Annotated in this window: 107 protein-coding genes, 3 tRNA genes and 3 pseudogenes (2 of these 113 cut by a window edge); 40 read left to right on the top strand and 73 right to left on the bottom strand. The window is 62.3% G+C overall.

The window, feature by feature from the left end; translation table 11 throughout:
- Positions 1 to 172, bottom strand: partial view of a RidA family protein gene (locus tag GSQ92_RS19870; RefSeq protein WP_158804579.1) — the 5' portion only. Its footprint begins 296 nt before the window's first position; the window shows 172 of its 468 coding nt (coding positions 1-172); its start codon is at positions 170 to 172; its stop codon lies beyond the left edge, outside the window.
- Positions 173 to 476: 304 nt separating this feature from the next.
- Between GSQ92_RS19870 and GSQ92_RS19865 the strand changes: the two genes are divergently transcribed.
- Together GSQ92_RS19865 and GSQ92_RS19860 are read left to right on the top strand one after the other, a co-directional pair.
- Positions 477 to 695, top strand: coding sequence for a hypothetical protein (locus GSQ92_RS19865; RefSeq protein ID WP_158804580.1), 219 nt, complete (start codon positions 477 to 479; stop codon positions 693 to 695).
- A gap of 131 nt (positions 696 to 826) precedes the next feature.
- Positions 827 to 1,492, top strand: a complete 666-nt coding sequence (locus GSQ92_RS19860; protein ID WP_158804581.1) for an O-methyltransferase — start codon at positions 827 to 829, stop codon at positions 1,490 to 1,492.
- A gap of 57 nt (positions 1,493 to 1,549) precedes the next feature.
- On the opposite strand, the gene GSQ92_RS19855 is transcribed toward GSQ92_RS19860, so the two are convergent.
- Positions 1,550 to 1,819: a hypothetical protein gene (locus GSQ92_RS19855; protein ID WP_158804582.1), complete on the bottom strand. Its 270-nt coding sequence runs from the start codon at positions 1,817 to 1,819 to the stop codon at positions 1,550 to 1,552.
- A 305-nt stretch (positions 1,820 to 2,124) separates the two neighbouring features.
- Between GSQ92_RS19855 and mtnK the strand changes: the two genes are divergently transcribed.
- Positions 2,125 to 3,426, top strand: a complete 1,302-nt coding sequence (gene mtnK / locus GSQ92_RS19850; protein WP_158804583.1) for an S-methyl-5-thioribose kinase — start codon at positions 2,125 to 2,127, stop codon at positions 3,424 to 3,426.
- A gap of 57 nt (positions 3,427 to 3,483) precedes the next feature.
- Here the strand turns inward: mtnK and GSQ92_RS19845 are convergent, their stop codons facing one another.
- Positions 3,484 to 3,951, bottom strand: a complete 468-nt coding sequence (locus GSQ92_RS19845; RefSeq protein ID WP_158804584.1) for a DUF1203 domain-containing protein — start codon at positions 3,949 to 3,951, stop codon at positions 3,484 to 3,486.
- A gap of 254 nt (positions 3,952 to 4,205) precedes the next feature.
- Here GSQ92_RS19845 and GSQ92_RS19840 point away from each other — a divergent pair, with 254 nt between their 5' ends.
- Entirely contained in the window at positions 4,206 to 5,192 is a 987-nt protein-coding gene (locus GSQ92_RS19840) for a lipoprotein signal peptide (protein WP_158804585.1), read from the top strand.
- Between the two features lie 399 nt (positions 5,193 to 5,591).
- Here GSQ92_RS19840 and guaA read toward each other — a convergent pair whose 3' ends face one another.
- The 5 genes from guaA to GSQ92_RS19810 all read right to left on the bottom strand — a co-directional run bounded on the left by guaA (position 5,592) and on the right by GSQ92_RS19810 (position 11,665).
- Positions 5,592 to 7,172, bottom strand: a complete 1,581-nt coding sequence (guaA, locus tag GSQ92_RS19830; RefSeq protein WP_158804586.1) for a glutamine-hydrolyzing GMP synthase — start codon at positions 7,170 to 7,172, stop codon at positions 5,592 to 5,594.
- Between the two features lie 67 nt (positions 7,173 to 7,239).
- The gene (locus tag GSQ92_RS19825; protein ID WP_158804587.1) at positions 7,240 to 7,800 is read right to left on the bottom strand and encodes a GNAT family N-acetyltransferase; all 561 of its coding nucleotides are present in this window, start codon (positions 7,798 to 7,800) and stop codon (positions 7,240 to 7,242) included.
- Positions 7,797 to 9,074: an RsmB/NOP family class I SAM-dependent RNA methyltransferase gene (locus GSQ92_RS19820; RefSeq protein ID WP_158804588.1), complete on the bottom strand. Its 1,278-nt coding sequence runs from the start codon at positions 9,072 to 9,074 to the stop codon at positions 7,797 to 7,799. Before GSQ92_RS19820 ends, GSQ92_RS19825 begins: the two co-directional genes overlap by 4 nt.
- Positions 9,075 to 9,238: 164 nt before the next feature.
- Positions 9,239 to 10,741 carry an IMP dehydrogenase gene (guaB, locus tag GSQ92_RS19815; protein ID WP_158804860.1) on the bottom strand — a complete coding sequence of 501 codons (1,503 nt, stop codon included), beginning with the start codon at positions 10,739 to 10,741 and terminating at the stop codon, positions 9,239 to 9,241.
- Positions 10,742 to 10,834: 93 nt separating this feature from the next.
- Positions 10,835 to 11,665, bottom strand: coding sequence for an energy transducer TonB (locus tag GSQ92_RS19810; RefSeq protein WP_158804589.1), 831 nt, complete (start codon positions 11,663 to 11,665; stop codon positions 10,835 to 10,837).
- A gap of 196 nt (positions 11,666 to 11,861) precedes the next feature.
- On the opposite strand from GSQ92_RS19810, the gene GSQ92_RS19805 reads away from it, so the two are divergent.
- The gene (locus GSQ92_RS19805; RefSeq protein ID WP_158804590.1) at positions 11,862 to 12,725 is read left to right on the top strand and encodes a tetratricopeptide repeat protein; all 864 of its coding nucleotides are present in this window, start codon (positions 11,862 to 11,864) and stop codon (positions 12,723 to 12,725) included.
- Between the two features lie 123 nt (positions 12,726 to 12,848).
- Here GSQ92_RS19805 and GSQ92_RS19800 read toward each other — a convergent pair whose 3' ends face one another.
- Positions 12,849 to 14,408 carry an AAA family ATPase gene (locus tag GSQ92_RS19800; protein WP_158804591.1) on the bottom strand — a complete coding sequence of 520 codons (1,560 nt, stop codon included), beginning with the start codon at positions 14,406 to 14,408 and terminating at the stop codon, positions 12,849 to 12,851.
- A gap of 128 nt (positions 14,409 to 14,536) precedes the next feature.
- Here GSQ92_RS19800 and GSQ92_RS19795 point away from each other — a divergent pair, with 128 nt between their 5' ends.
- Complete coding sequence (locus tag GSQ92_RS19795; RefSeq protein WP_159013867.1) at positions 14,537 to 15,976, top strand: MATE family efflux transporter; 1,440 nt, start codon at positions 14,537 to 14,539, stop codon at positions 15,974 to 15,976.
- Positions 15,977 to 16,014: 38 nt separating this feature from the next.
- On the opposite strand, the gene GSQ92_RS19790 is transcribed toward GSQ92_RS19795, so the two are convergent.
- Both GSQ92_RS19790 and GSQ92_RS19785 read right to left on the bottom strand, forming a co-directional pair.
- On the bottom strand, positions 16,015 to 16,224 hold the full coding sequence (locus GSQ92_RS19790) for a hypothetical protein (RefSeq protein WP_158804593.1): 210 nt from the start codon (positions 16,222 to 16,224) through the stop codon (positions 16,015 to 16,017).
- Between the two features lie 101 nt (positions 16,225 to 16,325).
- Positions 16,326 to 16,949 (bottom strand): LysE family translocator, encoded by a 624-nt coding sequence (locus tag GSQ92_RS19785; protein WP_158804594.1) that lies wholly within the window; start codon positions 16,947 to 16,949, stop codon positions 16,326 to 16,328.
- Between the two features lie 292 nt (positions 16,950 to 17,241).
- On the opposite strand from GSQ92_RS19785, the gene GSQ92_RS19780 reads away from it, so the two are divergent.
- Positions 17,242 to 17,748 (top strand): hypothetical protein, encoded by a 507-nt coding sequence (locus GSQ92_RS19780; protein ID WP_159013866.1) that lies wholly within the window; start codon positions 17,242 to 17,244, stop codon positions 17,746 to 17,748.
- A gap of 111 nt (positions 17,749 to 17,859) precedes the next feature.
- Here the strand turns inward: GSQ92_RS19780 and GSQ92_RS19775 are convergent, their stop codons facing one another.
- Positions 17,860 to 19,362 (bottom strand): NAD(P)/FAD-dependent oxidoreductase, encoded by a 1,503-nt coding sequence (locus GSQ92_RS19775; protein ID WP_159013865.1) that lies wholly within the window; start codon positions 19,360 to 19,362, stop codon positions 17,860 to 17,862.
- A 118-nt stretch (positions 19,363 to 19,480) separates the two neighbouring features.
- Here GSQ92_RS19775 and GSQ92_RS19770 point away from each other — a divergent pair, with 118 nt between their 5' ends.
- Positions 19,481 to 20,959 carry an NCS1 family nucleobase:cation symporter-1 gene (locus GSQ92_RS19770; protein WP_158804597.1) on the top strand — a complete coding sequence of 493 codons (1,479 nt, stop codon included), beginning with the start codon at positions 19,481 to 19,483 and terminating at the stop codon, positions 20,957 to 20,959.
- Positions 20,960 to 21,041: 82 nt separating this feature from the next.
- On the opposite strand, the gene GSQ92_RS19765 is transcribed toward GSQ92_RS19770, so the two are convergent.
- Positions 21,042 to 21,212, bottom strand: coding sequence for a hypothetical protein (locus tag GSQ92_RS19765; protein WP_158804598.1), 171 nt, complete (start codon positions 21,210 to 21,212; stop codon positions 21,042 to 21,044).
- Between the two features lie 313 nt (positions 21,213 to 21,525).
- Here GSQ92_RS19765 and GSQ92_RS19760 point away from each other — a divergent pair, with 313 nt between their 5' ends.
- The 7 genes from GSQ92_RS19760 (at position 21,526) to GSQ92_RS19730 (ending at position 28,743) form a co-directional block, all read left to right on the top strand.
- Positions 21,526 to 21,726 carry a hypothetical protein gene (locus tag GSQ92_RS19760; RefSeq protein WP_159013864.1) on the top strand — a complete coding sequence of 67 codons (201 nt, stop codon included), beginning with the start codon at positions 21,526 to 21,528 and terminating at the stop codon, positions 21,724 to 21,726.
- 309 nt (positions 21,727 to 22,035) lie between these two features.
- Positions 22,036 to 22,950: an AraC family transcriptional regulator gene (locus GSQ92_RS19755; RefSeq protein ID WP_158804600.1), complete on the top strand. Its 915-nt coding sequence runs from the start codon at positions 22,036 to 22,038 to the stop codon at positions 22,948 to 22,950.
- 65 nt (positions 22,951 to 23,015) lie between these two features.
- On the top strand, positions 23,016 to 24,104 hold the full coding sequence (locus GSQ92_RS19750) for a sugar ABC transporter substrate-binding protein (RefSeq protein ID WP_158804601.1): 1,089 nt from the start codon (positions 23,016 to 23,018) through the stop codon (positions 24,102 to 24,104).
- Positions 24,105 to 24,176: 72 nt separating this feature from the next.
- Positions 24,177 to 24,998, top strand: a complete 822-nt coding sequence (locus tag GSQ92_RS19745; RefSeq protein ID WP_159013863.1) for an ATP-binding cassette domain-containing protein — start codon at positions 24,177 to 24,179, stop codon at positions 24,996 to 24,998.
- Entirely contained in the window at positions 24,995 to 26,245 is a 1,251-nt protein-coding gene (locus tag GSQ92_RS19740) for a sugar ABC transporter permease (RefSeq protein ID WP_158804603.1), read from the top strand. Before GSQ92_RS19745 ends, GSQ92_RS19740 begins: the two co-directional genes overlap by 4 nt.
- A gap of 108 nt (positions 26,246 to 26,353) precedes the next feature.
- Entirely contained in the window at positions 26,354 to 27,082 is a 729-nt protein-coding gene (locus GSQ92_RS19735) for an SDR family oxidoreductase (protein ID WP_159013862.1), read from the top strand.
- Positions 27,083 to 27,117: 35 nt separating this feature from the next.
- Positions 27,118 to 28,743, top strand: a complete 1,626-nt coding sequence (locus tag GSQ92_RS19730; RefSeq protein WP_158804605.1) for an FGGY-family carbohydrate kinase — start codon at positions 27,118 to 27,120, stop codon at positions 28,741 to 28,743.
- Positions 28,744 to 28,780: 37 nt separating this feature from the next.
- Here GSQ92_RS19730 and GSQ92_RS19725 read toward each other — a convergent pair.
- The 6 genes and pseudogenes from GSQ92_RS19725 to GSQ92_RS19700 form a co-directional block, all read right to left on the bottom strand.
- Positions 28,781 to 28,870, bottom strand: a tRNA-Ser gene (locus tag GSQ92_RS19725).
- Positions 28,871 to 28,945: 75 nt separating this feature from the next.
- Positions 28,946 to 30,751, bottom strand: coding sequence for a translation elongation factor 4 (lepA, locus tag GSQ92_RS19720; RefSeq protein WP_158804606.1), 1,806 nt, complete (start codon positions 30,749 to 30,751; stop codon positions 28,946 to 28,948).
- Between the two features lie 31 nt (positions 30,752 to 30,782).
- Positions 30,783 to 31,193 (bottom strand): DUF4345 domain-containing protein, encoded by a 411-nt coding sequence (locus GSQ92_RS19715; protein WP_254065796.1) that lies wholly within the window; start codon positions 31,191 to 31,193, stop codon positions 30,783 to 30,785.
- Entirely contained in the window at positions 31,190 to 32,641 is a 1,452-nt protein-coding gene (gene glgA / locus GSQ92_RS19710; RefSeq protein ID WP_158804607.1) for a glycogen synthase GlgA, read from the bottom strand. The genes GSQ92_RS19715 and glgA overlap by 4 nt, the downstream gene beginning before the upstream one ends.
- Entirely contained in the window at positions 32,638 to 33,906 is a 1,269-nt protein-coding gene (glgC, locus tag GSQ92_RS19705) for a glucose-1-phosphate adenylyltransferase (protein ID WP_158804608.1), read from the bottom strand. Before glgC ends, glgA begins: the two co-directional genes overlap by 4 nt.
- Before the next feature lie 156 nt (positions 33,907 to 34,062).
- Positions 34,063 to 34,512 (bottom strand): annotated as a pseudogene (locus GSQ92_RS19700) (DUF6932 family protein).
- A 489-nt stretch (positions 34,513 to 35,001) separates the two neighbouring features.
- Between GSQ92_RS19700 and truB the strand changes: the two are divergent.
- The 3 genes from truB to pnp all read left to right on the top strand — a co-directional run bounded on the left by truB (position 35,002) and on the right by pnp (position 38,714).
- A complete protein-coding gene (truB, locus tag GSQ92_RS19695) occupies positions 35,002 to 35,928 on the top strand; it encodes a tRNA pseudouridine(55) synthase TruB (protein ID WP_159013861.1) in 927 nt (308 codons plus the stop codon).
- A 24-nt stretch (positions 35,929 to 35,952) separates the two neighbouring features.
- Positions 35,953 to 36,222: a 30S ribosomal protein S15 gene (gene rpsO / locus GSQ92_RS19690; RefSeq protein WP_158804610.1), complete on the top strand. Its 270-nt coding sequence runs from the start codon at positions 35,953 to 35,955 to the stop codon at positions 36,220 to 36,222.
- 341 nt (positions 36,223 to 36,563) lie between these two features.
- The gene (gene pnp / locus GSQ92_RS19685; RefSeq protein ID WP_158804611.1) at positions 36,564 to 38,714 is read left to right on the top strand and encodes a polyribonucleotide nucleotidyltransferase; all 2,151 of its coding nucleotides are present in this window, start codon (positions 36,564 to 36,566) and stop codon (positions 38,712 to 38,714) included.
- Positions 38,715 to 38,811: 97 nt separating this feature from the next.
- Here the strand turns inward: pnp and GSQ92_RS19680 are convergent, their stop codons facing one another.
- Positions 38,812 to 39,990, bottom strand: a complete 1,179-nt coding sequence (locus tag GSQ92_RS19680) for a hypothetical protein (RefSeq protein ID WP_159013860.1) — start codon at positions 39,988 to 39,990, stop codon at positions 38,812 to 38,814.
- A 249-nt stretch (positions 39,991 to 40,239) separates the two neighbouring features.
- Here GSQ92_RS19680 and GSQ92_RS19675 point away from each other — a divergent pair, with 249 nt between their 5' ends.
- The 7 genes from GSQ92_RS19675 (at position 40,240) to GSQ92_RS19645 (ending at position 46,819) form a co-directional block, all read left to right on the top strand.
- Positions 40,240 to 41,118: a lysophospholipid acyltransferase family protein gene (locus GSQ92_RS19675; RefSeq protein ID WP_254065797.1), complete on the top strand. Its 879-nt coding sequence runs from the start codon at positions 40,240 to 40,242 to the stop codon at positions 41,116 to 41,118.
- A 272-nt stretch (positions 41,119 to 41,390) separates the two neighbouring features.
- Positions 41,391 to 44,156, top strand: coding sequence for a DNA gyrase subunit A (gyrA, locus tag GSQ92_RS19670; protein WP_174246707.1), 2,766 nt, complete (start codon positions 41,391 to 41,393; stop codon positions 44,154 to 44,156).
- Positions 44,157 to 44,165: 9 nt separating this feature from the next.
- Complete coding sequence (coaD, locus tag GSQ92_RS19665; RefSeq protein ID WP_158804615.1) at positions 44,166 to 44,684, top strand: pantetheine-phosphate adenylyltransferase; 519 nt, start codon at positions 44,166 to 44,168, stop codon at positions 44,682 to 44,684.
- Positions 44,681 to 45,250 (top strand): peptidylprolyl isomerase, encoded by a 570-nt coding sequence (locus GSQ92_RS19660; RefSeq protein ID WP_158804616.1) that lies wholly within the window; start codon positions 44,681 to 44,683, stop codon positions 45,248 to 45,250. The genes coaD and GSQ92_RS19660 overlap by 4 nt, the downstream gene beginning before the upstream one ends.
- Positions 45,251 to 45,363: 113 nt before the next feature.
- Positions 45,364 to 45,864: a peptidylprolyl isomerase gene (locus tag GSQ92_RS19655; RefSeq protein ID WP_158804617.1), complete on the top strand. Its 501-nt coding sequence runs from the start codon at positions 45,364 to 45,366 to the stop codon at positions 45,862 to 45,864.
- Between the two features lie 66 nt (positions 45,865 to 45,930).
- Positions 45,931 to 46,006 (top strand) — tRNA-Lys (locus tag GSQ92_RS19650).
- Positions 46,007 to 46,168: 162 nt separating this feature from the next.
- A complete protein-coding gene (locus GSQ92_RS19645; protein WP_158804618.1) occupies positions 46,169 to 46,819 on the top strand; it encodes a class I SAM-dependent methyltransferase in 651 nt (216 codons plus the stop codon).
- A gap of 13 nt (positions 46,820 to 46,832) precedes the next feature.
- Here the strand turns inward: GSQ92_RS19645 and GSQ92_RS31065 are convergent, their stop codons facing one another.
- From GSQ92_RS31065 to GSQ92_RS19615, 9 genes and pseudogenes are all read right to left on the bottom strand, one after another.
- Positions 46,833 to 47,450 carry a 3'-5' exonuclease gene (locus GSQ92_RS31065; RefSeq protein ID WP_254065798.1) on the bottom strand — a complete coding sequence of 206 codons (618 nt, stop codon included), beginning with the start codon at positions 47,448 to 47,450 and terminating at the stop codon, positions 46,833 to 46,835.
- Positions 47,451 to 47,462: 12 nt separating this feature from the next.
- Positions 47,463 to 47,591, bottom strand: coding sequence for a hypothetical protein (locus GSQ92_RS31060; protein WP_371418566.1), 129 nt, complete (start codon positions 47,589 to 47,591; stop codon positions 47,463 to 47,465).
- Between the two features lie 74 nt (positions 47,592 to 47,665).
- Positions 47,666 to 48,124 (bottom strand): annotated as a pseudogene (locus GSQ92_RS31055) (hypothetical protein); the annotation flags it as partial.
- Complete coding sequence (locus GSQ92_RS31050; RefSeq protein ID WP_254065799.1) at positions 48,073 to 48,906, bottom strand: hypothetical protein; 834 nt, start codon at positions 48,904 to 48,906, stop codon at positions 48,073 to 48,075. The pseudogene GSQ92_RS31055 and the gene GSQ92_RS31050, both read right to left, overlap by 52 nt.
- 126 nt (positions 48,907 to 49,032) lie before the next feature.
- Positions 49,033 to 49,395, bottom strand: a complete 363-nt coding sequence (locus GSQ92_RS19635) for a hypothetical protein (protein WP_254065800.1) — start codon at positions 49,393 to 49,395, stop codon at positions 49,033 to 49,035.
- Between the two features lie 82 nt (positions 49,396 to 49,477).
- A pseudogene (locus GSQ92_RS31780) lies at positions 49,478 to 49,678 on the bottom strand (hypothetical protein); the annotation flags it as partial.
- Positions 49,679 to 49,968: 290 nt separating this feature from the next.
- Entirely contained in the window at positions 49,969 to 50,721 is a 753-nt protein-coding gene (locus GSQ92_RS19625; RefSeq protein ID WP_158804619.1) for a hypothetical protein, read from the bottom strand.
- A gap of 606 nt (positions 50,722 to 51,327) precedes the next feature.
- Positions 51,328 to 51,636, bottom strand: coding sequence for a hypothetical protein (locus tag GSQ92_RS19620; RefSeq protein ID WP_158804620.1), 309 nt, complete (start codon positions 51,634 to 51,636; stop codon positions 51,328 to 51,330).
- Positions 51,637 to 51,678: 42 nt separating this feature from the next.
- Positions 51,679 to 51,752 (bottom strand) — tRNA-Gly (locus GSQ92_RS19615).
- A gap of 227 nt (positions 51,753 to 51,979) precedes the next feature.
- Between GSQ92_RS19615 and GSQ92_RS19610 the strand changes: the two genes are divergently transcribed.
- Complete coding sequence (locus GSQ92_RS19610; RefSeq protein WP_158804621.1) at positions 51,980 to 52,519, top strand: gamma carbonic anhydrase family protein; 540 nt, start codon at positions 51,980 to 51,982, stop codon at positions 52,517 to 52,519.
- Positions 52,520 to 52,548: 29 nt separating this feature from the next.
- Here the strand turns inward: GSQ92_RS19610 and GSQ92_RS19605 are convergent, their stop codons facing one another.
- The 9 genes from GSQ92_RS19605 to GSQ92_RS19565 form a co-directional block, all read right to left on the bottom strand.
- Positions 52,549 to 53,532, bottom strand: coding sequence for an aldo/keto reductase (locus tag GSQ92_RS19605; RefSeq protein WP_158804622.1), 984 nt, complete (start codon positions 53,530 to 53,532; stop codon positions 52,549 to 52,551).
- 103 nt (positions 53,533 to 53,635) lie between these two features.
- Positions 53,636 to 54,721 (bottom strand): N-acetylglucosamine-6-phosphate deacetylase, encoded by a 1,086-nt coding sequence (locus GSQ92_RS19600; RefSeq protein ID WP_216850369.1) that lies wholly within the window; start codon positions 54,719 to 54,721, stop codon positions 53,636 to 53,638.
- 86 nt (positions 54,722 to 54,807) lie between these two features.
- Positions 54,808 to 55,902 carry a Gfo/Idh/MocA family protein gene (locus GSQ92_RS19595; protein WP_159013859.1) on the bottom strand — a complete coding sequence of 365 codons (1,095 nt, stop codon included), beginning with the start codon at positions 55,900 to 55,902 and terminating at the stop codon, positions 54,808 to 54,810.
- Between the two features lie 61 nt (positions 55,903 to 55,963).
- Positions 55,964 to 56,893: an ABC transporter permease gene (locus tag GSQ92_RS19590; RefSeq protein WP_216850371.1), complete on the bottom strand. Its 930-nt coding sequence runs from the start codon at positions 56,891 to 56,893 to the stop codon at positions 55,964 to 55,966.
- A gap of 65 nt (positions 56,894 to 56,958) precedes the next feature.
- Positions 56,959 to 57,981, bottom strand: a complete 1,023-nt coding sequence (locus GSQ92_RS19585; RefSeq protein WP_158804626.1) for an ABC transporter permease — start codon at positions 57,979 to 57,981, stop codon at positions 56,959 to 56,961.
- Positions 57,981 to 59,483, bottom strand: a complete 1,503-nt coding sequence (locus GSQ92_RS19580) for a sugar ABC transporter ATP-binding protein (RefSeq protein WP_158804627.1) — start codon at positions 59,481 to 59,483, stop codon at positions 57,981 to 57,983. Before GSQ92_RS19580 ends, GSQ92_RS19585 begins: the two co-directional genes overlap by 1 nt.
- 27 nt (positions 59,484 to 59,510) lie before the next feature.
- Complete coding sequence (locus GSQ92_RS19575) at positions 59,511 to 60,551, bottom strand: ABC transporter substrate-binding protein (RefSeq protein ID WP_158804628.1); 1,041 nt, start codon at positions 60,549 to 60,551, stop codon at positions 59,511 to 59,513.
- A 51-nt stretch (positions 60,552 to 60,602) separates the two neighbouring features.
- Complete coding sequence (locus GSQ92_RS19570; RefSeq protein ID WP_254066651.1) at positions 60,603 to 61,742, bottom strand: Gfo/Idh/MocA family protein; 1,140 nt, start codon at positions 61,740 to 61,742, stop codon at positions 60,603 to 60,605.
- A gap of 60 nt (positions 61,743 to 61,802) precedes the next feature.
- The gene (locus tag GSQ92_RS19565; RefSeq protein ID WP_158804630.1) at positions 61,803 to 62,861 is read right to left on the bottom strand and encodes a sugar phosphate isomerase/epimerase; all 1,059 of its coding nucleotides are present in this window, start codon (positions 62,859 to 62,861) and stop codon (positions 61,803 to 61,805) included.
- Positions 62,862 to 62,981: 120 nt separating this feature from the next.
- On the opposite strand from GSQ92_RS19565, the gene GSQ92_RS19560 reads away from it, so the two are divergent.
- Positions 62,982 to 63,884: a MurR/RpiR family transcriptional regulator gene (locus tag GSQ92_RS19560; RefSeq protein WP_158804631.1), complete on the top strand. Its 903-nt coding sequence runs from the start codon at positions 62,982 to 62,984 to the stop codon at positions 63,882 to 63,884.
- Between the two features lie 11 nt (positions 63,885 to 63,895).
- On the opposite strand, the gene GSQ92_RS19555 is transcribed toward GSQ92_RS19560, so the two are convergent.
- From GSQ92_RS19555 to GSQ92_RS19545, 3 genes are all read right to left on the bottom strand, one after another.
- Positions 63,896 to 65,146 carry a YbiU family protein gene (locus GSQ92_RS19555; protein WP_158804632.1) on the bottom strand — a complete coding sequence of 417 codons (1,251 nt, stop codon included), beginning with the start codon at positions 65,144 to 65,146 and terminating at the stop codon, positions 63,896 to 63,898.
- A 129-nt stretch (positions 65,147 to 65,275) separates the two neighbouring features.
- Positions 65,276 to 66,205: a prohibitin family protein gene (locus GSQ92_RS19550; protein ID WP_158804633.1), complete on the bottom strand. Its 930-nt coding sequence runs from the start codon at positions 66,203 to 66,205 to the stop codon at positions 65,276 to 65,278.
- Between the two features lie 152 nt (positions 66,206 to 66,357).
- Complete coding sequence (locus GSQ92_RS19545; protein WP_158804634.1) at positions 66,358 to 67,746, bottom strand: DHA2 family efflux MFS transporter permease subunit; 1,389 nt, start codon at positions 67,744 to 67,746, stop codon at positions 66,358 to 66,360.
- Positions 67,747 to 68,070: 324 nt separating this feature from the next.
- Between GSQ92_RS19545 and GSQ92_RS19540 the strand changes: the two genes are divergently transcribed.
- Complete coding sequence (locus tag GSQ92_RS19540; RefSeq protein ID WP_158804635.1) at positions 68,071 to 68,448, top strand: hypothetical protein; 378 nt, start codon at positions 68,071 to 68,073, stop codon at positions 68,446 to 68,448.
- A 23-nt stretch (positions 68,449 to 68,471) separates the two neighbouring features.
- Positions 68,472 to 69,257, top strand: a complete 786-nt coding sequence (locus GSQ92_RS19535) for a DUF4239 domain-containing protein (RefSeq protein WP_158804636.1) — start codon at positions 68,472 to 68,474, stop codon at positions 69,255 to 69,257.
- Here GSQ92_RS19535 and GSQ92_RS19530 read toward each other — a convergent pair.
- Positions 69,187 to 70,527, bottom strand: a complete 1,341-nt coding sequence (locus GSQ92_RS19530) for a DUF763 domain-containing protein (protein WP_158804637.1) — start codon at positions 70,525 to 70,527, stop codon at positions 69,187 to 69,189. The genes GSQ92_RS19535 and GSQ92_RS19530 overlap by 71 nt on opposite strands.
- 207 nt (positions 70,528 to 70,734) lie before the next feature.
- Between GSQ92_RS19530 and GSQ92_RS19525 the strand changes: the two genes are divergently transcribed.
- Together GSQ92_RS19525 and GSQ92_RS19520 are read left to right on the top strand one after the other, a co-directional pair.
- Positions 70,735 to 71,028, top strand: a complete 294-nt coding sequence (locus tag GSQ92_RS19525; RefSeq protein ID WP_158804638.1) for a hypothetical protein — start codon at positions 70,735 to 70,737, stop codon at positions 71,026 to 71,028.
- A gap of 102 nt (positions 71,029 to 71,130) precedes the next feature.
- Positions 71,131 to 71,415 (top strand): hypothetical protein, encoded by a 285-nt coding sequence (locus GSQ92_RS19520; RefSeq protein WP_158804639.1) that lies wholly within the window; start codon positions 71,131 to 71,133, stop codon positions 71,413 to 71,415.
- A 26-nt stretch (positions 71,416 to 71,441) separates the two neighbouring features.
- Here GSQ92_RS19520 and GSQ92_RS19515 read toward each other — a convergent pair whose 3' ends face one another.
- From GSQ92_RS19515 to GSQ92_RS19505, 3 genes are read right to left on the bottom strand one after another with little or no spacing between them, the layout of a single operon-like run.
- The gene (locus GSQ92_RS19515; RefSeq protein ID WP_158804640.1) at positions 71,442 to 73,880 is read right to left on the bottom strand and encodes a two-component system VirA-like sensor kinase; all 2,439 of its coding nucleotides are present in this window, start codon (positions 73,878 to 73,880) and stop codon (positions 71,442 to 71,444) included.
- A complete protein-coding gene (locus tag GSQ92_RS19510) occupies positions 73,877 to 74,890 on the bottom strand; it encodes a cytochrome-c peroxidase (protein ID WP_216856874.1) in 1,014 nt (337 codons plus the stop codon). The genes GSQ92_RS19515 and GSQ92_RS19510 overlap by 4 nt, the downstream gene beginning before the upstream one ends.
- Positions 74,891 to 74,928: 38 nt before the next feature.
- The gene (locus GSQ92_RS19505) at positions 74,929 to 75,681 is read right to left on the bottom strand and encodes a response regulator (protein ID WP_158804641.1); all 753 of its coding nucleotides are present in this window, start codon (positions 75,679 to 75,681) and stop codon (positions 74,929 to 74,931) included.
- Positions 75,682 to 76,285: 604 nt separating this feature from the next.
- Here GSQ92_RS19505 and GSQ92_RS19500 point away from each other — a divergent pair.
- On the top strand, positions 76,286 to 77,677 hold the full coding sequence (locus GSQ92_RS19500; RefSeq protein ID WP_159013858.1) for a glycosyltransferase: 1,392 nt from the start codon (positions 76,286 to 76,288) through the stop codon (positions 77,675 to 77,677).
- A gap of 104 nt (positions 77,678 to 77,781) precedes the next feature.
- Here GSQ92_RS19500 and GSQ92_RS19495 read toward each other — a convergent pair whose 3' ends face one another.
- Together GSQ92_RS19495 and GSQ92_RS19490 are read right to left on the bottom strand one after the other, a co-directional pair.
- Positions 77,782 to 78,078, bottom strand: coding sequence for a chorismate mutase (locus GSQ92_RS19495; protein WP_158804643.1), 297 nt, complete (start codon positions 78,076 to 78,078; stop codon positions 77,782 to 77,784).
- Between the two features lie 133 nt (positions 78,079 to 78,211).
- A complete protein-coding gene (locus GSQ92_RS19490) occupies positions 78,212 to 79,201 on the bottom strand; it encodes a cytochrome-c peroxidase (protein ID WP_216850377.1) in 990 nt (329 codons plus the stop codon).
- A 304-nt stretch (positions 79,202 to 79,505) separates the two neighbouring features.
- Here GSQ92_RS19490 and GSQ92_RS31775 point away from each other — a divergent pair, with 304 nt between their 5' ends.
- Entirely contained in the window at positions 79,506 to 79,799 is a 294-nt protein-coding gene (locus GSQ92_RS31775; protein WP_371418565.1) for a DUF1127 domain-containing protein, read from the top strand.
- 374 nt (positions 79,800 to 80,173) lie between these two features.
- On the opposite strand, the gene GSQ92_RS19480 is transcribed toward GSQ92_RS31775, so the two are convergent.
- Entirely contained in the window at positions 80,174 to 80,386 is a 213-nt protein-coding gene (locus GSQ92_RS19480) for a hypothetical protein (protein ID WP_158804644.1), read from the bottom strand.
- A 162-nt stretch (positions 80,387 to 80,548) separates the two neighbouring features.
- Between GSQ92_RS19480 and GSQ92_RS19475 the strand changes: the two genes are divergently transcribed.
- The 4 genes from GSQ92_RS19475 to GSQ92_RS19460 all read left to right on the top strand — a co-directional run bounded on the left by GSQ92_RS19475 (position 80,549) and on the right by GSQ92_RS19460 (position 84,699).
- Positions 80,549 to 81,034 (top strand): GNAT family N-acetyltransferase, encoded by a 486-nt coding sequence (locus tag GSQ92_RS19475; RefSeq protein ID WP_158804645.1) that lies wholly within the window; start codon positions 80,549 to 80,551, stop codon positions 81,032 to 81,034.
- A 681-nt stretch (positions 81,035 to 81,715) separates the two neighbouring features.
- The gene (locus GSQ92_RS19470) at positions 81,716 to 82,063 is read left to right on the top strand and encodes a hypothetical protein (RefSeq protein ID WP_158804646.1); all 348 of its coding nucleotides are present in this window, start codon (positions 81,716 to 81,718) and stop codon (positions 82,061 to 82,063) included.
- Between the two features lie 161 nt (positions 82,064 to 82,224).
- Positions 82,225 to 83,031 carry a hypothetical protein gene (locus GSQ92_RS19465; RefSeq protein ID WP_158804647.1) on the top strand — a complete coding sequence of 269 codons (807 nt, stop codon included), beginning with the start codon at positions 82,225 to 82,227 and terminating at the stop codon, positions 83,029 to 83,031.
- A gap of 123 nt (positions 83,032 to 83,154) precedes the next feature.
- A complete protein-coding gene (locus tag GSQ92_RS19460; RefSeq protein ID WP_158804648.1) occupies positions 83,155 to 84,699 on the top strand; it encodes an MDR family MFS transporter in 1,545 nt (514 codons plus the stop codon).
- A 5-nt stretch (positions 84,700 to 84,704) separates the two neighbouring features.
- On the opposite strand, the gene GSQ92_RS19455 is transcribed toward GSQ92_RS19460, so the two are convergent.
- Positions 84,705 to 85,073 (bottom strand): VOC family protein, encoded by a 369-nt coding sequence (locus GSQ92_RS19455; protein WP_158804649.1) that lies wholly within the window; start codon positions 85,071 to 85,073, stop codon positions 84,705 to 84,707.
- A gap of 102 nt (positions 85,074 to 85,175) precedes the next feature.
- Here GSQ92_RS19455 and GSQ92_RS19450 point away from each other — a divergent pair, with 102 nt between their 5' ends.
- A complete protein-coding gene (locus tag GSQ92_RS19450) occupies positions 85,176 to 85,922 on the top strand; it encodes a dienelactone hydrolase family protein (protein WP_158804650.1) in 747 nt (248 codons plus the stop codon).
- A gap of 7 nt (positions 85,923 to 85,929) precedes the next feature.
- Here GSQ92_RS19450 and GSQ92_RS19445 read toward each other — a convergent pair whose 3' ends face one another.
- The 4 genes from GSQ92_RS19445 to GSQ92_RS19430 form a co-directional block, all read right to left on the bottom strand.
- Entirely contained in the window at positions 85,930 to 86,772 is an 843-nt protein-coding gene (locus GSQ92_RS19445) for a class I SAM-dependent methyltransferase (RefSeq protein WP_158804651.1), read from the bottom strand.
- Positions 86,769 to 87,491, bottom strand: a complete 723-nt coding sequence (locus GSQ92_RS19440; protein WP_158804652.1) for a methyltransferase domain-containing protein — start codon at positions 87,489 to 87,491, stop codon at positions 86,769 to 86,771. Before GSQ92_RS19440 ends, GSQ92_RS19445 begins: the two co-directional genes overlap by 4 nt.
- Positions 87,492 to 87,577: 86 nt before the next feature.
- On the bottom strand, positions 87,578 to 88,372 hold the full coding sequence (locus tag GSQ92_RS19435; RefSeq protein ID WP_158804653.1) for an ABC transporter permease: 795 nt from the start codon (positions 88,370 to 88,372) through the stop codon (positions 87,578 to 87,580).
- On the bottom strand, positions 88,369 to 88,914 hold the full coding sequence (locus GSQ92_RS19430; protein WP_254065803.1) for an ATP-binding cassette domain-containing protein: 546 nt from the start codon (positions 88,912 to 88,914) through the stop codon (positions 88,369 to 88,371). Before GSQ92_RS19430 ends, GSQ92_RS19435 begins: the two co-directional genes overlap by 4 nt.
- A 533-nt stretch (positions 88,915 to 89,447) precedes the next feature.
- On the opposite strand from GSQ92_RS19430, the gene GSQ92_RS19425 reads away from it, so the two are divergent.
- Positions 89,448 to 90,611, top strand: coding sequence for a hypothetical protein (locus GSQ92_RS19425; protein ID WP_158804655.1), 1,164 nt, complete (start codon positions 89,448 to 89,450; stop codon positions 90,609 to 90,611).
- 44 nt (positions 90,612 to 90,655) lie between these two features.
- Here the strand turns inward: GSQ92_RS19425 and GSQ92_RS19420 are convergent, their stop codons facing one another.
- The 17 genes from GSQ92_RS19420 to GSQ92_RS19340 all read right to left on the bottom strand — a co-directional run bounded on the left by GSQ92_RS19420 (position 90,656) and on the right by GSQ92_RS19340 (position 109,494).
- Positions 90,656 to 91,633 carry an ABC transporter permease gene (locus GSQ92_RS19420; RefSeq protein WP_159013857.1) on the bottom strand — a complete coding sequence of 326 codons (978 nt, stop codon included), beginning with the start codon at positions 91,631 to 91,633 and terminating at the stop codon, positions 90,656 to 90,658.
- Between the two features lie 7 nt (positions 91,634 to 91,640).
- Positions 91,641 to 93,218 carry a sugar ABC transporter ATP-binding protein gene (locus GSQ92_RS19415; RefSeq protein WP_159013856.1) on the bottom strand — a complete coding sequence of 526 codons (1,578 nt, stop codon included), beginning with the start codon at positions 93,216 to 93,218 and terminating at the stop codon, positions 91,641 to 91,643.
- Entirely contained in the window at positions 93,208 to 94,467 is a 1,260-nt protein-coding gene (locus tag GSQ92_RS19410) for a sugar ABC transporter substrate-binding protein (RefSeq protein ID WP_158804657.1), read from the bottom strand. Before GSQ92_RS19410 ends, GSQ92_RS19415 begins: the two co-directional genes overlap by 11 nt.
- A 185-nt stretch (positions 94,468 to 94,652) precedes the next feature.
- A complete protein-coding gene (locus tag GSQ92_RS19405) occupies positions 94,653 to 95,672 on the bottom strand; it encodes an aldo/keto reductase (protein ID WP_158804658.1) in 1,020 nt (339 codons plus the stop codon).
- A 58-nt stretch (positions 95,673 to 95,730) separates the two neighbouring features.
- Entirely contained in the window at positions 95,731 to 96,984 is a 1,254-nt protein-coding gene (locus GSQ92_RS19400) for an acyl-CoA dehydrogenase family protein (protein WP_159013855.1), read from the bottom strand.
- Between the two features lie 24 nt (positions 96,985 to 97,008).
- Positions 97,009 to 98,034, bottom strand: a complete 1,026-nt coding sequence (locus tag GSQ92_RS19395; protein WP_254066646.1) for a phosphotransferase family protein — start codon at positions 98,032 to 98,034, stop codon at positions 97,009 to 97,011.
- On the bottom strand, positions 98,031 to 98,810 hold the full coding sequence (locus GSQ92_RS19390; RefSeq protein ID WP_158804660.1) for an SDR family NAD(P)-dependent oxidoreductase: 780 nt from the start codon (positions 98,808 to 98,810) through the stop codon (positions 98,031 to 98,033). Before GSQ92_RS19390 ends, GSQ92_RS19395 begins: the two co-directional genes overlap by 4 nt.
- Complete coding sequence (locus GSQ92_RS19385) at positions 98,807 to 99,457, bottom strand: 3-oxoacid CoA-transferase subunit B (RefSeq protein ID WP_159013854.1); 651 nt, start codon at positions 99,455 to 99,457, stop codon at positions 98,807 to 98,809. Before GSQ92_RS19385 ends, GSQ92_RS19390 begins: the two co-directional genes overlap by 4 nt.
- The gene (locus tag GSQ92_RS19380; RefSeq protein ID WP_158804661.1) at positions 99,457 to 100,176 is read right to left on the bottom strand and encodes a CoA transferase subunit A; all 720 of its coding nucleotides are present in this window, start codon (positions 100,174 to 100,176) and stop codon (positions 99,457 to 99,459) included. The genes GSQ92_RS19385 and GSQ92_RS19380 overlap by 1 nt, the downstream gene beginning before the upstream one ends.
- A 54-nt stretch (positions 100,177 to 100,230) precedes the next feature.
- On the bottom strand, positions 100,231 to 101,142 hold the full coding sequence (locus GSQ92_RS19375) for an alpha/beta hydrolase (RefSeq protein ID WP_158804662.1): 912 nt from the start codon (positions 101,140 to 101,142) through the stop codon (positions 100,231 to 100,233).
- Positions 101,143 to 101,210: 68 nt separating this feature from the next.
- Positions 101,211 to 103,205: a pyruvate dehydrogenase complex E1 component subunit beta gene (locus tag GSQ92_RS19370; RefSeq protein WP_158804663.1), complete on the bottom strand. Its 1,995-nt coding sequence runs from the start codon at positions 103,203 to 103,205 to the stop codon at positions 101,211 to 101,213.
- Positions 103,206 to 103,236: 31 nt separating this feature from the next.
- On the bottom strand, positions 103,237 to 104,010 hold the full coding sequence (locus GSQ92_RS19365) for an SDR family NAD(P)-dependent oxidoreductase (protein ID WP_158804664.1): 774 nt from the start codon (positions 104,008 to 104,010) through the stop codon (positions 103,237 to 103,239).
- Positions 104,007 to 104,795: a glucose 1-dehydrogenase gene (locus GSQ92_RS19360; protein ID WP_158804665.1), complete on the bottom strand. Its 789-nt coding sequence runs from the start codon at positions 104,793 to 104,795 to the stop codon at positions 104,007 to 104,009. The genes GSQ92_RS19365 and GSQ92_RS19360 overlap by 4 nt, the downstream gene beginning before the upstream one ends.
- Positions 104,796 to 104,817: 22 nt before the next feature.
- Positions 104,818 to 105,807 carry an ABC transporter permease gene (locus tag GSQ92_RS19355; RefSeq protein ID WP_158804666.1) on the bottom strand — a complete coding sequence of 330 codons (990 nt, stop codon included), beginning with the start codon at positions 105,805 to 105,807 and terminating at the stop codon, positions 104,818 to 104,820.
- The gene (locus tag GSQ92_RS19350; protein WP_158804667.1) at positions 105,804 to 106,796 is read right to left on the bottom strand and encodes an ABC transporter permease; all 993 of its coding nucleotides are present in this window, start codon (positions 106,794 to 106,796) and stop codon (positions 105,804 to 105,806) included. Before GSQ92_RS19350 ends, GSQ92_RS19355 begins: the two co-directional genes overlap by 4 nt.
- A complete protein-coding gene (locus GSQ92_RS19345; RefSeq protein ID WP_159013852.1) occupies positions 106,789 to 108,276 on the bottom strand; it encodes a sugar ABC transporter ATP-binding protein in 1,488 nt (495 codons plus the stop codon). The genes GSQ92_RS19350 and GSQ92_RS19345 overlap by 8 nt, the downstream gene beginning before the upstream one ends.
- A 99-nt stretch (positions 108,277 to 108,375) precedes the next feature.
- Entirely contained in the window at positions 108,376 to 109,494 is a 1,119-nt protein-coding gene (locus GSQ92_RS19340) for a sugar ABC transporter substrate-binding protein (protein WP_158804669.1), read from the bottom strand.
- Between the two features lie 233 nt (positions 109,495 to 109,727).
- Between GSQ92_RS19340 and GSQ92_RS19335 the strand changes: the two genes are divergently transcribed.
- Complete coding sequence (locus GSQ92_RS19335) at positions 109,728 to 110,765, top strand: LacI family DNA-binding transcriptional regulator (RefSeq protein WP_158804670.1); 1,038 nt, start codon at positions 109,728 to 109,730, stop codon at positions 110,763 to 110,765.
- Positions 110,766 to 110,771: 6 nt separating this feature from the next.
- Here the strand turns inward: GSQ92_RS19335 and prpB are convergent, their stop codons facing one another.
- The 3 genes in view from prpB to GSQ92_RS19320 are tightly spaced (at most 14 nt apart) and all read right to left on the bottom strand, a layout consistent with a single transcriptional unit that may run on beyond the window.
- A complete protein-coding gene (gene prpB, locus GSQ92_RS19330) occupies positions 110,772 to 111,692 on the bottom strand; it encodes a methylisocitrate lyase (RefSeq protein WP_158804671.1) in 921 nt (306 codons plus the stop codon).
- Positions 111,689 to 112,849 (bottom strand): 2-methylcitrate synthase, encoded by a 1,161-nt coding sequence (prpC, locus tag GSQ92_RS19325; RefSeq protein WP_158804672.1) that lies wholly within the window; start codon positions 112,847 to 112,849, stop codon positions 111,689 to 111,691. Before prpC ends, prpB begins: the two co-directional genes overlap by 4 nt.
- A gap of 14 nt (positions 112,850 to 112,863) precedes the next feature.
- Positions 112,864 to 112,902 carry the final stretch of an MmgE/PrpD family protein gene (locus GSQ92_RS19320; RefSeq protein WP_159013851.1) on the bottom strand. 1,476 nt of this gene lie beyond the right edge of the window, so 39 of the gene's 1,515 nt are visible here — the last part of the coding sequence; its start codon lies beyond the right edge, outside the window — the gene reads right to left on this strand; it ends in the stop codon at positions 112,864 to 112,866.

Here is a 112,902-nt window from a genome sequence, read left to right as displayed (position 1 = left end):
CCCGCCCGATGGTGCCCTTGAACAGCAAGGTTTTGCCATCGCGCCAGGGCAACTGCCCCGACGTGTAGATCATGTTACCAGCGCGAACCCATGGCTCGTATGAGGCAACAGCCGCAGGGGGCGGCGGTAGTTCCAGACCAAGTTCGGCCAGCCTTTGTTCCGCGGTGGACATGTTCGTTCCTCCTTTTTTGCGTTGGCACGCTGCAGCGTGCATCTCCTGCTTCGGACAAGATACTGCTCGGCGTCAAGATCCCCACCACGCGAACCACGCGCTTGGATGGGTGAAGTCAGCACGATTATTGCGGGAAGGGACGTGACGGCCTAAGCTACGCTGGTGGAGTTGCTCGAATGGGTCTCGCCGGTAGCAGTGGGTAAATAGACATGTTCCGCGCCGTATTTTAGGCTGCCTTCGCCGTGGCGACGGCTGCATTCGCACAAGATGCGCCTGTCTTAAAGGAACCTGGGTAGGAAAGCCTATGGCCGTCTTCGTCGGAGCCAATCCCTACAGGGTGCCAGAACATAGCGGCCCCAATTTCCCGTCGAAATCGTTGCAATTCACCTTTGTCTTTGATCATCAGGAAGGAAACCGGTTCAGCGGCCAATCGACAGCCGGAATTTTCAGGGAAACCTTGATCGGCGCGATTGGCCCAGACAATCCGGCTTTTTCCTCGATGATGATGGGGAGTATGCTTTGACCTTGCGCGATGCGAATACGATGGACCTGTGTTACCGGCACTCCAACGAATCGAGCAAAGTCGTGGCATGCTTTACTGCGACGCGGGCGAAGCAGGTAGGGCGTGTCGGCTATCGAGAGCGGGGATAGACAATGAGCCAGAAGCAGTGGAGTCGGGTTGACGACTACATCGTCGACCGCCTCGTGCCCCAGGATCAGGCGCTCGAGGACAGTCTCGCGGCGAACAAGGCCGCTGGCCTGCCCGCCATCGATGTGTCTCCAAACCAAGGAAAGCTGCTGTATCTTTTCGCCCGCATGGCCGGTGCGCGGCGCGTGCTTGAGGTCGGCACTCTCGGTGGGTATTCGACGATATGGCTCGCGCGCGCCGTGCCCTCGGATGGTCGCGTCGTAACCTTAGAGGCCGAGCCCCGGCACGCGGAAGTGGCACGCCGAAATCTCGATCGAGCAGGAGTCGCCGATCGGGTCGACATCCGCGTCGGTCCCGCGCTGGACACTCTTCCGCAGATAGAGGCGGAGGGACTTGCTCCCTTCGACCTCATCTTCATCGATGCCGACAAGCCCAATAACCCTCATTACCTTGCCTGGGCCGTCAGGCTGGCACGGCCGGGCACGGTCATCATCGGCGACAATGTTGTGCGCGACGGTGCCGTGGCCGACGTGACGAGTGCGGATCCTGGAGTCATAGGAACGCGCCAGTTCTTCGACATGATCGCCGCAGAACCTAGGCTTGATGCCACGGCGATCCAGACTGTCGGCAGCAAGGGTTGGGATGGCCTGATGCTGGCGATTGTTCGCTAATCGTCACCAGGCTTACTGTCGTGCCAAACACCCCGTAGCCGCCGTGTACGGATCGCGTCAGCCGGCGGTGGATGTCGTTACCGCCAATTGCCGGCTCTGCCCGCCCGCTTTTATGCCTCCGCTGGAGGCCATGCCGCCGCCCGCAGCCCCATTCGTCGGCGACAGGCTGTAACCCTTGGTTTCTCCAAACGGCTTGTTGCTAACGGGTCCCGCGACCGCCGCGCGTGTTGTGGCAGGCGAAACGTCAGAACCTGACGCCGCAAAGCTGGCGGCCGGAGGCGCCAGTGCAAGAGCCGCCGCGAAGACCAGACTGTGAATTGGACGCATCGAATACTCCCGTCGAATGTGAAGTGGGGTGCAACCCACAACCGCGACGTGGTGAACGGCGGAACGTATCCAATGCCGGTTTCTGTGAAGGTTTAGCGGCGAAACAATGACACTCGAAGCAACTCCACCCCCACCCAAAAGGCGAACGTTCTGAGGATTGGGTTGTTCGGGGTGTCCGCCAGGGGTATCTTGGATGCAACAAGAGGCCGAAGACTGAGGGATGACCGTGGGCAACATCGATCGCCGCCATTGGACCGTTTCGGCCAAACTGGCAAGCTCGTAACGGGAAGGCGGCGTAACTCGCTATGCTAGACGGACCTAGTACCGACTATCACATCCTGACGGCGTCGGACGTCTCGGCCTATCTCGCCAATCACAGCACGCTTGCTGAGCACCTCGGCGGGCTGCCGTCCGAATGGGCATGCCGTGATGTCGCCGACGGCAATCTCAATTCTGTTTTCCTCATCGACGGTCCTGACGGCGGCCTGTGCGTCAAGCAAGCCTTGCCCTACGTCCGCGTGGCCGGAGAAAGCTGGCCGATGGACATAAACCGCGCCTTCTTTGAATATAGCTATACGAGCCGGCTCGAACCATTCGTCGGGACCCTTTTGCCGAAAATCTACCATTTCGATGAAGTTCAATTCATCATCGTCATGGAAAAGCTCGAGCCCCACGTCATTCTGCGCAAGGCGATGATCGAGGGAATTCATCATCCTCGCGTTCCAATCGACGTCGCTGCCTTTGTTGCCGCAGCGTCGTTCTATACCTCGGACCTTGCCGCGCCGTTTGAAGTGAAGTGCGCGGATCAGGCGATCTTCTCACGCAATGTCGCTCTGCAGCGCATTTCGGTCGATCTCGTCTTCATCGATCCTTATACGAGCGCGCTTCGCAACGTGATAAGCGAGCGTCTTGTGCCCTGGGCCGCTGCATTGCGTAACGATGTCGACCTGAAGGGAGCGGTCGCGCGCGCTCGGATTGCCTATCTGACCAAGGCGCAGTCGCTCATACATGGTGATCTGCACACGGGCTCGATCTTGGCAACACAAGACGACACGCGCATCATCGACGGTGAATTCGCATGGATTGGGCCGTCCGGGTTCGATGTCGGCAATTTTATCGCCCACTACATCATGGCTTGGTACGCGGAGCCGTTTCATCCTGCGGCGCCAGAGCCTGACAGGCGCTTCCGCGATTTGGTCGCCGCCGATATCGTGATCTTCTGGCAGCGATTCGAGGCGCAATTCCTAGGACATTGGCGTGCATTCAAAGGCGAGGCGGACGGCTTTCCGGCAAGCCATTTCGGTGATGCTGCCGCATCCTCGAGACTGGAAACCCTGCGCCGGGCCTACGTGGCCGATATCTTCTCGGACGCGCTTGCTTTTCTTGCGTGCAAGATCATCCGACGAATCCTAGGCTTCGCACAGGTCGCCGATTTCCTCAGTATCGATGACCTCGAGGCACGCTCGCATGCACAAGCCGGCGCGCTTGCTTTCGCGCGTTCGCTGCTGCTCTACCCCGAGCGCTATCGCGACATTGCCGCAGTGGTCGCCGCCCTTCCCCGCTTCGAGAATGCCGGCCTCTTCCCGACGGAGACACGCCATCTTTGATGCCGAGCCCCCGTGGCGGATGCAGTGTGTCGCCACGGAGATCACTCGATGGAAAGACTAGGTTCGATCGACCCGGCCAGAGTAGCAGCCCCGCTTGGCGTTGTGGACGTGGATGTATTCCACACTGGAGTTGACAAACATCCGGGCAATGACTGGCTCGATGTTCGCCCCCTCGACAAGATCCGCGTCGAGCATCATGCCCGCGGCATCATAGGCGCGTAGCGAAAGCGCACGTCGGCGCATGACCTCCGGCACTTGATCCATTTGGTTATAAGTCTCGGTTGCACCTTCGCGCACGAAGATGGCATGCGAAGCGCGGTAAGGCGTGTCGGCGGGTTGGCAGGTGTGATTGAGCAGAAGCAACGTTTCACCTAGCTCCGCGTCGCGCATCTCGATTCGGCAAGGGAAGCCTGGAACCTCGTCGGCGACGCAGCGTCTCGCGCCGTGTTTGGCCAATTCGTCGTCAGGCAGTCCGAAGAGGTGTTGGAAAGGCTTCGGCGACAGGCCGGTGATCCGGAAGGCCATGGAAATCTCCTATTCGTGACCGCCCCTTCCTAGGAGGCTGAGCGCGACGGCCACTATCCGCTTCTTGCTGTCCAATTCGGCTGGCAAATCCCTCTCGTGTGCTCTGCCCAACTAGTCTAGTTGTCGAGTTACAAAACGGGGGTCCAAACATGCGACGCCTTTGTCTGCGGCGAAATTGCCCTGCTCGCTTTCTCCTATGCCTCGTCCTTTGTTTGGGCGCCATTTGTTACGGTCTAGTTTGGCCGGCCAGCGCCATGGCCCAAGCCGCGTTGCCGACCGCCCTGTATCCCGTCGGAATGACACAACTGGAATTCGTCGATCCGGCCGAGGGCGGCAGACCTCTAGATCTTATGATGATTTATCCGGCAGCTCCGGCGGTTGGATCTGCTTCATTCAAGGTGTTCCTCGCCACCAACTTGCACCTGCACAAGGATGCCCCGATCGTATCCGATGGCCTCAAGCGTCCGCTCGTCATGTTTTCGCATGGGGCGGGCGGTAACGGCTCAGTCTACGCCTGGTTCGGCGAATATCTTGCATCGCACGGCTATCTCGTTGCGATGGTCTATCACTATCGAGCCAATACATTTGATTCGAGCGCGCTCTATGTGCGCAACAGGATTTGGCAGCGACCGCGCGACATCAGCCTGGACATTTCTTACCTGCTCCAGAACAAGGTCTGGGGTCCGCACATCGACCCGAACCAGATTGGCGTGGCGGGACATTCGCAGGGGGGATTTACCGCACTCTGGATCGGGGGCGCCCAGGTCAATCCGGATCTATTCGTGGCGTATCAGCGCGGATGGAAGAACAACGCGATCGTGCCGGCCTATCTGCGAGACCAGATGAGCCTCGACGCGGGCCCTACCCGAGCGCTGCGCGACGATCGCGTTAAGGCAGCCTTTGCGATGGCTCCTGGCGACATCCAGGGCTTCGGCATGGATGCGGCGGGGCTCGGGCAGATGGCGATCCCGGCCTACCTCATCGTCGGAGCCGGCGACACCACGACGCCACCCGAGGACAACGCGGCCTTTGCGGCAAAGTATATTCCGCAGGCTCAGCTCGACGTGTTGCCCGGCCAGGTCAACCACGAGATTTTCGACAATGAGTGCGACCAGATTGGACGCGACAACTATCCGGAAGCCTGCAACGACGCCCCCGGCGTGGACCGGGCGAAGCTGCACGAATACATCGGCAACGCCGCGTTGAAGTTCTTCGACAGGACCCTCGGGGTGCGGCGATAGGGCGCGGAGTGATGCGTAAGTCCCCGAACCGTGCGCCCGTAGCATGTGCGGCCCACCCCCGGAATCTGTTAACCCTCATGCGCTATATGACCATCTTTATGGTCATGAGTGTGATATGGACGCGATCAGTCTGGCAGACACCATGCACATCTGAGCGAGCTCGTCGATCGGGTCGCGTTTCCGGGCGGCAGCGAAGTTCGTCGATCAACAAGCGCTGAGGATTCGCGCCGCGGATGCCCTGCACCTAGCAACAGCTTCGGAGCATGGCGCCACGGTGCATGCGCTTGATTAGCGGCTCGCAGCGGCCGGCCCAGTGCTTGGCGTGCCGACTCGGCTGCTGGTACAATCAACAGTGAGGTAGTGGCAGGATAGCAGCAAACAACCGCCGCCGATCGCCCCTCATTCCCACTCGATCGTTCCAGGTGGCTTGCTGGTGATGTCGTAGGTGACGCGGTTGATGCCGCGAACCTCGTTGACGATGCGGTTGGCGACGCGGGATAGGAAGGCCATGTCGAAGGGATAGACATCCGCGGTCATGCCATCGGTGCTTGTCACGGCGCGCAGGGCGCAGGCCAGGTCGTAGGTGCGGCCATCGCCCATTACGCCGACACTGCGCACAGGGAGCAGCACGGCGAAGGCCTGCCAGATCGCGTCGTATAGCTTCGCTGTCCGCAGCTCCTCGAGGAAGATCGCATCCGCCCGGCGGAGGAGGTCGAGCTTCTCGGCGGACAGCGCGCCAGGGATGCGGATGGCGAGACCAGGGCCCGGGAATGGGTGGCGGCCGATAAGGGAGGGCGGCAGGCCGAGTTCCAGACCGAGTTTCCGCACCTCATCCTTGAAGAGTTCCCGCAGTGGTTCGACCAGTTTCATCCGCATGCGCGCCGGCAAGCCACCAACATTGTGGTGCGATTTGATGGTGACCGAAGGTCCACCCGTGAAGCTCACGCTCTCAATTACATCCGGGTAGAGCGTGCCTTGTGCGAGGAAGTCGGCGCCACCGAGTTTGACCGCTTCCTCCTCGAAGACATCGATGAAGAGGCCGCCAATGGTCTTGCGCTTAAGCTCCGGATCCGAGACGCCCTCTAGCGCGCTGAGGAACATTTCAGAGGCGTCGCGGTGAACAAGGGTGATGTTGAAGCGGTCACGGAAGACCTGCACCACCTCATCGGCCTCGCCCTGCCGCAACAGGCCGTGGTCGACGAAGATGCAGGTGAGCTGATCACCGATCGCCTCGTGAATGAGCGCCGCCGCGACCGCCGAATCGACGCCGCCGGAGAGGCCACAGATCACCCGCCCCTGCCCCACCTGCGCCCGGATCTTGGCAATCTCGCTCTGGCGAAAACCGGCCATCGTCCAGTCGCCGGCGCAGCCCGCGACGTGGTGCGTGAAGTGGCGAAGGATCGCCGCGCCATGTGGTGTATGCGCGACCTCGACGTGGAACTGTACGCCGTAGAAACGCCGCTCATCATCGGCGATCACCGCGAAGGGCGAGCCCTCGCTGGCCGCCACGGCCCGGAAGCCCGGCGGCAGGGCGGTGACGCGATCGCCATGGCTCATCCAAACCTGTTCGCGCGCGCCCGGCGCCCAGCCATCCGTGATGCCATCGAACAGCGCGCAGGGCTCGGTCACCTCGACAAAGGCGCGGCCGAATTCGCGGTGGTCATGCCCTTCGACCAGGCCGCCGAGCTGCAGGCACATCGCCTGTTGCCCGTAGCAGATACCGAGCACAGGAACGCCGAGGGTAAAGACAACCTCGGGAACGCGCGGGGAGACCTCCTCGGTGACGCTCGCCGGGCCGCCCGACAGGATAATGGCGCGCGGCGCAAATTCGCGGATGCGGGCTTCGCTCGCGCTGAACGGCCAAATCTCGGAATACACGCCGCTTTCGCGTACCCGGCGGGCGATGAGCTGCGTGAATTGGCTCCCGAAGTCCAGGATGAGGACGCGGTCAGCGTGAAGGGCGGCGGTGATCTGCTCCATGGCGCGATATGCCGTGCGGTCGGCCGCCTGACAAGCCGGGCTGCGGAAACGCAGCCGCGCGGAAGGTTTAAGCCTGAGCCTCGGCCAGGATCTCGATAGGGTCCCAGCGATAAGCGGTCTGCGGCTGGGCAACGCCACCCACGCCGACCTGACCCTCCATCATCCGAACCCCGCCGAGGCGCTCGTAGAACCACCGATTCGGGTTTTCGCTTAGTACCCAGACGAAGGCACTGCGGCAGCCGGCCGCTTTCAACGCCGCGCCCGCGCTCTGGATTAGACGGCGGCCGATCCCGCGCTCGCGCCAGTCGTCCAGCACATAGAGCGTCTCGATTTCGCCCTCGGCGGCCACGGCGCGAGAAATGCGCCGAGCCGTGACGAAGCCCACCACTAGGCCAGAGACCGGGGCGCCGCTGCGCGCCTCGGCCACCCGCACGATCTGCCCGTCACCGATGAGGCGGCCGTAATAGCCAGCCTGGCGAGGGATGGAGAGACCGGTCAGCGAGTGATTGGGCAAGATCCCGGCATAGGCGCTGCGCCAGGATGCGACATGAACGCCAGCGATCGCCGTGGCATCAGAAGGAACAGCCGCGCGGATAGCGACGAGGTCGGTTTCCGGCGCGCCGGTCATCGCCGCTCCAAAACGGCGGCGAAGAAGCCATCGGTTCCATCCCGCGCCGGGCTCAGCCGGAGCTGGCCATCCCGCATCCTCACGCCCTCGACCCCCGGATCCAGGGGGGTGAAGTCGGGGTTGGCGGCAAGGAAGGCTTTCACCTGGTCCTCATTCTCCGGCGGCAGCAGCGAGCAAGTAGCGTAGATCAGCCAGCCCCCTTTGCGAACCAGCCGAGACGCATCCTGCAATATGGCGGCCTGCTTCACCACTAATTCCGCGAGATCCCGCTCGGTCAGTCGAAGACGGGCGTCTGGATTGCGGCGCCAGGTGCCGGTGCCGGTGCAGGGTGCGTCCACCAGCACGCGATCCGCGCTTTCCCGCCGCCGCTTGGCCCATTTGTCGCCATCCACCAACTGGTGCTGCTCCACATTGTGGACGCCGGCGCGGCGCAAGCGGCGAACCGCACTGGTCAGACGCGGTGCCGAGGTATCGCAGGCGGTGATCTGGCCGCGATTGTCCATTGTCATGGCGAGCGCGAGCGTTTTGCCGCCAGCACCCGCGCAGTAGTCGATCACCCGCATTCCCGGTTTTGCAGAGGCCAGGAGCGCCACGATCTGGCTGCCCTCATCCTGGATCTCAACCAATCCGGCGCGGAAAGCGTCACCCGTCACGACCGGCTTGCGGCCTTCGATGCGCAAGCCCCAGGGGCTCAGTGGCGTCTCTCTTGCCTCGATACCTTCGGCGGCAAGAGCCACCAGCGCGGCGGCCCGATCGCCCTTGAGCAGGTTAACCCGAAGGTCGAGCGGCGCCGGTGCCAGAAGGCCGCCGACCTCGCGCTCGGTCTCGGCGCCGAAGCGGGCTTTGAAGAGCGGCAGCACCCAGTCGGGTATCTCCAGGCGCACGGCATCCGGCATCGCGGGATGGCCGAGATTATGGCCCTCAAGTCGTCGCAGGATCTCGAATTCCTCGGGCAAAAGCTCCGCGGGGGCATAGCGTCCGCCGGAATAGCGGGCGGCAACCTTGCCTGCCGGATCACCGTTCAGCACCGCCATGGCGCCAATCATCAGGCGAGGAGTCGCCTCGCCTTGGGCGCGTTCGACCCACCAGGCGAGGCGGCGCTGGTGGCGAAGAACGGCCCAGCTTTGCTCAGAAATCGCCTTGCGATCACTGCTGCCAATGAAGCGTCGGGCGCGGAAGAAGTCGTTGGCGACGGCATCAGCTGGCTTGCGCGGCGCCGCCGCGATCGCCTCCAGAAGCTCGATCGCGCCGGCGAGGCGGGCATTGGGGGTCAAAGCAGATTCCTGTCCCCCCTCCCTGGGAGGGAGGGGCCGGGGTTGGGTGGCCGCGTCCATCAGACTAGAGCGGATAGGTCCCTCATGAACCCATCCGGAGTGGGTTACGTCATGAACCCACCCCCGGCCCCTCCCTTTTAGGAAGGGGAGAAGCCAGCCGGCCCTCAGTCCTGGCGATAGTTCGGAGCCTCGCGGGTAATCGCGACGTCGTGCACATGGCTCTCACGCAGGCCGGCGCCGGTGACGCGGCGGAAACGTGCGCTGCGCTGCAATTCGGCGACGTCAGGGCTGCCGGCGTAGCCCATGCCGGCGCGCAAACCGCCGACCAGCTGGTGCACCACGGCCGAAACCGGACCCTTGTAGCCAACGCGGCCTTCGATCCCCTCGGGCACGAGCTTGAGCTGATCCTTGATGTCCTGCTGGAAATAGCGGTCGGCCGAGCCCCGCGCCATGGCGCCGAGGCTGCCCATGCCACGATAGGATTTGTAGCTGCGGCCCTGATACAGGAAGACCTCGCCCGGCGCCTCGTCCGTGCCGGCCAGAAGGCTGCCGACCATGACCGCATTGGCGCCCGCCGCGATGGCCTTCACCAGATCGCCGGAGGTACGGATGCCGCCATCAGCAATGGCGGGCACGCCCATCGCACGGCAGGCGGCGGCGCATTCGAGCACGGCGGAGAATTGCGGCACGCCGACGCCCGCGACCACGCGAGTCGTGCAAATGCTACCGGGCCCGATGCCGATCTTCACCGCATCCGCGCCAGAGTCAATCAGCGCCTCGGCGCCATCCGGCGTCGCGATATTGCCAGCGGCAACCTCGACCGCGTTGGACAGCTGCTTGATGCGCTCGATCGCCCGCATCACGCCCGCCGAATGACCGTGCGCGGTATCGACCACGATGACATCGACCCCGGCGGCGATCAGCGCCGCCGCCCGCTTCTCGCCATCCTCGCCGACGCCGGTGGCGGCCGCGACCCGCAAGCGACCGAGATCATCCTTGTTGGCGAGCGGATAGGCTTCCGCCTTGTCCATATCCTTGACGGTGATCAATCCGACGCAGCGATAGGCGTCATCAACCACCAGCAGTTTCTCGATGCGATGCTTATGCAGCAGGCCACGCGCCTCGTCAGGGTTCACGCCTTCCTGCACTGTCACGAGCCGGTCATGGGTCATGAGGGAGGCGACGAGTTCGCCTGGATCAGTGGCGAAACGCACGTCCCGGTTGGTGAGAATGCCGACCAGCTTGCGGGTGGACCGCTCGACGACGGGGATGCCGCTGATGCGGTGCGCGGCCATCAGCTTGCGGGCATCGGCGAGAGTTTCGTCCGGGTGGATCGTCAGCGGATCGACCACCATGCCGGATTCGAAGCGCTTGACGCGGCGGACCTGCGCCGCCTGCTCCTCGATATTGAGATTCTTGTGGATCACCCCGATGCCGCCAAGCTGGGCCATGGCGATCGCCATGCCGCCCTCCGTCACCGTGTCCATTGCCGCCGCGATAAGCGGGATGTTCAGGCCGATGCCACGGGTAAACCTCGCGCGCGTCGATACGCTGCTCGGCAAAACCTGCGAGTAATTAGGCACCAGCAGCACATCGTCAAAGGCGAGCGCCTCCTCGATCGGAGGCCGCGTGATCACCCCCCGAGGAAGGTCGAGCGCCTTTTCCATCGAATTTTCGGGAGAGAGGTCATCTTCAAGTGCCATGGCGTACACGTCCTGCGGAGCCTTGGCGCCCCCGCTTACGCTCGCGCAGGTTACAGATCAAGGAAGCGAACGCGACCCTGCCGTGCTTACGCCGCCATCCAACGGGCCACTCACAGTACTTCCAGGGTCTCCCCGCGCCAGATCGAAGCGAAGTCGGATCATGCGCGTGCTGGCGATCGGCCGGCCATCGACCTCCGCCGGCCGGAAGCGCCAGCTCCAGGCCCATTGCCGCGCGGCCTCGTCAAGTTCCGTGCTGCCACTGCTTCGAGCCAGCTGGGCCGCAGTCACCTCCCCTTGCGGACCGATCGACAGGGCAAGCGTAACCATGCCCTGGTCGCCACGACGTGCGGCATCCGCGGGGTAATCCTGGACCGCAAGCATCTCGGGCACCGCTGAACGAAAATCGAGCGCTGCTACCAGCCGATGCGGCGGATGCCGGACTGAGGGAAAGGTCGCCCAGACCGCGACGGCCGCCAGCACCATTGTCGCGGCGCCGATCATCACGCCGTAGCCAACCCCGCCGAATACGTCGCGCCGCCGTCGCCGCACGAAGTCCGCCGCATCTTGCAAGCGGAGTTGCTCGGCATAGGCGAGCTGAGAGCGTAGCGCATCGACCTGCGAGGTCAGCCGGCCGACCATCGCCGGCGCCGCCCCCGGGCCACCGAGAGAACTGGCATGATCGAGTTCCTCGGACGAGACCATGCCACTGATATGGACGAGGCGACGGAACGTCTCCTTCAAGCCGCCGCCCGTGACAGCGCTTTCCCTCGCCCGCCGCCGGATGCGGCTGAGGGCGGATAGAGCAACGCCATCCTGCTCATCGATGGTGAGTGCCAGGATGTCGGACATGATTTTGACCGCTCGCGGGTCGATCGTATCAATGTCCATGCGACAACTCCCTTGACGCGCTTTCCACTAGGCTCGTGGCGAATAGTCGTGGATCGCTGCGGCACGGGTCCTCCGGCCGATCATTTGGCTGAACAGTCGGCTCATCGAATCGGCCCCTCGGTGGTGCGTTACACAAGGGCCATTATTTTCAATACGTCTTAACAACAAATTAAGCCCGGCGTCGCATAACGCCGCAATGAAGCCAGCGAAGATCACATCATGGCTGGCGCGGCTGGCGCTGCTCCTCGTTCTCACGACAATCGGGCTTCCGAGCGCCGCACTCGCCAGTTCAGATTCTGCGGGCAAGGCTAAAGTCGCGGCCTGGCAGCACGCCTTCGCCGCCGGGAAAGATGCAGAGGCTGTGAGAGCCTTGACCGGTGCGGCTGGAAGCGGCGACCCCCGCGCCGCACTCGATCTCGGTATCGCCTACGATACTGGGCATGGCGTCGGACAGGATTCCGCTCAGGCGCTGGCCTGGTTCGAGATCGCCGCACAACTGGGCAGTGCAGACGCCAGCTACTGGGTGGGCGCCATGTATGAGATTGGTCGTGGCGTTGCCGCCGACCATTCCGTCGCCGCAGGCTATTACGCGCGCGCTGCCGCATTGGGAAATAAACTGGCTCAGTATCGATTGGGGCTGCTCTACAAAGCCGGAGACGGCGTGCCGCGAGACCAGCGGCTAGCCAGTCTTCTCCTCCGGCAGGCGGCGAACGACGGTGCGGAGCCGGCACGGCTTGATCTGGCGAGCAAAGCGAAACCGGGCGGCGCATCACGTACTGTGAGCCCGGCCGCCTTCGTCCGCGCCCAACGGTCTCTCCTCACCCGCATGCCTGGGGAAGCGGCGCAGGCGGCGGCGGTTTTTCGGCAGGCCGCTCAAGCCGGCGATCCGCTCGCCGCCTACGACCTTGGCTATTGCTACGAGACCGGCATCGGCCTTCCGCCAGATCCTGAGGCTGCGATACGCTGGTATGGCCAGGCGGCCCGGACCACCAAGGACAAGCGACTGCTTGGCTTGGCGGCGATCGCGCTCGCGGCTGTCGCGCGGCGTCTTGGCGGTTAATCCAGCGGTTCGACCAAAGGCGTTCCGCGCGAAATGTACGCCCGCAGAAAGACGAAGAGGCCGTCTCGGCGCGAGCATATGGGCAATTGCCCACGCGCGCCCGCCATTTGCCGCGAGCAAACCCTAACGCCGCCTCCATCCGTGTGGTGGCGCGGGGAAGACGACGAGGTCGCCCGGCTTGATCGTCGCGCCGTTGGCAGCCCGCACCACCGAGAAGGGCGGCGCCGTAAATCCGCGATAGACCCGCGCATAAAGGGATCTCAAGCTATCGCCGGAAGTGGCCGAGAGAACCATCGGTGGGGCGGCAGTAGCTCGCGACATCTTCCTCGCGAAATCCACGCCACGAGAAGTTTTCCCAGGAGCAGGCGCCGCGACCGAAGTCGGAAGAGCCCGCTTGGTCCCCTGGCGGCCCGGCGGCCCGCGTAAGGCCGCTAGAGTGAACGGCTCGCTGATGAGGTCACTTGCGGATTTACGGGAGAAAGCCGCGGGTTCGGTAAGACCCAGCATGGAGCTATCAACTTCATGAGCGCCTTTGTTCTGAGACACGACGCCATCATGGCGCAACCACGGCAAGCCTGGCGGTAGCACGGGGAGATGCGTGGCCCGGTCAGCAGCCGGGCGTTCGAGTTCAGCTCGCTCCGTCCGGAAACGCAGGACTTCCTCTTCTCGCACGAGGACCCCGAACCGCCGCTGGAAAGCGCGCGCCGCCAGGACAAGGCGGCTGAGGTTGCGGATTGCGCGGGTCCGCCGCATCGACCAGGCGCGCATCGCCGGCGCGGGGATGCAAATCGTCGTGAATGCGTCGGACGAAGGAGAGGCGGCAGTCAACACCAGGAGCGCTATCGTCGGTTCCGGCGCCAAGGTGACTTCAAGCAGCGGAGGTGGCCCCCCGGCCGATCGGAGACCATGCCACGCCGCCGCGCCGAGCCCGAGGGCGGCTACGCTAATCGTCAGCGCGACCATCATGAGCAGGAAGGGAGTGAAGCGGCATTCGATTTCACTGGATATCGAGTCGCGAAGCCGCTCCGCCCATCGCCGCGAGCGGAGCAGTGCGACCGCCGCATTGTCGATCGCGCGCGGGTTGCCTTCGGCGAATCTCAAAGCGCGTTGAGCGGCAGCGGCCGGCGGAGGCTCAGCCGAACCGAGATCTCCCCAGATGCGGGCGAAATGTCGCGCCGCTTCGTCAGGCGGAAGTGGCTGGAGGCCAATAATGACGCTGCCTTGCAGGGTTTCGAGCCCCAGAATGCTGATCCAGGTCCAGCACTCCGGCAGTCCGGCGAGAAGAAAGCGCAGGCGGCGGTCGCGCTCGAGCGCGATGGTTACGACCCGTTCCAGAGTCTTCAGGCCGTCGCGTCCGATCGCCTCGAGATGGTCGATCATTACCACCAAGGACGCGGCCGCACCGCAGGCCGATCGCCGTGCCTGAATCTTTGCATCGAGCGGATCGATGGACTCTCGGGCCGCGTCGAGTTGAACGATGGCGAATCCCCGCGCCGTGAGTTCGATGAGTATCGCGCGCATCGCCAGGCTTTTGCCAATGCCAGCCGCGCCGCAGAGCAAGCACACGGCACGTTCGCGAGCTAGCGCCTCGACAGCCGCCTTGCAGGCGCGACGGTGGCTGAAAGCTAAGCGCTCGGGCCAGTCCTGAAACCGGCTGCGCAACCTACGAAGGGTGAGGCTCACGATCCCGCAAGCTTGCACACAAACCCCTGAGGGAAGGCTTAAGCAGTGAACAAGTCTCCTGCGAACTACACCACTAGTTCTTTTGCACTGTTATGACATAAACCCGCACACAAGAACGGCGAGTCCCTATGCCGCGCCCCGTGGCCGCGAAGCCTACTCCGCTCTCCGCCCGCCCGGCGGCCTTCGTTACCGGTTCGATTATGCGGCATGTCGTCGTCATGGCAACGACGGGCGCGGTCGGCCTTGTAGCGGTCTTCGCGGTCGATCTCCTCAACCTCTTCTACCTCTCTCGGCTGGGCACCAAGCCGGTCGCCGCCGCGATCGGATTCGCGGGCACGATCGGCTTCTTCCAGATCTCGACCAGCATCGGCATGACGATCGGCATCGGGGCCGTGGTCTCGGCCGCGATCGGGGCAGGCGACATGGCCCGGGCGCGCCGGATCGCGACCCATAGCCTGATCACCATGGTGGCGGTGGCCTTCGTTCTCGGCATCGCGACGGCGCTGGCGCGCTGGCCGCTATTGCGGCTGCTGCATGCGGAGGGGGAGACCGCCAGGCTCTCGGCGGTCTTTCTTGTCATCACCTCGCCCTCGGCCGCGCTGATCGCGGTCGGCATGGGATCGGCGGCTCTGCTGAGGGCCTCGGGCGCTGCAAGGCGAGCGATGAACGTAACGCTCTATGCCGCCTTCGCGGTCGCGGCACTCGATCCGTTGTTCATTTTCGGCCTTCATCTCGGGCTTGTGGGAGCCTCGATCAGCACTGTGCTTTCGCGCTTCATTCTGGCGGGGCTCGGCCTGCGTTACGTGCTCAAAGGCGATTTGCTGGGGCGTCCGTCGCGCCCCGCCTACCTCAGCGACCTACTGAAGGTCGGCCGCATCGCTGGACCCGCGATCCTCACAAATATCGCAACGCCGGTGAGCGGTGCCTTCGTGACCCATGCCATGGCCCAGTTCGGCAACGCTGCGGTGGCGGGCCAGGCGACGATCGATCGTATCACGCCGGTGGCCTTCGGCGTGATCTACGCGCTGACGGGGGCGGTGGGCGCGATCGTGGCGCAGAACCTCGGGGCCGGGCGGCCGGACCGCGTGCGTGAGACGATCCGGTCGAGCCTGCTGTTCATGGTGCTCGCGGTGCTGATGGCCTGGGCGATTCTGGCGGCCGTGCAGGAGCCGCTTATCCGCGGCTTCTCCGCCACCGGCACGACGGCCATGCTGGTCGCGCTGTTCTGCAGTTGGACAGCTTCCGGCTTTTTGTTTATCGGCGCGCTATTTGTCGCGAATGCGGCGTTCAACAATCTCGGCCGGCCGGCCTTGGCGACGGTCTTTAATTGGGGCCGAGCGACACTCGGCACCATTCCCTTCGTCTGGATCGGCGAGCGTTACGGCCCCGGCGGCGTTTTGGTCGGGCAGGCGGCGGGATCGGTGGTATTCGGGATCGCGGCGGTGGTGACGGCTTTCGCGGTGACGCGCCGCCTGGTCGCCGCGTCACCGCCGCGCGGGCCGCAGATCATCCCAATTGCCACCGCCCGAGGCGCCATGGCGGATTACATCAGCAGTAAGGACGAATAGCCGCGCGCCACGGTGCAATGACTGCACGACGCGTCGATTCACTTGGAAAATTTATTCGGGTTGTAGTGCTTGCCATACATAAGCCGGTGGTGACGCTTGTGCGTTTTGACATAGGGCGTCCCGGAAATAGACGGCTGTCCTGCCGCGTTGACCGGCGTGCCGGTACTCTGGGCGTCGACGGCCGTGATCAGTGCCGGGGACAGGCATAGGCTAGACGCCAGAGCAATAACGATACGGCTGATACGCATGAGTAGAGCTCCTCCCGTGGTTGATGCTTTGAAGCAGTCTACACCCGGCCGAAGCCGGGCCTGCGACCAAAGACAAAACAAACTTCGAAAAGCAGCGCCCGCTACCGCTCTTCCAAGGCGAGACGGACCCCAAGCGCGATATAGATCGTGCCGACAGCGCGTCCCTGCCAGCGGCCAATCCGGCTGTGCCGGCGGAGCCATCGGCTTACCGAACCAGCCGCCAGAGCGATGAGTGAAGTGTAGCCAGCGCTCATGGCAACGAAGATCAGTCCGAGGACGGCGAACTGCGAAACCACGAAGCCATGATCAGGGTGCACAAACTGCGGCAGAAAAGCCAAAAAGAATATCGCGGTCTTCGGGTTGAGAACCTCTGCCAGGATTGCTTGCCTAAAAGCCCGACCCGCGTCGATACGCCGCGTGGGAGCGAGCTGGAGATCATGACCCTTTTCGATGATGGCTCTTATACCGAGAAAGATGAGGTACACGGCGCCGACGTATTTCACGACACTGAACGCGATCGCCGAGGTCATCAGCACGGCTGAGAGACCGAAGGTTGCCATGGTGGCGTGAATAAGATCCCCGAAAGCGATGCCGAACCCCGTTGCCACCCCGACACGACGGCCACCCGTCGTCGCTCGCGCGAGAGTGAGCAGGACGGCCGGACCCGGAATCAGGAATAGACCGAGCACGACGGCTGCGAAGGTCAATAGGGTTTCAACATCCATCAACTCGGTCCTTCCAGAACGTCTGACTACAAAGCGACGCGCCGCCGGGCTAGGTCAAGACATCCACATCCGGCTCGGCGTTCGAACAAGCCCTCAATCCGCGATAGCCTCATCAAGGTGACGATTGTCTTTGGCGGAAACGACTGAGATTGTGCCGCTCGGGCATCGACCTCCTTGCTCGGCGAACTGTGGCCGCCATATCCGTTTTCCAGGTGATCGGTCGCCCGGATGACAGCCTGCGGTAGTGGCGCTACCCTTCCGCAAAACATTGGTGGGGCGGATGCGCTTGTGGTTGGGGGTCGTGCTCGTTTCCGTGCTTGGCGGTCCCGCCTATGCCGATAACGCGAAATGCTGGGGCGACGGAGTAGATGAGCCGGGGCGCCCTGACATCTCCTGCACCGAGCTGACGGAGGGACTGCTGGTCGGCCTGGAGGGAGCAACGAAGGCCGAGGTGCTGCGAGAGATGAACGCGCCGGGAATGCCGGATAACGGTGGAGTCCTTCATTTCGTGAGTAACTATGCCTGGAGGCAGCGTTCGGGCGTTGGTGTTGTTGACTTCCATTTCGGGCCCGATGGAAAGGTCGAGGTTATCAACGCCACCGTGGATGCATCATCCGGCAAGAAGGGTATGAGGTTCGTGTGGAACGCCACCCTCGGAAGCTGTTCCGACTTCTCCGGCAGCATCCAGCGCTGCGACAACCACGAAGGCGCGCCCCGGTCGCTCCAATCTGTAGCCTCCCAGGCACCGATCGGCGGAGGCGCCTGGAGTTGGTTGCCGAGTTGGTTGTTCCCACGCTGAATAGCATTTCATATCCGCCCGAAGCCGCGGGCGCCGCGTTCACGCTGCATCGTGATCCACACCGCATGCGTGCCTGAGGCGGTCGCTGGCGGGGATCGGGTGCTCGCCAAATCACTCGTAAGCGAATACGCCGTCGGTGAGATCGATGGCGGGAAACTGATCCTTCTCCGTCCAATAGTCCTGGGTATGCTGCCACTCAGGCTTATCGCCTCTTTTCGGCAATAGGTGGAGGCCACGGAGTAGATAGCCGGGATTGAAATTCTCCGGGTCGATCCAGGGCAACAAAGGCATGCCCTTGTCCTGCGGCCGAAGGGTCGGCCTCACCTGGGTGGCACCCGTTGCCTTCATGTGGTTGAGCAGACGGCACACGAAATCGGCGACCAAATCCACCCGCAACGTCCATCCGGCCCGGAAATAGCCGAAGACCCAGGCCATGTTCGGCACGCCCGTGAACATCATGCCGCGATAGGTGACGGTGTCGGCGAAGACAAGAGGTTCACCGTCAATGGAAAACTCGATGTCGCCGAGCGCGTTGAGATGGAGGCCTGTCGCGGTGACGATGATATCCGCATCGAGACGCTTGCCGGATTTCAGGAGAATGCCGGAATCGGTAAAGCGCACTATCTCGTCAGTGACAACTGACGCCCTGCCCACTCTGATACACTCCAACAGGTCGCCATCAGGGACAAAGGCGATGCGTTGGCGCCAGGGCCGATAGCTCGGAGTGAAGTGGGTCTCCACGTCGATATCTGGGCCAAGATGGGCACGAACGGCTGACAAAAGCTCCTGCTTCACGACCTCCGGCTCAGAAAATGAACGGCGCGCGAACACGGCTTGGTCGCGCAAGATCCTCTTGCGCACGATCTCGTGGATCCAGGCTTCGTCGATCTGCAATTCGCGCAATTCGTCCGCGATCGGAATCGCGTTGCGGCTCGTTCTAAAATAGGTCGGCGAGCGCTGCAGCATCGTGACGTGGCCGCAATCATCGGCGATCGCCGGGATGAGCGTTGCAGCGGTCGCGCCCGAGCCAATGACGACAACATTCTTGCCCGCATAGTCGAGCTGTTTCGGCCAGGTCTGCGGATGGACGATCTGGCCCTTGAAGCTGTGCATCCCCTCCCACTCGGGCGTGTAGCCCTTGACGTGCCGGTAATAGCCCTGGCACATCCAGAGGAAGTTGGCGGTGAACCGGGCAGTTTCGCCAGTCGCGGTCCGGATCGCCTCGAGTGCCCAGCGTTTCTCATCGCTCGACCAGCGTGCGGAAGTGATCCGGTGCCGATAGCGAATTCGCGGACCAAGCTCGTTGTCGTCGATGACCTCACCCAGGTAGCTCAGGATCTCGGCGGCGGTGGCGATCGGGGCGCTCGTCCAAGGCTTGAACCGGTAGCCGAAGGTATAGAGGTCCGTGTCGGAACGGATGCCGGGATAGTGATGTGTGAGCCAGGTGCCGCCGAAGCTTTCCTGGGTTTCGAGGATGACGAAGGTGGTGCCTGGGCACTGCTTGGTGAGATGATAAGCGCCCCCCAGGCCGGAAATCCCTGCGCCAGCGATCAGCACGTCAAAGTGCTCGGCGCTCTCGTTTGATGTTTCGGTGGAACTTCTCGTTTCGGTCATCGGTTTCGATCCTCTCCGCTCGGGTCCTATTTGCGGCCGGAAGAACAGGCGTTTTGGACCTCTATTGGCATAGTTATTGCAATAACAAAAAATTCATTGCGCCGTAGGAGGGATACCGATGCCACCAGACCATCGCGAGGTACCGACCTTCGTCATTACCGGAGCCCACCCAAAGCTTTATAACCACGATCTAGCTCCGACCAAACCCGAGGAGCGGACCTGGGGCGTCTTCAGCCTTTTTGCGATGTGGATGTCCGATGTCCATTCCGTCGGAGGCTATACCTTCGCGGCGAGCCTGTTTTTTCTGGGCCTGACAGGCTGGCAGGTTCTCATCTCGATGCTCGTCGGCATCATGATCGTCTACTTCCTGATGAATCTGATCGGCCGGCCGTCGCTGCGCTACGGCATTCCCTATCCGGTTGTTGCCCGCATCTCGTTCGGTGTGATGGGTGCCAACCTCGCGGCCGTCGTGCGCGGGATCGTCGGGATAGTTTGGTATGGCGTTCAGACTTACTTCGCGTCCAAGGCGGTGCAGGTTCTGGTAATCACCCTCGCGCCCTCCACCGTGTCGCTCACCCATAACAGTGTCCTGGGCCTCTCGACGCTTGCCTGGGCCAGCTTCATCTTCATGTGGCTTTTCCAGCTCGTCATCTTCCTGAGCGGCATGGAGCGCATCCGCAAATTCATCGATTTCTGCGGCCCGGTTGTCTACGTGGTTATGTTCGCCTTGGCGATCTGGATCCTCTGGCATGCCGGCTTCTCCAGCTTGGCGCTACAGCTCAGCCCTCCGGCGGCATCGACAACGGCGACGATCGGCGTGATGGCGAACGCGGCAATGTTGATCGTGGCTTATTTCGCGGCGCTCTTGTTGAACTTCGGTGACTTCGCCCGATTCGGGAAGAACGAGTCCGCCATGAAAAAGGGCAACTTTCTCGGGCTTCCGGTCAATTTCCTGGTGTTCTCGATCATCACCGTGATCGTTACGGCCGGCACGCTGAAAGTATTTGGGACCGCCATCATGGATCCCGTTCTGATCGTGCAAAAGATCGGCAATCCGATCGTCGTTATTCTCGGTTCCGTGACCTTTATCGTCGCGACGATGGGCATCAATATCGTCGCCAACTTCGTTTCCCCCGCCTACGACATTTCTAATCTATATCCGCAGCGCATCAATTTCCGCCTCGGCGGCCTGATCACCTCGATCCTGTCCGTGCTTGTCTGCCCGTGGTTGTTCGTCGCGAGCCCCCAGGCGATCACGCTGTTCGTCAGCATCTTCGGCGCCGTGCTTGGGCCGATGTTCGGCATTATCGTCTCTGACTACTATCTGGTGAAGCGACAGACCCTCATCGTCGAGGACCTCTATACGATGTCGTCCGGCGGCTCCTTCCACTACGACGGTGGCTGGAACCGCAAGGCGGTCATCGCGCTGGCTCTGGCGGGAGCGCTTTCGATCGGCTTGTCGCTACTCGGCGCTTATAAGGTGATATTCAACGTCGGCGACTGGGGCTGGCTCATAGGAGCCTCCGCTGGGGCACTCATCTATGTCGCGCTCGCCGGCCAACGCAGCGCGATACGCACTGCTCCGGCTGGAGGGTGAACCTTCGATCGCCGCTTGAGGCTCGAAGCCGCCGGTCCACTCCGGCGGCTGGCTCCCGTCTCGCCCCCGGGATTGACCTCGATCAGGAGGGGATAACGCCTCCGCCGGTCTTGTCGACGACACCGGAACCCGACGCGCCGCGCTCGAATTCACGCAGCGCCTCCTCCGTTGTGCGGGTCGCCCAGCGGATGGAAAACAGGCCCGCGACAAAGCCCACCGCGAGCCCGACGAAAAGGGCTAGCGCGACGATCATCCGACACCCCCCAAGTAGCCGGGTCGTGCTATCCCGGCCTCCACGTGCACGCACAGGTTGTTTACACAACCAAGAGGGGATTCTCCACGACTATCTCTCGCGGCCTCGGCTTGTGAGGGAGCGTCGTCGCTCGGCGCCATCGCCCGGCTGTCGCTTAAGGTCGCTGCGCTGCCGGAATTAAGGCCGAGGAGCCTCGCGGGCGCCCTATCCAAAGCTTTCTCGTCAATACAGGTCAGACAAGCTGCGGCTTCTTATGAAGCCGTTGAGCAGCCATATGCAAAGCTGCACAACATCCAGCGCGATCCGATTTCCCATGAGCACTACGACCCAGCCCACCGGGCCAGATATCTGGCGCCTCGTCCATGAGGAGGGCGCCTCGATGAAGAAGGCCGCCTATGTCCTGGGCCTATCGCTCGGCCGCGCCTACGAGCTCCTCGCCGAGGAGTGTTCGCGGCGCGAGACCGCGGCGCATCGTCACGCAGCCAGTTCATCGATCACGCCGCTCAAGAAGTAGCCAGGCTGAGAGTCAAGGCCTGAACCATTGGCTAGCTGTTGAGGCCAGACTCAGCCTCCGGCACGGCACATAGCGCTCAAGATTGGCGCGGGATCGACGGAACGATCAAAAAAGTATTAGTCGAGCGGCTAAACAGAGGAGGTATTCTGCCTCCGATCGCTTTATCGTCCATCTTTAAAGAAAAGAGCGGCCTCGGCGGTCTTTAGGATCGACACGGGCCCGGGGGACGGAAACGATGCAGGACACCCGAGAAGGTGGGCAGGGGGGCTCAGTACGGGCTTCCCAGCCGCAGGTTGGGCTCTAGTCTCCATGCCCGAGCCCGAGCTCGAGATCGTATCGGTCGCCGAAGGCACGCCCTTCAAGATATGGGCCCACGGCTATCCGTTCCGGACGGTCCGCTGGCATTTTCACCCGGAATACGAGATTCACCTCATCACCGCGACGACCGGCCGCGTCTTCGTCGGCGACTACGTTGGCGCCTTCGTGCCCGGCAACCTGGTGATGACCGGGCCCAACCTGCCGCATAATTGGCTGAGCGACGTGGCGGCAGGTGCAACGATCGACGAACGCTGCATCGTGCTTCAATTCACGGATGCTTTCGTGTGCGCCTGCACCCGGGCCTTCCCGGCCTTCGATCTCTCGGTGCTGATCGACGAGGCGCAGCGCGGCCTCGAATTTTCCGCTGCGACCGGCGCGGCCGTCGCCCCATTGATGCGGGCGATGCTTGCAGGTGACGCGCTGTCCCGCCCTGCCCTCTTCTTCCAACTGCTCGAGTTGCTACTGCGGTCGAGGGACCGCCGCATGCTGGCAAGCGTCGGCTATCGTGCCAAGCCGTCTGTCTACATGACCCAGCCGATCAACCATGTACTCGATCATATCGCGCGCAATCTCGGCTGCGCGCTCCGTGAAAGCGAACTCGCCGAACTCAGCGGCTATAGCCCGAGTGCATTCTCGCGTGTCTTTCACCGCCAGACCGGCATGACCTTCACAGCCTATGTCAACGGCATGCGCATCAATCGTGCTTGCCGTCTGCTCACCACGTCGGATCAACCGATCACCGACATCTGCTTCGAGGCCGGCTTCAACAATGTCTCGAATTTCAACCGGCAGTTCCTGAGCCAGACGGCCATGACGCCGCGCGCCTACCGGCAGCATCGCCGCGTGAACGACCGCCAACCGATAGAAGATGCCTTTCTGCCGGAAACCATCGCGAGGAGCGCATGACAATCGGCGCCGCCCGAGCGACTTCAGCCGCGACAACTAAGAAACTTCAGAACGGAGAAGCCCGAATGGCTCGCCTCAATGACGTGATGTGCAAATCGATCGGCGCGCTGGCGCTCGCCCTCATGCCTTTCGCGACACCCGCGAAAGCCGCGACGACCATCTCGAATGTCAAAATCGCCTTCCTCATGCCCGATGAAGGCTCGACCCGTTATGAGGAACACGACCGCCCCGGCTTCGTCGCCGAAGTAAAGAAGCTCTGCCCGACCTGCATCGTGCTGTATCAGAACGCGGATGCCGATGCGTCGCGGCAACAACAGCAGTTCAACTCGGTCATCTCGCAGGGCGCGAAAGCGATCATCATCGACCCTGTGGACTCGACGGCGGCCGCGTCGCTGGTCCACATGGCTCAGGGCCAGGGCATCAAAGTCATCGCCTACGACCGGCCCATTCCCTCCGCCAAGGCCGATTACTATGTCTCTTTCAACAACGAGGAGATCGGCAAAGTCATCGCGCAGTCACTCGTGCAGCACCTCAAGGCGACCAATGTCTCGCCGAGCGGCACCGGACTGCTTGAGGTCAATGGCTCGCCGACCGATGCGGCGGCCGGGCTCATCAAGAAAGGCGTTCACGAAGGTCTTGCTGGCAGCGGCTACGAGACCCTCGCGGAATACGACACGCCGAACTGGGATCCGAGCAAGGCGCAACAATGGGTCGGTGGCCAGGTCTCGCGGTTCGGCAAGAAAATCGTCGGCGTCGTCGCGGCGAATGACGGCACCGGCGGCGCGGCCATCGCGGCCTTCAAGGCGGCCGGCGTCAACCCGGTGCCTCCGGTGACGGGCAATGATGCGACAATCGCCGGGCTGCAGCTCATCATCGCGGGCGACCAATACAACACCATCTCCAAGCCGAGCGAGATCGTCGGCGCGGCGGCGGCGGATGTCGCGGTGCAGCTCCTTTCGGGCCAGGCGCCCAAGGCCGACACGACGCTGTTCGGTACGCCGACACAGCTCTTCACGCCGACACTCGTCACCTCCGGCAACCTGAAAGAGCAGATCGTCGACCGGATGATTAACGGCAAACCCATTGAGCCCGCCTCCGTGCTTTGCACCGGCCGCTATGCGGATGGCTGCAAGACACTGGGCATCGCCCCCTGAGATCAAAGGTCCGGCCGCTCATACGGCCGGACCGATCTCGTCGACCAACGGCAACGCAAGGGCAGGTCGTGCATGATGGACAAGGTTCAGGCACCAGTAGCGGCGGGCGAGCTGGTACTCAGCCTTCGCGGCATCTCCAAGCATTTCGGCGCGGTTTCGGCGCTGACCGAGATCGATCTCGACGTTCATGCGGGTGAGGTCGTGGCCCTCGTCGGCGATAATGGGGCGGGAAAGTCCACGCTCATCAAAATCCTCGCGGGTGTGCATCAGGCCAGCGCCGGCACCATGACGTTTCGCGGCCAAACAGTGACGCTCGCCGATCCCAGCGCGTCACTCGCCCTCGGCATCGCGACGGTCTTCCAGGATCTCGCGCTTTGCGAGAATCTGGATGTCGTCGCCAATATCTTCCTCGGCAAGGAACTGCATCCGCTGCAACTGGATGAGGTCGCGATGGAGATGCGGGCCTGGACCCTCCTCCGCGAACTCTCCGCGCGGATCCCGAGCGTGCGGCAACCGGTGAATGCGCTCTCTGGCGGCCAACGCCAAACCGTGGCGATCGCGCGATCCTTGTTGCTGGAGCCGAAATTGATCCTGCTTGACGAGCCCACAGCGGCACTTGGAGTCGCGCAGACGGCCGAAGTGCTCGATCTGATCGAGCGGGTACGGGATCGCGGGCTCGGTGTGGTCATGATCAGCCATAATATGGAGGATGTGCGCGCCGTCGCGGACCGGATCGTCGTGCTGCGGCTCGGGCGCAATAACGGTGTCTTCTATCCGGACGCCTCGAACCAGGAACTCGTCAGCGCGATTACCGGCGCGTCCGACAATGCCGTGTCCCGCCGGTCGGGACGACGGCGAGCCCAAACCGCTCCTGCGCAGGAAGCTCAGCCGTGAGCGGCGACAAGGAAGGCCCCGCCCCGCTGCTCGATCGCGCGGACGAACGTGTCACGCACGAAACCGGCATCGGCGGCGCGATCCGCGCTTTCTTCGATCGGGTCCGTTCGGGCGAACTCGGAGCCTTGCCGGTCGTTGTCGGGCTGGCGATCATCTGGACGGTTTTCCAAAGCCTCAACTCGGTCTTCCTGTCGAGCAATAATCTCGTCAACCTGCTCTTCGATTCCTCGACCGTGGGCATTATCTCGCTCGGCATCGTCTGCATTCTGATGGTGGGCGAGATCGACCTGTCGGTCGGCTCGGTCAGCGGCTTCGCCTCGGCCGTGGTGGGCGTCTTGTGGGTCAACGAGGGCCTACCGGTCTGGCTCGCGATCATCGCCGCGGTGGCGGCCGGTGGCCTGATCGGCAGCCTCTATGCGCTGCTGTTCAACCGCTTCGGCATGCCGAGCTTCGTCTCGACACTGTCGGGCCTGCTCGCCGTTCTTGGTCTGCAACTCTACATCCTCGGCCAGAGCGGATCGATCAATCTGCCCTATGGCTCGGCGATGGTGAATTTCGGCCAGTCGCTCTTCATGCCGCATGTCGTCGCCTATGCCATCGCCGCGCTCGCCGGAATCCTCGCCTTCGTCACCGGCTACCGCACGGCAACGCGTCGCCAGGCGGCGGGCCTCTCGTCGCAATCGCTCAACAAGCTGCTTTTCCGCGCGATCATTGTCGTGGTCGTGCTTGAAGCACTCGCCATCTACCTCAACCAGGACCGTGGTGTTCCCTGGATGTTTGGCCTCTTTGTCGGCCTGGTCGTCGCGCTGAATTATGCGCTGACGCGGACGACATGGGGGCGCTGGGTCACGGCCGTCGGCGGCAACCGGGAAGCGGCACGCCGCGCCGGTATCAATGTCCGCCTCATCTATTCCAGCGCCTTCATCCTTTGTTCGATGCTGGCGGCACTCGGCGGCGTGCTCGCCTCCGCGCGCCTTGCCTCGGCGAGCCAACAGGCCGGCACGGGAGACGTTAACCTCGATGCCATCGCGGCCGCGGTCATTGGAGGCACCAGTCTGTTTGGTGGCCGGGGCAGCGCCTATTCGGCATTGCTCGGAATCATCGTCATCCAGTCGATCGCGAGCGGATTGACCTTGCTCGATCTATCCTCATCGCTGCGCTACATGATTACCGGAGGCGTTCTCGCGATCGCGGTCATCGTTGATTCACTCGCTCGCCGCTCGCGCGTCTCACACGGCAGAGCGTAAGCCCGCGGATAAACTCGTCAGCACGACACAGGTTGACCACACGGATAGCGCCGGAGCGAGGCGAAGCGCCCGGCTTGCCCAGCATCCAGCTCATCGAGAGGAAGCCACATGGACAACGAACTTTCGGGAAAGGTAGCGGCGGTTACCGGCGCCGCATCGGGCATCGGGCTCGAATGCGCGAGAACCTTCCTGGCGGCCGGGGCACGCGTGGCATTGGTCGATCGGGATGGGGAAAAGCTCCAGGGGCTGTGCCGCGAACTGGGCTCGGGCGCCCTTCCGGTTGTCGTCAACCTTACAGACGCCGCCAGCGTGGAAGGGATGTTGCCACAAATCCTGGAGAAGTTCGGCCAGCTCGACATCTTCCACGCCAACGCGGGATCCTATGTCGGCGGGCATGTTGTGGATGGCGATGCGGATGCCTGGGACCGCATGCTCAACCTCAACATAAACGCCACTTTCCGGTCGATCCGCGCCGTGCTGCCGCATATGGTCGAGCGTAGGACCGGGGATATCATCGTGACGAGTTCAGTCGCCGGTGTCGTTCCCGTCGTCTGGGAGCCAATTTACACCGCCTCCAAACACGCCGTTCAGGCCTTCGTCCACACGGTCCGGCGGCAGGTCTCCAAACACGGTATTCGCGTGGGCGGCGTTTTGCCCGGCCCGGTGGTGACCGCGTTGCTGGACGACTGGCCGAAAGCCAAGCTTGAGGACGCGATCGCGACGGGCAGCGTGATGGAGCCAAAGGAAGTAGCCGCCGCCGTGCTCTTCATGGTGACCAGGCCACGCAACATCGTCATCCGCGATCTGGTCATCCTGCCGCAGAGCCTGGATCTCTGAGGTCACCGACAGCCGGGTGGAGGAGGAGTAGCGCGATGACCGAAGCATTCGTCGGGGTCGATGTCGGCACCGGAAGCGCGCGCGCCGGCGTCTTCACGCGGGGCGGCGAGGCTCTCGGTCAGCATGTCGTTCCCATCAGGATGAACCGGCCGCATCCGAATCACGTCGAGCAGTCGTCCGGCGACATCTGGCGTGCGGTTGTCGAAGCGGTCCGCGCTGCCGTCGCTACCAGCGGCGACGTGACCGTCAAAGGAATTGGCTTCGACGCCACCTGCTCGCTTGTCGTCGTGGACGCGGAAGGCGCGCCGGTCGCCGTGGGCGCGGAGGGGCAAGACGAATGGAACGTCATTGTCTGGATGGATCACCGGGCAGTTGCCGAGGCCGAACGGATCAATGCGGGCGGGCATAATGTCCTCCGCTATGTCGGCGGCCGTGTTTCGCTCGAGATGGAAACGCCGAAACTCGTCTGGCTCAAGACGCATCGGCCGGATTCTTGGCGGCGCGCTCGGCATTTCTTCGACCTCCCCGATTACCTGACGTGGCGCGCCACCGGCTCCGAAAGCCGCTCGCTCTGCTCGCTCGTGTGCAAATGGACCTATCTCGGCCACGAAAACCGTTGGGATGACGGCTATCTGCGAGCCGTCGGTCTCGGCGATCTTGTCGATGAAGGCTTCGCCCGGATCGGCCGCGAAGTGCTTCCCCTCGGAACATCGGTGGGCGCGGGCCTTGATGCGCGCGCGGCCGCCGAGCTGGGCCTGCCATTGGGCACGCCTGTCGGCACCTCCGCGATCGACGCCCATGCCGGCGGCATCGGCACGATCGGCGTGGCGCTCGACGGCGCGGATGGCCCCGATGACGCGACCTTGCGCCGCCGCGTGGCGCTTGTTGGCGGCACCTCGTCCTGCCACATGGCCGTGTCCGTGGATCCGGTGTTCGTGCCGGGCGTCTGGGGGCCGTATTTCGCCGCGATGGTGCCGGGTCTCTGGCTCAACGAGGGCGGCCAATCCGCGACGGGCAGCCTGATCGACCACATCATCCGCACGCACGCCGCCTATGCCGAACTCGCGTCTGCCGAAGGCAGCATCTACGTGATGCTGAACGAGCGTCTCGCGCGGTTGGCCGAAAGCGAAAGCTTTCCGGCCGCGGTGACGCGCGCGCTACATGTCGATCCCGACTTCCTCGGCAACCGCTCACCGCACGCGGACAGCACGCTCCGCGGCACGATCAGCGGTCTCGACCTCGGGGCCGGTCCCGACGATCTCGCGCGTCTGTATCTCGCAACGATCCAGGCTGTCGCTTACGGCACACGGCAAATCATCGAGACGATGAACGCGAGCGGCTACACGATCGACACGATCCTCGCTTCGGGTGGTGGGACGAAGAACCCGATTTTCCTGCGCGAACACGCGGATGCGACGGGTTGCCGGATCGTTTTGGCGCGCGAAGGCGACGCCGTGCTGCTGGGCGCCGCGATCCTCGGCGCGGTGGCGTCGGGCGCTTACGCCAGCGTGCGCGACGGCATGTCGGCGATGACGAAGGCGGGGCGGATTATTGAACCGAACGTCGCCGTGCGCGGCTACCATGACGCGAAGTACCGGGTGTTCCAGCGGCTACACGAGGATCAGGTGGCGTATCGGGAGGCGATGGCGGGGGCGGGTTAGGCGCGCGGCAATCGCGATAGTGGAGACTTGGGCTGCGTGGCGGAGAGAGTGGGATTCGAACCCACGGTACGCTTTCACGCACACACGCTTTCCAAGCGTGCGCCTTAAACCACTCGGCCATCTCTCCAGCGGCGGCGGTATCTAGCTGGAAGCGCGACCCGCAGCAAGCCACCTGCGGGCAAAGGCCCCTGCCCCGGCCCCCTCAGGCGTCGATCTTCAGGGCGGCGAGGAAGGCGCTCTGCGGGATTTCGACCTTGCCGAACTGCCGCATCCGCTTTTTGCCTTCCTTCTGCTTGTCCAGCAGCTTGCGCTTGCGGCTGATGTCGCCGCCGTAGCACTTGGCGGTCACGTCCTTGGACATCGCGCCGATTGTCTCGCGCGCCACGATGCGGCCGCCGATCGCCGCCTGGATGGCGATCTTGAAGAGCTGCTTGGGGATCAGCTCCTTGAGCTTGGCGCAGATCGAGCGGCCCCTCGCCTCAGCCGCCGAGCGATGGGCGACGAAGCTCAGCGCATCCACCGGGTCCTGATTGACCAGGATGGAAATCCGCACCAGGTCGCTCTCGGCGTAACTGTCCATCTGATAGTCGAAGCTCGCATAGCCACGCGTGGTCGATTTCAGCCGGTCGTAGAAATCGAACACAACCTCGTTCAGCGGCAGCTTGTAGACCGCCATCGCGCGATTGCCGACATAGGTGAGGTCAAGCTGCTGGCCCCGCCGCTCGTTGCACAGCGTCAGGACGGAGCCGAGGTGCTCATCCGGCACCATGATGGTCGCCTTGATCCAGGGCTCGTCGATATGGGCGATCTGCATCGGTTCCGGCATATCGGAGGGGTTGTGCAGTTCCTCCACGCTCCCGTCAGTGCGGGTGATGTGGTAGACCACCGAAGGCGCCGTCGCGATCAGGTCGAGGTCGAATTCGCGCGACAGCCGCTCCTGGATGATCTCCAGATGCAGCAATCCAAGAAAACCGCAGCGGAAGCCGAAGCCCAGCGCCGCCGAGCTTTCGGCCTCGTAATGGAAGCTCGCGTCGTTCAGGCGCAGCTTGCCCAGGCTTTCCCGCAGCTTCTCGAAGTCATCGGCATCCACCGGGAACAGCCCGCACCAGACAACGGGGATCGAGGGTTTGAAGCCCGCCAAAGCCTGGCTCGCCGGCCGGCGGTCATCGGTGATGGTATCGCCGACATCGCAATCGGCGACGGTCTTGATGGCGGCGTTGATATAGCCCATCTCGCCCGGCCCAAGCTCGTCCACCGGCTCCATCTTGGGGCGGAAGAAGCCGACCTGATCGACGGTATGGGTCGAGCCCTTCGCCATCATGCGGATCCGCATGCCGCGCTTGAGGCGCCCATCCTTGATCCGCACCAGGATGATGACGCCGAGATAGGCGTCGTACCAGCTGTCCACCAGCAGGGCCTTCAGCGGCGCCTCGGCATCGCCCGTGGGCGGCGGCAGGCGGGTCACCAGCGCCTCCAGCACGCCCTCGATGTTGAGGCCGGTCTTGGCGCTGATCATCACGGCATCCGAGGCGTCGAGGCCGATCACGTCCTCGATCTGCTCCTTCACGCGGTCGGGTTCGGCCGCCGGCAGGTCGATCTTGTTGAGCACCGGCACGATCTCATGCCCGGCATCGATGGCCTGATAGACATTGGCGAGGGTTTGCGCCTCTACCCCCTGGCTCGCGTCAACGATGAGCAGCGAGCCCTCACAGGCCGCGAGCGACCGGCTGACCTCATAGGCGAAGTCGACATGCCCCGGCGTGTCCATGAGGTTGAGGGCATAGGTCTGGCCGTCCTTCGCCGTGTAGGACAGGCGCACGGTCTGCGCCTTGATGGTGATGCCCCGCTCCTTCTCAAGCTCCATGGTATCGAGCACCTGCTCGGTCATTTCGCGGGCGGTGAGCCCCCCAGTCGCCTGGATCAGGCGATCGGCGAGCGTCGACTTCCCGTGGTCGATATGGGCGATGATGGAGAAGTTGCGGATGAGGGCGAGCGGCGTGTCGGTCATGCGCGTCACATAGGCGAAGCGAGCCCCGCTGTCAGCGGGATTGCGCAGCGACCCGGGCCTGCCACAAGCAAAGGGCAGGTGTCACAACCAATTCCATGGCAAGGCCGAAGAGCATTGGAGGCGCCGGCACCTCCGTGGTCAGCAGGGCGTAGAGGCGGCCGAGGCCGCCGATAACGATCAGCAGGGTCAGCAGGCGGAAGCGACCGCCCTGCGACTCGATCCGAGGAATGGTGCTCCAGAAGGCCAGACCGATGCCGAGAAGCAATCCTGAGAGATAGCGGTAGTGGCTGTCGAGCGTGACGAAGGCATGCGGCTCGATCCCCAGCATCCCGAGCCCGGCCAGGACGCCAGCACCACCCGCCACCACCGGCACAACCCCGCCAAGCGCGACCGCGACACGCAGCGCCACGACCTCGCCATGGCCCTGTGGCAAGCCGATCACCCGGTCGCGCCGCTCACCGCTGCCCGGAACAGCGCCGCGTAGCGACCAGCCGAGCGCGACCAGCCCACATCACTCGCCATGGCGTTTCGCTGCAGGCGGCGCCACAGCGCCTGGTCGGCCCAGGTTGTGGCTACGCGACTGACCGCCGCGTCCAGCGAAGCCGCGTCCACATCGGCGAACTGGAAGCCGGTGGCGACGCCGGCGGCCAGCGCCGCCTCATTGCCGTCGATCACAGTGTCAGCCAGTCCGCCGACGCGAGAAACCACCGGCAGGCAGCCATAACGCATGGCGCAGAGCTGGGTGAGGCCGCAAGGCTCGAAACGGGACGGGATAAGCAAAGCGTCGGTGCCCGCGTAGATGAGATGGGCGAGCGTCTCGTCATAGCCGAGCAGCAGGCCCATGCCGAAGCGCTCCGACGTGCCCGCGATGACGGCCTGCAACTCAGCCTGACCCGCGCCGAGAATGGCGATACCAGCGCCCAGCCCAGCGATCGTCTCGATCGCATGCGGCATGAGGTCCATGCCCTTCTGCCAGGTCAAGCGGCTCACGATACCGAAGAGCAGCGCTTTCGGGTCAAGTCCGAAGCGGTCGCAGAGCGCCGCCTTGTTCGCGGCGCGATCCTCCGGCCGGTCGACGGTGAATCGGCGGGCGATGACGCTGTCCGTCGCGGGGTTCCATACATCCGTGTCGATGCCGTTGATGATACCGCTGACATTGGCGCCTCGCGCGCGCAGGACGCCGTCGAGACCCATGCCGCTCTCGGCTGTCCGGATCTCGGCGGCATAGGTGGGCGAGACCGTCGTCACGCGGTCGGCAAGCTGCAACCCCGCCTTCAGGAAGCCGATGCTGTCGTAATATTCGACGCCGCCGGGTGTGTACGCCGCCCAGGGCAACCCAAGCGACGGCAGCAACGCCGACGGAAACTGACCCTGGAAAGCGAGATTGTGGACAGTGAAGACTGAGGGCGGCGGCGCCGTCTCGCCTTCGCCGAAGCGCAGATAGGCCGGCAGCAGCCCGGCCTGCCAGTCATGGGCATGCACGGCGTCCGGCCGGTAGCCCGGCCATCGCCCGCGCGCCACCATGGCGCCGACCATGGCCAGCGCCGCGAAACGCTGGGCATTGTCCGGCCAGTCGGCGCCGGTCGCGGAGGTATAGGGATTGCCGGGCCGGGCATAGAGATGCGGCGCGTCGATCACCAGCAACCGCGCGCGCCCGGAGCGTCCCGCCCGAATTGTCGCCGGCTCGCCGCAAAGGTCCGGCAAGATGAAGGCGGCCTCGGCCGCCTCCAAGCCATCCAGCACCGCCGGGTAGCCGGGCAGCAGCGTCGTAACCTCTACCCCGGCCGGTGCCAGCGCCGCGGGCAACGCGCCCACGACATCAGCGAGGCCGCCAGTCTTGACGAGCGGGAAGAACTCCGAGGCGACCGCCAGAACCCGGAGCACGCTCATTGCGATAGCGCGTCGATCATCGGCTGGGTGATGAGGCAGATGCCGGATTCGGTGCGCCTGAAACGCTTGCCGTCGAGGATGGGATCCTCGCCGACCACGAGGCCGTCCGGAATATGCACCCCCGCATCGACCACGACCTTCGACAGCCGCGCGTTCCGGCCGATATCGACATAGGGCAGAATGACCCCTTCCTCGACGCTGCTATGCGAATGCGCCCTCACACCAGTGAAGAGCAGCGAGCGCCGCACCGACGAGCCCGAGACGATGCAACCGCCGGAGACCAGGGATGTAATCGCCTGGCCCCGCCGGCCATCGATGTCGTGCACGAATTTAGCTGGCGGGCTGAGCTCCGAATTCGACCAGATCGGCCAGTTCGAATCATAAAGGTCGAGCGGCGGAATGACGTCCGTGAGATCGATATTGGCCTGCCAATAGGCCTCGACGGTGCCGACGTCGCGCCAATAGGGCTCCGCCTGCTCACTCGACCGCACGCAGGATTCGGTAAAGCGGTGGGCGAAGGCTCGGCCCTTCTCGACGAGGTGAGGGATGATGTCCTTGCCGAAATCATGGCTGGAATTGCTATCGGCGGCGTCTCGGCGAAGCTGGTCGAACAGGAATTTGGTGCGGAAGACATAGATGCCCATGCTGGCGAAGCTCATGAGCGGGTTATCGGGCATCGGCGGCGGGTTCTTGGGCTTTTCCAGGAAAGAAATGATGCGATCCTGCTCGGCCACCGCGACTACGCCGAAGGCGGTGGCATCCTGCAACGGCACCTCGAGGCAGGCGACGGTGACGTCCGCGTTGTTCTCCTCATGCTGGGTCAGCATGAGCTCATAGTCCATTTTATAGACGTGATCGCCGGCGAGAATGACCAGGTATTCGGGCCCGTAGCTCTCGATGATGTCGATGTTTTGGAACACGGCATCGGCCGTGCCGGCATACCACTGGGTCTCGCTAACCCTCTGGCTGGCGGGCAGAATGTCGAAGCTCTCGTTACGCTCGGGCCGCAGGAAGGTCCAGCCGCGCTGAAGATGGCGGATCAGGCTGTGGGCCTTGTACTGGGTCGCCACCGCCATGCGGCGAATGCCGGAGTTCAGGGCGTTCGACAGGGCGAAATCGATGATCCGGGACTTGCAGCCGAAGTAGACGGCGGGCTTGGCCCGCCGGTCCGTCATCTCCATCAGCCGGCTGCCGCGGCCTCCGGCCAGTACATAAGCCATCGCGGTCCGCGAGAGCGGTGCCAGCGGGCGCTGTTGTGCGTTCATTCTTGGCCCTCCCTTTTCGAGGACCTTACGTATGAACGCCGAGAAAAAGAAGCAGGGTCCATATGTTGCAAAATGCGGTCTCAACCGGCGGCGAGTTCCGTGATCTGTCAGGGTTGGTCGGCGCAGGCGGCCTGGTTAGTTCCGGCCCTGGCGCCTCTAATTACGTCCGTCCAAGGTTTTTAGGTTGACCCGCACAACCCCAGTCGGAATCACCTTGCGGGTGTTGAACTGGAAGTAATCAATCAAACTCGCAACCTCGGGGTTCGAAGAGGGCCACCGCGCGGGGATAAGCTCACCCCCGTATTTGGCCTTCATCCCATCGAACTTGCGGGGATCCCCATTGTTGGGCGGCAACATCACCGGGTCGAGCAAACTGACATCGACGCCCGTCGGATCCCAGCACCCATCGTAATCGTTCGGTAGTCGCTTTCGGGTGACGAAGCTGCCGCCAATGATCACCGAGCCGCAGCCAGCTCACCAGAGTTCGAGCAAGGCCCTGTGCATACCTTGGAGTAAGTTCTGGCGATGCGGGTTGGAACCGTAGCTGGACGCGAAATCTTGCCACGTCGCGTCATGGATTCCGGGCGGCAGAACCCCTGTCCGCATGTCGAGTGGGGGGATCGCCGTTGAGAATCCGACCCTCGGACGCCCGGAGGCGAGTGGCAGCCCGGTTCTTTTGTCATGGTTCGGCTGACGCACGCGGGGCTCCAGCCGCAAGGCTGCGCCATGCTTCGAATCCTTCGGTGGGGATTTAGCAATTATGTCGAGCCAAGCTAGGTCGCGAAGGCCGTCGTGGCCGGGTAATTGCCCCTGGCGCACGGGTTGAAGATGACACTCGCCCTGCCGCAGTCGGCTCGTTGTAGCTCGCAACTCCTGCGGACGTTGGTCCGGTTGACTCCTCGGAGCGTTCATTCGACTAGGTATTAGTTAATCGAAGCTTTTTGGCCCGTCCCTATTTGGGTCCTTCGCTCGCCGCACGCGACATCGCCCAAGGCTTCGAAGGTGGTATGAATCATTCCCGCCTATGGCCCGCTTGCCGCGTCCGCCATCTCCTGCCATAGCCCGCCCCCTCCCCGACCCAGAGATGGAACGATCATGAACCGCCGCCGGCATCGCGGCCGCCCGCTGGATGGGTGGCTCATCCTCGACAAGCCGCAAGGCCCGACCAGCACGGATATGGTCAACAAGGTCAAACGGCTGTTCGACGCCGAGAAGGCGGGCCATGGCGGCACGCTGGACCCCCTCGCCACCGGGCTGCTGCCCATCGCCTTCGGCGCCGCGACCAAAACCGTTCCCTATGTAATGGACGGCACCAAGCGCTACCGCTTCACCCTGCGCTTCGGCGATCTGCGCGATACCGACGACGCGGACGGCCAGACCATCGAAACCACCGACGCCCGGCCCGACGATGACGCTATCCGCGCTGCCCTCCCGGCATTCCGCGGTAGCATCATGCAGGTCCCGCCCATCTTCTCGGCCATCAAGGTCGCCGGCGAGCGCGCCTATGACATGGCGCGCGAGGGCCGCCCCCCGGTGCTGGAGCCTCGCCCCGCCCAGGTCGATCGTTTCGACCTGGTGGAACGCCCGGATGCCGACACCGCCGTCTTCGAGGTGGAATCCGGCAAAGGCGTCTATATGCGCAGCCTGGCGCGCGATCTCGCCCGCGCCTGCGGTTCGCTCGGCCATATCGCGGTCCTGCGCCGGCTGCGGGTCGGCCCCTTTACCGAGGCTATGGCGATTTCCCTGGACAAGCTCGAAACGGCAGAGGATACCGCGCCCATCTCTCCGGCGCTTTTGCTGCCGGTCGCGACCGCGCTGGCCGACATCCCGGCGCTGGCCCTGACCGAGAGCGAAGCCGTCAGCCTCAGCCACGGACAGGCCATAAGCCTGGTCGACCTGATGGGGCGGATACCAGAGGGCGCCAACCCCGCAGGGGGTCTGGCGCGCGCGATGGTGGGGGAGCGCGTGATCGGTTTATGCCGCCTCGACGAAGGCTGGATGAAGCCCGAGCGCCTTTTGTAACCCCGAACGACAGGGATCATCACGATGTCGATCACCGACGAGCGCCGCCTGGCGCTCATCAAGGACTATGCGACGGGCACGGACGATACCGGCAGCCCCGAGGTTCAGGTTGCGATCATTTCCGAGCGCATCGCGAACCTCACCGAGCATCTCAAGACCCACGCCAAGGACTTCCATAGCCGGCGCGGCTTGCTGATGCTGGTCGGCCGCCGCCGCCGCCTGCTGGACTACCTCAAGCGCAAGAGCGTCGAGCGCTACACGACATTGATCGGTCGTCTCGGCCTGCGCCGCTAGAGGCTATTCGACGGGGTCCTCCGCCATGGGGCGGGGGATCAGCCGCATGAGCGGCATACGACCCAAGCCGTGGAAGCGGCGGTCAGAATGAATGCCGGCCCGGCGCTCGAAAGAGCATAGCCGGGGCCAAGCGGCGTTTCCGGCCACATGGCCGGCGGATGCGCTCCCAGCTTTCCGGAAGCCGCATTCGCTCCCCATGCCGCCCGAGACGCCGAAGCCCCGCTAGAGCAGCGCCCGCTGCTCCCTTCGCTTCGCAGGAGAGGTGATCGCGTCGATCCTCCTCTCAGCGTCGGTTCCGTCACCATCGCCGTCGCATTCGCGCAGCCCGCAAGGATGCATTGATGTTCAATTACTTCCGCAAGGAAATCGAATGGGGCGGACGCCCCTTGGTTCTCGAAACCGGCAAGATCGCCCGTCAGGCCGATGGCGCCGTCATGGTGAGCTACGGCGACACGATCGTGCTCTGCACGGCCGTTGGCGCCAAGAGTGCCAAGCCGGGGCAGGACTTCTTCCCGCTGACGGTGAACTACCAGGAAAAGGCTTTCGCGGCCGGTAAAATTCCCGGCGGATTCTTCAAGCGCGAAGGCCGTCCGAACGAGAACGAGACGCTGGTCAGCCGCCTGATCGACCGTCCGATCCGCCCGCTCTTCCCCCAGGGTTTTCGCAACGAAGTCCAGGTCGTCGCGACCGTCCTCAGCCACGATCTCGAGAACGACCCCGATATCGTCGCCATGATCGGCTGTTCCGCCGCTCTCACCCTCTCGGGCATCCCGTTCTTCGGCCCTGTCGCCGCCGCCCGTGTGGCGCGCCTCAATGGTGAGTTCGTCCTTAACCCGACCCTGGCCCAGACCGAGGAGAGCGAACTCGACCTCGTCGTCGCCGGCACCGCCGAGGGCGTGCTGATGGTCGAGTCCGAGGCCCGCGAACTGTCCGAGGAGATCATGCTCGGCGCGGTGACCTTTGGTCACACCGCGTTCCAGGCCGTGATCAACGCCATCATCGAGCTGGCCGAACACGCCGCCAAGGAGCCCTGGGCCCTGCCCGAGACGTCTGAGGCCCAGACCTCCCTCGCCGCCCGCGTCGATGCGCTGGCCCGCGCCGGCATCGCGGAAGCCTATAAGGAGACCCACAAGACCGCCCGCCAGGAGAAGATCGGCGCCGCCAAGAAGGCCGCCGGCGAGTCGCTGACGGCCGAGGGTCTGGACGCCGATAAGGCGAAGGGTCTGTTCAAGGATCTCGAAGCCGACATCGTCCGCAACGCGATCCTTGACACCGGCCTGCGCATCGATGGCCGCGACACAAAGACCGTCCGCCAGATCATTGCCGAAGTCGGCATCCTGCCGCGCGCCCATGGCAGCGCCCTCTTCACCCGCGGCGAGACCCAGGCGCTCTGTGTCGCCACCCTCGGCACCGGCCAGGACGAGCAGATGATCGACGCGCTGGAGGGCGAGTATCGGGAGCACTTCATGCTCCACTACAACTTCCCTCCGTATTCGGTCGGCGAGGCCGGCCGCATGGGTTCGCCAGGCCGCCGCGAAATCGGCCATGGCAAGCTCGCCTGGCGCGCCATCCACCCGTTGCTGCCCGCGAAGGACAAGTTCCCGTACACCCTTCGCGTGGTCAGCGAGATCACCGAGAGCAACGGTTCCTCCTCGATGGCGACCGTTTGCGGCACCTCGCTGGCGCTGATGGATGCGGGCGTTCCGCTGATCCGCCCTGTGGCCGGTATCGCCATGGGCCTGATCAAGGAAGACCGCGCCTTCGCCGTGCTCTCCGACATCCTGGGCGACGAGGATCACCTCGGCGACATGGACTTCAAGGTGGCGGGCACCGAGCAGGGCATCACCAGCCTGCAGATGGACATCAAGATCACCTCGATCACGCCCGAGATCATGAAGATCGCTCTGGATCAGGCGAAGGATGGCCGCTTGCACATCCTGGGCGAGATGGCCAAGGCGCTGACCGAGGGCCGTGGCGGCGTCGCCGCGACCGCGCCGCGCATCACGATCATCAATGTGCCGAAGGACAAGATTCGCGAAGTGATCGGCACCGGCGGCAAGGTGATCCGCGAGATCGTTGAGCTGACAGGCTGCAAGATCGATATCGACGACGACGGCACGATCAAGATCGCCTCGACCAGCGAGGAAAAGACCCAGGCCGCGATCGACCGCATCCAGGGCATCGTCGCGGAGCCTGAGATCGGCCGCATCTACAACGGCAAGGTCGTGAAGACCGCCGACTTCGGCGCCTTCGTGAACTTCCTCGGCGCCAAGGACGGTCTGGTCCATATCAGTGAGCTGGCCTCGACGCGCGTGCAGAAGACCACCGACATCGTGGCTCAAGGTGATGCCGTGAAGGTCAAGGTCATCGGCTTCGATGACCGCGGCAAGGTGAAGCTCTCGATGCGCGTAGTTGATCAGGCAACGGGCGCGGACATTTCCGATCAGGTCGGCGCCAAAGGCGGCCGTCGCGAGGATCGCGCGGCCGAGTAATCCGCGCTCACGCTGCCTCGAATCTTTGGAGAAGCCGGCGGGGAAACCTGCCGGCTTCTCTTTTTCTGAAGCCCTGTTGGTTACTCTCTTGCGAGGTTCAGGTGTTCGACCAGCCGCGACAGTACCACCACTTATTTCCGAACATCCGATCCGCTTCGCTGATGATGTGATTGGTTTGGTTGACGGTCTCTCGATTGGATAGGGCGGACCGCGTCGTGTTGTAGGGGATCCAAGGCCCGGAATCCCCGAGCCGATAGTTATTCTCCCGCAGGAAAAGACGGCTCGAAACGTCATTGCCGTAGTAAATAAAATGGTCCCGCAGGCCGGTTGGCATCCCTGCGGGATTCTGTTGATAATTCATGCTTTCTTTGTATTGCGTCTTCCTCCAGAACTTCCACCCATTGCTGATGGCTTCGGTTCTAAGTGTGCCGGGCAGGCCGTAGGTGAGCGCGTCATTCAGATGGGGCCAGAAGAAGACGCCATCGTTGACGCAGGCATGGGCCGGGTCGTACTCGTGGGTTGCTCCAAGAATGTTGTCGCCGATAGTGTCGGCGCTGTAGAAATTTCTGATTTTCTCCATTCCACCGTAGTCTTGCCAATACCTGGCAAAGTCCTCAGCGGTGAAGCTCGTGAAGTCCACGGGGCGACTGTTCACGATGTCGCTCATCTGCGCGCTGTAAAAGTCGCGCACGACGTTGTTGGGGTGCGAAACGGAAGACCCGGTGACGTTATACGTCTCCGCCGCCGCCCGCAGGTTGTTCCGTATGAAGTTTTGCAGGGTTTCCGCTGCATTGAAGCCTTGCCGAACGTCGCCGTCGAGCGTGGCGAAATGGTCATAGGCACCATGATTCGTCGCCCCCCTGAGAGCGGCTTCATAAGCGCTGTTCACATCCGCGACGTAACCGTCCGTCGGCCATCGTCCCGTCGAGGTGATGTTCGATCGAAGCATTTGATCGAAGTATTCTCGCATGATTTGTGAAACCGGCTGCGCGGTATAGGCCGGAGGCTGCCTGGCGAGATGACTCGGGTCCAACGGCTTTTCGAGCGAGATATCCCGTGCTCCGCGTTGCAAGTCACTCGGCCAACCCTTCGCTGCGACCTGCGCATTTCTGAGATAGGCCTGGATCGCCGGATCGATTCGATCGATCACATACTGTGCCGCGGGCTTGAAAATTGTTCTCGGCGAGCTGACGTAGCCTTCGCTCCCTCCAATAATCCCAGAATACGGATTGTAATTGGTGGAGACGTTATTCGGGCCAGGCACGCCCATTTTCATTCGACCTTCGTTTTCTGATTATTCCGGCTTGTTTCCTTTATTTTCTATAAATAAACATCGTTAGAATCGACCTTATAAGAATACCGTTAAAGAATATGTCACCCCGGGGCCGATCGCTCACACATATACATATGTTTATGCGTGAGCGATGCCCCCCGGTTTCCCTACTACCCTCCTTCCTGCAGGGCTCTGGCCCGGAGCTCACAGGTTCGTGTACTATGCCGTATGGTTAACGATCCATCGGCACGCGTGAGGCGCGCCGACACCGCTCAGCAGGCTTTCACTGCTTTCCTCCTGCGTCGTGGTTTCGGCCTGCTGACGGCGCTCGGGCCGAGGCGCGCCTCCAATCTCGCGGGCGCCCTGAGCCGCGGCATCGGGCAGCGGCTCTCCGTCTCGAAGGTGGCCGACCGAAACCTGCAGCGCGCCATGCCCGAACTGGATACGGCCGCGCGCCGGGTGATCATCGGGAACGTCTGGGAATCGATCGGCCGTACCGTCGGCGAACTGCCGCACACCGCCACCCTGCGCGAGACCGATTCGGGCCCAGGCTGGGAGATGGTCGGCCGCGAGAATCTGCCGGCCGGTCAGGCGATCTTCTTCTCGGCGCATTTCGGCAATTGGGAGATGATCCTCCCCGTCGCCTCGCAAACTGGCCTCGCGGTCTCCGGCTTCTATCGTCCGGCCTCCAACCCAGCGGCCGACCGGGTGATCCAGGAGCTGCGACTCGCCGGGCTTGGGCCGCATGTTCAGATGTTCACCAAGGGCGCGCGCGGCGCGCGTGACGCTTTCGCCCATATCGCGCGCGGCGGCTCCCTTGGTCTGCTGATCGACCAGAAGATGAATGACGGCATCGCCGCGCCGTTCTTCGGCCACCCGGCCATGACCGCCCCCGCCGCCGCCCAGCTTGCCTTGCGCTTCGGCCTGCCACTGGTGCCGATCCGGGTGGAACGGCTGGAGCCGGCGCGTTTCCGCGTCGTCTGCGAACCCGCCCTCGCCGCGCCTCAAACCGGCGACCGCAAGGCCGACATCCTGGCGCTCACCACCGCCATGAACGAGACGGTGGAGCGCTGGGTGCGCGGCGACCCCGGCGCCTGGCTCTGGCTTCACAAGCGCTGGCCTAAGCAATGAGGCGGCTGCGCCCGGACCGCACCCCACCTCGGCCCAAAGGAACGAGGGCAATTCAAATGGGTAGCCCTGGGCTGCGAGGGCCCGTCGCCCCTTGCCTCTCGCCCCCCTTAAGGTCATAGAACAGCGCCTGCAGGCTCCGATTTCGGGGCCCGTTCGGCGCTTCCGGTGGCCGCAGGAAACTCCGCAGCGTCACGCCACCCCTACCTTCCGAGAGACCTTTGAGCGACACGCCCTCCAATCCCCCGCTGCCGCCCTCCGCGACCCTTCCCGTCATGCTGGAAGACGAGATGCGCCGCTCGTATCTCGACTACGCCATGTCGGTCATCGTGGCGCGCGCCCTGCCCGATGCGCGGGACGGCCTCAAGCCCGTCCATCGCCGCATCCTGTTCTCGATGAACGAGTCGGGTTTCACGCCCGACAAGCCCTACCGCAAGTCTGCGCGCATCACCGGTGACGTGATGGGTAAGTATCACCCACATGGCGACTCGGCGATTTACGACGCCCTCGTCCGCATGGCGCAGCCGTTTTCAATGCGCGTCCGCCTGATCGACGGCCAGGGCAACTTCGGCTCGGTCGATGGCGATCCGCCGGCGGCGATGCGCTACACCGAATCCCGCCTCGCCAATGCGAGCATGTTCCTGCTCAACGACATCGACCGCGATACGGTCGATTTCCAATCGAACTACGACGAGAGCGCCGAGGAACCCAAGGTTCTGCCGGCCAGCTTCCCCAATCTGCTCGTCAACGGCGCGCAGGGCATCGCGGTCGGCATGGCGACCAATATCCCGCCGCATAACCCGACCGAGATCATCGACGCGACCCTCGCCATGATCGAGAATCCGGGCATCACGCTTGATGAGCTCATGGCCATCGTGCCGGGTCCCGATTTCCCCACGGCCGCCATCATCCTCGGCCGCTCCGGTATCCGGCAGGCCTTCGAGACCGGACGCGGCAGCGTCATCCTCCGCGCCCGCACGGAGTTCGAGGAGATCCGCAAGGATCGCACCGCGATCATCGTCACCGAGATCCCCTATCAGGTGAACAAATCGACCCTGATGGAGCGGATGGCCGATCTGGTCCGCGCCAAGCAGGTCGAGGGCATTTCCGACTTGCGGGACGAGAGCGACCGCTCCGGCATGCGCATCGTCATCGAACTCAAGCGCGATGCCACGCCCGAGGTGGTGCTCAACCAGCTCTTCCGCTTCACTCAGCTCCAGACGTCTTTCGGCGTGAATATGCTGGCGCTGGATGGTGGCCGCCCGCGCCAGATGGGCATTCGCGAACTGCTGGGCTGCTTCATCACCTTCCGCGAGGATGTCATCCTCCGCCGCGCCCGGCATGATCTGGCGCGGGCGCGGGATCGCGGCCATCTGCTCGTCGGCCTCGCCATCGCGGTCGCCAATATCGATGAGGTCATCCGCCTCATCCGCGCCGCCCCCGACGCCGCCGCCGCCCGCTTCGCCCTTATGGCGCGGGACTGGCCGGCCGAGGACGTGCTGCCGCTCCTCGCCCTGATCGAGGATCGCGGCAATGCGGTCGCCGAGGCCGGCACGGTGAAGCTGACCGAGGCTCAGGCGCGCGGCATTCTCGACCTGAGGCTGCAACGCCTCACCGGGCTTGAGCGCAACAAGATCCAGGCCGAACTCACCGATGTCGCGGAGAAGATTGGCGATTTGCTAGACATCATCGGCTCGCGCCCGCGCCGGCTGGAGGTCATGCGCGACGAGCTTGCCACTGTTCGTCTCGAAATCGGCACGCCCCGCGCGACTGAAATCACTGATGCCGCCGCGGACCAGGACGACGAGAGCCTGATCGAGCCGGGCCAGATGGTCGTCACCATCACCCGCGACAACTTCATCAAGCGCACACCACTGGAGACCTTCCGCCAGCAGAATCGCGGCGGCCGAGGCCGCACGGCGGCGGCGACGCGCGGCGACGACGTGGTGACGCGCAGCTTCAACGCGCATACGCACCAATGGGTGCTGTTCTTCTCCTCGGGCGGCAAAGCCTATCGCGAGAAGGTCTGGCGGCTGCCGGAAGCCGGGCCGCAGGCCAAGGGCCGGGCTCTGATCAACCTGCTGCCCGAGCTTGGCACCGACACCATCACCACTGTGCTGCCGCTGCCGCAGGACGAGAGCCTCTGGGAAAACCTGCATCTCGTCTTCGCCACCGCCGCGGGCAATGTCCGGCGCAACAAGCTCTCCGACTTCCGCAACATGCGTGCCTCCGGCCTCATCGCCATGAAGCTCGATGAGGGCGACCACCTCATCGGCGTCGCCACCTGCCGCGACGGCGACGACATGATGCTGGCAAGCGAGCGCGGCCGCTGCATCCGCTTCCACATCCACGGCGATAACCTGCGCGTCTTCGCCGGCCGTGACTCGGCCGGCGTGCGCGGTATCCGGCTCGCGGCCGGCGACCGGGTCATCGGACTCTCCGTATTGCGCCACCTCGAAGCCAGCCCAGGGCAACGCACGGCCTACCTCAAGCGCAACCGCAGCGGTGACGACGAAGCCGTCGCTGAGGTTGAGGCGGAAGCCGAGGCCGAAGGGAGCCCCGCCGAGGAAGCGCTGAGCGAGGAGAAGTTCCGCGCGATGCAGGAAGCCGAGCAGATGATTCTGACGGTCACCGATGGCGGTTACGGCAAACGTTCCTCCGCCTTCGACTATCGGGTGACCGGCCGCGGTGGCCAGGGCATCACCAACATCACCCTGTCGCGCCGCAACGGCACCACGGTCATCTCGACTTTCCCGGTTCATGCCGGCGATGACCTCATGCTGGTCACCAGTGCCGCCCGCCTCATCCGCGTGCCCGCCGATCAGGTTCGCGTGACCGGCCGACAGGCCCAGGGCGTGACGTTGGTGCGTCTGGGCGAGGGAGAGACGGTCACCAGCGTTTTCCCGGTCATGGAGGGGCCCGTTGACGCGGATACCCCGCTCATCGAAAGCGGCATGGAGCATATCGACCCTGGTCAAATCGATCCCGGGACCGACATCTCCGATGAGCAAGCGCCGGAAGGCGACGATCCCGCCGTCTGAGAGGACTTCATGCCCAGGCCCGAAAAGGTCGGCGTCTATCCCGGGACCTTCGATCCGGTGACGCATGGCCACATGGACATCATCACGCGGGGCGCCAAGCTGGTTGACCGCCTCGTGGTCGGCGTCGCGGTGAGCGGGGGGAAGTCTCCGATGTTCTCGCTGCCTGAACGCGTGGAACTGGCCAAGCTGGCGATCGCCTCAGTGTCCGCCGAGCATGGCGCGGCGATCGAAGTGCGGCCGTTCTCGTCCCTGCTCGTCGATTTCGCGCGAGAGACCGGCGCCGTCATGATCCTGCGTGGTCTGCGGGCGATCTCCGACTTCGATTTCGAGTTCCAGATGGCGGGCATGAACTACCGGCTTGATCCGAAGATCGAGACGGTGTTCCTGATGGCCAGCGAGCGGCATCAATTCATCTCCTCACGCTTCGTGAAGGAGATTGCGCGCCTGGGCGGGGACGTCTCGAGCTTCGTCCCGCCCTCAACCGAGGAACGGCTGGCCGCGCGGATAAGGGAGAAAACGACATCATGATATTCAATCGACGCGGGCTGATTGCCGTCGCGGTAGCGGCGGCTGTCACAACCTCCGGCCTTGCGGGCGCCGTTTCGGCATGTGCCGCCGGTGCGCCTGAATTGGCGATGGATCTCAAGGACGGCCGGGTCATCATCCAGCTCCGCCCTGATCTGGCGCCCAAGGCCGTCGCCCGCCTCATCACGCTGACGCAGCAGGGCTTCTACAACGGCACGCCCTTCCACCGCGTCATTGACGGCTTCATGGCCCAGGGCGGCGACCCGACCGGCACAGGCACCGGCGGCAGCAGCCTGCCCAACCTCCCGGCGGAATTCTCGAATGATGCGAAATTCGTGACCGGGACGATCGGCATGGCGCGCACCAGCGATCCGAACACGGCGAACAGCCAGTTCTTCATCTGCTTCGCGCCGCAGCCTTCGCTCGACGGCCAATACACCATCGTCGGCCAGGTCATCAGCGGCATGCAGTATGTCAACAACATCAAGAAAGGTGACGGCGACAACGGCCAGGTCACCAGCGCGCCTGACCGCATCGTGAAGATGACGGTGATTTCGGCCGGGCAGTAGCCGCGGCTTACCTCTGTCTCGGCACTCCACGCCGTCACACCCCCTCTTTCACACCCCCTCTTTCACACCCCCTCTTTCACACCCCCTCTTTCACACCATCGAATGGACGACGCATGAGCGCATCACAGCCTGACGCCACCGGCAGTGGCCCGACCCTTGAGCTGACGCTGAAAACCGGCAGCGTCATCATCGCGTTGCGGCCCGATATCGCGCCCAAGGCGGCCGAGCGACTGCTGTCCCTGGCAGCGGAGGGTTTTTACGACAACACGCCCTTCCACCGCGTCATTCCGGGCTTCATGGCGCAGGGCGGCGACCCGACCGGCACTGGCACGGGCGGCAGCAAGCTCGCGAACCTACCGGCGGAGTTCTCCAAGGAGGCGAAGTTCGAGCTCGGCACTGTCGGCATGGCGCGCACCGCCGACCCGAATAGCGGCAACAGCCAGTTCTTCATCTGCCTCGCGGCGACTCCCTGGCTTGATGGCCAGTACACCATCGTCGGCCAGGTGGTGAGCGGGATGGAGCATGTCGAGGCGATCAAAAAGGGCGCCGGACAGAGCGGCTCGGTGACGGATCCCGACCGCATCGTGAAGATGACGGCCATAAAAGGCCAGTAACCCTCACCTTACCGCTTGACGCGGCGGGTGCCTTGCCGTGTAAGGCACCCGCCTCTTCGTGCCTTGGAGCCCGTAGCTCAGCTGGTAGAGCACGTGACTTTTAATCATGGGGTCGTGGGTTCGAGTCCCACCGGGCTCACCATGTCCTGCAGTGTCCATTTGGCCACTCGCGCACCAGAGCCTCTTAAGACATAAGTGACCACCTTCGGCCGAAAAGGTGGCCGACGAGTTGAGTCGTGTCGCCGGTCATCGCCATTTCGCAGCGATGAAGGGCTAGCTCCGTCAGAACGAAGGCGGGGGCTTCATGAGCGAGCACTACGGGATCCTCCACAAGTCCCGTCTCGCTGACCGGGAGTTTCGCATCCTCAATGCGAGAAAATGCCTCCAGGCGATCAAGCGGCACGTTCCATTCGACTCCGTTGTGGATTTCGGATGCGGCATCGGCGGCTGGCTACACGCCGCCAAGATGCTCGGAGCGAGCAGGGTTCTGGGGATCGAGGGAGACTGGATCAAGCAGAGCGAAATGCTGATCGAAGAGTCCGAATTGCGGATCGCGGATCTCGGCAACGAACGTTTCGAGTTTTACCGGTCGTTCGATCTCGCGCTCTCGGTCGAGGTAGGGGAGCATCTTCCCGCAACTTCCTCCGACAGCTTGTGCGACAGCATGGTGAATGCGGCCAACGTGTTGGTGTTCTCGGCGGCTATTCCGGGTCAGGGTGGAGTCGATCACGTCAATGAGCAGAAACCGAGGTATTGGGTCGATAAATTCTGGCAGCGAAATTTTGTCCCGCTGGAGATCATTCGGCCAGCCATCGCCAACGAGCCGAAAATGTACCCGTGGCTACAACAGAATCTAATGATGTTTCTGAACTACGACTTGCTTTCGGCGCAACCCCAACTAGCGCGGTTCGCATTGCCACGTCGACACTTCTACGCGAAGTATTGGCCGATGTGACATTGCGGAACCGTCAGTTTGCCGCGAGATCGCCGAAGAATTCAGATACCGGGCCGACGCCACAGGTGAAGAGGCGATCCCGCGCCCACGTGCAGGCAACATAGAACAAATGCCGCTCTGTCTCGTAAACTTCATCCAATTCGACCTCGTCGGTCACCCCCTCCAGACGTGCGCGTAGCCGCAGCACATCATCGTCGCAGGCCATCACCACGACCGCCTTGAACTCCAGCCCTTTGGCGAAATGCATCGTCGCCGCCGTTATGCGCGGTGATGTCGTCTCCTCGAGATCCGCGAGTTCTCCCGGTGTCGCGCCCGCGTTCAGGATCGCGGCTCGCGCGCGGTCCAACTCACCACGGCTGCGGACGAAAACGCCGATTTCGAATGAGGCGATGCCCGATGCCATGGCATCGCGTAACCAAGCACCGACGCCCCCGATCTCCGCCTCGCGCGACAAAAACACGCACACTTCCGGTGCCGGGCCGTCGAAGAGAGACACCGTGCGGTCCCGCTGGTCGATGACGCCGTCAACGTCCTGCACCGTCGAGGGCAATAGCCGATCCGCCATGCGCCGGATCTGGTGCGAGGTGCGGTAATTCACGGTCAGCGTGGAGGAGCGTCCGTGGACATCCACGCCCAGCGCCGATCAGGAGAAGGGCTGCTGGGAGATCCGCTGGCCGCCGTCGCCGGCGAAGAACAGCGCGTCCGGCCCGGTGGGCGCGATGGCCGCCAGCAATCGCAACTCTGGAACACCCAGATCCTGCGCCTCGTCCACCACCACATGATCGAAGGGCTTGTCGGCCCGGGCAGCATAATAGGCGGTCGCCCGGCTGAAGATCTCCGCCCAGGTCAGCAGCCCGCGCTTTGCCAGGGAGGCGCGCGTCGCCGCGAAGACCGGCCACAGCCGCTCTCCCTCTGTCCGGCGCTCATCCGGCTCTTGCGGCCAAGACGGGGCACGGTGGCATAGGCCGTGACATCCTCGATCTGCCAGGCATCCACCACATACCGCCATTCCGAGAGGATGAAGCGCAGCGGATAACCGCTGTCGCCCACGGACGACGCCGCCTTCGTCACCGCATCGCGCATCTGCTCGTCCGATGCGGGAACCGCACGGCGGCCGAAGGCGAGCTGGAACAGCTCATCCGCCACCGCGCGGATCGGCGAGACCGTGATGCGCGCGGCAATGCCGGGCGAGGCCACGGCCAGAGCCGTCAGGCGTCGCTCCAAGGCGGCGGCGAACTGCGCCGAGAAGGTGGTCAGCAGCACGCGACTGCTCGGCGAGGTTCGTGCCAGCCGTGCGGCGCGGTGGAGGGCGACGACCGTCTTCCCCGTGCCCGCGGAGCCAGTGACGCGTGCCGGGCCGTTGAAGCCGCGCTCGTCGACGCCTTGCTAGCTGGGGTGGAGAAAGACGATCCATCGCTCCCAGGGCGCGTCCAGCGCCGCCGCGAGTTCCGCCTCATTGCCGATCGTGCGGAAGCGGCGCTGTGCATCAGGATGAGCGAAGGGATCGGCGGCGACAGCGGTTTCGTGATGGGTCGCTGCCACTGGCCCGACGCGACATATTCCAGCAAGGCCTCGGTCGCCTCGGCAGGGAGATGCTCGGCGAGGGTGAAGAAGCCCTCTTCCGTCGCGGCTTGCACGTCGGCGATCCAGTCTGGCGGCACGCCGATGCCGAGTAGCTGTTCCGCCGAAAGCAGGGCGAATAGAGGTGGCACGGCCGCCGGCGGCGGTACCACCGGCACGGCCGCGAGTTCCTCCACCCTTTCCCGCACCTCGACGATCTGGATGGCGCCGGTGTTGGTATGCGCCTCGATCCGGCGGCGTTCGGCCCAGGCATAGGCGGCGTCGTGGTGATCGACATAAGCGAGCAGGAAGCTCGCCTGTGTCTTGTGGATGATGCTGCGGATATCGGCATTGGCGCGGACCGACCAGAAATCCGGGTCGCGCGAGGCCTCGATCCGGTGGAAGCGCGGCCCCGGAGCGGCGGGATTTACCTGCAGGTCGAAGGCCGTGGTTTTGGCGGCCTTCTGCGCTTGCCCATCCAGCCGCGCGAGCGCGGCAGTGAAGGTCTCGGCGATGCGGAATTCCATGCGCGACTCTGCTTTCAGATTCAACGGTGGGGACTGAATTCATCCGTCATTCGCCGCGAAGGCGGGGGATGACGGTGATGTTGCGTCGCCCTCGCCCACTCGGCGTTGTTCTGTCGGACACGAAATTTACACCGCGAACACCTTCATCACCTCGTCGCCGAAGTGATTGATCACCTTCACCGCGATCCGTCCCGTTTCCGGCCTTGGGAAGGGGCGCGAGGTATCGCGATAGAGCGTGGCCCAGGCTTCCTCGTCGATCTCCGCCCTGAGCGCGGTCTTGAGCGATTTGTAGGGGTCGTTGGCGCCGAGGAAATAGGCGTGGCGGACGCGAAAACTTTCCTCGTCATACAGCGTGTCGATAAACCACGCGGCGATGCTCTCCGTGCCGCCTGACCGGATCTCGCCGGTCCGCCAGCGCGCGAACGCCGCGATCAGCGAATTCGAGGAAATGCTTGAAGTCGCGCACCGCGCGCGACCCGGTGCGGCCAAGATCAATCTGCTCCGGTCGCAACGATGCAAAGACAACTAGCTCCAACCGAGCGCGCGTGATCGCGACGTTGAGACGACGATGTCCACCCTCTTTGTTCAGCGAGGAGACGGTGGTCGAGACGCGCTCCGCGGCATCCGGCCCGACCGCAACCGAGAAAATGATAACATCCCGCTCATCGCCTTGGACATTTTCCAGGTTCTTGACGAAGACGGGTTCGTGCCACCGCTCTTTGTCGAAGAAGGTTTCGAGATCCGGATAGGCGCGCCGCTGTTCCTCGAGCAGGTTTTCGATGAGGCGCTGCTGATCAGCATTGAACGTTATTACGGCGGCCGGCTCGTCACTTTCCCATCGCCGGTCACAACGGATCGGGCGGTTCGTCTCGTTCGGGTTGCTGACGGCCTCTATGAGCGTGGCTCCTCCAACCGCATCAACCGGCCTGAGGCGCGGGTGGTCGTGGCCGAAGTTGTGCGGCGATTGTAATGCGCGTTAGAGAACGCGATGAGGCTCTCGTGACGCGAGCGGTAATGCCAATCGAGCGCGCGGTGCGGGATATTCGCCGCCAAACAGCCCGATTAGTGCGGCAAGGTGCCGCGCCTGCCTCGCCCATTCTGTCGCCGCCAGCAAGCAGGCCACTGCATCATCGGGATCCGTCCGGGGCCTGCCGAAGCGCGCGAGGATCGCATCAGCGGAACAACCCGCGCGGAGGTGCCGACCGACTGAGTGAGGGCCGTCAGATCAGGCCCCAAATATTCGGGAAGCTCACCCTCGGCGTGGAGGCCGAGTTGCAGACGCACACGCCGCGTCTTAGCACCCCGGGTAAGAAAGTTAGCGCTCTGCGCCTCCAACCAACTGGCCAGAACCGCCTGTAGATCAAGGTCGTGGACAGCATGTCGGTAGCGTCCCGTCAGGCCGGCTTCACGACGTTGCTGCTCCTGCCGAAATGCCTCGCGCTCCGCCAATGCGGCTTTCAATGTTTCCGCTTCGGATCCGAGGAGAGGCAGGCCTTGCGCCGCCTCGTCGCGGATCAGATGGCGCCCAAGGGCGAGGAGAGCCTCTGCGCCAGCATAGCCTCCGGCAAGGGCTTCCAAGCCCAGGACAGCGGCAAAGCGCCGGCTCGCTTCCCCCAGAGCTTGCAGCACCGAGATATCGCGATCCAGCACGCCAACCATCTCGGCCTGCCAGCGCGGCGACCATTCGACGGTCTCGATCCCCGCGAGAGGATGCTCAGGGATGTCACCCACGGCTTCGAGCACCGGGCGGAGATCGCGGAACAGACCGCGCAGGCGGGCGAGCGCCTGGGGCGACGCCGCCCTATCGTCTTCCAATCGAGTGCGAAGACGATCCCTGTTGCCTCGCCCGCCACTACCCGCCCGAAGGCTTCATAGGTAGAGAGGCCGTTCGCGCGCGGGCGATGTAGCGCCGCGACTAGGGCGTTCAGCTCGTCCTTGAGCACGCTGAGATCCGATGTCGCCCCCGCCCAGCCGGCGGACGATGCGACTTGCCGTTCGTACCAGGCAGACTTGAGCCGAGCCAGCACATTGGACTTCTGCGCCTTGGTGGAATGGATTTCGAGGCAGTAGCCTCCAAGCCCGATCTCCTCGAGGCGACGTTGCACGACCTCAAGCGCCGCGGTCTTCTGCGAGACGAAGAGGACGCTGCGTCCGATGGCCAGGCATTGGGCGATCATATTGCCGATCGTCTAGCTTAAGCCCCTTCCGATTGAGAAAGCATGTCTTTAATGGGAATGTTTCGGGTACGAAGTTGATGTCGGGGCTATTCACGGCACACCTCGAGCGACATCAGGCATGAGACGCCACACCGCTCTTGGCTCGGGGCGAGGGAACGGCACAGTTCGCGAAGTCGGCGCCCGTTCTTTCCCTTGCGACCGTCCCTGTCCGGTCGTCGATCAGATAATTGGTATTGAGCGGCCACTAAAGGCCCGCGGATCTCGGTAAAAAGCCGGCGTGGGTTCGCGCTTCACCGTGGTCGCTGCGTTTCGGGCTGGATCGCAGGCTTTTCGGCCAACCGACCAAAGCCCGCATACGTTCCCGCCAGAAGCCACCTCGGCCCGCGGCCACAGCGAACCAGCCATCCTGCCACTGCCAATAGGGCTCGCTGTATGCGGGATAGGGATTGCTGTCGATGTGTCGCCCTTCGGTCTTTGCCGCCTCGCCCTCAGCGAAAAACGGATTGTCCGAACGCTTTTGCTCGGGATTGGCAAGCTGAATGACAGGCTTCATGGATTGTCTAGCCACGCTCGCTGCAACTCGTCTTCAAGGTATTGGAGCGGGCCACCGGAATCGAACCGATACCTTTGGCCTGGAAGACCACCGCAATGCCACTTTGCTAAGCCCGCTCAGTGACGGGACATTACCCGATCCGATGGCATCGAAAAGCTGTGCTTCGGGATATTGTCCCTAATGACAGGCCCCCAAGCGAAGTAGCATTCCATCGCGAGCAAGCCGCCGGGCACCGCGCCCCGGGGCCTACGTCTGCATTGACGGGACTCAGTGTCGTTCATACTCTGCCGTCTAGATGCTGTAGCCTTCGCGTCCGGCCGATACGCATATCGATAGGTGGAAAATGCGCTTTTCCTTGGGCGACGCTCGAATCGAAACGGAGAATGCGGATCATTGGATCGCGCCAACCGCCGTCGTGCTCGGACGGGTGCGGTTGCTCGCGGATGCGTCGGTGTGGTGGGGTGCCGTGTTGCGCGGTGATAACGAACTCATCACGGTGGGGCGCGGCAGCAATGTCCAAGATAACGCTGTGCTGCACACGGATATGGGCTTTCCGCTCGAAATTGGCGCGGAGGTGACGATCGGCCACCTCGCCATGCTGCACGGCTGCACGATCGGTGAGGGATCGCTCATTGGCATCGGGGCCGTCATTCTCAACGGAGCGCAGATCGGCCGAAATTGTTTGATCGGGGCCAAGGCTTTTGTCGGGGAAGGCAAGATCATCCCCGACAATTCCATCGTAAAGGGTGTGCCCGGCAAAGTGGTCGGCGAAATCTCCGCCGAGCAATCGGACAAGATAAAGGCCGGCACCGCGAGTTACGTGCGTAACTGGAGGCGTTATCAGCGGGATCTCAGACTGGACGAAGCAAGCGCCGGTCCCTGACGAGCCGCAGGGCCGGACGCTCCGCCGGCTCAGACGAAACCGGCAACAGGATGTGGCACGTAGGGCTCTTCCAACGCGGCGATCTCGTCGGGCGTCAACACGAGGCTGAACGCTGCAATGGCGTCGTCAAGATGATGCGGTTTGGAAGCCCCCACGATCGGCGCTGTCACGCCAGGACGCGATAGCAACCACGCCAGCGCCACCTGTGCCTGCGGGACGCCGCGAGCGGCGGCAAGCTTGGCGACAGCCGCCACCACATTTTTGTCGGAATCGTTGACCGGGTAAAATCGCTTTGTAGCCTGGTCTGTTTCAGCACGCTTCGTGCTCGGCTTGTCTTCCCAGGGCCGGGTCAATTTTCCTCGTGCCAGCGGGCTCCAGGGGATGACGCCGATGCCTTCTTCCAGACAAAGCCCGATCATCTCCCGCTCCTCTTCCCGATAGAGCAGATTGTAGTGGTTCTGCATCGAGACGAAGCGAGACCAGCCGTTCTGATCGGCGAGATAGAGCGCCTTGCAGAATTGCCAGGCATGCATCGATGACGCGCCGATATACAGAGCCTTGCCGGCCTTCACGACATCATGCAGGGCTTCCAGTGTTTCCTCGATCGGCGTGTGATCGTCGAAACGATGTATCTGGTAGAGATCGATGAAGTCGGTCCCGAGGCGTCGCAGGCTGGCGTCGATCTCGGCCATGATCGCCTTGCGCGAGAGGCCGCGCCCGTTGCTGTCCTTGCGCATTGGGCCATGGACTTTCGTCGCCAGCACGACCTCGTTCCGTGGCACATAGTCCAGCAAGGCACGGCCCACAATTTCCTCGCTGGAGCCATCGGAATAGACATTCGCCGTATCGAAGAAATTGATGCCGCCATCAAGCGCGCGCTTGATGAACGGACGGCTCTCGGTTTCGTTCAAAGTCCAGAGATGATTTCCCCGCTCCGGCTCGCCGTAAGTCATGCATCCCAGACAGATGCGAGAAACGCTCAACCCCGTCTTGCCAAGCTTGACGTAATCCATCTTCGGCCACCTTTCCTGTGTCCTACCCCAGCCAGTTTGGACAAGAGAGCCTCAACCGCAACTCTCAGGTGCTCGCGGCGCGCCTATATCAGCTATTGCCGCGCTACCTTGTCACTGATTCATAGCTCGGTAGCCCATCCGACCCAGCAAGAATCGATTTGCCGTCGATCCATGTTTCAATCAGATGAAGATCATCGTCCAACACTACCATGCAGGCGCGCGCCTGGGGCTCGATCGCGCCAAGATCCGTGAGCCCAAGATATTTCGCCGGTCTCGCGGATACCATATCGGAAGCCTGTTCAAGCGTCAGGCCGACCTCGACCAGGTTCCTCAGCGCATCTAGCTGCGTGATCGCGCTGCCGGCAAGGGTTTTCCCGTCCTCCAGCGTCACGCGGATCCCGCTCTTGTCAATCGCGTGTCCTCCCCACTGGTGCCGTCCATCCGCAAGCCCGGCGAGGGTGGAATCCGAGACCGAATAGAGATACGGAATAGCTCGGTAAGCGGCGAGCAACACGGTTCGGTCGACATGCAGCAGGTCGCAAATGATCTCCGCGTACTGGCCATGCGCCAGCGCATAGGCCGCGACGCCGGGGCGGCGATGGTCGACGCCACTCATGGCGTTGAATAAATGGCTGAAACCAGAGCAGCCGGAACGGAAACCTTCTGCAGTCTCCTCCGCCGTTGCAAGGCTATGAGCGATCTGCACACGCACGCCGGAGTCACACAAAATCCGAATGACATCCAAACCTCGTGGAATTTCCGGCGCAACCGTCGCAACCCGAATCGAAAAGCGCTCGGCCCAGTCGCGTGCAAGAAGCGGATCCCCCGGTAGCGTGGCTGCTTCCTGCGCGCCGAGCTTCTTCGGGCTTATAAAAGGTCCTTCGAGATGAGAACCCAACACGATAGCTTCGGTCGGTCTTCGATTTTCCATGACCGCGTCAATCGTGGCCAATGCATCTTCGATAACCGGAATACTTGCGGTCGCGGTCGTCGGAGCCATCGCCACCGTGCCGCGCGAAGCATGAAACCGGGCGAGGCCACGCACAGCGTCTTCACCGCCCCGCCAGTCATAGCCACCGCCGCCATGAACATGAAGATCGATGAAGCCTGGAAGAATGTGCGGTGCTGGCGGCCGCTCCCCCTTCGCAAGTGCACAGCCGACGATATGGAAGATTCGGAGGTCACTCATCTCGACGACACCGGCCACCCAACCGGATGGAGTCAGGATCGATCCACTGAGCCGCGACGACACAATCTGTCTTTCGATCGGTGGCTCTACAACTCCACCACGCGCCGCTCCCGAATGCTCTGATCCGCCGCCAGCACGATCCGCAAGCTTTCGACCGCCGACTGCATATGTTCCGTCAAATCCTCATCATTCCGGATGGCTTGAAGCAGATAGATTTGCTCCCGCTCGCAGATTTCGTCGTGGCTCGGTTCGTCGGTGGTCGAGATTATCTCGTCGCCTTTCGACAGTGACTGGTCCGCGTTAAGCGCGGAGTGATGCCAGCGAATGGCGTTCGTCTTGCCATGGGTATCCATGTCTGAGGACGAGGTCGTCGAGGCGCCGGCGGCTGCCCCGCCCCCATGCTCGGGCATGACGATGGAGACAGCGCCTTTAGGTCCGATAACATCTTTGACGAAAAAGGCTGTTTCGCTGACCATGGGACCCCAGGCCGCTTCGTACCAGCCGATGGAGCCGTCGTCGAAGAAGACCTGCAGCTGACCATAGTTGTACATGTCCTGAGCGATCTCGTTCGACAGACGCGCGCCCATCCCGTGTACGCGGACGGGCTTGGCGCCCGTCATCTGACACATCACGTCGACATAATGGACACCGCAATCCACGATGGGCGAGCAGGATTTGAGGAGGTTCTTGTGCCAAGTCCAAGCGTCGCCAATCGACTGCTGGTTGAGATTCATCCGCATAACGAGTGGTTTCCCTAGACCACGGGCGATTTCAACAAGCCTTATCCAACTCGGATGATGACGCAGCGAATAGCCGATGACGAGCTTGCGGTGCAGGCGCCGGGCCGCATCCACCACCCACCGCGCATCGTCGACCGTTTCCGCGAGAGGCTTTTCGATAAAAACATGCGCGCCGCTTTCAAATGCGCGAACCGCGAAGTCGGCATGGGTATCCGGCCAGGTATTGATTGAGACCACATCGGGCTTGAGGATCGCCAGCGCCTCGCCGTAATCTGAAAAGCGCGGCAATTCCGCCCAACTCTCGGGGAGGTCATGTCGCTTGGCGATGCCGCGAGCGCAGAGCCCCACGATTTGGAAGCCGTCGAGCTTCTCATAGGCTCGACCGTGGCTCATCCCCATATGACCGAGCCCAACGAGAAGAACGCGCAAAACCTGGCTCATAACCCCTCCGAATTCCACTACTCTCGCCGATTTTCGCCGAACGGGTCCGGCTGTCCCTAAATCACCCGGTAAGGCGCGCATAGGCCGCAGCCAAAACAAGAATAATCGCGCCATAGAGAATCTGCTTTATCGGCTCGGGCACGTCCAAGAGCGTGAGGAGGCTCGTGAGCACCGTCAGGATAACAGCACCGACGATACTGCCTCCATAGCCACCACGCCCGCCGAAGATCGACGTTCCACCAATAATTACAGCGGCAACGGACGGCAGGAGATAAACATCCGCGAGCCCAAGGTCGGCCGCGTTCGTGCTGCCCACCAAAACCAAACCGCCCACTGCGGCCACAACGGAGCAGAGAATATAATTGACCAGCAGGATCCGCCACACACGAATGCCGGTCAGATGGCAAGCCAGTCGATTGTCTCCGATCGCGTAAAGCAACCGACCGAAGCCCGTTCGGCTTAGCCCGAAGATCAACAGGGCGGCTAGAGGCACCCAAAGAAATAGGTCGAGCGGCGCCACTCCCCAAAGCTTGCCCGATCCCAATGCCTGGATAAAGCCTGGCACACGCGCTTGGCTCGCCAGCATCTTCTGGCTATAGACGATCATTACTCCGCCAGACATCAAACCGGTGCCAAGCGTCATCACCAAAGGCTGCACCTGCAAAAGTGCTACACCAATTCCGTTCAGCGCCCCGACGATGACGCCGAAAGCCAGCGCGATCAGCACCGCCGCGAACCCGCCCAACGAGACATTCGTGGTAAGCAGGTAAGCCGCGCCGGTAGCGACGCTCGCTACTGAAAGATCAATGCCCCCGGTGAGCATCACCAATGTCTGTCCCGCCGCCAGAATCCCCAGAGGGGCTGCGAATTGCAGCGAGTTGGAAAGCCAGGTCGGTGTGACCGTACCGGGCCGTATAAGCTCGATCCCAAACACGAAGATACAAAGAAGCAACACGAGGGCGACAATGGTATGATCGCGGAGGAAGACCAACAGATCGCGCGATCTTTTTCCGAGTACGGAGGGCGGGCGCCGACCCGTGGAAGGAATCCGCGCGCTCATTTGCGGTTTCGCAGAACGGTGACAAATCCGCCCAGCATGACCACCAAAACAATGAGCGTGCCCTGGATCACCTGCCCGTAATTGGGATCGATGTTCAGGAAGATGAGGTCGGTCGGAATGAGCGTCAAGACAAAAGCGGCCAATACCGGTCCCGAAATTCCACCTCTGCCTCCCGTCAAACTTACCCCGCCGATCACCAGCGCTGCGAGACCGCTGAGCGTGTAATAAACACCTGCAAGTGGAGCACCGATCGCGGTCGTCATTGTCAAAGCAAGGCCACCCATGGCGCTGAAAAGTCCAGAAAGCGTATAGGCCAGGATGCGGGTAGTTTCGACACCGACGCCGCTTCGGAAGGCCGCGACCCTATCGCTGCCGACGGCGTAAACGAGCAGTCCAGCACGGCCGAGCTTCAGCGGGATCCAAACAACCGCGACCGCCGCGATCAGCAGGATCACGGCATTGGGCAGCCACGGCGCGAGCGTCGTTCCAGCGGCGAGATCGAGAAACTGCTGCGGCGCGCCACCGCCGGGTTTCTCCATGATCAGCAAAGCCACACCGCCCCAGATGAATCCGGTCGTCAAGGTGACGACCACATCGGGTATCCGGGACAAAACCACGATCGCGCCATTGATCGCTCCGCTGATCGCTCCTGCGATCAGTATGCCGGCAGCGAGCAGGAGCGCCTGCCGAAAGTCTGCATGTTGCATCGTGCTGGCCGCGAGCACATTGGCGACCGCGATGAGCGAACCCACCGAGAGGTCTATGCCGCCCGATATGACGACACAGGTTTGAGCAGCGGCGGCGAAGGCCAGAGGCAAAGCGCCTAGAGCCAGAGACTGAATGTCGAAGGCGCCGAAACTTGGATGAATCCAGGTCGTAAACAATAAAGCCACAGCAAGCAGAAGCGGCATGCCTATGACGGGCAGATAACGTCCCGCCCAGCGCATCGACGCCACACGCGCGCCGCCGCTCGGCAAGAAACCGGTGGCGCCCTTTTCCGAGGGATCGTTCCGCACCATCACGCTTCGGCCGCGACGCGGGGAACCAACCCATGAGCGGAGAGTAGCAATGTGGCCTCATCCGCTTCCCTGGCTGGCATTTCATTGACGATACGGCCCGCGAACATGACGATCGCCCGGTCGCAAGCCAACCGGATCTCTGGCAATTCGGAAGTAAAGAGCAAAATCGAGGAGCCCGCCGCGGCAAGCTCGCGGATCAAGGAATATATCTGGCGTTTCGTGCCGACATCGATTCCGCGTGTGGGATCAAAGCACAGCAAAGTCTTGAAGCCATGCGAGATCCAGCGTGCCAGCACGACTTTCTGCTGATTGCCGCCGCTCAACCGTCGCAATTCCGCTTCGGCGCGTGTATCGATCTGCAGCCGGGTCACCGCAGACTGCACGCGTTCGCGTTCTCTTGCCATGGAAAGTGGTCCCCAGGACCGCGGGCTGCGGAACATCGGCAACGCGACATTTTCGCGAATGGCTCGCTGCTGCAGCAAGGCCTGAAGCCGATTGGCTGGCACGAAAACCAGCCCAGCCTTAATCGCGTCGCCGGGGTGGCGAAAGTGAACTTCCTTTCCCTCGACCAGGATCGTCCCGCTGTCGAAGCGTCGCACGCCCGCGAGACAATCGAACAATTCGTCCTGACCCTGCCCTTCCAGCGCCGCGACACCCAGCACTTCGCCAGGGCGAAGGCTGAAGGACAGATCATGGAGCAGATTCCGGAGCCCCATGCCACGAACCTCCAACGTCGGCGGCTCGTCTTTCGGAATGCTCTGCCCAACGCCAGGCTGCGCGACGCTTTGCGCAGCTTTCGCGATGTCCGTTCCGAGCATGAGCGAAACGATCTGCTCCTGGCTGCCGCTTGCCGTCTCGGTTACGCCGACCGTCGCACCGTCTCGTAGAACCGTCGTCCGATCACATATTGCCGAAACCTCCGCCATGCGATGCGAGATAAAGATGACGGCGTGGCCTCGCTCTCGCCAACGCCGCATCATCTCGAACACTTTCCCCGCCATATCGGAGGGCAGCGCGGCCGTGATTTCGTCGAGCAGAAGGACCTTCGGCTCTGAGGCAAGGGCTCGCGCAAGATCGATGAGACGTAGGATTGGTTGTGGAAGATCTCGGACATAGGCGCTGAGATCGACTTTCCCGATGCCCATCTCCGCCAGGTAGCCTGTGACGCTTTCGAGCGGGACTCGCGCGAGACGCATATTCTGCGACAACGTCAAATCCGGCACGAGCGCGGGGTCCTGATACACCGACACGATTCCGGCGCGCCGGGCTTCGGCGGGCGAGCGAAAGTTCCTAGCGACGCCGGCGAGAACAATCGAACCCGCATCGCATGGGAAAACCCCGGTTATAATCTTAACCAGGGTACTCTTGCCTGCGCCATTGGCTCCCATCAATGCGTGGATCTCGCCGGCTCGCACCCTCAGCTCGGCCGAGCGAAGCGCTTTGACGGAGCCAAAGCGCTTCGCAACGTTCTTTATTTCGAGGAGAGTGGCAGCCTCAGTCATCCAAGCTCCAGCGTTTGTCTCCGGGACCTATGGACCCTTACAGGCGAGCAACTGATCCTTTGTATAGGTCGTGTAAGGCGCTACCGTGTAGTCCATGCTGTAATACGGATCGAGTTTTGGATCGTAATTGCGCTTGAGGGTAGCGAGCCCGACATCGCTCGTATTGTCCCAAACCTCAGGTGTTATCTTGATGACCTTCGGATGATCGCCCTTCTTCTGTAGAACGTCGAGCGCCACCGCAAGGCCCGCGCCCCCGACGGATGGCGGATTGGTCACTGCGGCGCCGGCAAAGCCTTTGTCCTTGAGAGTTATGAGCTGACCTACGAAACCGTTATTGTCGGCACCGATCACCGGCATCAGGGGCTTGCCGGAAGTCTGAATGGCATCGACCACGACAGCATCGAGGCCGGATGTCCAAATTCCGTCGATCTGTTTGCCTGAGGCCAATAGATCCTTCGCCTGCTGCGCCGATTTGTTCAACGCCCATCCTGTAAAGGGCATAGCCACGACTTTGATGTTCGGGTAATTGGCCAAGGCCTCTGTAAATCCCTTGTGACGATCGGCATCCGCCGGAACGCCGTCTATGCCTCGCATCTCGACCACGTTGCCCTTGCCGTTCAGATGCTTGAACAGCCACTCCGCACCGGCTTTTCCGTAATCCACCTGATCGTTCGACAAGACATAGGCTTCGGGAGCGGATACCGCCTGATCCACCGCGACCACGACTATCCCGCGTGCTGCGGCTTGCTTGATCACCGGATTAAGTGCTTCACGATCGGACGGGTTGAGAACAATCACATTGACGCCGGCGGAGATCAGATTGCGCAGATCCGAGATCTGCTCGGCCGGCCCGGCATTCCGATTTGCCACGATCACCTTTGAAACCACGCCGGAAGCCAAGGCTTGCGCTTTGATCGAACAAATCATCTCCTCGCGCCAGCCATTGCCGATCAGCGTGTTGGACACACCGACCACATACTTGTCCGCCGCCCGCGCCGAGTATGCTCCTGCCACACTAAGCAGGATGGTGAATAGTGACGCATAGAGCAGTTTGCTAGAAGTCCGCAATTTGTCCTCCCCTTGATCGCTTCTACGACTCACCGACGTCTTCGCCTCGGATTATCCCCCACCCGAAGCCACCGTTGCCCAGTTCCCGTTGGCTCGGCTGGATGCAACGGCGGCCTCGATGAAACGGATTCCTCTAGCGCCCTCATGCACAGTCGGAACCGAAGCCAATGCTGAGGGGTCAGGCGGCAATCCCGCGCGGCGTGACCTTATCAACGAAACCGCATCCCGATAGAGATTGGCGAAGCCTTCGATATACCCCTCAGGGTGCCCCGCCGGCATGCGAGTGACACGCATCGCGGCGGAGGTATTTCCCGGACCGCCGCGAACGAGCGTGCGTGACGGCTCACCATATGGCGTGAAGCGCAGCAGTTCGGGAGTTTCGCCAAACCACTCGAGACCGCCCTTTTCCCCATAGATTTTCAGCGACAGCGCATTCGCGTTTCCGGGAGCGACCTGACTCGCCAAAAGCACACCTTTGGCGCCCCCGTGATAGCGAAGCAGAACATGGGCATTGTCGTCCAGTCTGCGGCCGGGCACGAAGGTCGTGAGATCAGCCGCGACTTCCGCGAGATCCAGACTCGTCACGAATCCCGCGAGACTGTGCGCGTGAACCCCGATATCGGCGAGACATGCAGATGACCCGGCACGCGCCGGGTCGGTACGCCATTCGGCTTGCTTCTGCCCGTCCCTTTCGATCGGCAGCGTGAGCCAGTCCTGAATGTAAGTCGCATGCACGACGCGAAGCTTACCGAGTTCGCCGGCGGCAACCATCTCTTTGGCCTGACGCACCATGGCGTAGCCCGTATTGTTGAGCGTCACGGCAAAAACGAGGCCGGTCTTTCGCGTAAGACCGACAAGCTCCTCAGCGTCCGCACCGGTGGCCGACAAGGGCTTGTCGCAGATGATGTCGATGCCGGCCTGCAGGAAAGCTTTGGCGACCGGGGCGTGAAGATGGTTTGGCGTTACGATCACGACAGCCTCGATTCCATCCGGCCTAGCGGCTTCGCGCTTTGCCATCTCCTCGAAACTCGCATAGCTCCGATCGGGTGCAAGCCCCAGCTCGGCACCAGACGCTTGCGCATTCTCCTCGCTCGCCGAAAGTGCGCCAGCCACGAGTTCCATGTGATCATCGAGGCGCGTCGCAAATCGGTGAACAGCCCCGATGAAGGCCCCTCGTCCACCTCCGACCATTCCAAAGCGCAGACGCCGTGGTCGCTCAGCAGCACTGTCTGTCGCGTAGACCATCGGCCGCTACCCTTTTACCCCGAGCAGCGCTCGGTTGCTCGCCGCGTCAGCGTGAGTGGCGGCGAAATCGTCGAAAACGCGATCGGTTACCTCTATGATGTGGTCGGCGATGAATTTCGCGCCGTTTCTGGCCGCGACTTCGGGATGTTCCAGGCAGCATTCCCATTCATAGACCGCCCAGCCCGCGAAATCATATGCCGCGAGCTTGGAGAATACACCGCCGAAATCAACCTGGCCGTGGCCGAGTGAGCGGTCGCGTGCGGCGCGCTCCAGCCAATTCTTGTACCCGCCGAAGACGCCCTGCTTTGCCGTCGGATTGAACTCCGCATCCTTGACATGAAACATCTTGATCCGCTCGTGATAGGCGTCGATGAAACCAAGATAGTCCATGCCCTGCTTGATGTAGTGGCTGGCGTCGTAATTGATGTTGCACCGCGGATGGTTACCCACCGCTTCGAGGAACATCTCGAAAGTATCACCGTCGAACATGTCCTCCGTGGGATGGATTTCGTAGCAGAGATCGACGCCAGCGGAATCGAAAGCGTCAAGGATTGGCCTCCAGCGGCGGCCCTGTTCGGCAAAGCACTCCTCGATCAAGCCAGCGGGACGCTGCGGATAGGGGTAAAAGTAAGGCCAGGCCAGGGAACCACAAAACGTCACGTGTTCCGTCAATCCAAAACGCTGCGACACGATGGCGGCCTTGGTCACCTGATCGGCGGCCCACAACCGACGTTTCTCGGGATTCCCACGCACATGACTGGGAGCCTGGCCATCGAACATCATGTCGTAAGCCGGGTGAACCGACACCATCTGGCCCTGGAAATGCGTAGAGAATTCGGAGATTGTGATGCCGATATCGGCCATCTTTCCCTTGATCTCGTCGCAGTAGGTCTCGCTATCGGCTGCCTTGTCGAGATCGAAAAGTCTTCTGTCCCAGCTTGGGATTTGGATGCTTTTATAGCCATAGCCCTTGGCCCAGCGCGCTATGCTCTCAAGCGAATTGTGAGGCGCCGTGTCTCGCACAAACTGTGCCAGAAAGAGACCCGGCCCTTTGATTGTTCGCATGACCGAATTCCCCGATCGCGCCTTTTGGCTTGATTTTCTGGCGTCTTTGCAAGAAAAACATAGACCCGTTCCAAATGTCAATATTTGAAAAGATTTTTCCATGCGAACGAGTCGGATCAGATGCCAAAGCTAGCTCTGGCCACCTTCACCGATGCGACTATGCCCAACGGGCTTGCCGGCGATGTTGAGGGCACGCTCGGCTACAGCCGGCCGCGGACCTATGAAGAGTTGCGGGCACTACTGTCGTCCGTGACGGTTCGGTTGCCACGGCAGCTTCGCCAGGTCGCGATCTTTATAGTGCGCAGTCCGAGCGAATTCGCGGTCGGCAACTCCGTCGACATTTCGAAGAAGGCCGGTGTGCAACCCTCGACGCTCGTGCGGTTCGCACAGAGTCTCGGCTTTCCAGGATTTACGGAGCTGCAAGAAGTTTTCAAGGACTACGTTAAAATCAATTGGAGCGAATATCACGGACGCGCCAATCCCGTAGCCGAGGCCGCGGCGGCCGATGATCCTGATCTTCGGATTATTGCCGGGCTGATCCAGGCCTCGGCCGCTTCATTGTCGCGCCTGCCGAGCAGCATAGACCTCCGCATGTATGCCAAAATGGCGAATCTGCTGGCGGAGGCCGAGACCATTTACCTTGTCGGCAGCAAGCGCGCGTTTCCAGTGACGCTTTATATGGCCCTGGCCTTGTCACAGTTGGGAATAAGAAACTGCCTGATCGACAACGTGGGCTCGCTCGGCTTTGAGCAGCTTGGCTTTGTGACTTCGCGGGATGTCGTCGTGGCGGTCAATTTCAGCCCTTACAACTCTATCACGCCAGCCCTCGCCGAACGAGCCTCGCAAGCCGGGGCAGCCGTGGTTGCCATAACGGACAGCGCGTTCAGCCCGCTCATTCCGCTCGCAAAAGCCTGGACCGAAGTCGACGAGCCCGACTTCGGCGGATTCCGCTCCCTTGCGGCAACGATCGCGATTGGCATGTCACTCGTGTTGAGCGTCGCGCGGCGGCGGGAGGCGCTTTGATTCTGACCTGATCACCAAGATTCAAATCCCATTTGCTTACGGCCGAGCGGCGACAGATCGGCTTCCGCCGCGCGGCCCTCGAATTCCACCTCGTAATCCTCGGCCGCGAAGTCGGGCGCCGATCGGCCATTTAGAAACGCCTCGCGTTGGTTCGGAAGGTATTTTCGGTTCTTCGCGCAATCGGGCGCCGAGCCAATGTAAATCACGCTGCTATAGCCGGACCCACGATGCTCGTTTTCCACAGCATGAATAACGTCCGGATGCCACCAAACGGTATCGCCTGGCTGAACGACCGGAATCGGGATAAGCGCCTTAAGCAACGGGCCATGCCACTTCTCGCTGGCGAGCAGCGCGCGACCAGCCTCGGCTCCGCAAAGATCATCATCCGGCGTGTCATCCTGGATAGCCCGCAGCAGCATATAGGTCATCGCGTTGATCATCGGCACAAGCCGCAAGGTTCCGTCACCCGGCCCCTGCTGGGTCAGCGCGGTCCAACCCTGGTAGGTGCGGAACATCTGGCAGACGGCGGGCGACGGAATTTCGTGGGTTTCCGTGCGCCCCTCACCAGCCCAGGGATTGTGCTTGCGCCATTCGCCGGAGAAGACGTGGCGATAGACATGCCGATAGCCTTCATCAATCCAACGTTCGATTGTGCCGCCATCGACATGCGGCGAAAGACCGAGCGTGTTGTCACCGGGCTCGCGCTGACGGATGCGATCGGCATAAGTGCAATCGCGGTTTGGCACGAAGTAGGGTCCGTCCGCACCGTCCCACTCCCAAAGGGTGTTGAGCCAAGTCCGAGTGGTCGCGATGCTCGCGGCTTGGCGCGCCTCGATCTGAGGCTGCGACCAGTAGATGCCGTAGATTTGGGGGCGCCCGCTTTTCAGCTTGGAGAAGTAATTGTCGAGGCCGCTCTTGGCTTTGGCCTTCTCGACATAGTTGTTGCGCGTAACATAGTCGAGGAGTTCGCGATCCCATGCGGTCACCTGCTCGCGCGGGAAAACACTCCGGACGATAGCGCAACCGTGCCGCCGTATGGCCGCTGCGATCCCAGGCGAGACCCGGCCGTCAACGATATCCTGGTAGACGACGGAGGGCACGATCGGGTCTCCCGCACCGAAACGTGCGGCAATTTCCTCCGCCTCCTGCTCGATTTCGCGAGAGACCTCCGCGAAGACCTCTCTGTAATTTGGCAGCTGCCTGCGCAAGAGAGCCTTCGTTTCCGCAATCTTGCTCGGCATGTCGGCTAAATCTTGCAGCATGCAACTCCCCCTCGCCTGGCCCCGCGTTGGGAGCAGCTTACAGCCCGCCGCTGCCGGGGCCAACATGCCATGCGAGCGGTCGAGCGGGTGCCCTAGCGCTCGACTTCCTCGGCAAGAGTCAACTGACCGTCAATTGTGACCCGTCGGAAGAGTCACAAAAGGCAAAGTGGAGCCCGGCACCATCGTGGTGGGCAAATGCCCGTCCCAGCGTTCGGCCGCTGTCAGTTCGACGAGGTTTGGATTGTCCCGCAAAGCATCGCCACGGGCGCGGATCGCCGCCGCTGTCGCGTTGCCTGCAAGAGTCGTGGCTTTTGCTTGCGCGGTGGCCTGCGCGACATTGGCATCGGCCTGAGCCTGCGCCTGAATGACAGTGATCTGCGCTTGAACCTGCTGCTGATCCCGATCCTGTTCCATCTTCTGAACCTGCACCTGGGCGAGCATGCGCTGCTCGACACCGTTCTCATAGGCATCCGAGAATTTGATGTCTTCGAGCTGCACGCCTTCGATAACCACCGGGCCCTGAATGGCCGTTACCACAGAGGATGCGACAGCGGCGTTCATCTTGCCACGGTCGGCGATCGCCGTCACCGCCGTATATTGACCGAAGGCTGTCTTGACCTGCTGCGGCACAATGCGGTCGAGCAGCTTAGCGACCATCGAGTCCTCGGTGCCGTACTGCGTGTAGACATCTTCGACGTCGCCAGGCGAGACATGGTAGCGCAGCGAAACCTTGAAGTATGCGGGCTGCTGATCGAGGCTATAGGATTGCATCTGGTCGTAGACGACGGCTTGCGACTGGACCGAGAACTTATGCACGGAGGATATGAAGGGCACCATCCAACCGAGTCCGGATCCCGCACTAGTGACGGTCGCGATGCGGCCGTTGCGCGTGATCACCGCGACGTAACCGACATTCACGGTGTAATAGGAATTGGTGACAATGATGAACAGAACGAGCAATGAGGCGAGGAAGACGGCTACCCATCTGATCAGCTTTGTCGGCAATGGATATCCTTGAGGAGGCGAGGCGGGCGTTTGGTAGTCGATCAGACGGGGCATTGTTTGGTCCGTTAGGTTGGCGTTGATCGCGGCGAGAAAGCGAGCTGCCTAGCAGGCCAATACTCCGCGCGAGACAGAAATAATGCGCCGCCTCAAGGCAATCCGCAAAGGACAGGACGCGCGCCCGGGAGCGAGCCCGTAAGCTCAGCGCCTTACGCGCGCTTTCCCGCCTTGCGATCGGTCAGGATCGCACTGGCGCTCGCGGCCAAACTCGCGCAGGCGATCGCGATGACGGCCGCATGAAACGCGCCGATCAGCGAAGCGCCTCGGGCCGCTAACACGCCTCCCAAAAGGGCTGTGGCGATGAGGCCGCCGGTGCGGGCAATCGCGCTGTTGAACCCGGAAGCGGAGCCCGTATGCCTCGGGTCCGCCGAGGCGAGCACCGCGGTTGTCAGCGGTGCGACGGCGCAGGCCAAGCCGAGCGAAATGACGATGAGTGAGGGCAGCAACACGGTCCAATAGTGCGTCTTGGCTTCCATGCGCAGCATAAGCAGGAAGCCGATGGTGACCACGAAAGGGCCAAGAATGAGGAGCGGGCGGGAGCCGATGCGGCCCGCCAAGCCGCCCAGGAACGGCGAGGTTACCGCAAGCACCAGCGGCAGCGGCAGAAGGGCGGCGCCGGCCATGGCGCTCGAATATCCGCCGGCCTCGATCAGGACATAGGGCAACAAAACCATCAGCCCTCCCAGCGCGCCGTAGAGCAGCAACGTCAGAAGTGTCAGGCCAATGAAACTTTTGGATCCAAAAAGAGCGAGCGGCATCATCGCACGCTCCGCTTTCTTGCCTTCCCATAGAACGAAGCCGGCCAGAAACACGATACCTGCGGCCAATCCGGCGGCCGACACGAGCGACCATCCCGCGGCGCCAGTGCCAGCGATAAGGCCCCATGTCAGCCCGCCGAGACCGACGGTCGCCAGGAACGCGCCAAGAAGATCAAGCGGTGACTTGTCACCTTCCGCGTCTTTCGGGAGGTAGCGAATCGCCATGCCGATCGCGCCGGCGGCAATCGGGAGGTTGATGAAGAAAATCATGCGCCAGTTGAAGAGGTCGATCAGCCACCCCGCCAGCACCGGCCCCGCCGCCCCTGTCGCGGCGCCCGCTGCCGCCCAGATACCGATGGCCCGGCCGCGTGCCTCGCCCTCAAAGGTCACGCCCAGGATCGCCAGACTGCTTGGCATCAACAGTGCCGCCCCCACGCCTTGGATGAAGCGCGCCGTAATCAGCAGCCGCAGATCCGGCGCGAAGCCACAGGCGGCCGAGGCCAACCCGAATAGCAGCACGCCCCCGATGAGCAGCCGGCGGCGGCCAATCCTATCGCCCAGAGCCCCGCCGAGAAGGAGAAGCGCGCTCAGCGGTATAAGGTATCCGCTGATCAACCATTGCAGCCCGGCAGCTCCCCCACCAAGCCCCCGCCCGATCGCGGGCAGACCGACATTCACGGCCGATCCATCGACAAAGGCCAGGCTGGAGGCAAGAACACAGGTCACGAGGATGAGGGCGGAGCGAGCGTGGTGGGCCGCCTCCTTACCCGGTCCAGACATGATGAGAATTCCTCCAGGGTGATCTGTATCCCAGGCAGGCTGAGCAGAGATCCTCCGCATGAGATAGTCTGCCGGCGCGGACCGGACCTCGCGCCGCAGTCGAACCTCGTCTAGCTAGCGACTGAGATGCCTCCTTAAATGCTCTGAGTCGCCTGCCCGCTTGCTTCCTGCTCGGAGTTTGCAACGGAGCCCAAGGCAAGGCTATGTTCGCAAAGCTGATGCCTTCAATGAAGCACCTTGCGGGGTCATTACCATGACCCGTCGAACCGCTGAATCGATGATGTGCCAGGTCGATGAATTTTGAAACGTGACGAGGATCGAGCAATGGAAAGACGACGTTCGGTGGCCTTTTCGCTGCTGGGAGCCGGGTTACTTCTGGCGTCGGTCCAGGTTGGACATGCCCAAATGAGCCCCTTTTGGAATAAGGCCCATGTAACCTTGAGTTCGGAAGACTACGACATGCTCTTCCGGAGCGCGACGAAGGTTAACGAGGACCCCAACGCGAAAGTTGGCACGGCCGCGACCTGGGAAAATCCCAAGTCAACCAATTCCGGAATAACGACAATCATGCGGATTTATACATCCGACAAAAGAACCTGCCATACGGTGCAGTATAAGGTCACCGTGACCAGGAGAAACATAACCCCGGACTACAACGTGAACTGGTGCCTCACCAAGTCCGGATGGCGAATTGCAAGCTAGCTAGAGCGCGAAAGGAAGATTTCGTGATTCTTTGGCTAGCCAGTCTACCACCTTGGCAATGTGCGTTCCTGGTGGTGGGCCTCACTACGGCTGGGTCAATGATCCTCACCGTCCTGGTTCGTCGCATCGTCGGGTTCGAACGTCTCGTCAGCAACAACGAGGTGGCGGGCTTCAAATTTGCCGTGCTTGGCGTGGTCTACGCCGTGCTGCTTGGATTCGCCGTAATCACCGTCTGGGAAAAGTTCAAGGCCGCCCAGGAGGCCGTTACCACGGAGTCCGCCGCCGCCGGTGCCATCTATCGCCTTACGGGCGGGATGGAAGTGGCCGATAGACCCGCGATTCAGGCTGGCATTCGGCGTTACCTGAATGCGGTGGTAACGCGCGAAGCGGATACCATGGCGGTCGGCCAGACCGATGTCTCAACCACTCTGGCACTTAACAACCTGTACAAAGCAACCTTGGCGGCGAAACCTGTCGACCTCGAGGATTCCGACGTATTTCAAGCCATGCTCGGTGAATTACGCGCGCTGGCCGAAGCGCGGCGAGAGAGGCTCGAACTCAGCCGTGGCGCTGTTCCTGACATCATGTGGTCTATCTTGTTCGGCGGAGCAGTTCTGAACATCGCCTTCGCTCTTTTCTTTGGCACAAAGAACGTCACGGCACAGGTCATCATGGCCGGAATGCTTGCGGCCGTGATCTTCATGGCGCTTTTCGTCATCATCAATATCAATTTTCCCTTCACTGGCGATGTGAAGGTCGCCTTGGAACCGCTGCAATACACGCTCGATAACTTTTCGTCGCAGGATTAGCACGCGGCGGAAGAGAGAAAGGACGCACTATCGCTTCGGGCACAGGTTCCCAGCCAAAGACGCTACGCCCACCATATTCGTGCGAATGCTGTCGTTCGGTCGCAATGAAATCGGGCAGCGATGGTCCGGTCACGTGATGCTCAAGTCTGCGGGCTTGCGCGTCGAGACGGCCGATTGCGTCGAGCCGCTCGCTGTCTCCGAGTTTCGCTTTGGTCAACGCCGATTTCAACACCGCGATCGTCCGGTCATAGACCAGGGTGGGCACCGGATACGGCTGCCGGTCCTTGCCCCCGTGAGCGAGCGAGAACCGGGCCGGATCGGCGAAACGGCACGGAGCGCCGTGTACAACCTCGGCGACCATAGCGAGCGAGCGCACGGTTCGCGCGCCGACGCCCGGCACAAGCAACAGCGACGAAAACTCGGCAGGTTCGCAATCGGCCGCCGCAGCCAGAGCGCCGTGCAGTCGCCGCATCATCACGTCTTTCGGGCGGACGTCGTGATGGGCAGGCATAACGAGGTGCGGGAGAAACGGCTCGCCCTGCGCTGCCGGTGATGAGTTCTTCCCTTCCATCGCCACGATCTCACGGATGATCCGATCCGGCCCAAGATCGCGAAGCAAGGCGAGCTGGCCACGCCGTGAGTCGTCCGCTCGACGGTCGGTGAGGTTGACGATCTGCCCCTGATTCTCGCCGTCGATCGCCGCATGCGGCGCCTCGATGAAACTTTTGAGATCCTCGGAGAGCCAGTGGTAGCGGCGGGCGAGCCGGCTCTCCCCGTTCATGCCTTGCTGAACGACGACCCATTTGGCGTCATCCGCCACGATGAAGCCGTGCAGATAGAGGTCGAACCCATCCTGCACGGCGGCGCTATCGACCTTGGCAACGAGCCGGCTCGCCTTGGCTAGAGCCGTCCCGTCGAAGCCGACACGATCTCCGATAGCGACAAGTTCCTGCGGTGTCTGGCGCGAATGCCGCCCTCGCCCACCGCAAACATGGATGCCGAGTTCCCCGGAAAGTGGCCCGAGGCCGTGCTTCAGCGCACCAATGACCGAGGTAGTGATCCCGGAGGAATGCCAATCCATTCCCATCACGGCCCCGAAGGACTGGAACCAGAAGGGGTGGGCGAGCCGGCGCAGGAACTCATCCCGCCCATAATGATGAATGATGGCCTCGGCGATCACCGCGCCAAGCCGAGCCATGCGTTGGCCGAGCCAAGCCGGCACCCGCCCGTGATGAAGTGGCAGATCCGCGCTCCCTGCCCGTCGACCCATAAAGCCTCCTGGAACGAATAGGGAACATCCTCTATCAGACCGGCTAGACTTTGGCGACGGCGGCTCGACTCGCTCCGCGGAACAAAGCCACGATTGTGCCAAGGGATGACTTGCCGTCGTCCGGCTTCTGGTTTGTATACTGATCCGCATCAACGTACCGGCGGGCGACCCTGGCGGATTGGCTTCGCTGGCTGACCGAGAACGATCATGTCACCATTTTCAGCCTATATGGCCGTCACCTCCGACTATCTCTACAGCGCGACCGATCTTCACATCGTGGTCGGAGGCTCTAGGGGCAGTTGGCACCCCAAGGTGAGGGGCAGCGACCCGAAAGACGGCGGTATCGTCGGTGTCGCCTATTACGACAACGATTACGACACAAAGGCCGAGGCAGGGCGCCGGGCCGATCAACTCATGAGCTACGTCATGAAGTTGCGCCAGGCATCTGATCGGGTTGCCGAGATGGGCCCTGCAGGCATCCGTGTCGGCGCCGCGGAATGATCGCGCCGGTATTGCAGGCGTAGCCTGACTATTCGGGGCTGAAACAGCTCCGTAAGGACGGCGGGACATCTTCCCTGGGCCATCAAGCTCAAGGAGATAGCGATGACCCCGCCCGCAGAGCCCATCGATGATTCAATCGTCAAACAACCGTCCTCCCGCATTGTTCGAGCGCTTACACGCATGGATGAAGCGGTTGTCGCGACAGCCCGTGCGGTTTGGCGTGTGATCAGCGAAGGAAGTGCCGCCTACGGAATGGCGGAATACGCGTATTTCATGGATCCTCATTTTCGTGAAGACGCCGCGCATGATACTGAAGCCGATCAGATAGCCGACTACCCACACAATCTCCGGGTTCGCGGCGACACAGGGTTCAGTGGTGAATTTTAGCCTGATTTCTCGAGGCGACTAAGGACTCAACTCGGCAGCCACCGGGACAACGCTGCCGCCAGTTCGGCGGAAACAAGGGGTTTGCTGACGACTTCGCAAACCCCGGCGCCCGCCAGCTCATCGGCACCAAGCTCGCCTGCTGAGCAAGCCAATAGAATCGGCAGGTCCGGTGCCATACCATGCAGCTTTTTCGTGACCGCAAGAGCCTGAGCAATCGGCATGAGATGGCTGATCAGGGCTGCATCGAACCGCCGCGGCGTTAAACGGCATGCGCTGAGAGCCTGATCCGGATCAGCGAATCCGATGGGCTCATAGCCGAGGGCGGCGACGATCTCCTCGTCATGCAGTAGCCGTGCATGATCATCGTCAATGACCAGGATGGCCTCGCCGCTGCCCTGCATCGTCCCAGCCTCATGCAAAATCCGGCTCGTTCCAGCAATCTGCGGCAGCCAAACCTCGAAAAGACTGCCCTCGCCCAACTGGCTCCGAACGTCGATCGCTCCGCCATGGTCCCGCACGATCTCCCGGACTGTCGCGAGACCAAGCCCATTTCCGCCCAGGCGGGTCGTGAAGAATGGCTCGAACAATCGATCGAGCGTCTCGGCATCCATGCCGCGACCGGTATCTCGCACACTGATGCGAACATAACTCCCAGGGACAAGACAGCCATGGCTCAACTGTCGAGTGACCAACACCCGATGGATCTCCGTCGTTACTTCCGCCGTGCAAGGGCAATCCATGGCCTGGGCCGCGTTGTTGCACAGATTCATGATGACCTGCTGCAGTTGCACGGGATCGCCGGACACGATCGCGGCCTCCGGTGTCGCGCCGATTACCAACCGAACATCCGGCTGAAGGGATGCCTGCAACAGCGATTGCGTTTCAGCCATGAGCGATCGCAGAGCGATCGTCCGGTGCGGCATGTTCTTGCGGCGGCCGAAGTTCAGGATCTGGTCGATCAGATCGCGCGCGCGCTCGGCCGCGTGGCGGATGCCCTCAAGATTGCGCGCCAAACGGCTTTTCGGAAAGGCATGCGATTCCTCCATTTCGGTATAGCCGAGGATGGCGCCGATGATGTTGTTGAAGTTGTGGGCAACACCGCTCGCCAGCGCACCAATCGTCTCCATTCGCCGAGCCTGTTGCAGACTCGACTCAAGCCGCGTCCGATCACGTTCGAGCACCGCGTGTTCCACCGCATTCGCGATCGGCTCGACCGCCATCCGCAGCAGGCCAGAGTCACTGGCGGGCCAGGTCATGGGCTTTCCAATGGCATCAAAACCGAGGGCGCCGCGGCTGCCATCGAGCCCGTTAGCCGGAATGCAAATCCAGCCGCGCAGCCCAGCGCCCTTGAGCGCAGATTTCTCCGCCCCCTCCGGCATTCGCTCGACGGAGGGAATGTAGATCACGCCTTCGGCCCGCGCGTCCCATTTGGCCACAGCCAAGCCTTGCATCGGCCACTCGGGCGGCCGCGCACGGCCGTCCCGGCACCACCAATAGGGTCGCAATTGTTCCGACGATCCAATGAAATAGGCCCGGTCCGCTCCAACCCATTCCGCAAGCGTCGCAAGCGCGGAGGTAACACGCCTGTCGATCTCATCGGCCCTGCTATCGACGAAACCGATCGAGATAGCCGCAATCGCATGCTCGAACGTCGCCCTGCGCTGCAGCGCCCGGAAATGACGCCGGAGCTGTGAGCCGAGATAGACCAGCCAGGCAAGCAAAAGCATCGACGTCACATAGAGAAGTAGCTCGTAACGCCGGGCATTCGCTCGGGACGCCTGCTGGTGAGCAAGAACGCTGCTACGAACGGCCTCCAATCTTGCCGATCGCGGCAAGTCGTAGAGCGATCTCAACACTTGGTCTGTCGCCGGCAACAGGTCGTGAAGCAGCCGGCCATGCGCCAGAATACCGTCGACGAGGTCGTTGTCGGGGTCCACGGGTGCTTGCTGGGCAAGCCGGTTCAAAGCGGCCTCAACTTCTCCGGCCGATGCTACCGACGTATCGAGCGTCAGATGAAGCATGGAAGTCGCCAAAACGGTCATCGCGGAAGCGAGCGGCCCTTCCTGCACGGCACTTCCGAATTTGCCACTCAGCAAACCAAAATAGGCGAGCGAATTCTGTAGCAGGGCATTGTCGCTTTTGAACTGTTCGGTCAGTTCATCTTGCTCCCCGACCATTTCCTCGAGTGGCCCAAGAACCTTCGGATCCACGCCCTGCTGGCGGAGTTGGCCGAGGAAGCCGTGTAGTGCTGTCATCCTCCGATTCACCGGATCATAGTCGCGCAGCAGGCCGGCGCGCGCATTAAGGATGTCCTGGCGCAGCGCGCTCTCCGTCACCGAGAATTTGGAGACCACCGAGAGCATTCCGTCGTATCGCGATGCTTGAGGATCCATGCCGAGCAGCGACAGCCCTGACAGAACCAGCAGAAGCAGGGTGACAAAGGCGATGCTCGGAATCGTCTTCATCGAGGTGCCGTCAATGGTCTGCCGTGATAGACTCCGGTCAGACTGTCGAGAAATGCGGTGATCGCCTTGACTTGCTCATCAGAGAGGACACGATCGAGCTGGGCGTACCCCATCTTGCGCACGGCAACCGCCAGTGTTGGAGCGCCTCCGTCGTGGAAATACGGCGCCGTTCTCGCGACATTGCGCAGGCTTGGTACCCGCAGGATTACCGGCCGACCCGCAAGGGGATTGTTGAAAATGCCGCTCTGCTCGATCAGGTTGCCTCCGACATTGACGCCTTGATGGCAGGCGACGCAGCCGAACGACTTGAAGAGATGATAACCCTCGACAGCCTCCTTCGAGAGCGCACCGCTATCGCCGCGAAGCCAATGGTCGAACGGGCTGTCCGGCGTGAGCAGTGACCGCTCGTAGGCGGCGATGGCATCGATCAGACTCTGCCTATCCGGGCCGTGCCCATACACTGCTTCGAATTGCTGGTCGACGCCCTTTTCTTGCGTCAGCACCCGAACATCGGCGTCGACGCTCATCGCCATGCCGCGCCGATCAGTGAGCGCCCCCCCAGCCTGATCCTCCAGGGTGCGAATATTGCCCTCCCAGTTCAGCCGGTAGTTGAGCGCGGCATTGAAGACTGTCGGCGTATTGAACGTTACCGCAGCGCCGCCCGGCACTGTCTCGACCTTTTGGTCACTGGCCCCGTTGCTGTGGATGTCATGGCAGGACGAGCATGAAACCTTGCCGTCGCGGGAAAGTCGCGGATCACTGAACAGATCTTCGCCAAGCGCGATTTTGAGCGGATCAGCAACGGGAGGTTGCGGGACTGGGGAAATGGGCTCGTTGCCCACGAAGAAGCCGGGGGTTGGGGCGCTGGGTGGAACCTGGGCTAGCGCATCGCCGGAGACCAACAACAACACGAGGGCAAGACCAGCCCCGCGCCACCTACTGCCTGTCGCGTCTCCGCCGATAGACTGATGTTCTGGTTTCATGGTCAGCACGCCGCGAGCGCGGCGCATGACGTCTCCATCCAGCGACGGCATCGTTGCGGCGGTGCCTAATATTGCTGAACCGGCAAGCTGAAGCGATAGCCGACGCCGCGCTCAGTTTGAATCGCGCGCGGCGCACTCGGATCAGCCTCCAGCTTTCGCCGCAGCCGCAAAACCTGCACGTCGATGCTGCGATCGAAGACATCCTCATGCACACGCGTCGCCTGCAGCAGATGCTCGCGCGTCAGAGGCCGCCCCGGCGCATTCAGGAAGGCGACCAGCAGGGCATATTCGCCCTTGGTCAGAGGCACCGTCGCACCTTCGGGATTGAGAAGGCGGTGCGCCCGCAGGTCCAGTTCCCAGCCTTCGAACCTGAAACCACCTGAGGCAGGCTCATGCTCCGATGCCGCTCGACCGAAATCGTGGCGCCGGAGCACCGCGCGAACCCGCGCCAGCAACTCGCGCAGCCCAAACGGCTTCGTGACGTAATCGTCCGCGCCGAGCTCCAATCCGACAACCCGGTCGATCTCGTCGCGGCGATGGCCCGTCATGATGATCACCGGCACATCCGAGCGCGACCGGATGTCACGCAGCACATCGAGCCCGTCATCCTTGTCGAGCCTGAGATCAAGAAGCACCAGGTTCGGCTCCCGCGCCGCAAATTGCCGCGACATTTCCTCGCGGTTGCTGGCCGACAGAACCCGCATGCTCTGCCCCTCTAAATAATTCACCAGCATCCGGCGAAGCTCCGCATCATCGTCCACCACGAGGATACGGGGCTGTGACAAGTCAGCGGCGCCGGAATTGCCAAGTTTCAGCATTTGATAAGCACTCCCGCGCCTGCAACGCGCAAATCCCGATGGGATCTTAAATAGAACCGAGCCGCCTCAACGCCACCGATCGCCCCTTTCGAGCAGAGTAGCCATATGGCCACTCGTCTCGCAGATCCATCGTCCGCCACACACGACTCCCGATTTCCCGAGCCTGAGCATGCACATATTAAGGAGATAGCACCATAGTCATGATCGCAACTGCGCTCTTCTCTGGGCGCACGGTCCTAGGGAAATTCATGACCCCGCGACGCTTTCCTTGTATTAACTTGAGTTAACTTCGCGGAGATGGCTGCCTGGACTCAACCGCTCGTTGTCGGCGCCTGAAATTTTCTGCCTGCATCTTCTCAACAACGCGTTTTCTTCTCAGTATCAGAGCTCCAGGCACATATCTGTCTATCATGGAAAAATGGAATGATTATTTAGAAGCGACAAGCCTTGCGCAACCCACTCGCAGACGAAGAAAATGATTGGGGAGCAGAAGGCATTCGCGACATTTCAACCGTAACTTGTCTGGGCCTATCGGACGCCGAGCCGTAACCGGGCGCATCTAGGTCTCCACTCGGACCACCAACCGAGATGGAGCTACTTCTTCGTGAAGATAATTCTCGCTTCGAACCCATTCATGGGACACCTCAACCCGCTTCTGGCAATCGGACGTATCTTGATTGCCGAGGGTCATCAGGTTGCGGGCCTCACAGCTACCATTATGCGGAAGCGCATAGAGGCAATCGGCGCGACTTTCTATCCGTTCCCCGGCCGCGCCGATCAGGATCTGAGCGATTTGACGGCTATATATCCGGAATTCGGCCTCATGCCCCCCGGACTGGAGAAGGCCCGCTTCAGTGTGGAGCGCCTGTTTATCGATATGATTCCCGGGCAGTACGAGGGCCTCATGCAGGTTCTGAGCGAATTTCCGGCGGATCTTATCATCGCCGAAAATCTCTTCATGGGTGCCCTTCCCATGTTGCTCGGTCCACGCGCGAAGCGTCCTCCCATCATTCTGTGTGGCACGACCTACCTTTTCTGGCATCGCAACGATGGCGTGCCCATTCTCGGTGGCTTTCCTATGGCGGCCGAGAATGCCCGGCGCGAGCAATTCGAAGCGGCATCCGAGGAGTTCGAAGCGGTCTTCATGGAGCCTGCCAACCGCTCAGCGAATGAATGCCTGAGGGGAATGGGTTGCGGACCACTTCCCACGAATATCTTCGATTCGCTCGTTACCCTGCCCGATGCGTATCTACAGCTTACGACGCCAAACTTCGAATTTCCCCGTGCAGACCTACCGGACTCCGTGCGGTTCATCGGGCCGCTGCCGATCATGGCAAAGCAAGCGCCCCTCCCCCCATGGGCCGATGAGCTGGATGGCTCTCGCAAAGTCGTTCTCGTCACACAGGGAACAGTCGCGAACTATGATTTCAGCCATCTGGTGGCGCCGGCGCTGGCGGCACTCGCCGATGACCCGGAGTTGCTTGTGGTTGTCACGACCGGCGGCCGGCCGACCGACGCGGTTCCCGGTCGGATCCCCGCCAATGCGCGGCTGGCGTCATATCTGCCGTTTGAGTGGTTGCTCCCGAAAATAGATGTGTTTGTCACAAACGGTGGCTACGGAAGCGTCAATCAGGCGCTGAGTTTTGGCGTCCCCCTCGTCACCGCCGGGATGACCGAGGACAAGGCAGATGTGAATGCGCGTGTCGCCTGGTCGGGCGTCGGCATCAATCTCGAGACCAACGAACCGACGGCAGAGGCGCTACGTCGGGCCGTGCGAATCGTTCTGGGCGACCCCGAATACCAGAGGCGGGCTTCGCATATTGCCAACGAGATGCGACAGATCGATACGAAGTCGAAGTTTTTGCAGATTGTCGACGAGGTTTCGCGACCAACGGCTGAAACTCGCTTCCCCTTGGGCATGACGGGGCGCGGTGCATTCGCGGACCGGCACAGAGCCACGTTCAGCCGGGACAAGAGCATCGTCCAACTTCGCTGACTTTTGCAGAGCGCGCCTACGAAGGAAGCCGGTGAAGTCGCCGGCTCCGAGAGCGGAGATGCGACGACCTCGGCGAGATCGGATTCGAGCTCGGTGCGAACTGCTCAGCGCGGCAAAGCCTCGTGATGCCGGATGACCTCGCGCACGATAAAGCCAAAAAACTTCTCGGCGAATTCGGGGTCGAGTTTTGCGTCGAGGGCGAGCTGCCTTAAGCGGGCGACCTGATGCGCTTCACGCTCGGGGTCTGCCGGCGGCAGATTGTGCTCCGCCTTCAGGAGGCCAATCTTCTGGGTGCAGCGAAATCGTTCGGCCAACATATGGATGAGAGCTGCATCGATATTATCGATGCTTTCGCGGATCTCCAGAAGTTTTGAGATGGCCGGCGAATCGGTGTGCGTCATGAGCTGATCATGCCCTCGAAGGTGTGTGGACAGGGGTTCGACGCTGGTCGCGCGTCGGGGTCTTTGTGAGCAATCGGATAGAGCAGATGTCGGCTGTACCGGAATGTCAACAATTCGGCCAAAACACCCGATCTCACGAGGGAGCCTTCAAAGATTTGCCTTGATACGAGCCGGTAAGGCTGCCGAGAAATGCGACGATTGCCTTGATTTGCCCGGCCGATAGCGTCCGGCCTAGCTGGGCGTATCCCATCCGGCTCACCGCTCTATCCAGGGTAGCGGCGCTCCCGTTGTGGAAATAGGGAGCGGTGACCGCAACGTTCCGCAAACTCGGCACCCGCAGGTCTATCGCCTGCTTATGAAGCAGTCCTTCAAAAATGCCCGTCCGCTCGAACAGATTGCCGCCAACGTTGACCCCCTGATGACAAGACGCGCAGCCCAGCGACTTGAAGAGCCCATAGCCGACCTGTTCCTCGTCGGAAAGGGCCTCCTTGTCGCCCAGCAGCCAGCGATCGAAGCGGCTGCCCGGTGTCAGCAAAGACCGCTCATAGGTGGCAATCGCATCCAAAAGATTTGCGCGGTTAGGCCCCTCTCCATACACCAGCTCGAATTGAATTCTCAGTGCCTTGTCATCCGCTATGCGTTCAAGGGCATTATCCGGACTCGATGCCATGATGCGCGGATCGCTCAGGGATTGGGCAGCCTGATCCTCTAGCGAAGCGGCATTGCCCTCCCAGTTCTGCCGAAAGCTCAGCGCTGCATTGAAAACGGTATTTGTATTGAGCGGAATGAACGACCCGTCCGGCGCTCGATCGAACCGAGTTGCGCCAGCACCGTTCGTCGTCACGTCATGGCAGGATGAACAGGCACGAGTTCCATCGCCGGAGAGGCGCGGATCACTGAAGAGTTCCGCCCCGAGCTTGACCGTGCGCGAATCAACGGAGAGCGTTTGCGGAATCGGGGTAATGGGCTCGTGATCCGCGGGAATATCGACGTTTGGGTGCGTTGACCGGGCATGCGCATGGGCTTCGCTCGCAACCAGCGACAGTCCCAGCAGCAGCCAGGTACGCCAGCGGCACGAGCCCTCTCTGCGTCGGCCGACACCGGCCGTCTCACCTATTTCCACGTTCCCCCAATCTGTTCAACGCGTGTCTTCCCCTGGTTCGAGATCCTCACAAGCACGTCGCCCGAGCCATGCGAATTACCGCTGAAAAAGCCATGCACTCATTGTGCTTCGATGTCAGTATCGGGCAATCCGGTTACAGATGTAATGTTCCTCGCAAAATGGGTCGGTCGTTCGGACGCCCGGCATCTATCCGCCGGCCCGTCTACGCTACGGGTGTAGCAATATTGGCGGGGCCTGACATCCTCCGGCAACGGACAGGCGGCAATCTCTCCTGCAGCAACGGCCAAACCAACAGGAGAATCCGATGCCAACTCAACCTCTCAATCTAACCTCTTTCGCGCGGTCCGAGGTCTCTCGGGGCGAGCCGCCTCGTGGATCATATAGCAAGACAAGCTCGACAGGCACGCCTCACGATCGCAGGGCTTTGGCGACGGCCTGGGCTTTTGTTTGCATGTGCGCGAGGAAATATCATTGTTTCATGCGGATGAGGCGAGCGGCTGCGGAGCTCAACGGTCTCAGCGATCACGCGTTGAAGGACATCGGGGTTGCGCGCAACGAGATCGAGTTTCGTGTGAGACAGGCTGCACGCCGCGAATAGCAGCGGCGAGATTCGCGGTTGACTGGCGGCTCGGAGGCGGTCTGAGGAAGTCTGCTGGCCAACCGGCCGTTCGACGACCGCCATTCATCAAATACAACACAGACACGAGGACGTAGGCTGTGATGATCTTTGGCCGCCGCAGGTGCTCGAGCGAGGCGCCTCAAACTGTGCCGCAATTCGAGAACGACTGGGCGATTTCGCTGGCTGCCGCCGATGCGGCTTACGAATACGTTTATGGCCGCCGCGAGTTGAAAGCTGCGCCGGGCGCGTCTTGGCTGGGCTCGACGGATCAGGGGAATCTTTCGCCGTCGGATCCGCGGCTAGACTCCGGGATGAGATCTTCGCCCCCGCGCCTGAGCGGAAGCCTGGTTGCGTCAGGCTCTTGCGGCGGCGATACGCTCTTCGATCTCAGGCCAGGACAGACCATACCGCTGGGCCAGAGCCATGCGTAGCACGTCCTCGGTGTAGCCCTTCCCGCTGCTGCCGGCGTCCGGCTCGCGCTTTGGCTCACCAAAGGGTGGCTCGACCAGCAGGATCATGAAGCGGCGATCCGCGACAGGGAGAACAGCCACAGTCAATTCAGGCATACTCGCTCCATCAGGATGATTCTTGGGAGATCCTGCGCCGCGAATGTGACTGGCTGATTGCGGTCCTCTGCCGCGACGCCGCGACCTGCGAAAAATTCATAGCCGCCGGCCTGTCGAGGCGCGGTATGCGTGCTCGCCGGCTAATTTCCGAGCGAGACCCCCATGATTGACAGCACGCCCCCTGCCGTCCTGGTCCGCCCGGCGCAGTCAGCCGATGATGACCTGATCGCCAGCCATTTCCTGCGGATGTGGATCGACCTCGGGACTTCTGCCGAGGCTCTCGAACCCGATGGTCATGGGCGCGTGCTCGCCTTCATGGCGCAAGCTCGCGAGCAATTGGCCTTTGCCGCCTTTGTGGCGGAAGCCGAGGGCGCGATAGTGGCCTCGGCCTCATGCCAAATCCATCGGCCATCCTACCCCAACGTCTTCACGCCGGAGTTTCGGCGCGACGGCTACATCTGGGGTGTGTTTGTGGAGCCGGCTTGGCGCACGCGCGGGCTGGCCCGCCGCTTGACGGAGGCCACATTGTTCCACCTTCGCGGGCTGGGCTGCGGCCGCGCAATCCTGAACGCCTCGCCAAAGGGCCGATCTCTATACGATCGGATGGGCTTCCAGCAGTCCAACGAGATGCGGCTTGAACTGAGATAGCCCGGCCTCTCAGGATGCCCCAGGCACCGGAAGAACGGCTTCTTCGTCCCTTCCGCCATAGCCGGATCGCTGACCCAGGGATCGGCACTGCGGCTTGTGGCGATAACCGGGCGTTTTGTAGCAAGTTGTAACTTGGACAGTATCTCACCTTGACCTTACCGCCAAAGTGGTCAGGTTCGCCCGCGCCTCGAAAGTGCTTACGTGCCGCAAGGCTTTCAAAGGTGCCGCAACATAAATAGACAAGAGTGATCATAGTGAAATCGAAGTCTAAATTTCTGGTAGCCGCCGTTCTCTCAGTTGCGTTTGCTGGTGGTCTGTTCGGCTCGATCGAAACGGCGAGCGCGCAGTATTACTATCACGGTCATCATTACCACCATCGGCACTGGGTAAAGGATCACTCCCACCCCCATGGCTACTGGGGCTACTACTAAGCCCGGCATTCCACCGGCCGCACTAGGCGTTACGCCTGGCGATGAAGCCCCGTCCTCACCAGGCGGGGCTTCCGCGCTCAAACACGATGCGCCTTGTCAGGGCGAAGTGAGAGATGCCGACCTCCGTTTCGCCGCCGTTGAACTACCGGCTCGCGGGTTTGTGATTTCGGCTCAGTTTAAGGCTTAAGTCCAAGCTGCGCCGCACAGTGAGACTTCGTATGGCTTCCGCTTATTAGTTGGAGTTCTCCCGATGAGCCGCCGTCTCGTCCCTGGCGTCTTACGTTTCTTCGCCGGTCTTGCGCTCGGAATCTTCCTGGTGGCACGCCCTCCTTACCAAATTGCCGCCTATGCCCAGTCGGATGCACAATCGACATCGGATCCCCAAGCACCGGATGCGCAGTCGCCAGATACCGATGACGGGCCGGGGCTCAGCGGGGCGCTGGACCAACGGGTCGATGAGGACGGCAACCACCTTTCCGCCTCGGCGCCGAGCATTCCCACCTACGACCCGAATGCAGCCTCGGACGTTCCGGGAACCAGCGAGTCACCGACCACCTCCGATCCTGGCAGCAATGGCAGTGCGGATAGCTCAGACTAAGGGTTCCGCGCTGGTATCGAGCGCGGTACTGCGCGGCCGCCAGATTCGTTACGAGACCCGCGTGATGACCGGCGGAGTTCTGCGGTGCGACCAAAATACTTCCACGTCAGCATGAATAGCCGCTAATTGATCCACATGATGCGCCGCACTAAATCCCCGCCATGACCCGTCTCCGCGGCGCCACATCGCAGGCTCCCCTTGACCTGATTCTCTCGGCCTATCTTGAGAATCATCCCAACACACCGGATCCGGCGCGCCTCAGGCAAGCCGTCGCCCAGACACTCGCGGAGCTTGCGCCCGGCTCCCGTGCACTGGCTGAAGCTTTGGCGCAGGCTGCCCACAGGCTCCGCGACACGACGCCGGCAATCGGGCAGCGAAACTCCGTAGCCAAGACACTGCAAGGTGCTGTGGCGAGCGTTGAGAGCGTCGAAGAAATCGAATCGAGTGAGACCGTCGCACCCCCGCAGACGAGGCGGCGGGTGCGACGGACTGCTAGCCCGCAAGACCGCACGGTGGCCCAATCCGAGCTCGCATTCGAGTTCGAGCCCGAAGAGCGGCCAGCCGCTGGGTCGGACGAACCAGCCTCGCCCGTTGTGGCGCAACAAGCGGGCGCCAAGGCTGATGACCCACCCGATGCCGTCGCCTCGACCATCCTCGAGCCTGTTCCGGCAACCGAAGCCGAGACGGCCGAAAGCGCGCCTCGCAAGCGCAAGCGCCCATCGCGCCCGGCGTCTCGGCGGCGCAAGGGCAGCGTGGATGCCACAAGCGCCGAGGAGCCTGACATCGACCGGGCCGCCGCGACTGGTGGCGACAGTCACGAGCCCGAGTCGCAGGCCGAACCCGATAGTGACAGCGAGACTCAGCCTCTACGGCACACCGCCGAGAGTGTGTTTCAAAACTTCCCTCAGAGCGAAAACGCTCAACCCGCACCCATCGACCGCACAGGTGGCGGGTCGGGCCGTCGGTAAGGAGACGAGTGACTTACCAGAAGCTGCTGGCCGCGCGATCCGCGAATGCCTTCATTCCACTGTCACGGCCACATGTGCCCGCGATGGGCTGACGTGCCGGGTCTGACAGCGTAGCCTCGCCGAATGGATGCACGCAGCCAGCCTGGAGAACCCTCTCACCCGACGTACAGCCATCCCCAGATACTGCGAGTCGTCGTCGGCATCATGCTGTGCATGCTGCTCGCGGCGCTTGATCAGACCGTTATCATCCCAGCCGTCCCGGCCATCGCGCGCGATTTGCACAGCTACGGGCATCTGGCCTGGATTGTTACCGCCTATCTGCTGACCTCGACCGCGGCGACGCCGATCTTCGGCAAGCTCTCCGACACCTATGGCCGGCGCGCGCTGATTATCCCGGCCATCGCCATCTTCATTGTCGCGTCCGGGCTGTGCGCCATCTCCACGTCGCTGCCGGAGCTGATCCTGTTTCGCGGCCTGCAGGGTATCGGCGGCGGCGGCCTGTTCGCCATGGCGCAGGCGGCGATCGCGGATGTCGTCTCGCCAAGGGAGCGAGGCCGCTATCAGGGCTATCTCGCTGGCACCTGGGCCTTCGCCTCGATCGCGGGGCCGGTGATCGGGGGATATGTCACGGATAATCTGAGCTGGCGCTGGGTCTTCTGGGTCAACCTGCCGCTCGGCCTGCTCGCAATCTTTCTTTGTGACCGCGCGCTCCGCCTGCTCGTTGTGGTTCCACGTCGCAACCGGATCGACGTGGTCGGCGCCGTGCTGTTGACCTGCGGCATCAGTGCGCTGCTGCTGATGTTGAGCTGGGGTGGCACCGCCTATAGCTGGACGTCGGCGCCGGTCCTGGTGCTGGGTCTGCTCGGGCTCTGTTTGCTTGGCGCACTTGCGGTCCAGGAAAATCGCGCCGCCGATCCACTTATGCCGCCGAGGCTATTTGCCAATGACATCTTCCTGGGCGGCGTGGCGGTCGCCTTCTTCGCCTCGCTCGGCCTCTTCGTCGGAACCTTCCTGCTGCCGCTCGATTTCCAGCTTCTGCACGGCTACGACGCGGAGACCTCGGGCCTGCTGGTGATGCCTTTCCTCGTGTCGAGCACCGCTGGCGCTTACCTGGCGGGTTCGCTCACGCGCCGCCTCGGCAAGTCCAAGATGATCATCGTTGCCGGTCTCTTCGGCGCGGCGCTGGGCTTCTTCCTGCTGGCGACGGGGGGCGCCAAGACCGGCGCGATCCTGATCATGGCCGAGAGCATTGTACTCGGCACTGGCATCGGCGCTTGCATGCCGACAACCATCGTGGTCGTGCAAAACGCTGTGGAACGGCGCGATGTCGGCTCGGCGACCGGCGCGCTGCTCCTGCTGCGCTCGATGGGGGGCGCCTTCGGCAGCACCATCGCCGGTTCTCTGCTCACTCTTAGTTTCGGCAACGCGCTACGGGAATCTGGTATTCACCGCGCGATCGATCTCGGCTCGCTTAGCCAGGGCGCAGCCGCCTTTGCCGGCCTGCCTGGAGATGCGCGCAAGGTGGCGGTACGCGGCCTCGTATCAGGCTTCGGCCTCGCCTATCTGGTGAGCGGAGCGCTGCTGCTGGTCGCGCTCGTGATCGGCTTACGTCTCCGCGACCTGGCACTGCGCAGCGCTCCTCGCGCCGCTGATACCATTGGGCACTGACGGCCTCAGGCCCGTCCAGCCACTTCGCTGTGCTGGAGGATATTGACGAGACGGTTGAAGGGATCGCGGACGTAGAAGCGGCGTACGCCCCATGGCTCATTCACGGGCCCATATTCCACCGCAAGACCCGCCGCGAGGACGCGCTGGTGAATCTCGTCCAGATTGTCGACCTCGATCGAGAGGTCCGGCACGGCTGTCCCGGACCCGCCTTCCGACGCGATGGAGATTTGCGGCGCGCTACGGCCTTCGCCGGCGAAGGTCATGATCCAACCGAAATCCATGACGATCTCTAACCCCAGAATCGCGCCGTAGAAGCCCCGCGCGCCTTCAAGGCGGTCGCTGGCGATATTCGTAACAATACGTTTGACCGTCATTTGCCCTCCAACCAGACCTCTGTCCTATTCGCGCGTAGCTCGCCCCGTTGCGGAGAGCCGTGACCAAAGGCCAGATTGCCTCCGAACCGCACGAGGCCGACGATGATCATCCGCAGCGACGAGACCGCCGATATCCCTGTGGGCACCACCGGGCCGATGCGCCTGCATCTGTTTCGGCCAGCGGTACCGGGCCGCTTTCCCGGCGTGGTGTTCTTCTCCGAGATCTACCAGGTGACCGATCCGATCCGGCGCCTTGCCGCGCTGGTCGCGGGTCAAGGCTATGTCGTGGCGGTGCCCGAGGTCTATCATGAATACGAGCCGCTCGGCACGGTGCTGCGCTACGACGCGCCCGGAACCGATCGCGGCAACGCACTCAAAACCACCAAGCCGATCGCTGCCTTTGACGCCGACGCCGCGGCCGCCCTCGCGTACTTGCGCCAACACGAGGCCTCCACGGGCCGGCTTGCGACGCTTGGCGTATGTCTCGGCGGCCATCTCGCCTATCGCGCCGCCTTGAATCCGGCTGTCTCCGCCGCTGCCTGTTTCTATGCCACCGACATCCATAGCGGAACGCTGGGCTCGGGCGCGGGCGACGACAGCCTCGCCCGCATGGACGAACTCAAGGCGGAGGCGATGTTCGTCTGGGGCCGTCAAGATCCACACGTGCCCTTCGCCGGCCGTCAGGCGATCCGGGAGCGGCTGGAGGCAGTGGGCGCACGTTACGAGTGGCACGAGGTCAACGCCGCTCATGCGTTCCTGCGCGACGAGGGGCCGCGCTATGACCCGGCCTTATTCCTCCAGGCAATGAGCTGGATGCTTGCCTTGTTCCAGAGGACCCTGCAGGGCTGAGCGACCCTCAGTCGGGCTTGCGCAGCACCAAGAGGCAGTATCGCATAGACCCGGTGCGGTAGGCTGCCAGCAAGCGCACCAGAGTCAGAGCAAAGACCCTGTTTGAGGCGGAGCGTTCGGTGAGAAAGCGGCGATAGCTGGGATCGCGCGCCAGCTTCCCAGCCACGCGCTTGAGGCAAATCCACCAGGTCCGGCGAACTTGCCGGCTGATATCGCTCACAAGCTCGACGCGGAAACCCGCGCCCTCCGCAAGCGCACGATAATCGCTTTCGTCGCCCATGCTCGGCAGGCGGCCTTCGCGGCAAATGGGCTCCAACAGATGCCGTACCTCCCAAGTCTTGGGGTTGGGGCAGGCGAGCCAGGCGTAGATCGCGAAAACGCCGCCGGGCTTCAGGGTGCGGAACGCCTCTTCGAAAAAGCGCTGCTTGTCCGGCATGTGCTCGGAACTCTCGATCGCGTAGGCGCGGTCGAAGGCTGCGTCGGGCAGATCATTCGCGAGCCAGTCCATCACCCGGATTGTGACGCCGGTAGCCGGCTCAGTTGCCCCGTAGTCTGCCTGAGCGGCGGAGACTGTCACGCCCGTCACAGTGACGCCGCGCATTGCGGCCAGCCGCCGCGCTGTCGCGCCATAGCCGCAGCCGATGTCGATGAGAGACAGGCCCGGCGTCAATTCCAGCCGGTCGGCGAGACGATCGACCAGCGCCTCTGCCGCCTCGCGCGGCGTCTCGCGCCCGGTTTCCCAATAGCCATGATGCACATGGTCGCCCCAGATCTCCCGATAGAAGCGGTCGAGATCGTTGTAGTGAGCGGCGACGGCGGCCGTGGTCTGCAGCGTCTTCGGGAAGATCACGGGCGTGCCTGTGCGGGAGGCTTAATCCGGCCGACACAAAGCCGGAACGCCATATGCCAATGCACCTCGGCCGGAACGCCAGCGGCGGCAATCAAGCGCTGCCAATCCGCGCGCCGGAAGCTGCGCGCGATCGAGACGGTTCCGTCATAGCGCACAATGCGGTGCCATCCGGCGAGCCGTGCGAGCAAGCGAAAGCCGTAATAGGGAATGGCATGACGGTGCAGATCCGCCACGTACCACCCGCGCATGGCATGGCCTTCCAGCCAGCGCAGGAAAGCGACGACCTGATCGTCGTCGAGATGATGGGTGAACTGTGAACTCACGATGAAATCGGGCCTGGGCTGCGGCTCATAGTCGAAGACATTCCCTTGCACCCAGGCGATCTCGACATCAGCCGGCGTCGCCGCGGCCGCCGCGACCCCGCTGCGGCGGTTCAGATCGATCCCCGTCAGTCGCGGCCGCAACCCCCGCCGCTTAGCCCAGCGATCGATTGCCCGAAGCAGATCCCCGTGGCCAGAGGCGATGTCGAGCACGGAAACAACGGCGCCAGCCGGAATACCCCGCGTCGCCGCGTCCAACCAGCGCAAGGTAGGCCGATGCGTCAAGGTGAGGCGATTGAGGGTTTCGAGATCAGCCAGGCAGCGCGCGTAGTCCTCCGGGTTGGTCGTCTCGTCATCCATGACCTCGGCTTGGGTGCTTCGACGTGAGAGGTCCTGCATGGCCGCGCTCGTTCCTGGCCGGCTGACCGCCGACGACTGCCTCAGTTGCACAAGCTCTGCGACCGCTGGCAAGACACGAGCCCGGATCAGCCGGAAAGCCTGTCGAGCCTGAGGCGCTGACGGCTGTCGGTCAGCCGCCACGCGGCCAGGAAGGCGACGCCGACCGAGGTCAGACCGCTACTACCAGCGAGCAGGAACATCAGGAGGATTTGGTATTTGACCGCCTCCACCGGGTCCATCCCCGCCAGGATCTGGCCTGTCATGATCCCTGGCAAAGTGATGATCCCCGCCGCCGACATCTGGTTGATTATCGGCACCAAGCCCCGCCGGGCTGAGCTGCGAATGAGCGGACGCAGCGCCTCGCGATAGGTGGCCCCAAGAGCAAGCTGCGCCTCGATCGAAACCCGCTCATGCGCGGCACCCTCCAGCATGCTGTCGAGCGAAAGGCTTCCGGCGTTCAGCACGCTGCCCAGGATGATCCCGACAAGCGGGATAGCGTAACGCGGGTTCCACCAGGGATGCGGTTGGATCGCCGTGGTCAGCGCCAGCGCCGCCGTCACGCCCGTCGCCACGGTCACGACGGCCGCCGCGATCGCGTAGTTGCCGAAACGCGCGAGGCGCCGCTCGGTCCGGGCACCCACCTCGCGGGAGGCGACCAGCGTCATGAGCAATACGATCAGCAACGTGACTACGGGCGAACCAAGCGAGAAGACCGCGCGCAGAACGTAGCCCACGAGCAGGAGTTGCACGACCAGCCGCACCGAGGCCACGGTGATCTGGCGATGCAGCCGCAACCCAAGAATGACCGACAGCGCGCCGTCCAACAGGATCAGCAAGGCCGCCACGGCAAGGTCGCCCGGCGTGAGGAGGATGGGGGTCATGCCGGGATCAACCGCCCGTCACGCATGACCAACCGCTGATCCGCCAGGCGCTCGGCCTGGGCCGCGTCATGCGTCACGATGATGATCGACGTGCCGCCATTCAGCCGCTCGCGCAGAACCTCCTCTACCATGCCAGTGCTTTCCGGATCGAGCGGGCCGGTCGGCTCGTCCAACAGCAGCACCGGCGGCTCCAACACGAGAGCGCGCAGCAGCGACAGCCGTTGTCGCTCGCCTGTCGAACACAGCCGCACCGCCTGTGCGAAAATGCCGGATCCCAGACCAAGCCGCGCCGCCAAGGCCAAAGGCGGTGCTGGCGAGAAATGCGCACCAACGCTGTCGTGCCACCAACCCGAATCAGCCGCGCAATACATCACCTGCCGCCGCCACTGAGGTCCCGTCGAGCGCGAGCGCGCGACGCAATCGAGCCACGCTTCCCCCTCATGAGGATCGAGATCTGCAATCATTCGCAGCAGCAGACTTTTCCCCACCCCGGACCGGCCGCTGATCGCAAGGCATTTGCCGGTTCCCACGGCAATATCCAAGGGACCAAGCCCCTCTCGGCGGAGTCCGGAAACCCGAAGCCGATCTTGAGGAACGTCCACGTTAGTTCGACACCCTGCTGATAACCGGCACCTTCTCCACGCACTTGGCCACCCTTAGGTCGCCGAGAGATACGTATCCGCCTGTGCCCCAAAATTTAAGTTTTCGTTAATCGCTAACATTCGAGGGTCTAATGCTGGACCGATACTTCCCAGAACTACCAAAACAACTGCCATGTGAGCATCCTAAACCACTCCTGCCACGCTGGAAATGCACCCGGAACATCGTGATCTCGTCGCTCTAACAGACAGCCCTCTGCACAGACTTCTAGCCAATTGATTAACGCTAGGCATCCGCGCTACGAATTTTTCTTCCGACACAGCAATGATTTGATCATTCCCGCCGACACTCACCACAAAGAGGCTCAGTCACCGATGATCGCTCCGACGACATGTACCTTCTCAAAGCTGCGAGCTCCCAGGATGACTCAAAGCAAACATGATCGCAAAGCACATTTTGGAAAAAGAGATATTCCATGGACGGGTCCTCCGGATCGTTTCCAGAATTCCAATTCACAAATAACAGTACGGTTCCCGGCGCCGATGCTCAACCAATCTTTGGCAGCGTCTTCGGCAGCGGTGCCTCCGTCGGCGCATCGAGCGCCGTAAGCTCAGGGAGCGATGCTGTCCCGGCCGACTCTACATCCACCAACAATTCGCTCATCGTGACTGGTGGCAGTTCGGAAACTCCGTCGGAAACCGAAGTTCCCACCTTCAGCATCTCGGCTTTTTCGGATCCCTATAGCGCGCTCGCTAGCGCGGTGGCGAACCTGCCGGTGCCCGGAGAGGTGACGCCGCCCTTCGAGACTCAGACCGAGTCCGCAACATCCTCCGATGGCTATAGCGCCATCTACGATCTCTCGAACAACGATACCCTGACCGGTGGTTCGGGCGACGTCTCCGCTTTCCTGCAAAACAATACGCAGTTCATTGCGGGCAGCGGAAACGACACGATCTACGCGGGAGGCGCCGATACGATCAACGCGGCAACAGGTGCCAGCACCATCTTCAGCGGCACTGATGGGAGCACAGTTCAAGGCGGCTCAGGCTCGCTTCTGTTCGTCGGCGGGGATGGCGCGGTGTCGGCGCAAGGCGGTTCGGGCAATACCGTGCTCATTGGTGGCACCGGCTCGAACGTCAGTAACCTCGTGGCTGGCACCGGTAACAGCACGCTGATCGGTGGCAGCGGCGACGGATCAACGACATTGAGCGGCGGCGTGGGTGATCCCGCCGGCGCCACCAGTATGCTCGCGTTCGCGAACGGAAGCGGCGCCACAACGATGGTCGGGCCACAATCCGGCGACGCGATCATGAACGGAACCACGGGTTCCGGCCAGGAAGTGATGGTCGCGCCAGTCTCCGGCCTCGCCGTTCTCGCTCTCAACAACGCGGCCGACACCGTCGTAGCCGGGGGCGGCGATACGACGGTGATCGGCGGCGGCGCCCCGGATTTGTACGCTTTTCTGTACGGGCTTTCGGGGTCGGAGATAATCCTGGGATTCAAGGCCGAGGATCAAATCGGCTTCACTGGCTCATCTTCAATCTTGAGCGAGCAAGTCATCGATGGCAGTGACATCATTCAGACGAGCGACGGCGCTCAGATCACACTGATCGGCTACGATCACAAACTATTCTCATGATCGCGATTTGCCTGGTATGGCCTCCCTCGGCCGAATGGTGGCCGCTACTTGATGAACGCGTATTTCGAACGGTCGATCGTCAGGGACACAGCCAGGATGATCACCACACCCTTCACGATATCCTGCGTGAAGGAATTCACCTGCGTCACATCCATGCCGTTGGTCAGGATTGCGATCACCAGCACGCCGAGGAAGGTACGATGAGGGCCACCGACACCGCCCGACAAAGCCGTGCCGCCCATCACCACAGCAGCAATCGCATTGAGCAGCAGCCCGCTTCCCGCCGTTGGCGTTCCAGCGCCGACCTGCCCCGTCAGCATGACTCCCGCCAAACCGCAAACCCCGCCGCAAATGACGAAAGCGAGAACCTTATAGGCCGTGACAGGCACACCAGCATTGGAAGCGACCAGCTCGCCACCGCCGAGCGCGTAGAGGTAGCGTCCAAGCTTCGTCCTGAAAGCGATGATCGTGAAGACAACCGTTGCGAGGATGGCGAACCAGATGACGTTCGGCACATACAGGAATGGCGATCCATTCATGATGTTGAGAAGCATCTGGTTGTTGAACAGGATCGACTGCCCCTGCGAAATCTGATTGGCGACACCCGACAGGATCGACAACATACCGAGCGTTACCAGAAAGGATGGCACGCGCAGCCGGGTGACGACGAGACCGTTGATGAGCCCGACCAGCGCGCCTATTGCGATACCGACCGCCACCGCGCCGACCACGCCCACATAATCGACCGTCAGCGCCGTCAGGATTCCCGAGAGCGTGACGAGCGCGCCGATAGAGAGATCGATCGAACCCACGAGGATGATTGCCGTCTCGGCCAGCGACACCATCAGCAGGACCGAGGATTGGCGGCCAATATTCCCCGCATTGGAAGCCGACAGGAACAGCGGGTTTACGAATGAGAAATAGGCGATCAGGATGAGGATCGCGATCAGCGGCGGCAGGAAGGAGCGAAGCTGCCCTCCAACAAACCGGTTAGACTTCAGGCCGTCCACGATTGCGTTCATATTCGTCCTAAAGCATGGCGGGGAGGATATCGACCTCCCGCGGCTTCGCATCCTTGGGCGCGTCGATAATCGCCGAGCACATTCCGCTCCGCAGAACCATGATCCTGTTGGAGAGACCGATCAGCTCCGGAAGATTGTCGGAAACGAGCAGAATGGCGGCGCCGCCCTGCGCCATCTCTCGCATCAGGGCGTAGATATCTTCCTTGGCGCCGACATCCAGCCCCCGCGCCGGATCGTCCAGCACCAGCACCTTCACATTATGCGCCAGCCACTTAGCAAACACGATCTTCTGCTGGTTGCCGCCGGACAGCGTGCGGCACATCGCGGCCGGTCCAGGCGCACGAATGCGCAGGCGACCGATCCAGCTATTGGTGAGCGCCCGGCTGCGCGCCGGGGAGATCATCGCGAGGAACCGATGAGAGACCTGCGCAAGATTGGGCAAAGTGAGATTATTCTCGATCGTATCGGTGCCGATGATCCCAGCGACGGTCCGTTCGGCGGGCACATAGCCGATCCCAAGCCCGAGCGCATCGCGGCGCGATCCGGCCTTCATGGGCTTGCCCTCGATCGCGATCGTGCCGGCATCCTGCGCCTCCGCCCCCGCGACTACCTTGGCGAGCGTAGATTTGCCCGAGCCCAACACGCCCGCGACACCAAGGATTTCGCCTGCCCGCAGCTCGAAGGAGACACCCCGTAGATGCCCCTGCCTGGAGATATCGACCGCCGCGACCGCAACGCGATTCGTGGGCTCCGTCTGGATCGCCTCACGATAATAATGGGTGTTGCGCTCTCGCCCGACGATCGCCTGGTGCAGCGTCTGCTCGTCGGTGCCCTCGACAGGGCGCTGCATCACCACGCAGCCATCCTTCAGCGCAACAACCTCGTCGCACGTGGTGAAGATGTCGCCGAGACGGTGGGACACGAGAACGAAGGAACCCTTGGTCCGCCAGCGGGTGATCCCATCGAACAGCTTCGCGGCTTCCTTGTCCGACAAGGCGCTCGTCGGCTCGTCCAGCAGAATGATCGGCTCGACTGGGTAGACCCGGCCGAGCGCGAAGGCCTTGGCGATCTCCACCAGCTGCCGCTGGCCGAAGGAGAGATCGCCCGTGAGCGCGGTGGGGCTGACCTCGATCTCAAGCTCATCGAGCACGGCCTGCGTCTCAGAGATCATCGTCCGTTGATGCAGAAAGCCGGCTGAGGCGAATTTCGTCTCCCGCCCCAGGAAGATGTTCTCGAAGACCGGGATCGTGCCGATCAGCCCCTGTTCCTGGAACACGGTCGCGATGCCGTGACGCGCGGCGTCGGAGGGGTGGCCAAACCCGACGCTCTCACCATTGATCGCGATCGTGCCCTGATCGGGCCGCACGGTGCCATTGATGATGGAGAGCAGGGTCGACTTGCCGGCCCCATTCTCCCCCACCAGACCCAGCATGCCGAAGCGCCTCAGCGTGAAGCTGACCGAGGTCAGCGCCTTGGTGCCGGGATAGGACTTGCTGATGTCCTGCAGTTCGAGCGCGGGTGGTGACGCCGCCTGGTCGCCCGGGTCGAAACCCGGACGGCTGGCGGCGACCGCGCTAGGCGGCATGGAACGGCCCGGACTTGTAGTGGTCCGCATAGAGTTTCGTCGTCGCGGCAAGCTGCGTCTGCCAATCCGCCGCCTTATAGGCCGCGTTGAGCTTGCCATCGCCAGGCATGCCGCCCCAGCGCGCGAAGGGGTCGATCGGGATGATCGTGTTCTGCGGGTCCCAGTCCTTGGGCGACAGCGTGCGGCTCATCTTCACCCAGTCGAATGGCAGCGTCGCGCTTTCGTAGACTTTGCGGTTGATCGACTCCGCATTCTCCGCCGTCGCGGTCAGCGAACCCGTATAGAGCAGGCGCTCCGGCAGGCTCGGCTTCCAGCCCGAGAAGGTGTCGAACAGCATCACCGCCGCGAAACCTGCCTGATAGGGTGGCAAGGAGGTGTTCGTGGCGACGAACTGTCCGCCTTTCGCGAGTTCCGTCAGACCCTCCGGCAGACCATCGATACCGGCGACCTTGACCGAGGTCATCTTGCGCTCTTTCAGCACGCTGAGCACGCCCAGCGCCATCGAGTCATTCTGCGCGAAGACCGCTTTCATGTCGGGATAGGCCGTGACCATGCTCAGCATCACGCTGCGTGCCTTTTCCCGCACCCAATCGCCACGCAGTCCGCCGACGATTTTGATGCCGGGGAAGTCCTTCGCGGCCTTCATCATACCGGCCGTCCGCGCATCGTCGGTCGGTGTCGCGAGGCCCTTGATGTGAACGACCGTGCCTTCACCGCCGATCGACTTGAAGAGCGCGGTCGCGACTTCGTAGCCTGCGAGCACAGAATTCGCAGTGTTGTAGGATACGAAATAGTCACCGACATCCGGCGGCGTGAACCAGGCCGGAATTTCCCAGATCGCGGTATAATAGACGCTGTTCTGCTGGCACAGCCGCGCGACCATCGGAACCTCGCCGGCGGCGACAACCGTGTTGACCAGCATATTGACGCTTTCGGTGGGCAGCCCGCGCACCTGGCTGAGCTCACGCGCCGCATCATTGTCATGGATCATCACGACGTCGCCGACCTTCAGCGCGCCGGCGGTGGCCTTGAAGCCCTTTTCGAAGGCAGCCCAATAGTCATTGGCGAGAGTCGCGAACTGCGCCGCGATCTTCCCAGGCGCGGCGGCGCGGGCCGATGGCATGAACCCTGCTGCCGCGCCCACCGGAACCGCAACGCCGGCCGCGGCCGCCAATTGCATGAACACGCGGCGGCCGACTGGATCATGCAGTCGCATTCCCGCGGCGATGAGTTTTTCTTCGTCGGACATGCTTTCTTTCCCCAATGCCTCTTCTCCTGATGACGACAGCAGAGAGGCGGTTTTTATATTGGCTAGTTATAGGCTCTGACATCTCACACGGTTGGGTTACCGCTAACAACCGCAATTTTGTCCATTCTGAACAGTTCACGCGTAGCCTTCAACCGTGCGAAGCGACCGTTGGAAGTTCGATACATTCAGGAAGGTGTTGGAGCGTTGGCCCTGACCAAATCCGCGTCCCGCAGCGCGGCCCAGAACTCGGCCGGGATCTGCTGGACCATGAGGTCGATGTTCTCCTGCATGTGATGCGGGTTGCGCGTTCCGGCGAGCACAGTCGGGATCGCGGGATGCGCCAAAACGAATTGCAACGCCGCCGCCTTCAGCGGAACATTGAACTCTTTGCAAACCTTTTCGATCCGCACGACGCGATCGATGATCGGCTGAGGTGCGGGACCATAGTTATAATGCGCGCCGGGTATCGCGCCCGTTCCGAGAATGCCGCTATTGTAGCAGCCGCCGAGTGCGATCGCGACGTTGCGCTCCACGCACAGCGGGAGAAACGTATCCAGCGCGTCCTGTTCGAGCAGCGTATAGCGGCCGGCAAGAAGAAAACAGTCGAAATCCCGCTCCTCCAAAGCCTGTTGGCAAACCGGCCATTCGTTGCATCCGACACCAATGGCTTTGACCACCCCTTCCGAGCGAAGGCGATCGAGCGCCTTGTACGCCCCGTCCATGGCCTGCCGGAAGTAGATCTTCTGCTGATCCGGACCATGGGTGAAGACATCGATATCGTGGATATAGGCGATGTCGATGTGTTCGAGGGCCAGGCGTTGCAGACTGTCCTCGAAGGAACGCATCGCGCCGTCATAGCTGTAGTCATAGGCTACCTTGAACGGCAACGGATCGACCCAGAACGGAGACTTCGCCTCCTCACGGCTGACGGGCACAAGCATCCGGCCGACTTTTGTCGAGAGGACATAGTCTTCACGAGGACGAAGACGCAGAGCCTCGCCAGTCCGATGCTCCGCAAGGCCCTGGCCATACATCGGTGCGGTGTCGAAGTAGCGGAGCCCGGCATCCCAGGACCTGTCGAAAACCGCTTGCGAATCCGCCTCCGTGACCGTGCGGAACTGATTTCCCAGCGGCGCTGTTCCAAGCCCCAGCGCGGTGACGCTCAACGATGACCGGCCGAAACGGTGTTTCTCGTGTGGATTCATGTGAACGATTCCTTCCGGTCAACAGGCTGCTTGTTAGGAGCAATGAGCGACGTTGCTCTCACCGTGACGGCGCCGTGAAATACAGCGCGTGCCGATCCGGCTGCGCCTTGGCCTTGGCGACCTCGTCACGAGACACGACGCGCAGATGCACCTCGTCGGGTCCATCCAACAGTCGAAGCGCGCGGCCCCAGCTCCAAAGATAGGCCAGTGGCGTATCATTGGAGAGACCCATAGCGCCAAAAATCTGCATTGCGCGATCCAATACGCGAACCTGCAGTCGAGCCGCGACGATCTTGATCGCCGAGACATCCACGCGCGCCGATTGGTTTCCTTCGGTATCCATCCGCCACGCCGCACGCAGACACAGAAGCCGCGCCTGGTCGATCTCGATACGGGACAGCGCGATCTCGTCCTGGTTATTGGCGAAATCAGCGAGAGCACGGCCGAAGACGCGTCGCTGCAACGCCCGCACACACATGAGTTCCAGAGCCAACTCGCACTGCCCGATGGTTCGCATGCAGTGATGGATCCGCCCCGGCCCCAGCCGTGCCTGCGCTATGGCAAAGCCCGCATGCTCCTCGCCGAGAAGGTTTCCGGCTGGCACCCGCACATTGTCGAAGGAGACCTCGCAGTGACCCTCGATCGCGTGATGATTCATGATGGGCACGTTGCGAATGATGCGGAAACCCAGCGCATCCATCGGAACGATGATAAAGGAATGCCGCCGGTGGCGCGGCGCATCCGCCTCGAAGTTCGACACACCCATCACGAGCAGGAACGCGGCTTTCGGATGGAGTGCGCCGGTGTTGAACCACTTCCGCCCATTGATGACATATTCCGCTCCGTCTTGCCGGATCTCGGTCTGCAAATTCGTCGGATCCGACGAAGCAACATCAGGTTCCGTGATCGAGACGACCGAGCGAATGTCGCCCGCCAACAAAGGGTCGAGCCATTGCTTCCGCTGCTCCACCGTCGCGAAGAGGTGCAGGATTTCCATATTGCCGGTATCGGGCGCATTGCAGTTGAACACCTCGGGCGCCCATGGCAAGCGCCCCATCAACTCGGCCAGCGGCGCATATTCGAGGTTGGTGAGCCGCGTGCCCGGCTCGTCCTCGCGCAGTCCAGGCAAGAACAGATTCCACAGCCCTTCCGCCTTGGCAGCGGCTTTCAAAGGCTCGATGACTTCGAGCGGATAAGTTCCAGCTTCAATCAGCTCGGTCACGCGCCGATGTTCGGGCAGTACGCGCGTCTCCAAGAAGTCGGACAGGCGGGTGCGGAGATCCTCGACGCGCGATGAATAGGCGAAATCCATGGCGAGGCTCCGAGAGTTCGATGATCAGGCACTTTTGGTGGTATCGAGGGCACGGCGCGCGAAGTGACGGCCCAAATGGCTCACTGCGGCCGCATTGTCGCCCGCCGCATTGCCCGCCTGTGCCCGATCGGCAATCCCTACGAAAATGACAGCGAAGCGAAATAGCGCGAAGGCCAGATGGAAGCTGCCGAAGCCCTCGACCGGCTTGGCACGGGCAAAATAACGCGCGACGAACTCGGCTTCCGTCGGAATTCCCAGTGCCTCACGATCGAGGCCGAGAATGCCCGCATATTCATCCGGCGCTGTGTGCCAAGGCATGCAGCAAAAGCCAAGATCCGCCAGTGGATGACCGAGTGTCGAAAGCTCCCAATCGAGAATTCCGACAACACGCGGCTCGGTCGGATGGATGATGAGATTGCCGAGTCTGAAATCGCCATGAGCGATCGCGATGGCGCCGTCATCCGGTGGCAGATGCGCAGGCAGCCAAGTGACCAGAGCATCAAGCTCCGGGATGTCCTTCGTCGGCGACTCCGCCCATTGTCGCGACCACCGAGCGATTTGTCGCTCGAAGTAATTTCCAGGGCGGCCGTAATCGCCCAACCCGATCGCGGCAGGCTCGACGGCATGCAATTTCGCCAGAGTTTCCGCCATGCTCAGGTAGATCGCACGCCGCTCGTCAGGCGAGAGGCCGGGTAGCGCGCAGTCGTGAAATACCCGGCCGTCGAGCCGTTCCATGAGGTAGAAAGGCGTATCGAGCACATCCGGCGTCTCGTGATACAGCACCATACGCGGCACCGGCACATCCGTGTCGGCAAGCGCCGCCATCACGCGATACTCGCGATCGATCGCGTGAGCGGAAGGCAAAGTCGGACCCGCGGGGCGTTTGCGCAGCACCATCCGGCGGTCCGGAAAACTTACGAAATAAGTCGGGTTGGATTGTCCGCCGCTGATCCGCTCCACTGCCATCGAGCCGCTCAATCCGAGCCTTTCCGCCAGGAAACCTCGCAGCCGCTCGACATCAAGCCCCAGTGTTTCATCTGGTCCGGTCACAGCGAACTCACCAGATGGCCGCCGTCAACTGCGATCGTCGAACCCGTCATGTAGCGCGATGCGTCGCTCGCCAGCAGCAGCAATGGCCCGTCCAGATCCTCCAGAGCCCCCAGTCGGCGTTGGGGAATGCGAGCGATCATCGCCTTCCCCGCATCGCTTCCGAAAAAGTCGCGATTGAGATCAGTCGAGATATAGCCGGGCGCCAGCGCATTCACGCGAATGCCGAAACGCGCAAGCTCCAAACCCATCGCTTGGGTCAGATGCACCAGCCCAGCCTTGGAAACCGCATAGGCCGAAACATGACCGGCGACCCGAAAGCCGAGGATTGAGGCGACATTCACGATTACCCCTTCCCGCCTCCCAGCCTTCGCGCTGCGTCCAAAGGCTCGCGACACCAGCCACGCGCCCTTGAGGTTGGTATCCAGCGTGCGATCCCAATCCTCCTCGTCGAGATCGAGTGACGAACCCGAAAGCGCAATGCCTGAGTTGTTGATAAGGATTGAGATCGGTCCAAATGCTTGCTCAGCTTGCGCGAAGGCGCTCCCCACCGAACCAGCATCGGAAACATCCATTACGGTCGCCGCGGCGCTGAATCCGGTGGCCTCCAATTCCGCGACAGCCTCCCACAACACCTCCGCTCGTCGCGCGGCCAGCACGACATTGGCGCCGGCTCGCGCCAATACTCCCGCGAAATGCCGCCCAAGTCCGGCGGAAGCACCGGTGACCAGCGCGGTTTTACCCGCGAGGCCGAACAGCGCTCCCTCATCCTGGCTCATTGGCCACCCAGCGACGTCGTGAACGCCGCCTCGGTCTTCGCTTGCACCTCATCGAGGCCGACGCCAGGCGCGAGTTCGATGAGATCAAGCGCGCCGCCACGCTTCCGAAAGCGAAACACCGCCAAATCCGTGATAACCAGATCGACGACATGAGTGCCCGTCAGCGGCAAGGTGCAGCGCTTCACCAGCTTGGGCGCGCCGGATTTCTCGACGTGATCCATCAGGATCGTGACGCGCTTGACGCCAGCCACGAGATCCATGGCGCCGCCCATGCCCTTCACCATCTTGCCCGGCACCATCCAATTCGCAAGGTCTCCCGTCTCCGACACCTGCATCGCGCCGAGAATCGAAAGGTCCATGTGCCCACCACGAATCATCGCGAAGCTATCGGCGCTCGACACGTAGCTCGTCATAGGAATTTCTGTGACAGTCTGCTTGCCGGCGTTGATGACATCGGCATCGACCTCATCCTCGTAGGGAAATGGGCCTATTCCCAGCATGCCATTCTCGCTTTGCAGCGTGACTGTCAGACCGGGCGCGATCCAGTTGGCGACGAGTGTCGGAATCCCGATGCCGAGATTGACATAGAACCCGTCATGGATTTCGCCCGCGGCGCGATGCGCCATCTCATCCCGGGTCCATGCCATCAGACAACCTCCAGACGCGCGCGAAGTCGGGTGGTCACACGTTCGATCCGCTTCTTGTAGTTCTGCCCCTCGATGATGCGATCGACGTAGATCCCCGGCGTATGGATATGGTCAGGATCCAATTCGCCCGGCCGCACCATATGCTCGACCTCCGCGATCGTCACGGTGCCCGCAGTCGCCATCATCGGGTTGAAATTGCGCGCGGTCTTCCGATAAACGAGGTTCCCTTCCGGATCGCCCTTCCAGGCCTTTACAATCGAAAGATCCGCGACAAGCCCGGTCTCCATCACATAATCCTCGCCCTTGAAGCGCCGGATTTCCTTGCCTTCCGCCACGATCGTGCCCACCCCGGTCTTGGTGAAGAAAGCGGGAATGCCGGCGCCCCCCGCGCGGATCCGCTCGGCGAGCGTGCCTTGCGGATTGAACTCCAACTCCAGGCGTCCGGCGAGGTAGAGCTGCTCGAATAATTTGTTTTCGCCGACATAGGAGCTGATCATTCTATCGATCTGCCCGCTGGCCAGCAGCAAGCCCAAGCCAAAATCATCGACACCGCAATTATTCGAGATGAAGGTCAACCCACGCACGCCACTGTCCCGGATCGCCTCGATCAGCTTCTCTGGGATTCCACAGAGTCCGAAACCTCCAGCCATCATGGTCATGCCGTCGCGCAATAATCCGCCGAGCGCCGCCGCCGCATCGGGATAACGCTTCTGCCGCATATCACGCGTCCTTCTGAGGTTCGGACGCCGGCTGCCCAGCGGCCGAAGCCAAGGTCATAGCGTCTCGACGAACCAATCGGTCGCCATCCTAGCAGCCTTCTCGACCTTGGACTGATCGGAATATAGCGTCATATGGGATGTATGTGGGATCACATGGAGCTTCTTCCGCACGCTCGGAATTGCATTGAAGGCGCCGATCTCCAGATCCCACAGGGTTAGGTCATCACCCTCCGCCACGATCATCAGCGTTGGCGTGTTGTAGATACGCTTCACAAACGGCCCGACGTCATAGTTCATCAGCAAGTCCACGGACTCGACCGTGCTCTTGTTCTGATACAGCGGCGCTTCCTTCTCCTTGATCGCCATGAAGGTGCGGACGGTTTCTGGGAAGGGCCACGACGAAACCTCGGTGTCTGAGGTTTCCGTCGCATGTGGCATGTAAAGACGTTCGCCGGGTTTCTCGAAGCGCAGCCGACGGTCATCGAGGATCATTGCCCAGAGGCGGCGGAATTCCATGGTTCCATGGGCGCGGCGCATATTCTCGTAGCCATCGATCACCGGGATCTGGCTGACGATCGTCTTCACACGCGGATCGGTGGCGGCCAGGATCAAAGCGTGTCCACCGGAGTAGGAAATACCCCAGACTCCGAGCCGATCCGGATCTACGGACTCGTGTCGTTCGAGAAAAGAAAGCGCATTCTGGTAGTCGCGAATCTGTGCCCACGGGTCGAGGTGTTGCCGATTGTCACCCTCGCTGTCGCCAAGGTTGCGATAGTCGAAAACCATCGCGTTGATTCCGGCTTTCGCGAAGGCTTGTGCATAGGTCGGCATGACAATGCTGCGCACGTAGCACCAGCCACCCGCCAAAACCACAGTCGGCTTGCGACCGCCGCCATCCGCCTTGTACAGCCAGGCGCGACAAGTCGTGCCTTCGGAATTAAATTCTACATCCAGTCTCTCGACCATGTCGCTTTCTCCAGCTTATTCGTCTTCGATTGCATTCGGTAGCCACACGCCTTGGCGCCGAAGTCGCCTCAGCCCGTCTTCACGTAGCAAGCACGTTTCACCGCCTCCACGATATCTTTTGCATTTGGGATCAAAAGCCGCTCGAGGTCAGCGTTGTACGGCATTGGAATGCCGCGCATGCCAACCCTCTCGACCGGCGCATCCAGATCGTCGAAGGCTTCTTCCATGATCATTGCCGCGATTTCCGCGCCAAAACCGTAGGTCTTCCAGGCTTCATGGACGACCACGCAACGGTTCGTTTTCCGCACCGAGGTCAAGATCGTCGCGGTGTCCAATGGACGAATGCTTCGCGGGTCAATCACCTCAGCCTCGATGCCATCACGCGCAAGTTCCCGCGCCGCGCTCAAAGCCGCGTCAACCATCGCCATAGTGGCAACGATGGTCACGTCCTTGCCGGCGCGTTTAACGGCCGCTTTGCCGATCGGTATGATATACGTCTCCTCCGGCACCGGACCCTTGCTGTTCGTATAGAGCATCTTGTGCTCAAGGAAGATCACCGGGTTGTCGTCCCGTATCGCCGCCGCCAGCAGCCCCTTCGCATCATAAGGGTCGGATGGCGCGAGCACGACTAGCCCCGGCACATGCGCGAACCATACTTCCAGAGACTGCGAATGCTGCGCGCCCAGACGAATGCCGCCGCCTTGCGGCCCTCGCACAACTAGCGGAACCGGAACATCGCCCCCCAGCATGAAGCGCAGCTTCGCCGCCTGATTGACGATCCCGTCCATCATATGCGTCACGAAGTCGAAGAACTGCACCTCGACAATCGGCCTCAGCCCCGTGAGTGCCGCACCCACCGCGGCATTGATGAGCACGTTTTCGGAGATCGGCGTATCGCGCACGCGGTTTTCACCGTGAGTCGTCTGCAATTCCTTCGAGCAGCTGAAGAGACCGCCGATCTTCCCGACATCCTCGCCGATCAGAACCACGCGCGGATCACGCGCCAATTCCTGATCCATCGCCTCCCGGATGGCCTCGACATAGAAAAGCTGCCGATCGCCCTTTTCCGGCTCAATCGCCGTCGCGTGCGGCGAGGACACCGCACCGGCCAGAATAGCCTCCGTCGGTTCCCGCGCAGCCGTTGCCACATTGATGGCCGTGACGATCTCGCCGTCCGCCTCCGCCCGCAACGCGGCGAGCCGATCATCCCCAACCTGCCGATCGGAGAGCACGACGCCTAACCGTTCGATTGCATCGCCATTTTCGCGCGCGCCCTGTTCTTCCTCTTCGGGCCGATAGCGCGGCAAATTCGAGCGCATCGAATGATCGCCCCAGCGATAGGTCATCGCCTCGATGAGGCTTGGCCCCTCCCCCGCTCGCGCCCGGGCAACGGCTTTCGCGACAGTCGCTTCCACTGCCAGAACGTCGTTGCCGTCGATCGTTTCGCCCGGAATTCCATAGCCCGCCGCGCGCGAGGATATACGCGGCATCGCGGAAGCCTGCGCGACGCCAAGCGACAAACCGTAGCGATTATTCTCGCAGAGAAAGACCACCGGCAGCCGCCACAATGCCGCGAGATTCAGTGACTCGTGGAACAGCCCCTCATTCGAGGCGCCATCACCGAAGAAGGCGATGCACACCTGGCCCGTCCGCAAAACCTGAGACGCCAAACCGGCACCAACGCCGATACCCAGGCCCGCGCCAACAATGCCATTCGCTCCGAGCACGCCACGATCCAGCGCCGCGATATGCATCGAGCCGCCCAACCCGTGTCCATAACCGGTTTCTCGCCCCAGCAACTCGGCCATCATGCGCGTGGTATCGGCGCCTTTGGCGATGCAGTGACCATGACCGCGATGATGCGTCACGATCGTATCGTGCTCCTCCAGTGCGGCGCAGGCACCGACGGCGATCGCCTCCTGGCCGACGCAAGAATGCGCCGTGCCTTTCACGATACCCTTCTTGAACAATTCGATCGTGCGTTCCTCGAAGAGCCGGATGCGCCAGAGATCGCGATATCGCGTCTCCAGCTCAGCGGTTGCAGGCGGCGTCTGCTCCAGCATGATGACCTCTTGCTTTCGGTCCGTCACCCTCTCAGGTGAACAGGACGCCGCCGTTGACATCGATCGTGGCACCCGTGAGGTAGGCTCCATCGGGCCCGGCCAAAAAGGCGATGGCCGCCGCGATTTCCGCGGGTTCCGCCGCGCGGCGAAGCGGGATCTTGTCCCACTCCGTCTTCTTCATCGACTCGAAGCTCACACCGCGGTTGTCGGCTTCCTCCTGCAACGCCGCGAAATGCATCCGGGTTGCGACATTGCCGGGTGCCACGGAGTTGACACGAATATTGTCGTCCGCGAGTTCGGCGGCCGCGCTTTGAGTCAGCGAGATCAGCCCCGCCTTTGACGCGCAATAGGCGGCGAACAGCCCGTGACCGCTGCGGCCAAACCAGCTCGAGACCGTGACAATCGCGCCCCCCCCAGACTCCTTGAGGGGCGGCACGAAACGCTGGATCATCAGTACATTCGCGCGCAGGTTCACGTTCATCACGCGGTCCCACTCGTTCATGTCGAGCGTCGTGATCGGCCCGACCTCCTGCAACACACCAGCGATCAGTCCGAGAAACTTGAGCGGCTGTCCGATTTCGCGCAGTGCGTTTTCGATCGGATCGAGGTTCTCGGCTTTGGTGATGTCAGCGACGGCGCCGACAACTCGACCTTCTGCCGAAGCATCCACCTCGGCCGCAACCTGATGCACAACATCGGCCGTATCGACGAGAACCAGAGACCAGCCGTCCCGCGCGAAGCGCTCGGCGACCGCGCGCCCGACGCCGCCCGCAGCGCCGGTAAGAATTGCAACCCGCGCGCTCATTGCAGGACCATCCCGCCATCGATGACGAGCACTTGGCCAGTCATATAGTCCGATTGCTCAGACCAGAGAAATTTCACGGTTCCGACCACATCCTTCGGATCGGCTACACGGCCGAGCAGGATTTGGCTGGCGAGCGAACTCATCGCTTCGCCAGGTGCGGCACTTGCGCCCATGGCATAAAGATCCTTGTCGAGTTGTTCCCAAAGTGGCGTCGCCACAACACCCGGCGCGAAGGCATTCACTGTGATGCCTTTCGGCGCCAGCGCGCGAGCAGCCGCTTGCGTCAGGCTAATCACCGCCGCCTTGCTGACCGAATAAGCCGCGAAGTCCGGAAATCCGGTGCGGCCGGCGATCGAGGCGGTATTGATGATCTTGCCTTTGATCCCATCGGCGATCATCGCCTTACCCGCCTCCTGGATGCCGACAAGAACGCCAAGGGAGTTGACTTCCAGTATGGCGCGCCAAGTCTTTTCGGTGATTTCCAGAAACGGTTCCGGCTTGTTGAAGCCGGCATTGTTAATCATGACATTGAGGCTGCCGAAGCGAAGCCTGCAAGCCTCGATTGCCGCCTTGATGGTCGCCCGGTCGGTGACATCGACCTTGACGAAAATCGCCTCAGTGGCACCGGCTTCTGTCAAAGCTCGCGCCGTCGCCTCGCCTGTCGTCGGATCAAGATCCGCGATGACAACGCCGTAGCCGTCCGCCACCAAGCCTTCCGCGATCTGTCTTCCGATGCCGCGTGCGGCACCTGTGACGACAGCTCCGCCTTTCGTTTTGGCGCTCATTCGATCCTCCCCCAAAGCCTGTTCATATCCGCACGGGTCCAGCGAGCACGCGCCAACTATTTGCGAATGGCAGACCACTCCGACGCGCGAGCGCGTAGTCGACCAGCAGCATTGCGAGCAAGACCCCGCCAGTCGCGATGCTCTCGACCGAACTCTGCACGCCCTCCAGCGCCACGGCCGCCGCGATGATGCGAACAATAAGCGCGCCGAGCAGCACATTGATGATATTGCCCCGCCCGCCTTCCAGCGAAACTCCGCCAACCACGGCCGCGGTCACGCCGTCGAGCAATAGGCTATCCATGCCGGTGCCCGACGCCGAACCCGACCGAAGCGACGCCAAAATGCCCGCTGTCCCCGCGAGCAAAGCCGAACCGGCGAAAGCCGCCACATAGACCCGCGTTGTGTTGACGCCCGAACCTCTCGCCCGCTCCACGTTTCCGCCAACCGCATACATCGACAATCCCAGCCGGGTGCCGCGCATTGCGAGACCGAGGGCGATGATGATGACAAGACCGATGACACCAAGCAGCGACGTCGGCCCGATGCGCGCGACCAGCCCGTCGGAAACCCAGAACAGATCGTCGGAAAGGATTGCAGGCGCCTGCGGCACCAGAACCAGCGCCAGCCCGCGCAGACCGATCAGCATGCACACCGTCAGAACAAGGGAACTCACGCCGGTTCGGGCGATAATCCAGCCGATCACGCCGCCATAGACACCAGCCGCCGCGAGCGCCGCGACAATACCTAGCAGCAACGAATTTTGACCCGCCAGCAAGGCAATAATGCCGGAAACCGCAGCGACCGATGCCACGGCGATATCGAGCTGCCCCACCACCATGGTCAGCATGAGACCGGCCGCGACAAGTCCGATAAGCCCGACATTTTCGGTGATAGAAGCGAGCGTCGCGGTAGTTGCGAATCCGTCGATCAAGATCGAACCGGCAACCAGCAACACGATACTGAGAATAATGCGGAGCCACAGGCCGCGGTCGATCCGGGCGAGCGCGCTCATCGGCCCCGCCCCTTCATGACCGTCATCGTGAGGAGAACAGCGGCCGCCAGAGCGCCCTTCAGCAGCAGCCGTACACCCGCGTCAAGTCCCAGCAGAAGCATGACGTTCGACAACATAGTGAGGATCAAGGCCCCAACACCAGCTCGCCAAAGCTGTCCCTCGCCGCCCTGGATAGCGATGCCGCCGACCAGGATAGCCGCCACAACGTCGATGGTGAGACCGTCGAACATATTGCTGCTCGCCTGCGACACCTGGCCGACAACCAGGATCGCGACCAGAGCGGAGCCCATCGCCGCCAGAACATAGGCGATGACGACCAGTTTTCGAACCGGGATGCCGATGAGTTCAGCCGCTTTCGGATTGGCACCGGTCAGCACCAGCTGCCGTCCCAATCGCGTGCGCGACAGAAACAGCGTGCCGATCACCAAGAGAACCAGGAAGACGATGGCCTGATTGGGGACACCCCAGCTCGTGCCACCGCCGAGCCACGCGACAGGATTCTGTCGAAGTGTGATCGTGCGGTTGTCCGACAGCAACACCACGCTGCCGTACAATGCCGAACCAAAAGCCAGCGTCGCGACGATTGGGTTGAGACCGCGCGACACGAGATAGCCCTGCACAGCACCAAGCAGGATGGCCGCAACAAGAGTCACCGCTATCGCCGCCGTCAGAGATTGCCCGACCATGAGCATCGCCGTGAAGACATAGGCGAGCGTTACGGCTTGCTGCTCGATCGCGAGGCTCACGAATTTCCCAACGATCGTGATAGCTGCGGCGCCGATGGCCGCGATGCCGGTAATCGCGGAAGCCTGCACGACCGCGATAAGATTCGGCCCGCTCACAAAGCCCGGCACCGATGCCGCCGCGAGCACGAAAATCACGACGATCGGCGCGATAGGGGCGATTGTCTGCATCCAGCCGCCCCAGCGCCCAGACACACCTGGCGTCTCGCCATCCACAACTATCGGGGTGCCCGCGCCTTCAGCCATGTTGGCTGCCATGGGTGATCCAGGTCGCGAGGCCGTCCCGGGTCAGGGAAGCCGTCGGCAGAGTCGTCACGTGCCGGCGATTGTGGAAGATCGCGACACGTTCACCAAAGCCGAGGACCTCATCGAGATCCGTGCTGGCAAAGAGAACGGAAAGACCCTGGTCGGCCAAATCACGGATCAGGCGATAGACCTCGGCGCGTGCACCGACATCGACGCCGCGCGTTGGCTCCTCGACCAGCAGGAGTCGCGGATCGCTCGACAACCATTTGCCGATAGATACCTTCTGCGCATTTCCACCGGAGAGCGCACGCACGGCCCGCCCGCGATAATTGGGCGAGATTGTCATCCGATCTGCAACCCTGTCGATGCCGCGACGAAGACGCTTCGCATTTGCCACGCCCCACAACCCCGATGCCGCCAAGGCTGGTGCGCTGAGGCTTTCCCAAACAGGGCGGTCAGGGAAGAAGCCATCAAGTTGCCGATCTTCGGAGCAATAGGCCACGCCTGCCGCGCAACGCTCGAAGTGATTGCGGGGCGCGTACGGCTTGCCGAATAGCCGCATATCGCCCGAGGCCACCGTTGCCATCCCCGCAGCCGCACGCAGCGGCTCGACGAATCCGCTGCCAATCTGGCCGGAAGTCGCGACAATCTCTCCCGGCCGAATCTCAAGATCGATGGGCCCGTGCAACGCGGACGGCTGGAGCCCGGAAAGAACCAGAGACGACTCAGCCGATGAGATCGCGTTTTCAGCGACCGGCGGATAGAGCTCGTCGAGTTCACGGCCGATCATAGCGTGGATTACGCGGCCGATGCTGGCCTCCGAAGTAGCGAAGCTGTCTGCGAGACGGCCGTTTCGCAGCACAATTCCGTGCTCGCAGATTTCATCCAATTCATTGAGGCGATGGGTGATGTAGAGCACCACCTTGCCTTCCGCCGCGAGCCGCCGGACCGCCTGGTGCACCAAAGCAATGTCGCGATCACCTAGCGCGGCCGTCGGCTCGTCAAGCACCAAAACCTGCGCGTCCTGCGCCAAAAGCCGTGCAATCTCAACGAGTTGCCGCTCCCCGACAGTCAGGCTGCCTGTTAGCCGGTTGGCGTCGACATTATTCAGGCCAAGACGATCGAGATAGCCTCGGCACTCCGCCGCTGCCTTGGCACGGCGCAGCAGGCCGAAACGGGCGGAAAGCATGAAGTTCTCGGCGACCGTCAGATTCGGAAGAACGCTGATCTCCTGTTGGACCACCGCGACACCTGATTTCTTGGCGCGGTCAGGTGTCGTCGTATCGATTGGGCGTCCATCCAGGAAAATCCCGCCGTTGGTGGGAACGACGAGGCCGGACAGGATCTTGACCAGCGTCGATTTACCCGCGCCGTTCTCGCCGAGCAATGCTGTGACCATTCCGCGCTCGGCCGAGAAGCTGACGCTCGAAAGCGCCGCCACGGCACCGTAGCTTTTGGAAAGATCACGTATTTCGAGCATGCACTGCAACCACGCTGCATAATCCCGGAAACAGCGCACATCTTGCCATGCGCTGTTTCTCTCTAAGCCGTCAAAGATGCCTGACGCCGCACAGGAGCCTCAATAGACGCAGTGATCGGCGAAGCTCTGGCCCCAAAGCTTGAAATCGGAGAGAACTGCCGGCGCTCTCGCGGCATCCGTGCCAACAACGACGGGCGGATTGGGGATGATATTCACCTGGCTAGGCGCCTCCGTGAAGTCGGGGCGGGAGTCAGGCGTCGCCGGCGCTATATACTGCCCGGGAACAATCGTATTGCCGTGGGCGAAATACCGCGCGACCACATTCACCGCGAACCAGCCCTCAAGTCCCGCCGCCTGCACGCCCGTCGCGAATTCCTTGGCGGATTTGATCGCTGAGATATCCGCGATACAGGTCGCGCTGACAAGATAGACGTCCTTCCCAGGCTTCAGCCCCGCCTCCTCGAGCGCCTGCACGGCGCCCGTGACCGGGCCATCCGACATGCCATAGACGAAGTTGATACCCTTAGCACGAATGCGCGGAATGAGCTGGCTCATCGCCTTGTATCCGCTCGTATTGTCGAAGCCGGCATATTCGGTCGCGATGACGTTGAAAGGTTTGTCCTTAGTCGCGTCCAGAAAGCCGCGTTCTCGATCATCGCCCGCAGCATAACCAGGGATGAACTTCAGAATAACGATATTGCCGCCAGCGCCGGAAAGCTTACCGCCCGCCGCCACGTAAGCATCGCGTGCCGCCTCGGCATTCTTGCCGGCAACCTGTCCGTTGAAGAAATCGTCGACACCGGCATAGGCTTTGACGAGCTTTTTGGCGGAAGGCTGGACCGCCTGATTGGCCTGAAACACCGGCACGCCAGTACGGCTCAGCCGCCGCAGCGTCGCGAGCCCGGCACGATCATCGGCTGGCCACCAGATATAGGCGGCGGGTTGATGCGGTAGCGAAATCCTCTGCTGGGTCTGCGCATCCTGCTCGGTCTGATCGAAATTATTCTCGATCACCGTGAGCTTGTAATTGTCTTCCTTGGCGCTCTTTTCCGCACCGCGAATCCACTGCGCCAAATAGGCATTGCTGCGGCTGGGCATGAGAACCACGATCTCCTTGCCACTGCCATCCAACTTCGCATACGCAGCATTTGCCGAGCGGCCAAGGCCGATGCCGATGGCCAAGACGCCCAGTGCAGCCAAATATTTTGCTCGTGTCATTGGACCGCTCGTCCCCGTATTTTTTTGAAGGCTAAGCCCGTCACGCCGCTCATGTCAATCGATTGCACAACTCCTCGAAATTGTGCTTAGGTCGATTCGATTCCCGAGTCCGCAAGATCATTTCTGCCACTACAAGTCTGAATTCGAGATTGGCTCATGCTGTAGAAGATGCTTCCGAAACTGGAAACTGAGCAGAGGTGATGCCACCATTTCAGGCAAAGACGATCGTGAGAATGCGGAAGCCGGTAAAGCGCATCAACATGCGCGAACTCGCCGCGAACCTCGGCGTCGATCGCGCCACGATCTCGCGCGCCCTGAGCAGCGACAAGGCGCATCTCGTCTCATCCTCAACACGTGAGAGAATTCGCGCGGCCGCCACCCTCGCCGGCTACCGCCCCGATCTGATGGCCGCCACGCTGCGGCGCGGCCGTTCCAATACGGTCGGCATCATGGTCTCGGACATGATGAATGAGGTGCTTATCCGAGTCGTGCGGGAGATCGTCGCGGATCTCAACCGTGATCATCTCAAGGGACCGGGACTCACGCCGCTGATCGCCGAAACCGGTGACGGTTCCGACGGCGTCGGGCATCTTCTTCGCACATTCCTCAGCCAGCGAGTCGATGCGATCATCTCCTTGACCTCTACCGAGGGCGACGCCGAAGCACTCGAGGAGGCGGCGGCGGAGGTTCCCGTGGTGCTAGCGGTGCGCGGCATCACAGCGATCGATCTTCCCTCCGCCACCTGCGATGATGAAGCGGGCGGGGCGTTGGTGGCGGAGCATTTCGCCACGCATCACCATCGTGTGATCTGTCAGATCCAAGGGCCGCAGACGGTCGCGACCTTCAAAAACCGCGCGGCCGGATTCAGCCGCCTATGCCGGGAAGCCGGCATGCGGGAAATTCCGCAAGGCTTGAGCACCGCGGCTGCGGTATCGTCCGAAGGCCGGCTGGCCGCTGACGCCATCCTCGCATCAAGCACCCGGCCGACCGCGGTCTTCGCGCATAATGACGGACTGGCACTCGGCTTCATCGAAGCGATGCGCAACCATGGCCTCGCCTATCCGGACGACTTCGCCATCGTCGGCTTCAACAACACCGAAATCTCGCGCGTGCTCGCGCGGCCCCTGACGACGGTCGAGTATCCCGTGGCCCAGGTCAGCCGCCACGCGGCGGCGCTGGTGCGCGCTCTGGTCGGCAATAGGGACTTCGCCTGGGAGTCTCAGGTTTTCGCACCGATGCTGATTGATCGCGGCACCGGGCGGAAATGCTGACACCTCTCAAACCTGCGGCATCGCCTCCGGCGCCACGGATTGCACGATCGAGGCATCTAAAGCCTCAAACTCGTTAAGGCCGATGAGCTCGTAAAGCTCAGTGCGGGTCTGCATCGAATCAACCACCTTATGCGTGCCTCCGTCGCGCTTGATCGCCGCATAGAGCTGCGCCTGAGCCTTATTGGCGATCCGCAAACTGCTCACCGGCCAGATCACCATGCGATAGCCCATTTCCTCAAACTCGCTGGCCGTGAAGAATGGCGTGCGACCGAATTCGGTCATATTGGCGAGCAGCGGCACCCCCGGCATCCGCCGCGCGAATTCCTCGAACATCTCGCGTGTAGTCAGCGCCTCCGGGAAGATCGCGTCGGCGCCCGCCGCCATGTAGCGCTGCGCCCGCGCCACCGCACCATCCATGCCTTCGCTCGCCGCGGCATCCGTGCGGGCGATGATCACCAGATGGCGCCGCGCGCGTGCCGCTGCGGCGACCTTGGCCGCCATATCGTCAGCCGTCGCCAACCGTTTGTCGTTCAGGTGGCCGCATTTCTTGGGCAACAATTGGTCTTCGAGATGCACGGCACCTGCACCCGCATCTTCGAAGCACCGAACCATGTGCATGACATTCAGCGCCTCGCCATAGCCCGTATCGCCATCGACCAGCAGAGGCAATCCGGTTGAGCGCACAATCTGGCGGATGAAGAAGCCGACCTCATCCACCGTGATGATCCCGAGATCGGGCAAACCCATGGAGGCCGTCATAGCCGCTCCCGACAGGTATAGCGCCTCGAACCCCGCCGCCTTGGCCTGCAGCGCCGCCATGCCGTTATGCGCACCCGGCAAACGCAGAATGCCCGGCCGCCCGAGCAGCTCGCGGAAACGTTTGCCCGCAGGGGTGTCCGGACTCTCCGAACCGACGAGGTAGGTCACTCTGGCCCCCTTTCCGACAGCGGCACAAAGGCGCGTGGCTCCGGCCCGGTATAATTCGCCGAGGGCCGGATGATCTTGCCATCTACCCGCTGCTCCAGCACATGCGCGGCCCAGCCGGTGGTGCGCGCGATCACGAAAAGCGGCGTAAACATCGCGGTTGGCACACCCATGAGATGATAGGACACAGCGCTGTACCAATCGAGATTCGCGAACATGCGCTTGGTGTCCATCATCACCGCCTCGATACGCTCAGCAACGGAGAACATCTTGTGCGAATGCACCTCCTCCGAAAGCGAGAGCGCCACGGATTTGATGATCTCGTTGCGCGGATCGGAGATCGTATAGACGGGATGGCCGAAGCCGATCACCACCTGCTTCTCCGCGACCCTGCGGCGGATATCCGCCTCCGCCTCATCCGGGTTGGCGTAGCGCTTCTGGATTTCGAAGGCGACCTCGTTCGCGCCGCCGTGTTTCGGGCCACGCAAAGCGCCGATCGCGCCGGCAATGGCTGAGTGCAGATCCGCCCCGGTCCCGGCGATGACTCGCGCCGCGAAGGTCGAGGCGTTGAACTCGTGCTCGGCATAGAGGTTGAGCGAAGTATGCATCGCCCGCACCCAGCTATCGCGAGGCGCATGGCCATGCAGCAGGTGGAGGAAATGGCCACCGATGCTGTCATCATCGGTCTCGACCTCGATCCGGCGACCTGCCTGCGCGAAGTGATACCAATAGAGCAGCATCGATCCGAGCGACGCGATGAGCTTGTCCGCGATATCCCGTGCCGCGCTTGGGTTGTGATCCTCCGGCTCCGGCAAGACGCAGCCGAGGACCGAGACGCCGGTGCGCAACACATCCATCGGATGCGCCGCCGCCGGCAAGCTTTCCAGCGCGGAGCGAACCGCGGCTGGCAATCCGCGCATCATGCGCAGCTTCGCCTTGTAGCCGCGCAACTCGCCTTCGGTCGGCAAGCTGCCATGGATCAGCAGATAGGCGATCTCCTCGAACTCGCAGCGCTCCGCGATGTCCAGGATATCGTAGCCCCGGTAGTGCAGATCATGCCCGTTGCGGCCGACCGTGCAGAGCGCGGTATTGCCTGCGGGGACCCCCGACAGCGCGACGGACTTCTTGGCTTTCGGCGCCGGGGCCAGTGTCTCGCTCATCACTTGATCTCCTGTCATGTCCGGCACGCGAAGATGCCGGGCTGGTCGCTCAT

Source organism: Acidisoma sp. S159 (assembly GCF_009766125.1).
Classification (GTDB): domain Bacteria; phylum Pseudomonadota; class Alphaproteobacteria; order Acetobacterales; family Acetobacteraceae; genus Acidisoma.
This window is presented reverse-complemented; position numbering and strand designations above follow the sequence as displayed.

Excerpts from the sequence above, each read along its gene's own strand:
- GSQ92_RS19335 (WP_158804670.1), top strand. The coding sequence starts at position 109,728 with ATGCGGAAGCCGGTAAAGCGCATCAACATGCGCGAACTCGCCGCGAAC.
- GSQ92_RS19345 (WP_159013852.1), bottom strand. The coding sequence starts at position 108,276 with ATGCTCGAAATACGTGATCTTTCCAAAAGCTACGGTGCCGTGGCGGCG.
- GSQ92_RS19760 (WP_159013864.1), top strand. The coding sequence starts at position 21,526 with ATGAGCACTACGACCCAGCCCACCGGGCCAGATATCTGGCGCCTCGTC.
- GSQ92_RS19860 (WP_158804581.1), top strand. The coding sequence starts at position 827 with ATGAGCCAGAAGCAGTGGAGTCGGGTTGACGACTACATCGTCGACCGC.
- GSQ92_RS19415 (WP_159013856.1), bottom strand. The coding sequence starts at position 93,218 with ATGCCGCCTAGCGCGGTCGCCGCCAGCCGTCCGGGTTTCGACCCGGGC.
- GSQ92_RS19610 (WP_158804621.1), top strand. The coding sequence starts at position 51,980 with ATGCGCTTTTCCTTGGGCGACGCTCGAATCGAAACGGAGAATGCGGAT.
- GSQ92_RS19620 (WP_158804620.1), bottom strand. The coding sequence starts at position 51,636 with ATGAAGCCTGTCATTCAGCTTGCCAATCCCGAGCAAAAGCGTTCGGAC.
- GSQ92_RS19475 (WP_158804645.1), top strand. The coding sequence starts at position 80,549 with ATGATTGACAGCACGCCCCCTGCCGTCCTGGTCCGCCCGGCGCAGTCA.
- rpsO (WP_158804610.1), top strand. The coding sequence starts at position 35,953 with ATGTCGATCACCGACGAGCGCCGCCTGGCGCTCATCAAGGACTATGCG.
- GSQ92_RS19385 (WP_159013854.1), bottom strand. The coding sequence starts at position 99,457 with ATGGCATGGACCCGGGATGAGATGGCGCATCGCGCCGCGGGCGAAATC.
- GSQ92_RS19730 (WP_158804605.1), top strand. The coding sequence starts at position 27,118 with ATGACCGAAGCATTCGTCGGGGTCGATGTCGGCACCGGAAGCGCGCGC.
- GSQ92_RS19375 (WP_158804662.1), bottom strand. The coding sequence starts at position 101,142 with ATGGTCGAGAGACTGGATGTAGAATTTAATTCCGAAGGCACGACTTGT.
- GSQ92_RS19340 (WP_158804669.1), bottom strand. The coding sequence starts at position 109,494 with ATGACACGAGCAAAATATTTGGCTGCACTGGGCGTCTTGGCCATCGGC.
- GSQ92_RS19540 (WP_158804635.1), top strand. The coding sequence starts at position 68,071 with ATGGAAAGACGACGTTCGGTGGCCTTTTCGCTGCTGGGAGCCGGGTTA.
- GSQ92_RS19595 (WP_159013859.1), bottom strand. The coding sequence starts at position 55,902 with ATGAGCCAGGTTTTGCGCGTTCTTCTCGTTGGGCTCGGTCATATGGGG.
- glgA (WP_158804607.1), bottom strand. The coding sequence starts at position 32,641 with ATGAGCGTGCTCCGGGTTCTGGCGGTCGCCTCGGAGTTCTTCCCGCTC.
- GSQ92_RS19530 (WP_158804637.1), bottom strand. The coding sequence starts at position 70,527 with ATGGGTCGACGGGCAGGGAGCGCGGATCTGCCACTTCATCACGGGCGG.
- GSQ92_RS19410 (WP_158804657.1), bottom strand. The coding sequence starts at position 94,467 with ATGTCCGACGAAGAAAAACTCATCGCCGCGGGAATGCGACTGCATGAT.
- GSQ92_RS19680 (WP_159013860.1), bottom strand. The coding sequence starts at position 39,990 with ATGAAAATGGGCGTGCCTGGCCCGAATAACGTCTCCACCAATTACAAT.
- guaB (WP_158804860.1), bottom strand. The coding sequence starts at position 10,741 with ATGGAAAAGGCGCTCGACCTTCCTCGGGGGGTGATCACGCGGCCTCCG.
- lepA (WP_158804606.1), bottom strand. The coding sequence starts at position 30,751 with ATGACCGACACGCCGCTCGCCCTCATCCGCAACTTCTCCATCATCGCC.
- GSQ92_RS19750 (WP_158804601.1), top strand. The coding sequence starts at position 23,016 with ATGGCTCGCCTCAATGACGTGATGTGCAAATCGATCGGCGCGCTGGCG.
- GSQ92_RS19645 (WP_158804618.1), top strand. The coding sequence starts at position 46,169 with ATGAGCGAGCACTACGGGATCCTCCACAAGTCCCGTCTCGCTGACCGG.
- truB (WP_159013861.1), top strand. The coding sequence starts at position 35,002 with ATGAACCGCCGCCGGCATCGCGGCCGCCCGCTGGATGGGTGGCTCATC.
- GSQ92_RS19565 (WP_158804630.1), bottom strand. The coding sequence starts at position 62,861 with ATGCGAACAATCAAAGGGCCGGGTCTCTTTCTGGCACAGTTTGTGCGA.
- GSQ92_RS19465 (WP_158804647.1), top strand. The coding sequence starts at position 82,225 with ATGACCCGTCTCCGCGGCGCCACATCGCAGGCTCCCCTTGACCTGATT.
- GSQ92_RS19460 (WP_158804648.1), top strand. The coding sequence starts at position 83,155 with ATGGATGCACGCAGCCAGCCTGGAGAACCCTCTCACCCGACGTACAGC.
- GSQ92_RS19765 (WP_158804598.1), bottom strand. The coding sequence starts at position 21,212 with ATGATCGTCGCGCTAGCCCTTTTCGTCGGGCTCGCGGTGGGCTTTGTC.
- mtnK (WP_158804583.1), top strand. The coding sequence starts at position 2,125 with ATGCTAGACGGACCTAGTACCGACTATCACATCCTGACGGCGTCGGAC.
- GSQ92_RS19775 (WP_159013865.1), bottom strand. The coding sequence starts at position 19,362 with ATGACCGAAACGAGAAGTTCCACCGAAACATCAAACGAGAGCGCCGAG.
- GSQ92_RS19655 (WP_158804617.1), top strand. The coding sequence starts at position 45,364 with ATGAGCGCATCACAGCCTGACGCCACCGGCAGTGGCCCGACCCTTGAG.
- GSQ92_RS19390 (WP_158804660.1), bottom strand. The coding sequence starts at position 98,810 with ATGAGCCAGGATGAGGGAGCGCTGTTCGGCCTCGCGGGTAAAACCGCG.
- GSQ92_RS19505 (WP_158804641.1), bottom strand. The coding sequence starts at position 75,681 with ATGCTGAAACTTGGCAATTCCGGCGCCGCTGACTTGTCACAGCCCCGT.
- prpC (WP_158804672.1), bottom strand. The coding sequence starts at position 112,849 with ATGAGCGAGACACTGGCCCCGGCGCCGAAAGCCAAGAAGTCCGTCGCG.
- GSQ92_RS19790 (WP_158804593.1), bottom strand. The coding sequence starts at position 16,224 with ATGCGTATCAGCCGTATCGTTATTGCTCTGGCGTCTAGCCTATGCCTG.
- GSQ92_RS19435 (WP_158804653.1), bottom strand. The coding sequence starts at position 88,372 with ATGACCCCCATCCTCCTCACGCCGGGCGACCTTGCCGTGGCGGCCTTG.
- GSQ92_RS19560 (WP_158804631.1), top strand. The coding sequence starts at position 62,982 with ATGCCAAAGCTAGCTCTGGCCACCTTCACCGATGCGACTATGCCCAAC.
- GSQ92_RS19785 (WP_158804594.1), bottom strand. The coding sequence starts at position 16,949 with ATGGATGTTGAAACCCTATTGACCTTCGCAGCCGTCGTGCTCGGTCTA.
- GSQ92_RS19550 (WP_158804633.1), bottom strand. The coding sequence starts at position 66,205 with ATGCCCCGTCTGATCGACTACCAAACGCCCGCCTCGCCTCCTCAAGGA.
- GSQ92_RS19555 (WP_158804632.1), bottom strand. The coding sequence starts at position 65,146 with ATGCTGCAAGATTTAGCCGACATGCCGAGCAAGATTGCGGAAACGAAG.
- GSQ92_RS19600 (WP_216850369.1), bottom strand. The coding sequence starts at position 54,721 with ATGAGTGACCTCCGAATCTTCCATATCGTCGGCTGTGCACTTGCGAAG.
- GSQ92_RS19585 (WP_158804626.1), bottom strand. The coding sequence starts at position 57,981 with ATGGTGCGGAACGATCCCTCGGAAAAGGGCGCCACCGGTTTCTTGCCG.
- GSQ92_RS19450 (WP_158804650.1), top strand. The coding sequence starts at position 85,176 with ATGATCATCCGCAGCGACGAGACCGCCGATATCCCTGTGGGCACCACC.
- GSQ92_RS19855 (WP_158804582.1), bottom strand. The coding sequence starts at position 1,819 with ATGCGTCCAATTCACAGTCTGGTCTTCGCGGCGGCTCTTGCACTGGCG.
- GSQ92_RS19545 (WP_158804634.1), bottom strand. The coding sequence starts at position 67,746 with ATGTCTGGACCGGGTAAGGAGGCGGCCCACCACGCTCGCTCCGCCCTC.
- glgC (WP_158804608.1), bottom strand. The coding sequence starts at position 33,906 with ATGAACGCACAACAGCGCCCGCTGGCACCGCTCTCGCGGACCGCGATG.
- GSQ92_RS19370 (WP_158804663.1), bottom strand. The coding sequence starts at position 103,205 with ATGCTGGAGCAGACGCCGCCTGCAACCGCTGAGCTGGAGACGCGATAT.
- GSQ92_RS19660 (WP_158804616.1), top strand. The coding sequence starts at position 44,681 with ATGATATTCAATCGACGCGGGCTGATTGCCGTCGCGGTAGCGGCGGCT.
- GSQ92_RS19520 (WP_158804639.1), top strand. The coding sequence starts at position 71,131 with ATGACCCCGCCCGCAGAGCCCATCGATGATTCAATCGTCAAACAACCG.
- GSQ92_RS19515 (WP_158804640.1), bottom strand. The coding sequence starts at position 73,880 with ATGAAGACGATTCCGAGCATCGCCTTTGTCACCCTGCTTCTGCTGGTT.
- guaA (WP_158804586.1), bottom strand. The coding sequence starts at position 7,172 with ATGGAGCAGATCACCGCCGCCCTTCACGCTGACCGCGTCCTCATCCTG.
- coaD (WP_158804615.1), top strand. The coding sequence starts at position 44,166 with ATGCCCAGGCCCGAAAAGGTCGGCGTCTATCCCGGGACCTTCGATCCG.
- GSQ92_RS19470 (WP_158804646.1), top strand. The coding sequence starts at position 81,716 with ATGAGCCGCCGTCTCGTCCCTGGCGTCTTACGTTTCTTCGCCGGTCTT.
- GSQ92_RS19805 (WP_158804590.1), top strand. The coding sequence starts at position 11,862 with ATGAAGCCAGCGAAGATCACATCATGGCTGGCGCGGCTGGCGCTGCTC.
- GSQ92_RS19365 (WP_158804664.1), bottom strand. The coding sequence starts at position 104,010 with ATGAGCGCGCGGGTTGCAATTCTTACCGGCGCTGCGGGCGGCGTCGGG.
- GSQ92_RS19865 (WP_158804580.1), top strand. The coding sequence starts at position 477 with ATGGCCGTCTTCGTCGGAGCCAATCCCTACAGGGTGCCAGAACATAGC.
- GSQ92_RS19570 (WP_254066651.1), bottom strand. The coding sequence starts at position 61,742 with ATGGTCGGAGGTGGACGAGGGGCCTTCATCGGGGCTGTTCACCGATTT.
- gyrA (WP_174246707.1), top strand. The coding sequence starts at position 41,391 with ATGCTGGAAGACGAGATGCGCCGCTCGTATCTCGACTACGCCATGTCG.
- GSQ92_RS19810 (WP_158804589.1), bottom strand. The coding sequence starts at position 11,665 with ATGGACATTGATACGATCGACCCGCGAGCGGTCAAAATCATGTCCGAC.
- GSQ92_RS19840 (WP_158804585.1), top strand. The coding sequence starts at position 4,206 with ATGGCCCAAGCCGCGTTGCCGACCGCCCTGTATCCCGTCGGAATGACA.
- GSQ92_RS19380 (WP_158804661.1), bottom strand. The coding sequence starts at position 100,176 with ATGCGGCAGAAGCGTTATCCCGATGCGGCGGCGGCGCTCGGCGGATTA.
- GSQ92_RS19770 (WP_158804597.1), top strand. The coding sequence starts at position 19,481 with ATGCCACCAGACCATCGCGAGGTACCGACCTTCGTCATTACCGGAGCC.
- GSQ92_RS19360 (WP_158804665.1), bottom strand. The coding sequence starts at position 104,795 with ATGAGCGCCAAAACGAAAGGCGGAGCTGTCGTCACAGGTGCCGCACGC.
- GSQ92_RS19845 (WP_158804584.1), bottom strand. The coding sequence starts at position 3,951 with ATGGCCTTCCGGATCACCGGCCTGTCGCCGAAGCCTTTCCAACACCTC.
- GSQ92_RS19455 (WP_158804649.1), bottom strand. The coding sequence starts at position 85,073 with ATGACGGTCAAACGTATTGTTACGAATATCGCCAGCGACCGCCTTGAA.
- pnp (WP_158804611.1), top strand. The coding sequence starts at position 36,564 with ATGTTCAATTACTTCCGCAAGGAAATCGAATGGGGCGGACGCCCCTTG.
- GSQ92_RS19355 (WP_158804666.1), bottom strand. The coding sequence starts at position 105,807 with ATGAGCGCGCTCGCCCGGATCGACCGCGGCCTGTGGCTCCGCATTATT.
- GSQ92_RS19525 (WP_158804638.1), top strand. The coding sequence starts at position 70,735 with ATGTCACCATTTTCAGCCTATATGGCCGTCACCTCCGACTATCTCTAC.
- GSQ92_RS19745 (WP_159013863.1), top strand. The coding sequence starts at position 24,177 with ATGATGGACAAGGTTCAGGCACCAGTAGCGGCGGGCGAGCTGGTACTC.
- GSQ92_RS19755 (WP_158804600.1), top strand. The coding sequence starts at position 22,036 with ATGCCCGAGCCCGAGCTCGAGATCGTATCGGTCGCCGAAGGCACGCCC.
- GSQ92_RS19495 (WP_158804643.1), bottom strand. The coding sequence starts at position 78,078 with ATGACGCACACCGATTCGCCGGCCATCTCAAAACTTCTGGAGATCCGC.
- GSQ92_RS19825 (WP_158804587.1), bottom strand. The coding sequence starts at position 7,800 with ATGACCGGCGCGCCGGAAACCGACCTCGTCGCTATCCGCGCGGCTGTT.
- GSQ92_RS19795 (WP_159013867.1), top strand. The coding sequence starts at position 14,537 with ATGCCGCGCCCCGTGGCCGCGAAGCCTACTCCGCTCTCCGCCCGCCCG.
- GSQ92_RS19350 (WP_158804667.1), bottom strand. The coding sequence starts at position 106,796 with ATGGCTGAAGGCGCGGGCACCCCGATAGTTGTGGATGGCGAGACGCCA.
- GSQ92_RS19440 (WP_158804652.1), bottom strand. The coding sequence starts at position 87,491 with ATGCAGGACCTCTCACGTCGAAGCACCCAAGCCGAGGTCATGGATGAC.
- GSQ92_RS19480 (WP_158804644.1), bottom strand. The coding sequence starts at position 80,386 with ATGCCTGAATTGACTGTGGCTGTTCTCCCTGTCGCGGATCGCCGCTTC.
- GSQ92_RS19405 (WP_158804658.1), bottom strand. The coding sequence starts at position 95,672 with ATGAATCCACACGAGAAACACCGTTTCGGCCGGTCATCGTTGAGCGTC.
- GSQ92_RS19510 (WP_216856874.1), bottom strand. The coding sequence starts at position 74,890 with ATGCGCCGCGCTCGCGGCGTGCTGACCATGAAACCAGAACATCAGTCT.
- GSQ92_RS19605 (WP_158804622.1), bottom strand. The coding sequence starts at position 53,532 with ATGGATTACGTCAAGCTTGGCAAGACGGGGTTGAGCGTTTCTCGCATC.
- GSQ92_RS19425 (WP_158804655.1), top strand. The coding sequence starts at position 89,448 with ATGGACGGGTCCTCCGGATCGTTTCCAGAATTCCAATTCACAAATAAC.
- GSQ92_RS31775 (WP_371418565.1), top strand. The coding sequence starts at position 79,506 with ATGCCAACTCAACCTCTCAATCTAACCTCTTTCGCGCGGTCCGAGGTC.
- GSQ92_RS19580 (WP_158804627.1), bottom strand. The coding sequence starts at position 59,483 with ATGACTGAGGCTGCCACTCTCCTCGAAATAAAGAACGTTGCGAAGCGC.
- GSQ92_RS19420 (WP_159013857.1), bottom strand. The coding sequence starts at position 91,633 with ATGAACGCAATCGTGGACGGCCTGAAGTCTAACCGGTTTGTTGGAGGG.
- GSQ92_RS19735 (WP_159013862.1), top strand. The coding sequence starts at position 26,354 with ATGGACAACGAACTTTCGGGAAAGGTAGCGGCGGTTACCGGCGCCGCA.
- GSQ92_RS19400 (WP_159013855.1), bottom strand. The coding sequence starts at position 96,984 with ATGGATTTCGCCTATTCATCGCGCGTCGAGGATCTCCGCACCCGCCTG.
- GSQ92_RS31050 (WP_254065799.1), bottom strand. The coding sequence starts at position 48,906 with ATGGAATTCCGCATCGCCGAGACCTTCACTGCCGCGCTCGCGCGGCTG.